We start from the raw sequence: 95,616 nt of genomic DNA on the forward strand, positions 1-95,616 counted from the left end.
CCGTCGTACGCCTGCGGGAACTTGACCGGGGAGTCGAGCGCGGGGTCGTAGTGGTAGACCGGGCCGCCCATCGGTGACTCGGAGCCGTCGCCGAACTCCGGTACGGACGCGCCGTCGTACGGGATCCAGGCGGCCTGCGCCGGGGGAAGGTCGGTCAGGCCGGTGTTGTTGGGCGAAGTGTTCTTCGGAGCGGCGCAGTCGAAGGCCGCGCCGGAGGTGCCGGTCGCGAAGTCGTAGTCCACGTACGGGTCGTTGGCGCCGGTGCAGTACGGCCAGCCGAAGTTGCCGGGGCCGGTGACACGGGCGAACTCGACCTGTCCTGCGGGGCCTCGGGCCGGGTCGGCGGCGCCCGCGTCGGGGCCGTACTCGCCGATGTAGAGGATGCCGGTCGCCTTGTCGACGCTGAAGCGGAACGGGTTGCGGAAGCCCATCGCGTAGATCTCGGGGCGCGTCTTGTCCGTGCCGGGTGCGAAGAGGTTGCCGCTGGGGACGGCGTACGAGCCGTCCGCGTTGACCTTGATGCGCAGGATCTTGCCGCGCAGGTCGTTGGTGTTGGCGGACGAACGCTGGGCGTCGAAGGCCGGGTTGCGGTTGGCGCGCTCGTCGAGGGGCGAGAAGCCGTCCGACTGGAAGGGGTTGGTGTCGTCGCCCGTCGACAGGTACAGGTTGCCCGCCGCGTCGAAGTCGATGTCGCCGCCGACGTGGCAGCACAGGCCGCGTGAGGCCGGGACGTCGAGGATCTTCGTCTCGCTGGCGCTGTTGAGGGTGCCGTCGGTGTTCAGGACGAACCGGGAGAGCCGGTTGACGCCGTCGAAGGGCGCGAAGTCGGCCGCGGTGCCCGTCTCGGGGGCGTCGCCCGCCGGGGTGTTCAACGGGGGTGCGTAGTACAGGTAGATGAAGCGGTTGGTGCTGAACTCCGGGTCGACGCCGATGCCTTGGAGGCCCTCCTCGTCGTGGGAGTAGACGTCGAGCTTGCCGGCGAGCCGGGTGTTTCCGGCGACGTCGGTGATACGGAGTTCGCCGTCGCGCGAGGTGTGCAGGACCGAGCGGTCGGGGAGGACGGCGAGCGACATGGGCTCGCCGACCTCCGGTTCGCCCTTGGCCAGGGTGACCTGCTGGAAGTCCTCGGCGGCGGCTGCCGCCACGGGGGCGGCCGGCTCGTCGGCGACGGCTGCGCCGGCCTGGGGCGCGGTGAGGCCGAGCGAGGCTCCTGCGAGGAGCAGGCCGCTCAGCAGGGCGAGCGCCCTGCGGGACGTACGGGATGTCAGGCGCCGTCTGTGACCTGCGGATCTGCCGGTGCGGGTGTCGCGGTCTTTCCCGTGCACGGATGCCTCCAGAATGGGGCTGGTTGTACGTGCGGGTGTTTTTGCGCCGGGGTGCGCCGTCACCCCGGAGGCTTGAGCAGCGGTCAGTCGTTGCTGCCGAACGCCGCGTCGAACGAGGCCGACGGCGGGTCGAAGTCGTACGCCTTGAGGCGGGTCAGTGCCTCGGGGGCGCCCTGGAGCCGGTCCATGCCGGCGTCCTCCCACTCCACGGAGATGGGGCCCTGGTAGTCGATGGAGCGCAGCATGCGGAACACGTCCTCCCAGGGGACGTCACCGTGGCCGGCCGACACGAAGTCCCAGCCGCGCCGCGGGTCGCCCCAGGGCAGATGCGAGCCGAGGCGGCCGTTGCGGCCGTCGAGCCGCTTGCGGGCCTCCTTGCAGTCGACGTGGTAGATCCGGTCGCGGAAGTCCCACAGGAAGCCGACCGGGTCGAGGTCCTGCCACACGAAGTGCGAGGGATCGAAGTTCAGGCCGAAGGCGGGTCGGTGGTCAACCGCCTCCAGCGCACGCTGAGTTGTCCAGTAGTCGTAGGCGATCTCGCTCGGGTGGACCTCGTGTGCGAACCGCACGCCCTGGGCGTCGAAGACGTCGAGGATCGGGTTCCAGCGGTCGGCGAAGTCCTGGTAGCCGCGGTCGATCATCGACTCGGGGGCGGGCGGGAACATCGCGACCAGGTGCCAGATCGCGGAGCCGGTGAACCCGATGACGGTGTCGACGCCGAAGGCGGCGGCGGCTCGCGCGGTGTCGGCGATCTCGGCCGCCGCCCGCTGCCGTACGCCTTCCGCGTCGCCGTCGCCCCAGATGCGGGCGGGCAGGATCGCCTGGTGGCGCTCGTCGATGATGGCGTCGCAGACGGCCTGTCCGACCAGGTGGTTGGAGATCGCCCGGCACTTGAGGCCGTACTTGTCGAGGAGTTGGTGGCGGCCCGCCAGATAGGAGGAGTCCGCGAGGGCCTTGTCGACCTCGAAGTGGTCGCCCCAGCAGGCGAGTTCGAGTCCGTCGTAGCCGAAGTCACGGGCGAGGCGGCAGACCTCTTCGAGGGGCAGGTCGGCCCACTGGCCGGTGAAGAGCGTGAAGTCGCGCGGCATTCTCGTCGAACCTCCTCAGACCGAAACGGGCGTGACGGGTGTGATCGATATGGGCGTGTAGACGGAGTTCTTCTCCGCGCTCTCCTCCACCGCCGCCAGGACGCGTTGCACCTGGAGGCCGTCCGCGAAGGAGGGACTGGGCCGACTGCCCTCCGCGATCGCGTGGACGAGGTCGCGGGCCTGGTGGACGAAGCTGTGCTCGTAGCCGAGGCCGTGCCCCGGCGGCCACCAGGCGTCCAGGTAGGGGTGGTCGGGCTCGGTGACGAGGATGCGGCGGAAGCCGGCGTGGGTGCCCGGCTCGGTGCCGTCGTGGTAGGCGAGTTCGTTGAGGCGCTCCAGGTCGAAGGCCAACGAGCCGCGCTCGCCGTTGAGTTCGATGCGCAGGGAGTTCTTTCGGCCGGTCGCGTACCGGGTGGCCTCGAAGGAGGCGAGGGCGCCCGAGGGGAAGCGGCCGGTGAACACGGCCGCGTCGTCCACGGTGACCTGGCCGGAGCCGGCGGTCGCGGCGGCGGCCAGCCCGCTGGTCGGCCCGCCGGGCAACGGCCGTTCCCGTACGAAGGTTTCGGTGAGCGCGGAGACCCCGGCGAGCGGCTCGCCCACCAGATACTGGGCGAGGTCGACGATGTGCGCACCCAGGTCGCCGAGCGCGCCCGAACCGGCCGCTTCCTTGCGCAACCGCCAGGTGAGCGGGAACTCCGGGTCCACCAGCCAGTCCTGAAGATACGTCACCCGCAGGTGCCGCAGACTGCCGAGCCTGCCCTCGGCGACCATGGAACGGGCGAGCGTGGTGGCGGGCAGGCGACGGTAGTTGAAGCCGACCATCGCCAACTGGCCGCGCTGCTCCGCCTGTTCGGCCGCCGCTGTCATGGCGACGGCCTCCTCGACGGTGTTCGCGAGGGGCTTCTCGCACAGTACGTGTTTGCCCGCGGCGAGGGCGGCGAGGGCGATCTCGGCGTGGCTGTCGCCGGGGGTGCAGATGTCGACGAGGTCGACGTCGTCCCGTTCGATCAGCGCGCGCCAGTCGGTCTCGGTAGCCGCCCAGCCGTGCTTGTTCGCTGCCGCTCGGACGGCATCGGCGTCCCGGCCGCAGATCGCGGCGAGCGCCGGGCGCCGTGGCAGGTCGAAGACGTGGCCCGCGGTGCGCCAGCCCTGGGAGTGGGCGGCGCCCATGAACGCGTATCCGACCATGCCGACGCCCAGCGTCGGCTTGTCGGCCTCGCCGGCCGCGTCTGCCTGCGGCTGTCCCATGCGGTTGTCCTCCTCGTGGTGGTGGGGGGAACTGGCTCCGGTGTCGGCCGCGGGTGCGTTGTGGCTGGTCGCGCAGTTCCCCGCGCCCCTATAGGGGCGCGGCCGAACCGCCCGCCTGGAAACCTCGCCGCCCTCCGGACCTCTGGCCCCGTTGGCCTCTACTTGAAGCCGGTGGGCATGTACTGGTCGACGTTGTCCTTGTCGACGACCGCCGAGTAGAGCGTCAGGGAGGTCGGGATCTCGAACTCGGAGAGGCCGCTCACCCCCTTGGCCTGGCCCAGGGCGCGGGCCAGGTCGATCGCCGAGGCGGCCATCGTGGGCGGGTAGAGCACGGTCGCCTTCAGGACGCCGTTGTCCTGCTTGATGGCCTGGAAGGCGGACAGGGCGCCCGCGCCGCCGACCATCAGGAAGTCGTCGCGGCCGGCCTGCTCGATGGCCCGCAGCGCGCCCACGCCCTGGTCGTCGTCGTGGTTCCACAGGGCGTCGAACTTCGACTGGGCCTGGAGGAGTTGGGCCATCTTGGCCTGGCCCGACTCGACGGTGAACTCGGCGGCCTGGCGGGCGACCTTCTGGATGTTCGGGTAGTTCTTCAGGGCGTCGTCGAAGCCCTTGGTGCGCTGCTGGGTCAGTTCCAGGTTGTCGAGGCCGGCGAGTTCGATGACCTTGGCGCCGTCCACGTCCTTGAGCTGCTCGCCGATGTAGTGACCGGCGTTGAGGCCCATGCCGTAGTTGTCGCCGCCTATCCAACAGCGGTACGCCTGCGGGGTGTTGAAGATCCGGTCGAGGTTGACGACCGGGATGCCGGCGCGCATCGCCTTCAGCCCGACCTGGGTGAGCGCCTTGCCGTCGGCGGGCAGGATCACCAGCACGTCGACCTTCTTGTTGATCAGCGTCTCGATCTGGCCGATCTGCGCGGCGGTGTCGTTCGAGCCCTCGGTGATCTCCAGCGTCACGTCGGAGTACTTCTTCGCCCGGCTCTTGGCGTTGTCGTTGATCGCGTTGAGCCAGCCGTGGTCGGCCTGCGGTCCGGCGAAGCCGATGGTGACGGCCTTACCGGGGGTGTCGGCGGCGGCCGGCTGGTCGTTCGACGCGGGCTCGTCGTTGGACTCGTTGCTGGTGCAACCAGTGAGGAGGACTCCCGCCCCTACGGCGGCGGTCCCGAAGAGCAGCCCTCTGCGGCTCGTGAAAGGCGTCGGCTCTGGCATGGCGGTGAACCCTTCCCTCAGGTCGTGCTGGCGGTACGGCGCTGGACGAGCACGGCGGCGACGATGATCGCGCCCTTGGCGATCTGCTGCACATCGGTCTGCAGGTTGTTCAGGGCGAAGATGTTGGTGATGGTGATGAAGATCAGGACGCCCAGGACGGAGCCGACGATGGTGCCGCGACCTCCGCTGAGCAGGGTGCCGCCGATGATCGCGGCGGCGATGGCGTCGAGCTCGTACAGGTTGCCGTTGGTGTTCTGGCCCGAGCCGGTCAGGATGATCAGCAGGAAGGCGGCGATCCCGCAGCACAGTCCGGACAGGAGGTAGAGGTAGAGACGCTGGCGCCGTACGTCGATGCCGGCCAGGCGGGCCGCCTCCGCGTTGCCCCCCACGGCGACCGTGCGGCGGCCGAAGGTGGTGCGGTTCAGGATCAGCCAGCCGAGGATCGTCACTACCGCGAAGACCATCACCAGCGGCGGGATGCCGAGAACGTACGCGTCGCGCTCGCCGAGGTCGAGGACGCTGCCGATCGTGACGATCTGCGTCGCGCCGTCCGTGATCTGGAGGGCGAGTCCGCGCGCCGAGGCCAGCATGGCGAGCGTGGCGATGAACGGGACCATCCCGCCGTACGCGATGAGCAGTCCGTTGACCAGTCCGCAGGCCACTCCGACGAGCACCGCGGTGAAGAGGATGCCCGCGAAGCCGTACTCCTGGGTGGCCACCGTGGTCGCCCATACCGAGGCGAGGGCGACGATCGCGCCGACCGACAGGTCGATGCCGCCCGACATGATGACGAACGTCATGCCGACGGTGACGACACCGATCACCGAGGCCTGGGTGAGGACGAGTTGGAGGTTGCGGGTGTCGAGGAACTCGTCGGGCTTGGTGATGCCGCCGATGAGGATCAGTACGGCGAGCACTCCGAGAAGGGAGAGGGTGCGGACGTCGGCACGGGCCACCATGCCTCGCCAGGCCGGGGGTTGGCCGGTCAACGGCACCTTGTCGGTGCTGTCGCGCGGCGGGGAGACGGGCTGAGTCATGACGCCGGGCCCCTTTCGTCGGCCGCAGAGCTACCGGCCGCTGAGCTTGCACTGGCCACAGGGGCTCCTTCCATCACGAGGTCGAGCACACGGTGTTCGTCGAGTTCCCGGGCGGGCGCCGTGTGGACGACGCGGCCCTCGCGCAGTACGAGGACGCGGTCGGCGAGGCCGAGCACCTCGGGTACTTCGCTGGAGACCAGCAGCACGGCGAGGCCCTCGTCGGCGAGGCGGCGGATCACCGCGTACAACTCGGCGCGGGCGCCGACGTCGACGCCCCGGGTCGGCTCGTCGAGCAGCAGGACGCGGCAGCCGCGCAGCAGCCAGCGGGCCAGGACGGCCTTCTGCTGGTTGCCGCCGGAGAGGGTGCGGACGGGTACGGAGGGGTTGTCGGGGCGCAATGACAGTTCCCGGGTGGCGGCCCGGGCGGCGCGCAGTTCGGCGCCCCGGTCGATCCAACCGCCGTGTGCGAAGCGGGACATGGTGGAGACCGACACATTGCGGGTGACGGACTCCAGCATCAGCAGGGCCTGCGCCTTGCGTTCCTCGGGGGCGAGCCCGAGTCCGGCGCGGACCGCGGCCCGTACGCTGCCGGGCCTCAACACCTTTCCGTCGACCCGTACTTGACCGGCGGTAGGCTTGCGAGCGCCGTAGATCGTCTCCAGGATCTCGGACCTGCCCGACCCGACCAGACCGGCCAGTCCGACTATCTCGCCGGGTCGCACGATGAGGTCGACGGGCGCGAACTCGCCCTCCCTTGACAGTCCTTGGACTTCGAGGACCGGTGCGGCACCCGCGTCCTGCGGTGCCGACGGGCTCTCGGGGAAGACGTACTCGACGTTCCGTCCCGTCATCAGGGCGACCACGTCGCGGGTCGGCGTGGACTTCGCGGGTAGCCCGCCCGCCACCGCCCGGCCGTCCTTGAGGACGGTCACGCGGTCGCCGATGCGGCGGATCTCCTCCAGGCGGTGCGAGATGTAGACGACGGCGACTCCGTCGGCGGTCAGGTCCGAGACGATCCGGAAGAGGTTGTCGACCTCCTCCGGGTCGAGTGCGGCGGACGGTTCGTCCATGACGATCAGACGTACGTCGTGGGAGAGCGCCCGTGCCATCGACACGATCTGCTGCTGGGCCGCGGACAACTCCCCGACCAGGCGCCCGGGATCGATCTCCGGATGCCCGAGTCGCTTCAGCAGTACGGTGGTCGAAGCCTTCGCGGCCTTTCCCCGTACGACGAATCCGGCGGCCGTGGGTTCATGGCCGAGGTGAACGTTCTCGGCCACCGACAGGCCCTCCACCAGGTCGAGTTCCTGGTAGATGGTGGCGATGCCAAGACGCATGGCGGCGATGGGCGAGCGCAGGGTGACCGGCTCGCCGCGCCAGTTGATGGTTCCGTCGTCGGGCTGGTGGGCGCCGGCCAGGACCTTGATGAGCGTGGACTTCCCGGCGCCGTTCTGGCCGAGCAGGCAGTGCACTTCACCGGCCTGGACGTCGAGGTCGACGCCGTCGAGGGCCCGGACGCCGGGGAACGACTTGGTGATGCCGGACATGTTGAGCAGCGGTGGTTCTGGTGCCATGACGGTTCCCCTTGGCGGGCGTGCGGGCCGGTTGCAGGGCAAAATCGCTTGCTGGGCAGGCGTTTTGAGCAGGGCAGAGCAGGCGCCGTGCTGGTGGCGCGGTTGGGGGTGACGGAGGTACGGAGTCGATTTACCCGGTTTACGCGGGTTATCCGGGTTACGCGGGTGAGAACAGGTGGTCGCTGATGAGCCGGGCCGCGCCGATGACTCCGGCGGTGGGGCCCAACTCCCCCAGCACGATGGGCAGGTTGCCGGTCGCCAGTGGCAGCGACTGACGGTAGACCTGGGTTCTGATCGCGGCGAGCAGGGTGTGGCCGAGGCCGGTCACCCCGCCGCCGATCACCACCAGGCCCGGGTTGAAGAAGCTGACCAGGCCGGCGATGACCTGGCCGGTACGGTTGCCGCCCTCGCGGATCAGGTCGAGCGAGGTGGCGTCCCCGGCGGCAGCGGCGGCGGCGACGTCGACGGCGCTCAGGGTGCCGTTCGCCTCCAGCCGGACCGCGAGTTCCGCCGAAAGTCCCTGCTGTGCCGCCTCTTTGGCGTCGCGGGCGAGAGCGGCGCCGCTGAAGTGGGCTTCCAGGCAGCCCCGGTTGCCGCAGGCGCACGGGCGGCCGTCGGGCACCGCCTGGATGTGCCCGATGTCGCCCGCACTGCCCGTCACTCCGCGGTGGACCTCACCGCCGACGACGATGCCGCAGCCGATACCGGTGCCGATCTTGACGCAGAGGAAGTCGCCCACGGAACGGGCGACGCCCGCGTGCTGCTCCCCCAACGCCATCAGGTTCACGTCGTTGTCGACCATCACCGGGCAGCCCAGATCCTGGCTGAGTGCCTCCCGTACGGGGAAGCCGTCCCAGCCGGGCATGATCGGCGGCGCGACCGGCACGCCCTCGGGGAAGCGGACCGGGCCCGGGACGCCGATACCGGCGCCGTCGAACCCCTCCGCGAGCCCGGAGGCCTTCAACTTGGCTGCCATGGCGAGGACTTGCTCGAAGACCGCGACCGGGCCCTCGCGTACGTCCATGGGCTGGTTGACGTGCCCCAGCACCTCCAGCTCGGCGTTGGTGACCGCGACGTCTATCGAGGTCGCGCCGATGTCGACGCCGAGGAAGCGCAGGGCGGGGGCGAGCCGGATGTTGTGGGAGCGGCGGCCACCGCGCGAGGCGGCGAGTCCGTCGGCCACGACCAGGCCCGTCTCCAGGAGCCGGTCCACCTCCACGGCCAGCTTGGACCGTGACAGGTCGACCTGATCCCCCAGCTGGGCCCGGGAGTTGGGCCCACCGTCACGCAACAGCCGCAGCAGTCGGGCCTGATGGGCGTTCGCGGGTCGTGCGGTCATACGTCTCACGAGCCCCTCCCGTCTGGTCAGGCACCAACCGGCCACGGTTTCCGGCCACTTCGCCGGGCTTTCGAGTGGAACGTAGCAGCGGCTGCCGGGACTGGGAAGAAGTTGCGCATAGATTACCGCCGACTTTTTCCACTGAGAGGACAAAGCCGGAGGGGTGGCGGTGCGGTGCCGAAGCGGCGCTTCTTCGGCGACGTGATCGGAGTGCGCCCGGAATGCCCAGCGGACCGATCAGTCGCGCGAGCACTCGTGGTGCGCCTTGCGGGTGTGTTCCGCGTGGGCCCGCATGACTGCCGTCGCTCGCTCCTCGTCGCGGTCCGCGATCGCCGCGATCAGGGTGCGATGCTCGATCCAGGACTGCTGTCCGCGCTGCCGGACAACCGGCGTGTAGTACCAGCGGACCCGGCGGTCGACCTGCGCCGTCAGCTCCGCGTTGCCCGCGAGGTCCGTGACCTTCGCGTGGAAGCGGGCGTTCATGGTGACCGTGCCGTCGACGTCGTCCGCGTCGACCGCGCGCTCACCCTCGGCGCACAGGGGCTCCAGCAGCGTGCGGACGGTGAGAAGCTGGTCGGCCTCCTCCTCCACCCCGAGGTGCCCGGCGAGTTCGCTCTCGACGAGATGCCGGCCGGGACGCAGGGCGCGGGTGGTGATCAGTTCGAGCAGCGCCTCGTAGACCCGGTCGTGCAGCGGACCGGGGCGTTCGAGCCTGGGTACCGCCCCTGCGGCTGTGGGCAGCTCACGGGCAGCGGACGACCTGCCCGGCGTACGAGAGGTTGCCGCCGAAGCCGAACAGCAGGACCGGGTCGCCGGTGGAGATCTCGCCGCGCTCGACCAGCTTCGAGAAGGCGAGCGGGATGCTGGCGGCCGAGGTGTTGCCGGACTCGACGACATCGCGTGCCACGACGGCGTTCACCGCGCCGATCTTCGCGGCCAGCGGTTCGATGATGCGCAGGTTGGCCTGGTGCAGGACGACGGCGGCGAGGTCCTCGGGGCCCAGACCCGCGCGCTCGCACGCCTGGCGGGCGATGCGCGGCAGCTGGGTGGTGGCCCAGCGGTAGACGCTCTGCCCCTCCTGGGCGAACACGGAGGGGGTGCCCTCGATCCGTACCGCGTGCCCCATCTCGGGCACGGAACCCCACAGCACGGGCCCGATACCGGCGGGTCCCGGCGCGTCCGCCGGACAGGCTTCGACGACCGCCGCGCCCGCCCCGTCCCCCACGAGGACGCAGGTCGTGCGGTCGGTCCAGTCCGTCACGGCCGACATCTTGTCCGCGCCGATGACGAGGGCCCGTACCGATCCCCCCGCCCGTACCGCGTGGTCGGCCGTGGCCAGGGCGTGGGTGAAGCCGGCGCACACGACGTTGAGGTCCATCGTGGCCGGCGAGGGCATGCCGAGCCGGTTCGCGACCCGGGCGGCCATGTTCGGGGAGCGGTCGACGGCGGTCGAGGTGGCGACGAGGACGAGGTCGATGTCACTCGCGGCCAGGCCGGCCGCCGCGAGCGCCTTGGCGGCGGCGTGCGCGGCCAGCTCGTCGACGGGCTCGTCGGGACCGGCGATGTGGCGCGTACGGATGCCCACCCGGCTTCTGATCCACTCGTCGTTGGTGTCGACCAGGCCCGCCAGGTCCTCATTGGTGAGCACCTTGGCGGGCTGGTAGTGACCGACGCCGGTGATGCGCGAGCCGTTCATGGGTGGGTCCCCCTTGCTGCTTCTCGGTAGCGGGATCCACCAGTCTGATCAGTGACTCACCAGTACGACGGCACGCGATGCCACAGGATTAACGCGGTGGGGTTGTCGGCTTCCATCAGACCCTCGGACGCCCGAACACCTACCCTGTGAACAGCTGTGTTGCCTTCTGTACCAGTTCGTAGACCCCGTAGCAGAGCGGTGCCCCCACCCACAGCCAGGCGAATGCGATCAGGGGTCGGCGGTCGGTGGGGCCGGCGGCGCCCTCAGACGGACTGCTCTCGCTGGACATCGGCTGCCTCCTTCGGCGCGGGTATGTGGTGGCGCGGGTGGACGGGCCGGACGAGCTCGTTGGCGACGAAGCCGACGGCGAGCAGTCCGATCATGATGTAGAACGACATCCCGTAGAGGGACGCGCCGGTCTTGCCCGCCTCCTCCTGCCGGTCGGCGATCCAGTTGACGATCAGCGGACCGAGGACACCGGCCGTGGACCAGGCGGTGAGCAGCCGCCCGTGGATCGCGCCGACCTGGTAGGTCCCGAAGAGGTCCTTCAGATAGGCGGGGATGGTGGCGAAGCCGCCGCCGTAGAAGGAGAGGATCACCAGGGCGCACAGGATGAACAGCGGCTTGGAGGAGTCCCCGAACCAGGCGATCGACGCGTACATCAGCGCGCCGACCCCCAGATAGACGCGGTAGATGTTCTTGCGGCCGATCAGGTCCGAGGTGGACGACCAGCCGATCCGGCCCGCCATGTTGGCCGCCGAGAGCAGCGCGACGAAGCCGGCCGCCGCCGACACCGAGACCGGCGTGGAGCTGTCCGCGAAGAAGTCCTTGATCATCGGCGCGGCCTTCTCCAGGATGCCGATGCCCGCGGTCACGTTCATACAGAGGATGACCCACAGGCACCAGAACTGCGGGGTGCGCACGGCACCGCGCGCGGAGACCTGGACGCCCGTCAGCGAACTCGGCCCGATCGCCGCGCCCACCTCGCCACCGGCGGGTTTCTCAACGCGCGGTACCCGCACCAGGAGCACCCCGAGCAACATGAACACGGCGTACGACAGTCCGTGCACGAGGAAGGCGAGCGCGATCCCGGAGCTGTCGGAGCCGAACGACTCCAGCATCTGCGCCGACCAGGGCGAGGCGATGAGCGCGCCGCCGCCGAAGCCCATGATCGCGATGCCGGTGGCCATGCCGGGCCGGTCCGGGAACCACTTGATCAGGGTCGAGACAGGCGAGATGTAGCCGATGCCGAGGCCTATGCCGCCGACGAAGCCGTAGCCGAAGACGATCAGCCAGTACTGCTCGGTGGCGGCGCCGAGCGAGGCGATCAGGAAGCCGGAGGAGAAGCAGACCAGGGCGACGGTCATGGCCCAGCGCGGACCGTTGCGCTCGACGAGGGTGCCGCCGAATGCGGCGGACAGGCCGAGCATGACGATGCCGAGCTGGAAGGGCAGCGCGCTCTGCGTGCCACTGAGTCCGAGGGCGGACTCCAGGGGCGGCTTGAAGACGCTCCAGGCGTAGGCCTGGCCGATGGAGAGGTGGACCGAGAGGGCGGCCGGGGGAACGAGCCACCGGCTCCAGCCGGGTGGCGCTACAGGGGGACTCATGATCCCGGACGATAGGAACCGGCCGCCCGGTTGGGAAGGCGGCCGGTCGAACTCGCCGACCGTATGCGGTGAACGGTATTCGGGGTGCGGCGAACGGTCGTTCGGATCGGACGAACGGCATCCCGGCCGCGTCCCGGGGCACACGAGGCGCTTCTTCCCGGCCACCGGCGGCCACTCCTGAGCCCCGCGGCCCTTCGTCCGACCTGTGCCGCGTCCCTTGCCGACCCAACCTCCATACTGTAGACAATATGTCGTCAACCCGATCCCTCCAGGCCGCAGAGCCCGGTGGGCCGCGGTCCCACTGCGCACGTGCAGGACAATGGATCGCGAAGGTCACCTACCAGCATGTACAGAACCGGGGCTGATCAGAACATGGGACGAGTCACCGAACGACGCAAGGTGATCCGGATCCGCGACGGGGCGGTCTCCACCCGGCCGGACACGCTCGTCGCCGAGGAACCCATGGAGATCCGGCTGAACGGCAAGCCGATCGCCATCACCATGCGGACCCCCGGCGACGACTTCGCGCTGGCGGTGGGCTTCCTGGTGAGCGAGGGAGTGCTCGCCGAGCAGCGCGAACTGCGGAACATCGTGTACTGCGCGGGCGCCACGGGTGGGGGCACCTCCCGTTCGAGCGGAGCCGAGAATGGGGGAGGCTCGAACACGTACAACGTGGTGGATGTGAGCACCGCTCCGGACGTGGTGCTGCCGGACATCACGCTGGAGCGGAACGTGTACACGACGTCCTCGTGCGGTCTGTGCGGCAAGGCGAGTCTGGACGCCGTGCGGACGACGGCCCGCTGGGCCATCGACGACGGCGCCGACGCTCCCCCGGTCCGGCTGGCACCCGAACTGCTCGCGAGCCTCCCCGACCGGCTCCGCGCATCCCAACGGGTGTTCGACCGGACCGGGGGTCTGCACGCGGCGGCCCTGTTCACGGAGGAGGGCGAGCTGCTGGACATCCGGGAGGACGTCGGCCGGCACAACGCCGTCGACAAATTGGTCGGGCGAGCGCTCCAGAACGGCGACCTGCCCCTGTCCCGCACGATCCTGCTGGTCTCCGGCCGCGCTTCGTTCGAGCTGGCGCAGAAGGCGGTCATGGCCGGGATTCCGGTGCTGGCGGCGGTCTCGGCGCCCTCGTCGCTCGCCGTCGACCTGGCGGCCGAGTCGGGGCTGACGCTGGTGGGCTTCCTGCGGGGCGCCAACATGAACGTGTACGCGGGCGAGGACCGTATCGCCCTGCGGGCCGCGGCCACCCAGGGCTGACGACCGGCGGCTCCGACCGGCCGCCGCCTGGTGTCCGGCCGGTCTCAGGCCCGTTATTCGGTGCCGGAGACCCGTGTGAGCAGGCCCGTCAACAGCTCGCGTTCCGGAGCCGTGAGCGGCGCCAGCAGCTCGTCGTTGGCCTTCCGCGCGGCCCGCTCGCAGCGGGCGAGCAGCCGCCGCCCCTGGGCCGTGACCGTCACCGCGTTCTTGCGCCGGTCGTGCGGATCGGGTGCGCGTACGACCAGTCCGGCGGCCTGGAGGTCGTTGAGCACGCCGACCATGTCCTTGGCGTCGAGCCCCACCCCGCGCACCAGTTCGGCCTGCGCGACCGGGCCCAGCTCCGCTACGGCGGAGAGCACCACGTGATGCCACATCCTCAGTCCCTCCCCGGCCAGGGCGGCGGCGACCAGCGTGCGCGCCCGGTCGGCCGCCCTCCCCAGGATCCAGCTGGGGAGGACGCGTATCGAACGAAGTTCGGCAGACATAAGAAAAGACTAACCAATAATCATTGGACCTCCCAACGGTTATACGTTTATCGTTGGGACTCCCAACGGTTTACTGGAGGTACGTGTGCGGAGGTGCCGTGTTCCGGGCGACGGAGTCGCAGGTTTCCGGGCGTGCGCCCTGGTCACCGGGACCGGTTTCGGCCACGGACACGCCGCCGTCGCGACGCTCCATGAGGCCATGACCTCCCCCACGGGACGAATAGCCCGCTGACGGCCGAAGGCGCAGGGGGAATCCGGTCGCGGGCCTGCCCGGGAAGGTTGGCCTGAACCCCCGGCACACGGTTCTTGTGGGGCGGCTGAGCCTCCAACTACCGTCTGATGCGCGCCTGTTGGACGTGGGATGTCCAGATGTTCGGATGCCCGATCGTTCAGATGTCCAGACCTCTGAAGTCCAGAACCCTCCAGTCCAGAACCCTCCAGTCCCGACGTATGAAGTCCCGACGTATGAAGTCCAGACGTTGAAGGGCAGGGCCGCACATGCCGTCAAGTCTTCGCGCACGTCTCAGATCAACCCTCACGGCCGTGCTCGCCACGGCCGCTCTGCTGTTCGCGCTGCCGACCCCCGCGGGCGCCGAACAGGCCACCCCGACGGCCGTGTTCGAGCAGCAGGTGCTCTTCCGGGCCTCCCAGGACCCCGGCTATGCCTGCTACCGGATCCCCGCCGTCGTCCGGACGCTCAAGGGCACGCTGCTGGCCTTCGCCGAGGGGCGGGTCGACAACTGCGGGGACGCCGGCAACATCGACATCGTCGTCAAGCGGTCGACCGACGACGGACGCACCTGGAGCCCGCTCCGGGTCGTCAACGACGGCGGCACCGACACGCACGGCAACCCGGCGCCCGTCGTGGACCGCGAGACCGGCCGCATCCTCCTCCCGTCGACCTGGAACACGGGCCGGGGCGGCGGCAACTGCCCCGTCCCCTGCGACCGCACCCCCCATCTGCAGTACAGCGATGACGACGGGCTGACCTGGTCCGCGCCACGCGACCTGAGCGCCGAGATCATGCCCCCCGAGTGGGACTCCTGGTACGCGACGGGCCCCGTGCACGGCATCCAGCTCACCCGGGGAGAGCACACGGGCCGGCTCGTCTTCGGCGTCAACGCCGAGTCGTGGGACGGCAGCCGGATCAGCGCCAACCACGCCGCGCTGATCATCAGCGACGACGGCGGCGACCACTGGAAGGTCGGCGCCACCGACACCTGGCCGGTCGCGGCGGACGGCACCTTCCGACAGAAACCCTCCGAGGTGACGCTCGCCGAGCGCCCGGACGGAGTGATCCTGGTCAGCGGGCGCGAACAGGACGGCACCGACCTCGGGCACCGCACCCAGGCGTTCAGCGCGGACGGCGGCAGCAGCTTCCTCACCCCGTTCCGCGCCCTCCCCGGCCTCTACGCACCCCAGGTCCAGTGCTCCACCGTGGACTTCGGCGCCCGCCTCCTGCTGGCCTGCCCGGCCGATCCCGACCGGCGCCGGACGATGATGATCCGCTCCTCGTACGACGGCGGGCGCACCTGGGACAGCGTGGACCGGGGCACGGTCGTCTCCCGGGACTGGTCGGGCTACTCCGACCTGGTGAAGATCGACAGCGCGACGGTGGGCCTGACGTACGAGGGCGGCACCGTCGACGCCCGCGACGAGATCCGCTTCGCCCGCTTCAGCGAGGACTGGCTGACACCGCCCCGGGGCCCCGATCCGACCACCCGCGACCTGGCCCCGCGCGCCCGGCCGGCCGCCGTCCTCGGCGGCGCCCGGAAGACCACCGGGGTGTTCGGCGGCGGGGCGCTGGAGTTCGACGGCGTGGACGACGCCGTACGCCTGCCGTACAGCGACCGGTTGCCGCTCGGCACCAAGGACTTCACCGTGTCCCTCTGGTTCCGCTCCACGGCGACGACCGGTGACCGGCCGCTGCTGTGGATGGGCGGGGTCGGCTCCACCCAGCCACAGGTCTGGCTGCGCGCCGAGCCCGCGAGCAACCGCGTCCGGGCCGTGATGACCGCCCGCGACGGAGCGTCGGCCGTCAGGACGGCGTCCGCGATCTCCGTCGGCACCTACAACGACGGCCAGTGGCACTACGTGGCACTGCGCCGCGGCGGCGGACAGTTCACCCTGTTCGTCGACGGTACGGCGGTCAGCGTGGCGGACGTGACCGGATCGGTCAGCCGCACCTCGGCGTTCGGGGTGCACATCGGCCAACGGGTGGACAGCCTCCAGCACTTCACCGGCGCGATCGACGATGTGCGGGTCTGGGACCGGGCGTTGGGCACCTCGGAACTGTCCACGGCGTCCATGACGGCGTCCGCGGATCCGGCCACCGCCACGAGCAGCACAGTGCTGTGGCTGCCCATGGACGAGGTGACCGCCCGCCGTTAGGCGGTCGCCGGACATGCGGTTCTCTGCCGCGGGCCGGTGGGGGCTGGTCGCTCCCCCACTCTCGACTTCGCTCGACCGGGGGGGGACCCCCATCGCGGCGGAGCCGCAGTTCGATACAGCCCCGCGCCCCTTACGGGGGCGCGAGCGCCCACCGGCCTCCACGGTCCGCGGCTCAGCCGGAAGGTGTCGCCGTACCGGCCGTGATGCGGGACAGGTCCTGCCCGGTGATCCCCGAGGCGACCTCGGACTCGGTCAGCGGGTCGTGGGAGCGGCGCTTGGCGATCACCGCGCACACCATCAGCTGCATCTGGTGGAAGAGCATCAGCGGCAGCACGGCCAGCGAGGCGTGTGCGCCGAACAGGACGCTCGCCATGGGCAGTCCGGCCGCCAGGGACTTCTTGGAGCCGGCGAACTGGATCGCGATCCGGTCCTCGCGGTTGAAGCGGAGCGCCTTGCCGCCGTACCAGGTGAGCGCCAGCATCACCGCGAGCAGCACGGACTCGACGGCCAGGAGTCCGGCCAGCCGGGCGGGGCTGACCTGGTGCCAGATGCCCTCGACCACGCCCTCGCTGAACGCGGTGTAGACGACGAGGAGGATCGAACCCCGGTCGACGAGCCCGAGCACCTTCCTGTGCCGGGTGACGAAGGCACCGATCCAGCGCCGGAGCAGCTGTCCGGCGAGGAACGGGACCAGCAGCTGCAGCACGATCCCCAGCAGCGAGTCGAGGGAGAAGCCGCCCCCGGTGGAGCCGAGCAGCGTGGCCGCGAGCAGCGGGGTGACGACGATGCCGACGAGGGAGGAGAAGGAGCCAGCGCAGATCGCGGCGGGCACGTTGCCCCGGGCCATCGAGGTGAAGGCGATCGACGACTGGATCGTGGACGGGACGAGCGTGAGGAAGAGCAGACCGGTGTAGAGGGAGTCGCTCAGGAAGACCGGTTCGAGCCCACGGGCGGCCAGGCCGAGCAGCGGGAAGACGACGAAGGTGCAGGCGAGGACAGTGGTGTGGAGCCGCCAGTGCTTGAGACCTTCCAGGGCGTCGCGGGTGGAGAGGCGGGCGCCGTAGAGGAAGAAGAGGAAGGCGATGGCGGCCGTGGAGGCGCCCGAGGCGACGTCGGCGCCGCTCCCGCGGGCCGGGAGGAGCGCCGCGAGTCCCACCGTCCCGAGCAACAGCAGGATGTAGGGGTCGATCGGCATCCAGCTCGGCCACTGCAGGCGTTTCACGGTGCTCCACTGCTCTGGTACGGGGGTAGCCGGTCGGGCTCGGTCGTGTCCTTTCCATCGTCCTCCTCGGGCTCGTGATCGGGAATCCTGCATACCGCTCTGACTGTCATCACGTTTCGCGATGACGCGGTAGCGTGATCCGCGTGTACGACCCTTCTCATCTGCGAACCTTCCTGACCGTGGCCCAGACGCTCAGTTTCACGCAGGCCGCCCGGCGGCTCGGGCTGCGCCAGTCGACGGTCAGCCAGCATGTGCGGCGTCTGGAGGACGCGACCGGACGGCAGCTGTTCGCGCGGGACACCCACTCCGTGGAACTGACCGAGGACGGCGAGGCGATGCTCGGTTTCGCCCGCCGCATCCTGGAGGTGCACGAGCAGGCGACGGCGTTCTTCACGGGCACGCGGCTGCGCGGCCGGCTGCGCTTCGGCGCGTCGGAGGACTTCGTGCTGACCCGGCTGCCGGAGATCCTGGAGGGCTTCCGAAGCGACCATCCGGAGGTCGATCTGGAGCTGACGGTGGAGCTGTCGGGCACCCTGCACGAGCAGCTCGCCGCCGGGAAACTGGACCTGGTGCTGGCCAAGCGGCGCCCCGAGGATCCGCGCGGCGAGCCGGTCTGGCACGACGAACTGGTGTGGATCGGCGCGGAACGGCTCCGTCTGGACCCCGACCGCCCTGTGCCGCTGATCGTGTACCCGCCGCCGGGCATCACCCGTGCCCTCGCCATGGAGGCCCTGGAACGCCAGGGCCGGGCCTGGCGCGTCGCCTGCACCAGCGGCAGCCTCAACGGACTGATCGCGGCGGCCAGGGCGGGCCTCGGTGTGATGGCTCACTCGCGCGGACTGATCCCGCCCGGCCTGGTCCGCGTATCCGATCGCGCGGGGCTGCCGGAGCTGGGCCGGGTCGACTTCGTCCTGGTGCACGGCCATCGTCGTACGTCGGCCCAGAGCGCGGCGGACGCGCTGGCGGCGGCGATCCTGGCGGGTGGGGACCGGCTGCACCGGCGTTAGCGGCGATCCTGGCGGGTAGGGGTGTGACGAAAGCGACGCCCAGGACGCAGACAGAGAGGGCGAACGGGTCGCTCCGGGGTCTTCCCCGACCTTAAAGACAGCCCCAAGAGGCCTGGCACGGGCCGTGATCGGGTCGTTCAGATTCCGTGCAGATCACGGGTCCGAAAGCCTCTCCACCGTAAGAAATTCTGTCCGAACCCTACCCATGTAGCCGCATTTTCCGCCCGCTTCCGACGCCGATGCCGAACACGGTCCGCCTTCGGACCCCCTCCCGCGGTGCGATGGCGTGGGGTAGCTTTCACGCGCTTGTGCTGAGCGTCACTAGGAGCGGGTTTGCGCGAATTCACCAACCCTCCGCTGGCGTTGGCACCGCCCGTGGGCGGACTGGCCGACGTGGTCTACGAGCATGCCCAGGAGGACCCCCTCCGTGTCGCGCTCGGCCGCAAGGACGAGACCGGCGAGTGGCGGGACGTGACCGCGAGCGAGTTCCGTGACGAGGTCCTCGCCCTCGCCAAGGGCCTGCTCGCGCAGGGCATCCGCTTCGGGGACCGGGTCGCGATCATGTCCCGTACGCGCTACGAGTGGACGCTCTTCGACTACGCGCTGTGGACGATCGGCGCGCAGGTGGTGCCGCTGTATCCGACGTCCTCGGCCGAGCAGGTCTTCTGGATGCTGTACGACGCCGAGGTGACGGCGGCGATGGTGGAGCACGAGGACCACGCGATGACCATCGCCACGGTCATCGACCGGCTGCCCCGGCTGAAGCAGCTGTGGCAGCTCGACGTGGGGGCCGTGCAGGAGCTGTACGAGGCGGGTGCGCACCTCGACGACGAGGTGGTGCACCGGCACCGCCTCGCGGTGACGCCCGAGTCGACGGCAACGATCATCTACACCTCCGGAACGACGGGCCGCCCCAAGGGCTGTGTCATCACCCACGCCAACTTCATGTTCGAGGCGGACACCATGATCGGGCGCTGGGAGCCGGTGTTCCACTCCAAGAAGGGCGACGAGGCGGCGACCCTCCTCTTCCTCCCCCTCGCCCATGTCTTCGGCCGGATGGTCCAGGTGGCCGCGATCCGCGGCGGGGTCCGTTTCGCCCATCAGCCGCAGCTCAACGCGGCGGCCCTGCTCCCGGACCTCGCCGCGTTCAGGCCGACGTTCTTCCTCGGGGTGCCGTACATCTTCGAGAAGGTCTTCAACGCGGCCCGCCGCAAGGCCGAACGGGAGGGCAGGGCCGGCCCGTTCGAGAAGGCCGTCGAGGTCGCGGTGCGCTACGCGGAGGCCGTGGAGGAGAAGGCCTGGGACATGGGGTCCGGCCCCTCGGCGGGCCTGCGGATGCAGCACCAGCTCTTCGAGAAGCTCGTGTACTCCAAGATCCGGGCCGCGATGGGCGGGCGGGTGCGGCACGCCATGACGGGCGGTTCGGGGATGGACCGGCGGCTCGGCCTGTTCTTCGCGGGCGCGGGCGTCCACATCTACGAGGGGTACGGCCTCACGGAGACGACGGCGGCGGCCACCGCGAACCCGCCCGAGCGCACCCGGTACGGCACGGTCGGCCAGGCCATCCCGGGAACGACCGTGCACATCGCGGAGGACGGTGAGATCTGGCTGCGGGGCGACAACGTCTTCCAGGGCTATCTGAACAACCAGAAGGCGACGGACGCGACCCTGCACGACGGCTGGCTGGCCACCGGCGACCTGGGCTCCCTCGACGAGGACGGCTTCCTCACGATCACCGGCCGCAAGAAGGAGATCCTGGTGACGTCGGGCGGCAAGAGCGTCGCCCCCGGGAACCTGGAGGAACGTGTCCGGGACCACCCTCTGGTCGCCCAGTGCATCCTGGTCGGCAACGACCGCCCGTACATCGCGGCGCTCGTCACCCTGGACCTCGAAGCGGTCGAGCACTGGCTCACGATGCGAGACAAACCCCAGCTGACCCCGACGGAACTGGTCCGCGACCCGGACCTGGAGAAGGAGGTGCGCCGCGCGGTGGTCGCCGCGAACACCCTTGTCTCCAAGGCCGAGTCGATCCGCACGTTCCGTATCCTGGCCCAGCCCTTCACCGAGGAACACGGCCTGCTGACCCCGTCCCTGAAACTGAAACGCAAGGCGATCGAGAACGCGTACGCGAAGGAGGTCGAGGCTCTGTACCAGGCCTAGAGACCGAGTACGTTTCCGGCCAATCTGTGGGCAGGCCCACAAGGTTTGCGATCAGGAATGCACCACGGCTCGTGATCGTTGACGATGGGCGTACCACCCGACGACTGAAGGATCGAGAGCTCGTGAGCAGCAAGGTCCCCCCGATCATCCTGAACAACGGCGCCGAGATGCCCCAGCTGGGCTTCGGCGTCTGGCAGGTGCCGGACGACGAGGCGGAGCGGGCGGTAGCCACCGCGCTGGAGACCGGGTACCGCAGCATCGACACCGCGGCGATCTACGGCAACGAAGAGGGCACCGGCAAGGCTATCGCCGCATCCGCTGTCCCCCGCGAGGAACTCTTCGTCACCACCAAGCTCTGGAACAGCGAGCAGGGGTACGACACCACTCTGCGTGCCTTCGACGAGTCGCTGGCCAAGCTCGGCCTGGACTACCTCGACCTGTACCTGATCCACTGGCCGACGCCGGCCCGGGACAGGTACGTCGACACGTACAAGGCGTTCGAGAAGCTTCACGCCGACGGCCGGATCCGCGCGATCGGTGTCTCCAACTTCCTTCCGGAGCACCTGGAGCGGCTGATCGCCGAGACGTCGGTCATCCCGGCCGTCAACCAGATCGAGCTGCACCCGCACCTCCAGCAGCACGCGTCCCGCGAGTACCACGGGGAGCAGGGCATCGCGACCGAGGCCTGGTCGCCGCTCGGTTCGGGCAGGGGCCTCCTGGAGGTCCCGGCGATCGTCGCCATCGCCCAGAAGCACGGCCGTACCCCGGCCCAGGTCGTTCTGCGCTGGCACCTCCAGCTGGGCAACGTGGTGATCCCCAAGTCCGTGACGCCGTCCCGGATCAAGGAGAACATCGAGGTCTTCGACTTCAACCTGGACACGGAGGACCTCGCGGCGATCAGCGCCCTGAACGAGAACCGGCGCCTGGGCCCCGACCCGGCCACGTTCGAACAGGGCTGACCCCCGATCGCAGCTGCCTGACGGCACCCGTCCCGGGGCGCACGTTCGATCCACGTGCGCCCCGGGCGGCCGGCACAGGTCAGTTGGGCTGCCCGATGGGCCGGACGACCACGGTGTTGACGTCGACGCCCGCCGGCTGCCGGATCGCCCAGACGATCGAGTCGGCCAGCTGGTCGGCCGTCAGCAGATGGCCCGGGGGCAGGCTGCCGTAGCTGTCCCAGAAGGGGGTCTCGACGCGTCCGGGGGCCACCAGCGTCACCCCGACGCCGAACTCCGTGACCTGCCGGCGGGTGTTCTCGGCGAGGCCGGTCACCGCCCACTTGGTCGCCCCGTAGATGTTGCCGGGTGTGTTGACGAACCCGGCGACGCTGCCGACCAGCACGATGCGGCCCCGGGTCTCCTTCAGCGCGTCGATCGACGCCCTGATGAGCAGCGCGGGCCCGAGCACGTTGGTCAGCACCATCTCCGGCCAGCCCGCCGGGTCGCCGTCGGCCACCGAGTCGTGGGTGGCGAAACCGGCGTTGGCGATGACCGTGTCCAGTCGCCCGAACTCCTTCAGCGTCGTCTCGACGGCGCCACGCACCTGGTCGTACTCGGCCGCGTTGCCGCGAATCGTCAACAGGCCCTCGGGTCGGCCCAGTTCCTCGGCGAAACCGCGCAGCCGCTCCTCGCCCCGGCCGGTGACGGCGACCCGGTGACCTGCGTCGAGCAGCTGCCGCGCGACGGCGGCGCCGATGCCGCTGCCGCCACCGGTGATGAGCGCGACGGGTGAGTCGGTCATGGTGGTTACCCCCTGTGTGTGCCCTGCGTGTGCGTGAACAAGGGGGAGTCCACCACTTGAAGCCTTCTCGAAGTCAAGCCCGGTGCACTCAGCACTGAAGCCGCGGCTACTCCTGCGGCCTGCTGCCCGTGTGGACCGTGTGGGTGGCCAGGACGTAGACGTCGGGGCGGTGGTACAGGCCCGCTTTGTCGTCGGGGTCGAGGAGGCGATCGAGGGTGGCGCGGTCGTCGGCGTCGAGCTCGTCGGCGAACATCGTGCGGCGGCGGTCGAAGACGCCGATCACGTAGGTGCGGGCCTCGTCGGTGAGAGGGGCGGGCAGGTCGAGGAGGAAGCTGCGGGTGCCGGCGGGGCGCAGGCCGGCGGCGGCGAGCAGGGCGGGCCAGTCCTCGGTCTCGCGGACATGGCCGGGCAGCGTGGTGCGCATCTCGTTGAACCAGCCCTGCTCGATCACGTCGAGACGCGCCTCCAGGCCGGGGCGCCCGAAACCGAGGTCGCGGGGCAGGTTGCGCTCGGGGAGGCCGCCCTCCATGACGGCGAGGGTGCCGCCCGGTGCGAGCACGGCCGCGAGTGCGGTGAGCGCGGCCCGCTGGTCGCCGACGTGGTGCACGGCCCGGCTCGACCACACCAGGTCGGCGGGGTACTCCAACTCACCGAGTCCGCCAGGGAGTTCGGCCTCGACGGTGCTGAAGCGGTCGGCGGTGCCGAGGCGTTCGGCGTTCTCGCGGGCCCGCTCCAGGAGCGCCGCCGAGCTGTCCGCCGCGACGATGCGCGCCTCGGGGAACGCCTCCGCGAAGAAGCCCGAGATGATGCCGGGGCCACTTCCCGCGTCCACGATCAGACCGGGTTCGGGCTGCATACGGTGCAGCCAGGCCAGGGCGTCGGCGTAGAGGGGAGCGAACAGTTGGGCCTGTCCCTCCAGGTGGGGGATCATCTTGGCGAAGTCGATGTCGCCGTGGTCGTGGGCCGGGGCGTGCGCAGCCGCCTCGGTGTGATCATGGGTGTGCCGGTGCTGATGGGCCATGGTGTACGGGCCTCCCGTCGTCGTTGGCACCAGCGTGCGCCGCCCCCGACGACAGGGCCAGCTCTGTTGCCGTTACGGCAAACACGTGTCGTCCCCACGAACGCGCACGGCAAAAACCGGATGCGCCGGTCCGCCTCGCTCCGCCACGATGTCCGTATGGACGACACACTCGTGGAGCGCTTCCTCGAAGACGGGTTCGTGAAGCTCGAGGGCGCCTTCCCGCCGCGCGTCGCCGAGCACTGCGCACGGCTGCTGTGGCGGGAGACGGGGTGCGACCCGGACGACCCGGGCACCTGGACGAAGCCGGTGCACTGGGTGGGAGACATGGCGCAGGGCCCGTTCGCCGCCGCGGTCAACTCGCCTGTGCTGCATGAGGCGTTCGACCTGCTGGTGGGCGAGGGCCGCTGGGCGTCGCGCTACTCGCTGGGCAGCTTTCCGCTGCGGTTCCCGCACGAGGAGGAGCCGGACGACGCGGGCTGGCACATCGAGGGCGGTTACGCCGTCGAGGGTGCGAACTGGCCGTACACGAACCTCCGCTCCCGGGACCGCGCCCTGCTGATGCTGTTCCTGTTCAGCGAGGTCGGCGAGGCGGACGCCCCGACGCGCATCCGGGTGGGCTCGCATCTCGACGTACCGCCACTGCTGGAGCCGTACGGCGAGGAGGGCGTCTCCGGGCTGGACATAGCGCCGGCCCTGGTCGAGGCCTCCGCACACCGCCCGCTCGCCTACGCCACCGGCCGCCCCGGAGACGTGTACCTCTGTCACCCGTTCCTGGTCCACGCGGCACAGCCGCACCACGGGACCCGACCACGCTTCATGGCCCAGCCCCCACTGCACCCCGCGGTGCCGTACGAACTGGACCGCCCCGACGACAACTACTCAGCCGTCGAGTTCGCGATCCGCCAGGGCCTGGGCAAAAACACCTGACCCACCCTGGCGGACTCCCCGCGCCCCAAAGGGGCGCGGGGAACTGCGCGACAAGCCCCCACCGGGCCTGTCGGCCAAAGAACCGCCCAACCAGCGGAGCTTAGAGCGCCGGGGAGGCGTTCCTCATGAGCTCCTGGAACTGCGCCGAGAACCAGTGCCCGGAGAGCGGCGAGTTCGGCAGCGCACCCGACAGGTTGTTGCCGTTGCGCGGGTTACCGGTGTACGTCGGGTCGCACATCCGGTCGAAGCCCTTGCCCTCGTCGTTCGGGATCGCCGTGCTGGAGCCGTCGGACTCACCCGGAGGCTTCATCCACACGTACGCGTCGATCCCGGCAGCCGGTGCGGCCTGCGGGCGTTCGCCCAGACCCGCGCCGGACTGGTTGCACCAGTTGCCGATGTGGATGCGCCGGTCGTAGCGTCCGCCGTCGACGTACGTGTCGACGCTGGTCGTCGCACCGGGACCGGCCGGCCGTGCGGCGCCGCCCCAGCCGTTCCTGGACGTGTCGATCAGCATGCCGATGGTGGACGGGAAGCCGACCGTCACCAGCTGGTTGCGGAAGGCCTGTGCGAAGGACAGCTCGTCGGTGTACCGGTTCCAGTCCACCCACAGCGACTCACGGACCGACTTGCCGGCCACGTTGTCGTTGATGGTGAAGTTGTTCTCCTTCAGGGCGCTGTAGTTCGCCGTGTTGGTGATGAACCCGTGCACGTCGTTGACGGTCGCGCCCTCGGCGGTGGCCGCCTGCTTGAACACGTCGGCGGAGGCGCCGAAGTTGTCGTCCCAGCCGATCCAGCCGTGGTGGCCGGCGTCGACGTAGTTGTAGACGTTCGGCACGTCACCGAGCTTGCCCAGCGCGTAGCCGACGCCCTTGACGTAGTTGCCGTTCGCCTTCATCACATCGCACTGGGGCGTGGCCGTGGGCCGGCTGCCGGTGTTGGTGACGAGGTTGGGCAGCGAGTCGATCTCGACGGTCGTGACGATGCGCAGACCCGCGTACTTGGTGTCCGCGAGGATCGCCGCGATCGGGTCGATGTACGCGGTCTTGTAGCGGTCGATCTCCGTCGGGCCGAGTTCGCCGTTGGAGGCGAGGGCGGCGCAGTCACGTCCGGGCAGGTTGTAGATCACCAGCTGGACGACGAGTTCGCCGGTCCCCTTCTGCTGGAGGGCCGCGTCGAGGTGGGCGCGCAGACCCATGCCACCGTTGACGCCGTTGATCGCGGCGATCCGGTCGAGCCAGACACCGGTGGGCTGGCTGGAGATCCTGCTGCCGCCGGTCTCGGCGGCGGCCTTCGCGGACCACTCCGGGTTCACGTACACCTTGGCGCCGGTGTACGGGTTGTCGACCCGGTTGGACGGGTTGGGCCCGGGGCCCGGGCCGGTTCCGCCGTCGTCGACGTTGCAGGTGACGCCGTCGAGCGTGAAGGTGGTCGGGATCGCGTTCGTTCCGCTGTAGGTGCCGTTGAAGCCGAAGCTGACCGAACCGCCGGTGGCGAGCGAGCCGTTGTAGGTCTCGTTGGCGGCGGTCACCGCGGTACCGCTCTGGGAGAGCTTCGCGTTCCAGCCGCTGGTGACCTGCTGGTTTCCGGCGTACGACCACTTCGCGGCCCAACTCGACTTGGCCGCGCTGTTGTTGGTGATCGTCACGGCGGCGGTGAAGCCGGTGGACCACTGGCTCTGCACCTTGTAGTCGACGGTGCACGGGATCGCGGCGATCCCGACATCGGCCGGCGCGGCGGCCACCGCGGCGCCGGTGGCACCGGCGACCAGCGCCAGGGCGGCGAGGATCGCTGTTCTGGTACGGCTCATGAGTGCGGGTGTCCTCTCGATTTCCTGTGGGGTTGAGAAGCGCCTTGCTGTGATGGGGAGTTCGTGCACTAACCGATGGCGCGAAGGTGGTCGCGCAGTCCGATGCCGAAGGCCGTGGGTGTGCCGTCGTAATCGGAGATCAGGGACGGGCCGGTGGCGCAGTTCCAGGTGTTCCAGGTCCAGCCCAGGTAGGACTGGCCACGGTCGTCGAACCACTTCATGACCCGGTCGACGAAGGAGTGCGCGCAGGTGTTCTCGCCGATCTCGCCCGCGACAAGGGGGACCTGGGCGGCGACCGGAGCGAGTGTCGAGTCCCAACAGCTTTCGTTGGAACAGGAGTTGAAGTTGTACACGTGCCAGGCGGCGGCGAGATTGCCCGCCGGGTCGGTCGGCTTGTACGTCAGCCACTGACTGAGGTCGTTCGCGTAGGCGAGCCCGCCGGCGAGGATCACGTTCTTGGCGCCGGTGGCCCGGACGGCGTCGATCAGATCCTGCATACCGGCGACCTCGTAGCCGATGCCGGGACAGCTGCCGCCGTCCCGCCAACAGGTCCAGGCCTGGGCCGCCGTGGAGGTGGCGCGGTCCGGGTAGGGCTCGTTGAACAGGTCGAACACGACGGCCGCGTCACCCTTGAAGGTGTTCGCGACCGAGGTCCAGAAGGTGGGCGTGTACTGCATGTTGGGCATCGGCTTCTGGCAGCTGGCGTGTACGTCGGAACAGCCGGCCGAGTTGCCCGTGTACTGGCCCCAGGACCAGTGCAGCTCGACCATCGGCGTCATGCCGTGCGCCTTCACCTTCGCCACCAGGTCCTTGACGGCGGCGATGTAGTTGGCGCCCGCGTACTCGGGCCTGATGTTGGACAGCCCGAGCCAGCACTCCTCGTTCAGCGGGATGCGTACGGTGTTGACGTTCCAGTCGGCGATCGCCTGCACGGAGGCGTCGTCGACCGGCCCGTCCCAGATGCCGTTGCCCTGGACGCACGCGAACTCGCCGCCGGAGCGGTTGACACCGAGCAGCCGCCGGGTGGCGCCACCGGAGTCGACGAGCTTGTTGCCCGACACCTGCAGCGCCGGCGGCCCGTCACCGGGGACCGGAGGATCGGTGGGCGACGGAGTCGGGGTCGGGGTCGGCTCCGTGTCCACGTTGCACGTCGTCCCGTTGAGCTTGAACGACGCCGGTACGGGATTGCTCCCGGACCGGGAGGCGAGGAACCCCGCGCTGACGCTCGCGCCTGTGCCCAGCGAACCGTTGTAGCTCTCGTTGGCCGCGGTGACGGTGGCGCCCGCCTGGGACCACTTGGCGTTCCAGCCCTGGGTGAGCTGCTGTCCCGCACCGAAGTCGAAGGTGAGACTCCAGCCGGTGAGCGCCGCCTGGTTGTTGGTGACCTTGACGGCGCCCTGAAAGCCGGCGTCCCACGTGCTGGTGACCGAGTACTCCACCGTGCACGCGGGGGTGGCTCCGGACGCCGTGACGACCGGCGCGACCGCGGTGCCCACAAGGGCGACCGCAGCGCCGAGCACGACTAAAAGACCTGAACGCGGGGGGTGTCGCATGAGCGAGTCCTTGCAGATCGGGCGCGTCGTGACAGACGCGTCGACTGATGGAATCGCTCCCACTGGTGTCAACGAAGTTAGCGCCAAGTGACGGTAAAGAACAGAGAGTTGACGTGTTTCCATCAGATGTCGCCATCGAATCGTTTCGACTCTTCAAACACCTTGACCCTTGACACGCGGGTCCTCACTATGGGAGCGCTCCCACTGGTTCAAGGCTTGTTGCTCCTCCCCACATCTCCACGAGCACCTCCGAGCCGCTAGGAGGAACCAGCACCATGCACCCCCGACACAGACGCCGCGTCACGCGGCGGTTCTGGACCGCTGTCGTGGCGGCCCTCGCCCTGCCCCTGACCATGCTCGCGACAGGCACAACTCCCGCACAGGCGGCGGCAGTTCAGTGCAACGTCGACTACAGGACGAACGACTGGGGCTCCGGTTTCACCGCGGACCTGACGATCACCAACCGCGGCACGGATGTCATCAACGGCTGGACGCTGACGTACGCCTACGCGGGCAACCAGAAGCTCAGCAATGGCTGGAACGGCACCTGGTCCCAGTCCGGCCAGACGGTCACCGTGCAGAACGCGACGTACAACGCGACGATCGCCGCCGGCGCGGCCGTCACCACCGGCGCGCAGTTCACGTACAGCGGCAGCAACGCGGCCCCGGCCTCGTTCGCGGTCAACGGTACGACCTGCGTCGGCGCCCACCAGCCGCCGATCACCGTGCTGACCAGCCCGGCCGCGGGCGCGGTCTACTCGCAGGGTGACGCGGTGCCGATGGCGGCCACCGCTGCCGCCGCCGACAGCGCGACGATCACCAAGGTCGAGTTCTACGACGACACCACGCTGCTCGGCACGGACACGACCGCGCCGTACACGCACTCGGCCACCGGACTGGCCGTGGGCAGTCATTCGCTGCTGGCGAAGGCGTACGACAGTCTGGGCGCCTCGGCGCCGTCCACGCCGGTCGGCATCACGGTCGCCTCGGGTCCCGCCGTGGTCGCCGTACCCACCCAACTCGGCGTCCAGCAGGGCCAGTCGGCGACGTACGACGTCAAGCTGTCGACGCAGCCGAGCGCGAACACGACCGTGACGACCGCTCGTGCAAGCGGCAACACGGGCCTGTCGGTGACCGGCGGCGCCTCGCTCACCTTCACCCCGGCCAACTGGAACACGGCCCAGAAGGTGACCATCACCGCCAACGCGACGGGCACCGGATCGGCGGCCTTCGACTCGACGGCCACCGGCCATGCCAAGGCGACGGTCACCGTCACCGAGCTGGCGGCCTCGAAGGTGTACGACGCCCGCTTCCTGGACCTCTACGGCAAGATCACCAACCCGGCGAGCGGCTACTTCTCCCCCGAGGGCATCCCCTACCACTCGGTCGAGACGCTGATCGTCGAGGCGCCGGACCACGGCCACGAGACCACGTCGGAGGCGTACAGCTACCTCCTGTGGCTCCAGGCCATGTACGGCAAGGTGACCGGCGACTGGAGCAAGTTCAACGGCGCCTGGTCGATCATGGAGCAGTACATGATCCCCACCCACGCCGACCAGCCGACCAACTCCTTCTACAACGCGTCGAAGCCGGCGACGTACGCCCCCGAGTACGACCTGCCGAGCCAGTACCCGGCCGCGCTCGACACCGCCGTCTCGGTCGGCCCTGACCCGATCGCGGCCGAGCTGAAGACCGCGTACGGCACGGACGACGTCTACGGTATGCACTGGCTCCAGGACGTCGACAACGTCTACGGCTACGGCAACTCGCCCGGCAAGTGCGAGGCGGGTCCGACGGACACCGGTCCCTCCTACATCAACACCTTCCAGCGCGGACCGCAGGAATCCGTGTGGGAGACGGTGCCGCAGCCGACCTGCGACGCCTTCAAGTACGGCGGTACGAACGGGTACCTGGACCTGTTCACGGGCGACGCGTCGTACGCGAAGCAGTGGAAGTTCACCAACGCCCCGGACGCCGACGCGCGGGCCGTGCAGGCCGCGTACTGGGCGGACATCTGGGCGAAGCAGCAGGGCAAGGGCGGTGACGTCTCGGCGACCGTCGGCAAGGCGGCGAAGATGGGCGACTATCTGCGCTACGCCATGTACGACAAGTACTTCAAGAAGGTGGGCAACTGTGTCGGCCCGACGGCCTGCCCGGCCGGCACCGGCAAGGACGCCTCGCACTATCTGATGTCCTGGTACTACGCGTGGGGCGGCGCCACCGACACCGCGGCGGGCTGGTCCTGGCGCATCGGCTCCAGCCACACGCACGGCGGCTACCAGAACCCCCTGGCCGCCTACGCGCTCAGCTCGTACGCCGCTCTGAAGCCCAAGTCGGCGACAGGACAGGCGGACTGGTCGACCTCACTGACCCGGCAGATCGAGTTCTACCGCTGGCTCCAGTCCAACGAGGGCGGCATCGCGGGCGGCGCGACCAACAGCTGGGGAGGCCGCTACGCGACCCCGCCGGCCGGCACGCCGACCTTCTACGGCATGTACTACGACGAGAAGCCGGTGTACCACGACCCGCCGTCCAACCAGTGGTTCGGCTTCCAGGCGTGGTCCATGGAGCGGGTCGCCGAGTACTACCAGCAGACGGGCAACGCGGCCGCGAAGACCGTCCTGGACAAGTGGGTCGACTGGGCCCTGTCCAAGACGACCATCAACCCGGACGGTACGTACCGCATCCCGTCGACGCTCCAGTGGTCGGGCGCCCCGGACACCTGGAACGCGTCAACTCCCGGTGCGAACGCGGGACTTCACGTCACCGTCGCCGACTACACCAACGACGTGGGCGTGGCGGCGGCGTACGCCAAGACGCTGACGTACTACGCCGACCGCTCCGGTGACACCGAGGCGGCGACGACGGCGAAGGCGCTCCTCGACGGCATGTGGAACCACCACCAGGACACCCTGGGCATCGCCGTCCCGGAGACCCGCGCCGACTACAACCGCTTCGACGACGCCCTGTACGTGCCGTCGGGCTGGACCGGAACGATGCCGAACGGCGACCCGATCAACTCGTCGTCGACGTTCGACTCGATCCGTACCTTCTACGAGGACGACCCCAACTGGTCCAAGATCGAGGCGTACTTGGCGGGCGGCGCCGCGCCCTCGTTCACGTACCACCGGTTCTGGGCCCAGGCGGACATCGCCCTCGCCATGGGTTCGTACGCGGAGCTACTCGAATAGCCCCCGCCGGGCGCTCCGCGGATTGAGCTGTGTGGCTGCGGGTCCGTTGTGGCTGGTCGCGCCCGCGCGGCGGAGCCGCATATCGGATACAGCCCCGCGCCCCTATCGGGGCGCGGGGTAGGCACCGCTTGTTCTGCGGAACCGCTTGAATGCTCCGCGTACGCGGTCTCGTCACCGGACGACGAGGCCACCTGGCCGGGCGGCCCCCTCCCACACTGGGGGCCGCCCGGCAACTCTCGCACTGCGAGGAAAGCGCTTACCGTCCGTCTCGTCCTCCCTGCCTTCCCGATTCCCCCCACCCGGAAAGGACCCCCACAACCATGCGAAGAACCCGTATTCTCACGGCCGTACTGGCCCTGGCCGCAGGCCTGTTGGCCGGCGCCCCGTCCGCGCTGGCCGCCCCGGACGCCGCGGAAGTGACGATCGCCGCCGACACGTACACCTGGAAGAACGCCCGTATCGACGGCGGCGGTTTCGTCCCCGGCATCGTCTTCAACCGCACCGAGAAGAACCTGGCGTACGCCCGTACGGACATCGGCGGCGCCTACCGCTGGCAGGAGTCGACGAAGACATGGACCCCGCTGACGGACTCCGTCGGCTGGGACCGCTGGGGCCACACCGGCGTGGTCAGCCTGGCCTCCGACTCCGTCGACCCGAACAAGGTGTACGCGGCTGTCGGCACGTACACGAACAGCTGGGACCCCGGAAACGGCGCCGTACTGAGGTCGGGCGACCGGGGCGCGAGCTGGCAACGGGCCGATCTGCCCTTCAAGTTGGGCGGCAACATGCCCGGCCGTGGCATGGGTGAGCGCCTCGCCGTCGACCCGAACCGCAACAGCGTGCTGTATCTGGGCGCACCCAGCGGCAAGGGCCTGTGGCGGTCGACGGACTCGGGGGCGACCTGGTCGCAGGTGGCGAACTTCCCCAACGTCGGCAACTACGCGCAGGATCCGACCGACACGAGCGGGTACGCCAGCGACAACCAGGGCATCGTCTGGGTCACCTTCGACGAGTCGACGGGTACGGCGGGCAGCGCGACCCGCACGATCTACGTCGGGGTCGCCGACAAGGACAACGCGGTGTACCGCTCGACGGACGCGGGCGCGACCTGGTCCCGGGTGGCGGGCCAGCCCACCGGCTATCTGGCCCACAAGGGCGTACTGGACGCCACGAACGGCTACCTGTACCTGCCGTACAGCGACAAGGGCGGCCCGTACGACGGCGGCAAGGGCCAGTTGTGGCGGTACGCGACGGCGACCGGCACCTGGACGAACATCAGCCCGGTCGCCGAGGCGGACACCTACTACGGGTTCAGCGGTCTGACGATCGACCGGCAGAAGCCGGGCACGGTGATGGCGACGGCGTACAGCTCGTGGTATCCGGACACGCAGCTCTTCCGTTCCACGGACAGCGGCGGCACCTGGACGAAGGCCTGGGACTACACCTCGTACCCCAACCGCGCCAACCGCTACACGATGGACGTCTCGTCCTCACCGTGGCTGACCTGGGGCGCGAACCCGTCGCCGCCCGAACAGTCCCCGAAACTGGGGTGGATGACGGAGGCGCTGGAGATCGACCCGTTCAACTCCAACCGCATGATGTACGGCACGGGCGCGACGATCTACGGCACCGAGAACCTCACCAACTGGGACAGCGGCAGCCAGTTCGCCATCAAGCCGATGGTCCAGGGCCTGGAGGAGACGGCGGTCAACGACCTGGCCGCTCCCCCGTCGGGCGGGGCCGTACTGCTCAGCGCGCTCGGCGACGTCGGCGGCTTCCGCCACACGGATCTCACCAAGGTCCCCTCGATGATGTTCACTTCACCGAACTTCACCACGACCACGAGTCTGGACTACGCCGAGACGAACCCGGGGATCGTGGCCCGCGTCGGCAACCTGGACTCGGGTCCGCATGTCGCGTTCTCGACGGACAACGGGGCCAACTGGTTCGCGGGGACGGACCCTTCGGGTGTCTCGGGCGGCGGCACGATCGCGTCGGCGTCGGACGGCAGCCGGTTCGTGTGGAGCCCGGACGGCACGGGCGTGCAGTACGCGACGGGCTTCGGGACGTCATGGTCGGCGTCGGCCGGAATCCCGGCGGGCGCGATCGTCGAGTCTGACCGGGTGGACCCGAGGACGTTCTACGGCTTCAAGTCCGGCAAGTTCTACGTGAGTTCGGACGGCGGAGCGACCTTCACGGCGTCCACGGCGACCGGCCTCCCGGCCGGTGACAGCGTGCGCTTCAAGGCCCTGCCGGGCACGAAGGGCGACATCTGGCTAACGGGCGGTGCGCCGGACGGCGCGTACGGCCTGTGGCACTCCACGGACGGCGGTACGACCTTCACCAAGCTGTCCAACGTCGAACAGGCCGACACGGTCGGCTTCGGCAAGCCGGCGACGGGAGCGACGTACCAGACGCTGTACACGAGCGCGAAGATCGGCGGCGTACGCGGCATCTTCCGCTCCACGGACAAGGGCGCGAGCTGGACGCGTATCAACGACGATGCCCACCAGTGGGGTTGGACGGGCGCGGCGATCACGGGTGACCCGAGGGTGTACGGACGCGTGTACGTGGCGACGAACGGCCGCGGTGTCGTCTACGGCGAGTCGTCGGACGCCGGCAGTGGTGGCGGGGGCGGCGGTACGGACCCGACGCCGACCCCGACCGGGGCCTGCACGGTGACGTACAAGGTCACCAGCGAGTGGTCTGGCGGCTTCCAGGCGGACGTACAGATCGGCAACACGGGCACAACTGCCTGGAACGGCTGGTCACTTGGCTGGTCCTTCCCGAACGGCCAGACCGTCTCCCAGATCTGGAACGCCGGGTACACCCAGTCGGGCGCGGCGGTGACGGCGAAGAACCTGGGCTGGAACGCGAACGTGGCGGCGGGCTCGTCGGTGAGCTTCGGGTTCACGGGGAACTGGTCGGGGACGAACGGGAAACCGGCGGCCTTCAAGGTGGGCGACCAGAACTGCACGGTCGCCTGAGCACCCAGGGCGCGCGCCTGGGGCGGCGCGTGCCCTTTCGGCCCGGAGCTTTTGAGTAGCCGTACTCATGCCGGGATTCCCCGTGTCGCACAAGCTGGTCGCACACCACCAAGAGGGAGTCACCTGTGCGTAGGACCAGCCGAACCGGCCTTCTGTCGCTTCTCGCCATGACCGGCGTCACCGCCGCCCTGCTGACCGGCTGCTCGATCGAGCAGGCGAGCTGCGGCGGCGACGAGTATCCGGTTCTCAACGTGGGGAGCACCGGAAACGCCTGTGTCCCCAACGGCGAGGACCCGCCGAAGGGGTACGCCCGCTACCCGGAGGGCAAGGTCCCCGAGAAGTCCGGCGACAAGTGGGACGTCTATTGGGAGACCCACACCCTCGACGAGAGCGGCAAGATCATCAAGGCCCCCGCCGAGTGAGCGGCGGCCGCCCGGAGCACGCAGGCGGCCGCCCTCACGACGTCACGGCGTGTAGACCGTGGGCCTCGGTGCCGTCGGCATGCCGTTGCCGATGAAGAAGCTGGGGTGCGGGGGCTGGTTGTAGGCGGTGTTCTGCCAGGCGATGCCCGTGCGGTACATCGTGTCGTGCAGCAGGGTCGTGATCTTCGTCGCCGTTTCGGTCGGCGTCGAGTAGATACGCAGGGCCGTGTTGGCGCTGGTCGCCCACACGACCTCCTCGCGCCAGTCGCCGAAGAGGTCTCCGGAGAGCGCCGGGGTGGCCTTCGTACTGTTGTTGGAGTGCACGGACGCGCCGGTCAGCAGCCGGGTGTCGGCGGAGGTGCCGTACTTGTCGATACGGGTGCCGTCGAGGAGTTCGCGGACCGGGTCGCCGTCCCACCAGGAGAGGAAGTTGGCGGAGGACGGTTCGCGGCCCTTCGTGGCGCCGCCCTCGTCCCGGATCGACGTGTCGGAGGCCGACCAGACCTCCGCTCCGTCGTTGCCCGCCCAGATGTCGCCGGCGACTCCCCGGCCGTTGTCGCAGCAGGCGGCGAGGCTCCAGTTCACGGCACCGTTGGCCGGGTTGATGTACAGCTCGGCCGGCTGGGAGGTGGACTCGGACACCTTGAAGTACTCCAGGCCCGCGCGCGCCGGGTCCAGGTCACCGAGGTGCTGGGCGTCACCGTGGCCTGTCCTGGTCGTCCACAGCCCGTTGCCGTTGTCGTCGACGGCCATCGCCCCGTAGACGATCTCGTCCTTGCCGTCCCCGTCGACGTCCCCGACGGACAGGCTGTGCGAGCCCTGGCCGTCAAATCCCTTGCCGGTGTTGGTGGATGAGCTGCTGTCGAAGGTCCAGCGGCGCGTGAACGCCCCGTTGCGCCAGTCCCACGCGGCGATCACCGAGCGCGTGTAGTAGCCGCGCGCCATGATCAGGGAGGGCCGGGCGCCGTCCAGGTAGGCGGTACCGGCGAGGAACCGGTCGACCCGGTTGCCGTAGTTGTCGCCCCACGACGAGACGGTGCCGCGCGCCGGGACGTAGTCGACGGTGCCCATCGCCCGGCCGGTCTGCCCGTTGAACATGGTCAGGAATTCCGGACCGGAGAGCACGTAACCGCTCGAATTGCGGTAGTCGGCCGACGAGTTGCCGATGACGGCACCTGTCCCGTCGACCGTCGCGTCCGCCGTCTTCATGGCGACCTCGGCCTTACGGTCGCCGTCGTAGTCGTACACCTGGAACTGCGTGTAGTGCGCGCCCGAGCGGATGTTGCGCCCCAGGTCGATCCGCCACAACCGGGTGCCGTCGAGCTTGATCCCGTCGACGATCGTGTTGCCGGTGTACCCGGACTGGGAGTTGTCCTTGGCGTTGGTCGGCTGCCACTTCAGTACGAAGTCGAGGGCGCCGTCACCGTCCAGGTCGCCGACCGAGGCGTCGTTGGCCTCGTAGGTGTAGGCGACGCCGTCGGGGGTCGTACCGCCGGCGGGCGGGGTGATCGGCACGTCCTTGTATCCGGTGCGGAACTGGATCGCGTGGACGGAGTCGGCCTGTTCCACGCCGCCGACGATCGCACGGACCGTGTAGTCGGCCTGGGCCGGGGCGCCGGAGTGGAAATAGTTCGTGGAGCCGGTGACCGGGGTGGAGTTGACCTTCGTACCGGCCCGGTAGACGTTGAACGACACGTCGTTCGGGTCGGTGCCGAGCCAGCGCCAGCTGACCAGGTTGCCACTGTCGACGTGCACGCTGACGACACCCCGGTCGAGCGCCTCGACCTGACGGGCGGTGGCGGCCTCGGCCGGGGTGGCGGAGAGCGACACGAGCCCTGCGGCGGCCAGGCTCCCGGCGGCAAGGGCGGAGAGAAGAGTGCGGCGTCTGGTACGGGTGGGGGGACGGAACGGGGCATGCGGCTGCGGGTGCTGCACGGTACCTACCTCCTGAGGGGGACGTACTGGTTCCACTCCTCAGTTGCCGCCGCCCGCAGGGACGTTGCCGCTCGGACGCACCAAGTTGGGCTACCTGTCAGCGAGTTCCGGCACCGTACCGACGCAACAGTCCAACCCTCCTCATTGGTACGGCTGTTGGCCTATACCGAATGGGCTGCCGGTCCGGCCAGCCGCACCACCTCCTCCCCGCAATACAGCCGGGCACCGAGAGGTGGTCGCTGGAGTCGCCGCTGCCTGACAGCGCCCCTACGGCTTCCGGAACGCCCGTAGCGTGAACACCGGGTCCGGGCGGGGGCGGTCCTGGTCGGGCAGGGCCTCCAGGCGGGCGGCGAAGCCGTCGGCGAGGGGGTGGCCCGGCGGCAGCGTCATGAACCACCCGCGTCGCAGGTCCGCGACGGCCCGCCGGGGACTGCGCCCCTGTCCGCGCCCCCGGAAGCGCGCCTCCCCGGCCGGGACCAGCCCGTGCCCGACGGCATGCGCGTCGATGACAGCGGGCTCGTCCAGCGCCGCACGCCAGGGGCGCGAGGCGAGGACGGCGTCGATGTCGCTGCCCACGTTGTGGGAGGCGCCCTTGCCGACGGTGGTGACGTACACCCCGCCCGGCCGCAGCACCCGCGCGCACTCCCCGACGATGGCCCGGACGTCCTCGGCCCGTTGGGCGAGATGCAGCAGCCACACACTGGTCACCGCGTCCAACTTCCTGTCTGCGAGCGGGAGTCGGCGGCTGTCGGCCAGTACGACGGCACCGGGCAGCCGGGCGGCGGCCCGCCGCGCCATCGCGTCGGTCAGGTCGATGCCCGCGACCCGCATCCCGGCCCGCGCCGCCGCGAGCCGCCGGGTCACGATGCCCGTACCGCATCCCACGTCGAGCAGGCGGCGCGCTCCCTCGGGTACGAGGCTCAGCACGGCGTCCGCGGCGGCTGCCGCCCTGGGTTCACCGCCGCGTGAGGCGTCGTACCGCTCGGCCTCCTGGCTGTAGTCCAGCACGATCGCGATCCTCGGCCCGGTCAGCTCGCCCCGTGCCCCGGTGCGAGATCCTCGACTCTGCGGGCCAGCGTGAAGTCGAGGTCCGTGACGGCGCCGCCCACGCTGTGGGTGTTCACGGAGAGTGACACGGTGTTGTAGCCGAGGGTGAGGTCGGAATGGTGGTCCAGTTCCTCCTGGACCTGGGCGATGTGGACGACCATCGCCGTCGCCGCGAAGTGCGAGCCGAGACGGTAGGAGCGGGCGATACGGTCTCCGTCGAGCGACCAGCCCGGCAGCTCCGCCAGCCGGTCCTCGATCTCCTTCTGCGACAGCGGTTCGACGGGCATGGCCGCGCTCCTTCCCTGACGTCGGGTGCCCTCTCAGCGTGCCACAGGCCGGGCGTCCCCGCCCTGGTCACGAGGGTGCCAGGTGGCCGGCGGCGGACAGATTCGGCCGCGGGGCCGCCTGCCGGGGCGGCGGTCCCGGCGCGTCCCCGGATGCCGCGGAGGGCGCCGGCGCTGCGCACACTCCACGGCGTCCCACGGCACTCCTGGACTACGGTCGTCGTATGACCACTGTCCCGACCGGGCGCGCGGCCCGCCCGACCACCTCCGCGGACAACGGAGTCGGCCCGCTGCTGCGGGCCTGGCGGGAGCGGCGGCGCGTCAGTCAGCTCGAACTGGCGTTGCGGGCCGACTCGTCCGCCCGTCACATCAGCTTCGTCGAGACGGGCCGCTCCCGGCCGAGCGAGGAGATGGTCCTGCGGCTCGCGGAACACCTGGACGTCCCGGTCCGGGAGCGCAACGCCCTTCTCCTGGCGGCCGGTTACGCCCCCCGCTACCGCGAGACCCCGCTCGACGACCCGGCGATGGAGTCCCTGCGCGACGGCGTCGAGCGGCTGATCCAGGGGTACGAGCCCTACCCGGCGTTCGTGGTCGACGCCACGTACGACGTCCTGGCCGCCAACCGGGGCATCCTGATGCTCCTCGACGGCCTCCCCGAGTCCGTGCTGGCGCCGCCGCTGAACGCGATGCGGCTGACCCTGCACCCGGAGGGCCTGGCCCCGCGCATCCGCAACCTCCCCGAGTGGCGCGGGCACCTGCTCGCCCAGATGGAACGCCAGATCGCCCTGCACCGCTCGGCACCCCTGCGCGCGCTGTACGAGGAGGTCGCCGCGTACCCGGTACCGGAGTCGCAGGAGAGCCCTGCGGATCCATCGGCCGCCACCGTGGTCCCGTTCGCACTGCCGATGCGCATCGAGCACGAGGGCCGACTGCTCTCCTTCATCTCGTCGATCTCCACCTTCAACACCCCGATGGACATCACCGTCGCCGAGCTGGCCATCGAGACGCTCCTCCCGGCCGACCCGGCGACGGTCAACTACCTTCATTCGATGATGAGTTGACGGTCCGGTTCTCAGGACCGGCCCTCAGCGACCGGCCCTCAGGGACACGTACTGAAGTGCCGCGAAGCCGGCCACGACGGCGGCCTGGAGCACCGTCCACACGGAACCTGCCGTGCTCGGCGTGAGCCACACGGCCAGGGCGACGCAACTCAGCACTGCCCAGGCGAGGTTGACCTCGATCACGACCCGCACCGGCAGTACGGCGGGCTGCCGGCGCGAGGCCAGCCAGCCGACGGCGGCGGCGTACACGGCGAGAAGCAGGCCGAGTTCGAGCAGCAGCCCCGAGCCGACTCCGAGAAAGCGGGCGAGCGGCCCGGACGCCGCCAGATAGGCGACCGCGTTCACTCCGGTCACCAGCGCGTCCAGCGCCAGGAAGCGGCGCAGCATGACGTGCGGTTCGGTGGTCCGGGCGGCGAGTGCGGCGAACTGGGTTGCGGACATGGCGGATCCCCCTCGGTCGAGGTCAGGTGGCGAACACGGGAGTACGGACATGGAACCCGGGTTCCGGACCGGAGTGCGCCGCCCCGGAACCCGTTGCCCCTACTCTGCTGCGCGGGTCGGCCACGGTCGATTACCTCCCGGGTAATCCGGCCTCACCGGCCCCTGTGAGACCGACCGCGGAACGTGACACACTGCTCGCTGTACTTCGGCGCGTAGGGGAGGCGTGGCGTGAGTGAGCGGCGGGCCGCGCCCACCGTGGGTCAAGTGGTGCTCGGAAGACGGCTTCAGGAGCTGCGTGAGGCGGCCGGGCTGAAGCGGGAAGAGGCCGCGAAGATCCTGCGGGTGGCCTCGGCGACCGTACGGCGGATGGAAATGGCCGAGGTCGCCCTCAAAGTCCCGTACGTACACGTGCTGTTGACGGCGTACGGCGTGGCCGAGGACGAGGTGGCCATGTTCGTGGACCTGACCGAGGAGGCGAACGCGCCGGGCTGGTGGCAGCGGTTCTCGGACGTCCTGCCGGACTGGTTCAGCATGCATGTGAGCCTGGAGGGCTCCGCCCGGCTGATCCGGTCGTACGAACCGCACTTCGTGCCCGGTCTGTTGCAGACCCAGGACTACGCGCGTGCCGTCATGGAGGCCGGGACGGTCGGCCACACGGGCCCGGAAGCGGTCGAGCGGCATGTGTCGCTGCGCATGGCCCGGCAGAAGCTGCTGACCCGCGAACACCCGCCCCACCTCTGGGTGATCATCGACGAGACCGTGCTGCGGCGGCCGGTGAGCATCCACGGCGAGGTCATGCGCGACCAGCTGGACCGGCTGCTCGAAGTGTCGGAGAGCAGCCATGTCACCATCCAGGTCGCCGAGTTCAGGGACGGCCCGCATCCCGGCACGGCGGCCCCCTTCGAGCTGTTCCGCTTCGGCGAGCCGGAACTGCCCGACATGGTGTACACCGAGTATCTGACCGGCGCGCTCTATCTGGACTCCCGCCGGGAGGTCGCCGCACACCTGGAGGTCCTGGACCACATGACCGCCGGCGCCGCGTCGGCCCAGCGCACCAAGGAGATCATCGCCGAGTACCGCGACGGCTACTGACCGAGGGCGTTGTGCCCGGTGCACGGCCCGCGCCCCTGAAGGGGCGCGGGGCGCCCTTCAGGGGCGCGGGGAACTGCGCGACAAGCCACAACGCACCGCCAGCCCGCACTCCACCTAGACCCCCTTCCCCTTCCCGTCACCGCCCCCCTCCCGCTCGTCATCAACAATCTCCGCATCCACCACACCCTCATCCTCCGCCTCCGACGCATGCCCGGCGCTCCCATTACCGCCGCCCTCCGTCGGAGACTGCTGCGCATACATCGCCTGCCCCATCCGCTGGCTGACAGCGGCAAGCTTCTCGACACCGGCCCGCAGCGAGCTGATGTCGGTCTCCTCGGACAGCAGCCCCTTCAACTCGGCGACGGCCTCCGCGATCTCCGACTTCGCGTCCGCAGGTACCCGTTCCTCGTTGTCCCGTACGAACTTCTCGGTCTGGTAGACGAGTTGCTCGGCCTGGTTGCGTGTCTCCGCCACCTCCCGGCGCCTGCGGTCGTCGTCGGCGTACTGCTCGGCCTCGCGCATCATGCGGTCGATGTCGTCCTTGGGGAGCGCCGAGCCGCCGGTGACGGTCATCTTCTGTTCGCGGCCCGTGGCCAGGTCCTTCGCCGAGACGTGCATGATCCCGTTGGCGTCGATGTCGAAGGCGACCTCGATCTGCGGTACGCCACGCGGGGCCGGCGGCAGCCCGGCGAGGTCGAAGACGCCCAGCTTCTTGTTGTACGCGGCGATCTCCCGCTCCCCCTGATAGACCTGGATGCCGACCGAGGGCTGGTTGTCGACGGCCGTCGTGAAGATCTCCGAACGCCGGGTGGGGATCGTGGTGTTGCGCTCGATGAGCTTGGTCATGATGCCGCCCTTGGTCTCGATCCCGAGGGACAGCGGGGTGACGTCGAGCAGCAGTACGTCCTTCACATCGCCGCGGATGACCCCGGCCTGGAGCGCGGCGCCCACCGCGACCACCTCGTCCGGGTTCACGCCCTTGTGCGGGTCCTTGCCGGTGAGTTCCTTGACCAGTTCGGTGACGGCGGGCATCCGGGTCGAGCCGCCGACGAGGATGACGTGGTCGATGGCGGCGAGTTCCACGCCCGCGTCCTTGATCGCCTGCCTGAAGGGCGTCTTGCAGCGGTCGAGCAAGTCAGCGGTGAGCTCCTGGAACTGAGCGCGCGTCAGCTTCTCCTCAAGGTGCAGCGGACCCTCGGCGGAGGCTGTGACGTAGGGCAGGTTGACGGTCGTCTCGGAGGAGCTGGACAGCTCGATCTTCGCCTTCTCGGCGCCCTCGCGCAGCCGTTGCAGGGCCATCTTGTCGGCGCCGAGGTCGATGCCGTACTGCCCCTTGAAGCGTTTGACGAGGTGGTCGACGATCCGCTGGTCCCAGTCGTCGCCGCCGAGTTGGGTGTCGCCGTTGGTCGCCTTGACCTCGATGACGCCTTCGCCGATCTCCAGCAGCGACACGTCGAAGGTGCCGCCGCCCAGGTCGAAGACGAGCACGGTCTGCTCCTCGCCCCGGTCGAGGCCGTACGCAAGGGCGGCGGCGGTCGGCTCGTTGATGATCCGCAGCACCTTCAGGCCCGCGATCTCGCCGGCCTCCTTGGTGGCCTGCCGCTGGGCGTCGTCGAAGTACGCGGGCACGGTGACCACCGCGTCCGAGACGTCCTCGCCGAGATACGCCTCCGCGTCCCGCTTCAGCTTCTGGAGCACGCGCGCGGCGAGTTCCTGGGCGCGGTAGCGGGTACCGTCGACCGACCCGTCCGTGGGGAACCGCCAGTGGGCGTCGCCCATATGGCGCTTGGCGGAGCGGGCCGTGCGCTCCACGTTCGTCACGGCCTGCCGCTTGGCGACCTCACCGACCAGCACCTCGCCGTTCTTCGCGAAGGCCACGACGGACGGAGTGGTCCTCGCCCCCTCGGCGTTCGCAACGACGGTGGCCTCACCGCCCTCCAGGACGGCCACCACCGAGTTCGTGGTCCCGAGATCGATCCCGACCGCACGTGCCATCGCCGTCACCTTCCGCCAGGGGTCTTCCCGAACTCCAGCACAAAACTTGAGTGCCTTCTTGTCAATCCTCCCTCCGGGTCCCCCTATGAGATACCCGGAAACGACGATGCCGCGCACCTCGAAGTGAGGAGCGCGGCAGGGGCGTGACGGCCTTCGGGCGAACGTCAGGCGAGCTTCGCCGAGAGCGTGATCGCCGTGCCGGTCAGGGCCTTGCTGACCGGGCAGTTCTCCTTGGCGTCCTCGGCGGCGGCGACGAAGGCGTCCTCGTCGATCCCCGGGACGGTGCCCTCCACGACGAGGTGGATGCCGGTGATGCCCTCACCCGGCTGGAAGGTGACGTCGGCCGAGGTCACCAGCTTGGTGGCCGGGGTGCCGGCGCCGGCGAGGGCGTGCGAGAACGCCATCGAGAAGCAGCTGGAGTGGGCGGCGGCGATCAGCTCCTCGGGGCTGGTCTTGCCGTTCGCGTCCTGGGCGCGCGAGGCCCACGTCACGGGCTGCTCGGCGATGGCCCCGGAGGAGTCGAAGGTGACAACGCCGTTGCCCTCCAGCAGGTTGCCTTCCCAGACGGTGTGTGCAGAGCGCGTGGTAGCCACGGTTCTTCCTTTCGCGTGTGGTCCCGATTCCGGGGTCCCGTACCCCCCATCCGATCACACTCCGCCTCACTTGCGGTTCACTGCATGCGAAAGACCGGCCCACGAGCGGTGAACGGCAGACGAGCGCCCTGCGGGATCAGATAGGCGTGCTCGCGCCGCACCCGCAGGACGTCGCACCAGCCGTCCGTGATCACCAGTACGGGTGCCCCCGGCGGGAAGTCGTCGGCCCGGTGCAGCAGGTCGATACCCGGCTGGAGCACCGTCCCGCCACGCCCACGCACCCGGACCCGCCCGGCGATCTCGGTGACCGGCAGATAGCCCGCGTCATGCGCGGCGGCGTCGCAGAACACGACCCGTGCCGCCGGTACGTCCCGGGCCGCGGCGTACGAGGCGATCGCGCCCAGCGCCTTTCCGAGCAGCGTCCGGTCCATGGACCCGGAGGTGTCCAGGACGACGCCGAAGGTGCAGCGGGCGATCTCCTCGGGCGGGAAGTACCTCCCCGCGCGCGGGATGTCAGGGGTGGACGACTGCCGGCGCGAGGGGCGCGCGTACGACCGTACGGGCTCCGGTCGGGGCACGAACTCATCGAACCAGCGGGCGAGTTGGGCGTCCCAGGGCAGCGGCGGATGGTTCAGCGCGCGGATCTCCTCCACCAACCCACCCGGCAGGTGGCCGCGTTCGTGCTGCTGGTGCAGGTTCAGTCCCTGGCCGAGTCCGCGCCGGTAGAACTCGTCGAGGTCGACGTAGTCGCGCGGCGAGCCGAGCGGGGCGCCCAGGACGTCGCAGGCGCCCTTCCCGCGCAGCGTGGACAGCCGGCGCATCCGGCGCAGGTCGTTCGCGATCCGGTCGTACACCTCCTCCGCCGAGAGGCCCTTCAACTCGACGTCGTACAGCAGCCCTTCGGGCATCGTGCCGACGTCCATCTCCGCCAGCCAGCCGTTGATGACGTAGTCGCAGGCGACGTTGAAGAGGTACGGGTCGCGGGTGCCGCAGCGGTCGCCGTGCCGCAGGGCGGCGTGCAGCATCTCGTGGGCGAGGACGAACCGCCATTCCTCGTCGTCCAGTTGGCGCAGCGGGTTGATGTAGATCTCGCCCGCCTCGGCGTTCACGGCGGCGACGGAGATGCCGTGGGCCTGGGCGAGTTCGAGGTCGGCGACGAGTTTGATGCCGGCCGCGATGCCGCCGAGCAACGGGTAGGAGGTGACGAACCAGGCCAACGCCTTTTCCCAGGGGCGGTGTTGGGCCGCCTCGTCGGACATGGACTGGCGTCGGCCGCCGGCCACGTCCATCGCCGTGGCCATCGTGCGGGTCAGGGCGGACGCGAAGGCGAGCTGCCAGTCGGGGACCGACGGGGCCCACTTGTCGTACGCTCCGAGCCATTGGTCGGGCTTGCTGCCCGCCGTACCGCAGCGCTCGTACGCGGCCGGGATCGAGCCCGCGCGCCGCCAGCGGGCGGCGACCTGCTCCTCGTCGCCGTCGGGGTAGGCGGCGGGGAGGTGTTCGGGGGCGGTGCCGACCGGGAAGCCGAGCAGGAAGCGGTTGACGACGACGCAGCGGGCGGCGACGTCGTAGCGGTCGGGCTGGACCCGCTCGCCCTGCGCCGCCGGAACGTGCCCGAAGCCCAGGTGGATGAGGCCGTGCGCGACCGCCCACGCCCACTCGGCCGGTTCGGCCCGCCGGGTGGGGTGGGCATGCAGCACCCCGTTGGAGTCGACGATCACCAGGCCGTCGCCGAGCGAGAGGGAGCAGCCCTCGAACCGGCAGTTACCGAACTCCACCGAGCCGAGCGCCGGGTTGGCGCGCACCAGGGCCAGCCCGGCCTCGTACGCCTCCTTCGCGAGGTCCTTCTTCTTCGCCGCCTGCCTGCGCGCCCGGTTCACCGCCGCGCCTCCACCAGCCGGGGCATGTCCCGCGCCGCCTCGACCAGGAACCAGGCGGGCAGCAGGGGGTTGCCGTCGGCGTCGGCGGCGATGACGCTCTGCGCGACCTCCACCGAGATCTCGGCGAGCTGCACGAGCAGCGACTTCGCGCGGTACGCGGCCTCCCGTCCGTTCGGCGACATGTGGCCCTTGCTGACGGGGAGTTCCTTGACCAGGCGCCCGCGGAACGACTCGGTGAGGTAGTAGAGCAGGTCGCGGTCCTCGATGCGGTGGGGCCAGCGCGCGTCGCCCTTGATGATCGCCTCGATGCCGAACCGGCTGCGCACGATCTTGACGTAGCCGCAGAACGCGGTGGCGTGCGTCGGCGTCAGCGCACCGTGCGCGATCACCTTCAGGGTCTCCTCGTCGAGCTCGGGCCCGAAGGAGTGCAGGGCGTCGGAGAGCATGTGCCAGGAACGGGGCGTGGAGAAGGGCTCCTCGGTCTTCGGCGGCTTGGACCACAGGTGGTCGGGCCGGTCGGTGAGGTGGTCCACGACCCACGGGTGGATGTCGTTGTTCGCGGCCCAGACCAGCCAGTCCTTCGGCGAGGCCTCAAGATGGACGTGGGCAAGGCGGTTGATGAGGGCGGAGGCGATCGGCCGGGCCAGCGCGTTGTCCGTGGCGCGGTTGCCGGCGCCGATCACGATCGAGCCCTTCGGCAGCTCGTAGCTGCCGATACGGCGGTCCAGGATCAGCGAGTAGAACGCCTTCTGGACATCGGGCGTCGCCGCGTTCAGCTCGTCCAGGAACAGGCAGTACGGCTCGTCCCGGGCGATGGCCTCCGGCGGACAGAACACGGACCGCCCGTCGCGGATCTGCGGTACGCCGATCAGGTCCTCCGGCGCCAGCTGCGTACCGAGCAGGCTCACGCACTCCAGTCCCAGCGACTCGGCGAACTCCCTTACCAGGGAGGACTTTCCGATGCCGGGGGCGCCCCAGAGGAACACGGGCCGCACGGTCGCGAGACCGAGCAGCAGCTCCGGGACACGGGCGGGAGTGACGGTGACGGCAGCCTGCATGCAGGAAGCTCCAGAAGGTTCGCAGAGAACGGAGCGCGCGACTGCGCGAGGTCCGGTACGAACAGTGTGGGGACCCAGACCCACAAGCGCAGCCGATTTTCCGGCAGCCGATTTCCGGCAGTCGGCGCTCAGGCGGCCCGCTGGTCCGAAGGGTCCCCGGGAACCTCCAACGGCACCTGCGGACCGTTGCACTCGCGCAGCCAGCGTCGCAGTACGCGGTGGATGTGCTCGGCGCCGACGAGTTCCGCCCCCTCCTCGACCGCCGCCGACAGCGCGAGGGGCGCCAGCAGGAAGGGCCTGCCCTGGGCCCCGCCGAGCCCGCCGTGGGAGCCGATCTGCTCCTCGAAGGCGAGCACCTCGCCCTCGGCCGGGTCGTACCAGGAGTTGACCATGATGTCGGCGGTGTGCGGAAAGGAGTGCGTACGCCGGACCGCGTCGCCCGCGCCGGGCCCGAAGTCGGCCAGCGGACCGGGGAGTTCGTCGTCCAGGTCGTCCACCGGGAGTTCGGCGCCGTGCGCGCCCAGCACCACCCCGCCGTGCTCCTCGCTGCGGACGAGGACGAAGCCGACGCCCGGATGGTTGGCGAGGGTGGTCAGCAGCGCGGGATGGCGGGCGTCGATCTCCTCCTTGGTCATGCGGTGCGGCACGTCCGGGAAGGAGATGAGGCCGAGGTTGCCGGAGGCGAGCACCAGAGGCTCGGAGCGGCGGCCGGTGGGCACGTGCTGCCCGCCGGTCTCCTCGACGGGCCGGCGCAGTGCGGCGCGCACGGCGGCCCGCGCCTCGGCCCCGCTGTGGGTGCGCTGCGCCTTGCGCGGCACGGGCAGGCCGCAGCCCGCCCGGACCAGATCGCCGAGGGTGAGCCCGTACCGGCCGAGGAAGGTCTCGCCGGGGCTCTGGCCGTGGTCGGAGAGGAGGACGATCCGGTACGGGCGCGGCGCGTGCTCGGCGACGTTCGCGATCAACGCGAGGGAACGGTCGAGGCGTTGGAGCACCTTCTCGGTGTCGCGGCTGTGCGGTCCGGAGTGGTGGGCGACCTCGTCGTAGGCGACCAGGTCGGCGTAGACGGCGGTGCGGCCGGCGAGCATGTCGCCCATCACGGCGGCGACGACGACGTCCCGCTCGACGACGGTCGCGAAGGCGCGGATGAAGGGGTAGAGGCCGCCGCGGGCGACCCGCGGGCGCCGTTTCCGCATCCGGGCCACGGTCGACTGGCCGATCTCGCGGCCGACCTCGGCGAAGAAGGACAGCGCGGTGCGGACGGCGTTGGCGGGGTCGGAGAAGTAGGCGAAGTAGCCCGCCCGGGAACGGTTCTCCCGGCCGCGCCGCCGTACCGCGATGGACAGCACGAGGGCCTGTTCGTCGGCGCCGCCGCTGAAGAGGTTGCCCCGGCTGGCCCCGTCGACGGTGAGGAGGCCGCCGTCGCCGGTGCGTTCGACGGCCCGGCGCTGGAGTTCGGCGGCGCTGGCGGGCCGGTTGCAGACCATGACCTCCCGGTTGTCCTTCTCGTACCAGCGGAAGGCCGGGATGTCGTGGTTGGTGCCGTGCAGGATGCCGAGCTGACTGGCGCCGGTCTGGCTGGACCAGTCGGTGCGCCAGGGGGTGAGACAGTGAGTGGCTCTGCCGGTGACGCCCGGTCCGTGCGGGACGCCCAGCCAGCTCGCGACGGTCGGCATCAGCCCCTTCTCCACGGCCCGAACCAGGATGTCGTGGCCGACGCCGTCGAGTTGCAGGAACAGCACGCCGGGCATCGTAGGACCGTCGAACGGCCGTGCGGTGCCGCGTCGGTCGGCGAGGCGGTAGAGCCGTCTGCGGTAGGCGTCGTCGTCCCGCACGGCCAGCGCCGCGCCCGTCGCGGAGGCCACGGCGGACATCACCGCGGCGACCACCACCGCGGTCTCCGGGGCCGCCTCGGGGCGGTCGGCCGGGGTCAGCCGCAGGGCGACGAGCAGCAGGGCGCCGTTGAGGAAGAAGACCAGCAGGCCGAGCACGAGGGCGGGTACGAGCAGCAGCAGCCGGACCAGCACGGGCCAGGCCAGCGCCGACAGCAGACCGAAGGCGCCGGCGCCGATGGCCGCGGTGACCGCGATCCGGGTGGCGCTGTCGCCGTCGCCGGTGCGGATCTGGAAGTCCGGCAGGATGCCCGCGAGCACCAGCATCGTGACCGTCGAGACGGCCCACACCGCGACGCTCTGCCCGATCCGGCCGGCGATCCGCCGCCAACGCCCCGCACCCACGTCCCGCACACCTCACGTCCCGGCCCGTCCCCACGGCTGGCCTGTGCCCACCCTGTCACAACGGGCGAGCGGACCCCCATGTGCCCGTGGCGGTTCAGCGGCCGTCGTACCCGGCAGTCGGCATGGAGAGGCGGCGGTGGACACGGGCCTTCATCTGGGCGTCGTACGACGGTTCCGCGCGGCCCACCGTCTCGACCCGCACGCCGCGCCGCGCGCACTCGGCGGTGAACTCGTCGACCGAGGTCAGCGCCTGCTCCAGGACCCGTCGGCTGGGCGCCACGAAGAGGTCGAGGCCCGCCTCGACGCCGTCCCACAGGGCACAGTGGTCGGGGCGCAGGCCGCGTACGAGGAGTTCCCGGGCGACGACATAGCCGCGCTCGGCGGCCCAGCGGGCGCACATCGCGTGCTGGCTGCGGGAGTCGACGAGGAACGGCTCCTCGTCCAGTTCCTCCAGCGGCGTCAGACTGGCGATCGCGGTGACCCGCAGCGCCGGGTCGGGCATACCGGAGGCAGCGTGCACGTCTCCCATGGCGTCCCCCTCAGCTCCGGGCTTCCCCGCTCACCTCGGGGTTTTCCCACTCGCCCCGGGTTTCCCGCCGACCCTACTCCTGCCCGTAGTCTTCGGGGAGTCGCGCGAAGGAGGCAAAGGGGTGCCGGTGGAGATCACGTGGTGGGGTCACGCCACCTGTACGGTCGAGGACTCGGGCGTACGTGTGCTCACCGACCCCCTGTTCGTGCGCCGGCTCGCTCATCTGCGCCGCCGCCGGGGCGAGTTGCCCCCGCCCGGCGCATGGCGCGCGGACGTGGCGCTCGTCTCCCATCTGCACTCCGATCATCTGCATGTGCCCTCGCTGGCCCGCCTCGCGCCGGGCACGCGCCTGATCGTGCCCCGGGGCGCGTCGAAGGCGGTGCCGGGCCTGGTGCGCCGGCTGGCGCATCTCCGGGTCACCGAGGCGGCTCCCGGGGACCGGACGACGGTCGGTGACCTGGTCGTACGGGCCGTGTCCGCGCGGCACGACGGGCGGCGGCTGCCGGTCGGACCGCACCGGTCCCCCGCGCTCGGCTATGTGATCGAGGGGGAGGCGCGGACGTATTTCGCCGGCGACACGGGCCTGTTCGAGTCGATGGCCGAGGAGGTCGGGCCGGTCGACGCGGCACTGCTGCCGGTGGGGGGCTGGGGGCCGTATCTCGGCGAGGGCCATCTGAACGCGGAGCGCGCGGCCGAGGCGCTGACGCGGTTGGCGCCGCGCAACGCGGTGCCGGTGCACTACGGCACGTACTGGCCGATCGGGATGGACGCCGTGCGCCCCCATGAATTCCATGCGCCGGGCGAGGAGTTCGTGCGGCTCGCGGCGGAGCGCGCGCCCACGGTCAAGGTGTACCGGCTGGGACACGGGGAGAGCGTGCGCCTGGAGGTCGCGCGGTGATCGTGGTCCTGGCCGCCGCGACGACCTCGGGGCAGGAGTCGGCGCAGCAGGCGATCGGGTATCCGACGCTGTTCCTGCTGGTGCTGATCGGGGCGTTGGTGCCGGTGGTGCCGACGGGGGCGCTGGTGAGTTCGGCGGCCGTGGTGGCGTTCCATCAGACCGCGCCGTTCGCCATGCTTCTGGTGTTCGTGGTGGCCTCGCTGGCCGCGTTTCTCGGCGATGTGGCGCTGTACTGGCTGGGCCGGCGCGGGATGGGCTCGAAGAACGGCTCGCGCTGGCTGGCCGCGATCGAGTCCCGGGCGCCCGAGGACCGCCTCGCGCAGGCCCAGGAGAAGCTGGCCGAGCACGGGGTGACGGTCCTGGTGCTGTCCCGGATGGTGCCGGCCGGGCGCATCCCCGTGATGCTGGCCTGCCTGCTGGCGAAGTGGCCGGTCCGCCGCTTCGCCCGCGGTGACGTCCCGGCCTGCCTCGCCTGGGCGGCGACGTACCAACTGATCGGTGTCCTCGGCGGCTCGCTCTTCGACGAGCCCTGGGAGGGCGTGGTGGCGGCGGTCGCCCTGACCCTGGCGATCAGCGCGGCGCCGAGTGTGTGGCGACGGCTGCGCGGGATTCGCGGGGCGGCCTGAGCGAGCGGGAGGCCGGGCCCGTCGCCAGTCGCCCCCGCCGCCCCTACCCGTCCCATCCTCGGGGGCTCCGCCCCCGAACCCGCTTTTCGCGCTGAACGCGCTCGTCCTCAAACGCCGGACGGGCTGGGTATGTCAGCCCGTCCGGCGTTTGAGGACAAGGCCCGTTCAGGGCCGTAGCGGGGTCTGGGGGCGGCAGCCCCAGGGATGGGAACGGGTAGGGGCGGCGGGGGCGAGAACGGCTCAGCCCAGCACCCGTGAACCTCCCACCGGCAGGTCCCACAGGTTCTCGCGGGCCAGGCCGGCGTTCTTCCAGGCGGCCCGTACCCGGGTCAGCGGTTCGAGGACCGGTTCCGCCGACAGGACGAACGTCGCCCAGTGCATGGGTGCCATCCGGCGCGCGCCGACGTCCTGGGCGGCCTGGACCGCCTCCTCCGGGTCGCAGTGGACGTCGCTGAGCCACCAGCGCGGGTTGTACGCGCCGATGGGCAGCAGCGCGAGGTCGATGCCCGGGTAGCGCTGCCCGATGCGGGCGAACCAGTGGCCGTATCCGGTGTCGCCCGCGAAGTACACGCGCTGCCCGTCGAGGTCGGTGAGCACCCAGCCACCCCAGAGGCTGCGGCAGGTGTCGGTGAGGCCGCGCTTGGACCAGTGGTGGGCCGGGACGAAGTCGAAGCGGACGCCGTCGAGTTCGGCCGTCTCCCACCAGTCCAGCTCGGTGACGTGGGTGAACCGGCGGCGCCGGAACCAGCGGCCGAGCCCGGCCGGCACGAACACCGGGGTCGCGCGCGGGAGTCTGCGCAGGGTCGAGGCGTCCAGGTGGTCGTAGTGGTTGTGGCTGATGACAACGGCGTCGACGCGCGGCAGCTCGCTCCAGGAGACGCCGACGGGGGTGATCCGGGCCGGGGTACCGAGGATGCGGCGGGACCAGACGGGGTCGGTGAGGACGGTGAGCCCACCGATCCTGACCACCCAACTGGCGTGCCCCGCCCAGGAGACGGCGACGGTGCGTGCGTCGACGCGGGGCAGCGGTCCGGGTTCGTAAGGCAGCCGCGGGATGTCGGCGAGGCCTTCCGGTGTCGGCCGTACCGCGCCCTCCCTGGCGAATCTGGCCATGCCGCTGAGGCCGGGCAGCGGGGCGGTCAGCCGGTCGGCGAAGGACCGGGGCCACACGCGTTCGGGCTGCGGCCGAAGCGCCTCGGTGGTCGTGCCGACGGTGTCGCTGAGGTCGGTGCCCGTGGTCGACTCGGACTGCTGCGTCTCTGACTGCTGCGTCATCGAGGAGACTCCCGTCGCTGAGCGTCGTCACGGAGATCGTCGAAGATCGATCCCATCAAGGTCAACGCGCGCCGTACGTGTGGCAGTTCCAGTGGTTCGGGTGAAGTGAGCGACCGTGCCCGTTCCTCGGGCGTGTCGCCGAGCAGGGCCCCCGTGCCCAGCCGGACGCGGAGCGCCGCGAGGTCGTCCCCGAACCGGTGACCGCCCGGCACGGGCATCCCCAGCCGGGCGGTCAGGAAGTCCTCCAGTTCCTGGGCGTCACCGACACCGTGGGCGCCGAGCGCGGTCCGCAGGGGGCCGAGATCGACGTACAGATGGCGGCCGGCCTTCGGGGGCCGGGACAGACAGCCGGCGGCGGTCACCGCGCGGTGCGCGGCGGCGGCCACGCACGCGTGCAGGCGTACGGCGGCGGTGAGCCGTTCGGTGACGGGCTCGGGCTCGCCGAGCGCGTGGGCGGCCGCGGCGGCGACGGGTTCGGCGATCCGGGCGCCGAGCGCGGTGAGCACATCGAGCACGCGCGCGCGGAGGGCGTCGCCGGAGCCGTCCGCGGGGAAGCGGGCGAGGGCGGCGGGCCAGCCCGCCGGCAGCAGCGCGCCGCTCAGGTCGGTGACGACGGTGACCCGGTCGGGCAGCATCTCGGCCGGGCTGAGCAGCACGGTGTCCTGCGGCCGGTGCAGGGTGTCGCGCCAGGTCTCGTCGCTGACCAGGTGCAGCCCCTCCCCGGCGGCGGCCTCGACGGTCTCGTGCAGGAGTTCGGGCGGCGCCACGGTCGCCGTGGGGTCGTCGGCCACGGACAGCACGAGCAGCCGGGGATCACCGCCCTCGTCCCGCACCCTCCGTACGGTCTCCAGGAAGGCGTACGGGTCGGGTACGCCCCCGCACTCGGCCGGGGTGGGCACATGAAAAACGGATCTGCCCAGCGCACGCACCTGGGGAGCCCACCAGGCCGCGCAGGGCCGGGGCACCAGGACGTCGCCGCCGATCGCGGCGGTCAGCGCGAGCAGCAGCGCCGGGGCGCCGGGGGCGGCGACCACGCGGTCGGGCCCGGCGGGCAGGCCGCGCCGGGCCCAGTAGCCGCCGGCCGCGTCGAGGAGCGCCGGACCGCCGCCCACCGGCTGGGCGTCGGGACGGGCGGCGGCAGCGGCGAGCACGGCGGCGAGTTCGGGAAGCACACCGAGCCCGTCGCCGGGGAACGGCGGCCCGTAGCGGACGGGGCCGTGCCCCTGGGGATCCGTCCGCCGCATGCGTACCTCCGCGCTGTTGCCGGTGCGGTGCCTGGTGCCTGCTTGCCGTCGTGGTGGGCGTCGGGGGTGCCGGGTGGTCCGTGATCCGTGGTCCGTACGGGGCTGTGGTGCCCTTCCGGCTTTTGAGTACCCACGGTCTCAGGGACCCATGGGTGCCCGCTCGGGTTGCTTCCGCCGCGGAAACCGCCGCCGGAGGTTTCCTGCCGCCAGGTCAGCCGCGCGCCCGCGTCCGGCTGCGCCGCATCCGGTGTACGGCGGCCCCCGCTGCGCCCGCGATCAGTACTCCCCCGGCGACCAGCGCGGGCACCGAGTCGGTGAAGGCACCGCCCTGACCGGCGTGCACCCCGCGCTGCACCGGGGCGGGGGTGGGGTTGTGCGTGGGGCAGGAGGCGCCGCTGTGGGAGTCGGGGGCGCACGTGTCGGTGCCGGTTCCCGTGCCCGTGCCCGTGCCCGTGCCGTCGCGTGTCACGGTGAACGTCGCCTTCCACGCCTTGCCCTGGCCCCCGGCCTGCCCGGGACACGTACCGTCGGCGGACCATTCGGAGGCGGGGCCGCTCGCGTTCGGGTCGCCCTCGAAGCTCCCGGCGGGCGCGATCGTGGCGGTGCCGTTGTAGGCGGGGCCGGCCACCTGGTCGTCGTTGCCGGGGACCTGCTGGAGCTGGACGGTGCCCTGTTCGAAGGCGAGCGAGTGGGCGTCGATGGACGCGGGCGGGGTCCCGCCGGTCACGTCGCAGGTCACGGAGACGGTGACGGTGCCGCCGGGGCCGACGGTGCGTGGGCCGACCTCCGCGGCGGCGTCCGCGGACACGGCCGGGGCGGCGATGCCCAGGGCGACACCGGCCAGGGCGGCGACGGACAGGACACGGGCGGTGCGGCGCATGGGCTGGGCTCCTTCGAGCGGCGGCTGCGGGGCACGTCGGGTGGATGCCCCGCACCCCATGACAGCCCGCCCGGCGGCGGGGCGCGCGCGGCCGGACACCATTCGCGGGATCGGCACACCCGAGCGGGTGACGGCACCCCGGGGATCAGTTCGACAGGGAGACCAGTTCCCGTTCCAGACCGCGTCCGCGCCGGGCGACGATGCGCGCGGCGACCTCGGCCAGCTTGCGGTTGGTGCCCTGGGAGATACGGCGCAGCACGGCGAAGGCGTCGTCGGCGTCGCAGCCCAGGACGTGCATGACGATGCCGCACGCCTGGTCGACGACGGGCCGGGTGCGCAGGGCGGTGCCGAGCTGCTCCAGCTCGGTGAGCGCGGCGCGGTAGGAGCGGTCCCGGACCAGACAGGTCGCCGCGAGGTCGCCGAGCGCCCGTACGGGCCCGTGCGGGGCGTCCTCCAGGGTGCCGGGCCGGAAGCTGTAGAGGCTGAGCGTCACCGTCAGTCCGGAGCGCCGGAAGGGCAGCGTGACGCTGGAGCGGACCCCCGAGTCGAGCGCCACGGCACGGTACGCGGGCCAGCGCCGCTCGCTCAGCAGGTCCGCCGAGTCGACGGGTGCCCCGCGTTCGAGGGCGGCCGGGATGGGCCCGTCGCCGGCGCGGAGCTGTACGGCGACGAGTCCGGCGATGTCGGGATGGGTGACGGCGGCCGATCGTTCCGGCCCCGCTTCCGGCTCTGCCGCGGTGCCCGTCTCCACCACCATGCTGCTGGCCCCGCAGCAGTCGGCGGTGCAGCGGACGGCCTGCTCGACGAGCTCCGACAGTCTGCGTCCGGGTACGGTCGATTCGGTCGACTCCCTTGTCCAGTAGCCTAGTTGGTCGTTGTCCGGCATCGTGCCCACCTCCTCATCCCCGCGTCTGCCCGCTCGCCCGACAGGAAAACGGGCTAGGTTCGTCGCATGGTGCAGGCGGAGGAATTCGGTGAAGAACTCGTGGATTTCGTGCGCCGCGTCGCCGAGTTGAAGGCGGCGCGGTCGGTACCCAGCGATGACCTGCCGACGGTTCTCGACGCGGCGATCTTCGAACTCGACCATGTGGCCGACCAGTTGTGGCCCTGGTACGAGCGGCTGTCCTCGACCGTGCCGTCCGCCGCCGGCGGCCAACGGGAGCGTCAGGACCAGCAGTTGCTGCGGATGATCTTCCAACAGCTCCCGCTTCCAGTGGCGTTGACGGACCGCGAGACGGTGGTGCGCCGGCTGAACTCGGCGGCGACCGCCTTCACCGGTGCCCGCGCGGGCTATGCGACGGGCCGTCCGCTGACGGGTTTCCTCGTGCACGCCGACCGGGCCGCGTTCCGCTCCCAGGTCGCGGCGGTGGCCCGCGGCGACGGCGACCGCAGCCTCACCGTCCGCCTCCAGCAGCGCCCGTCCTTACCGGTGCACGCCACCCTCACCGCCCTCAGACCGAACGGTGAGCCCCGCGCCACGGTCGTGGTGCTGCTCCAGCCCGCGGACCTGCGGCTGCCGCCGCATCAGGCGGAGCAGACGGGACAGGCAGGACACGCGGAGAACCCGGCGGGCGTCCTGCCCGACCTCTCCGAGGCGACCCGGCACGCGGCCCTGCTGGACCTCCTGGACACCATGACCTCGACCCTGCTGACCACTCCGTCGCACGACCGGCACACGGTGCTGGAGCGGGCGGCCGGGGTGCTGCACGGACGGTTCGCGGACTGGGTGATCGCCGACACGGGCGGCGCCCGTCCGGCCCGTACCACGGTGCTGGGACCGTCCGGGGCGGAGACGGCCGCCGTCGCGGCCCAGGATCCGGCCGACTGCCCGCTGGTCGTCGAGGCGGCGCGGGGTGGCTCCCCCGCGCCGCGTGTCCGTCCCGACGATCCGGACGCCTTCGGTCACGACGCCACCGGGGCCCCGGTCCTGGTCCGGGCGAACGTGACATCGCTGCTGTGCGTGCCACTGGCCCGCGACGGCGTCGTCCACGGTGTACTCACCCTGTTCCGGAGCGGGGCCCGGCCGGCGTTCTCGATGGCGGAGGCGCAGACGATGGACATGATGTCCCGTCACATCGCGCTGGCCATGGACCCAGGACCTGTCCTAGGCCTGTCCTAGGCCGCGTCCCTCATGATCTGGTCCCGCAGGCGGTCGCAGCAGCGGCTGATCAGGCGGGAGACGTGCATCTGGGAGATGCCGAGCTGCTCGGCGATGCGGCTCTGGGTCATGTCCCCGAAGAACCTCATGTAGAGGATGTCGCGTTCCCGCTCGGGCAGTGCCTGCAGCCGTGGCTTGACGGCCTCGCGGTCGACGACGGTGTCGAGGGCCGGGTCGGGTGCGCCGAGGGCGTCGCTGAGGGAGTAGCCGTCCTCGCTGCCGGGCAGTTCGGCGTCGAGGGAGAGCGCGGTGAAGCTCTCCAGCGCCTCCAGGCCGACCTTGACGTCCTCCTCGCTCATGTTGGCGTGCTCGGCGATCTCGGCGACGGTGGGCCTGCGGCCCGAGATGGTCTGGGACAGGTCCTGGTTGGCGAAACGCACGCGGTTGCGCAGGTCCTGCACCCGGCGCGGTACGTGCAGGGTCCACATGTGGTCGCGGAAGTGGCGCTTGATCTCGCCGGTGACGGTCGGGACGGCGTAGCTCTCGAAGGCGTTCCCCAGCGCGGGGTCGTAGCGGTCGACGGCCTTGACCAGGCCCAGGGCCGCGACCTGGCGCAGGTCATCCAGGCTCTCGCCGCGGCTGCGGAAGCGGCCCGCGAGCCGGTCGGCCATGGGCAGCCACTCCTCCACGATCTTCTCGCGGAGTGTGTCGCGCTGCTGGCCCGGGGGGAGCGTGGCGAGCCTGCGGAATGCCTCCGCGGTGTCGGGGGCGTCGTCGTGAGGATGGCGCTTCGTGCTCGCTCGAGTTCGCATGATGCGTCGCAACTCCCTTGGAGGTGCTCTGGGATGGACGGTCACCATGGGAGCGCGGCCTCGAACCGGATCGGGACACACCCGTGACGACGGTCGGCCGCTCCCACGGACGTGCCTCCTGTCCGAAGCACTGTTCCTGCGGCTGCCCCGCCGTATGCCCGCCAAACAGGTTTCCCGGAGTAGGCCCTGGTGACTCGGCCAGTACCACCTGCGTGTCCCTTTTCCACCAGGAGTTCCCATGAGCACCAAGGTCGCCGACCATGTCCTGCAACGTCTGCGCGAATGGGGTGTGGAGCAGGTCTTCGGCTATCCGGGCGACGGCATCAACGGTCTGCTCGCCGCCTGGGGCCGCGCGGAGGACCGGCCCCGGTTCGTGCAGTCCCGGCACGAGGAGATGTCCGCGTTCGAAGCGGTCGGTTACGCCAAGTTCGGCGGTCGTCTCGGAGTGTGCGCGGCCACCTCCGGGCCCGGCGCGATCCATCTCCTCAACGGCCTGTACGACGCCAAACTCGACCACGTGCCGGTGCTGGCGATCGTCGGCCAGACACACCGCACGGCGATGGGCGGGTCGTACCAGCAGGAGGTCGACCTGCACACCCTGTTCAAGGACGTCGCCTCGGACTTCGTGGAGACGGTCACCGTGCCCGAGCAGCTGCCGAACGTCCTGGACCGGGCGATCCGCACCGCGTACGCGCGCCGCGCGCCCACCGCGGTCATCATCCCCGGCGACGTCCAGGAGCTGGACTACGCCGCTCCCACCCACGAGTTCAGGATGGTGCCGTCCAGCCTGGACCGCAGCGCGTGGACCGCCGTCCCGTCCGACAAGTCACTGCACCGGGCCGCCGAGATCCTCAACTCCGGTGACAAGCCCGCGATTCTGATCGGCCAGGGCGCGGCCGGCGCGCAGTGGGAGGTCGAGCGGATCGCCGAACTCCTCGGCGCGGGCGTCGCCAAGGCGCTGCTCGGCAAGGACGCGCTGAGCGACGAACTCCCGTACGTCACCGGCGCGATCGGGCTGCTCGGCACGCGTCCCTCGTACGAGCTGATGCGCGACTGCGACACCCTGCTGACGATCGGCTCCTCGTTCCCGTACTCCCAGTTCCTCCCGGACTACGGGCAGGCCCGGGCCGTTCAGATCGACATCGACCCGCACATGGTGGGGATGCGCTATCCGTACGAGGTGAACCTGGTCGGCGATGCCAGGGCGACGCTGGAGCGGCTGATCCCGCTGCTGGTCAGGCCCGAGGAGCGGGGCCGGGAGTGGTACGACACGGTGTGCGCGAACGTGGTCCGCTGGCGGGACGTGCTGGAGCGGCGGGCCGCGCTGTCCGCCGACCCGATCAACCCCGAGTACGTGGCGCGGGCCCTGGACCCGCTCCTGCCGGACAACGCGATCGTCACCTCCGACTCCGGTTCGGCGGCGAACTGGTACGCACGGCACCTGACGATGCGGGCCGGGATGCGCTCCTCGCTCTCCGGAACCCTGGCGACGATGGGCTGCGGGGTCCCGTACGCGATCGGGGCCAAGTTCGCCCACCCGAACCGGCCGGCGATCGCGCTGGTCGGGGACGGGGCGATGCAGATGAACGGGCTCGCCGAGCTGATCACCGCGGCGAAGTACCGCAACCGCTGGGAGGACCCGCGCCTGGTGGTGGGCGTCTGGAACAACCGCGACCTCAACCAGGTCACGTGGGAGATGCGCGCGCTGGAGGGCGCCCCCTCCTTCCTTCCCTCCCAGGAGCTGCCCGACGTCCAGTACGCGGCCTTCGCCCGCTCCCTCGGCCTGACCGGGGTACGGGTCGAGAGGCCACAGGACGTCGAAGCGGGCTGGCGGGCGGGTCTGGAGGCCGACGGCCCGGCAGTGATCGAGTTCCTCACCGACCCCGCCGTCCCGCCGGTGCCCCCGCACGCCACCTGGCAGCAGCTGGAGGCGACGGCCTCGGCCGTCCTCAAGGGCGACGCCGACCGCGGTGCGATGGTCCGACAGGGCCTCAAGGCGAAGATGCAGGAGTTCCTGCCCGGCCGGGAGAAGGGCCAGCACCAGAGCCGGGAGAAGAAGCACCGCTGAGGTGTGTCGGCGGCGGATCTTCGGGTACGCGGCGGGCACCCCCGAAGTCTGGAGGGACTCATGCAGCGAGGAAATGACCGCGTCAGCGTCCATCGCGACGACGAGATGAAGCACGAACTCCAGGGCCTGCTCAGGTCCGGCCACCCCACCCGCACCGAGGAGTGGCACGACCCGGAGCCGGCCGCCGAGGACGACCCCGAGATCGCGGGCGGCCCGGTGGCGCCCGACCGCTCCCCGGCCCCGGTGGAGACGGTGCGTTACGAACTGGCCCGGATCCTGGGCCGTACCTCCTTCCCCGCCGGACCGCGCGAACTGCTCGGCGTCCTGCGGGCCAGGCACGCCCCGGACGGGCTCACCGAGCCGTTGGAACGGCTGCCGCACGACGCGCGCTACGCCACGGCGCAGGAGCTCGCCGAAGCGGTCGTGCGCGGCGAGCGAGGAGGGCACCTGAACCCGTAGGGACCAGCAGAAAGGAGCAAGAACCCATGGCCGAGATCGTCAGGGAAGTCATGACTCCCGATGTCGTCGCCGTGCGGCCGAGCGCCTCGCTCGTCGAGGCGGCGCAGCTGATGCGGGCGCAGGATGTCGGCGACGTCCTCGTGGCGGACGAAGGGCTGCTGGTCGGGGTCCTCACCGACCGCGACATCATGCTGCGCGCCGTGGCGGAGGGCGCCGACCCGCTCACCGTGAGCGCGCGGGCGGTGTGCACGCCCGACCCGGTGGTGATCGGACCCGACGACGCGGTGTCCACCGCCGTCACTCTGATGCGCGAGTACGCGGTACGCCGGCTGCCGGTCGTCGAGCACGGGGCGCCGGTCGGCATCGTGAGCCTCGGGGACCTGGCGGTGTCGCGGGACCCGGATTCCGCACTCGCCGACATCAGCCGCGCCGACCCGGACAACGACCGGGGCAGGCCGGGAACCTCGGGCCCCGCTCCCACGTGAACCGCGACCGCCCGTCGAACCGAGAAAGGACACCGAGGAACTCATGCGTATCGCGTTTCTGACCGCGCCCGAGGGCGTCGAGCAGATCGAACTCACCGATCCCTGGCAGGCGGTGGCCGGCGCGGGCGGCGAACCCGTCCTCGTGTCGACGAAGCCGGGCCTGGTGCAGGCGTTCGACCATCTCGACAAGGCCGACACGTTCCCCGTGGAGGAAGTGGTCGGCGAGGTGCCGGCCGAGTCCTTCGACGGGCTCGTACTCCCCGGCGGAGTGGCCAATCCGGACTTCCTGCGCACGGACGAGCGCGCCGTCGCCTTCGTCCGGGACTTCTTCGACCGAGGCCGTCCGGTCGCCGCGATCTGTCATGCCCCGTGGACGCTCGTCGAGGCGGACGTCGTCCGCGGCCGGGTGCTGACCTCGTGGCCGAGTCTGCGCACCGACATCCGCAACGCGGGTGGCGAGTGGGTGGACGAGCAGGTGCGGATCTGCAGCCACGGGCCCAACACCCTGATCACCAGCCGCAAACCGGACGATCTGAAGGCGTTCTGCGAGGCACTCGTCTCCGAATTCGACACACTCGACGAAGGAGCCGTCTGATGGTTTTCGGCCGGAAGAAGCACCCGAGCGCGCCGGACCGCAAACAGGAACAGCGCGAGACGTTCCACGCCGACGATCCGGCGGGCGGCCCGCTCACCACCGACCAGGGCGTGGCCGTCGACCACACGGACGACTCACTCACCGTGGGCGAGCGCGGGCCGACGCTGATGGAGGACTTCCACTTCCGTGAGAAGCTCACCCACTTCGACCACGAGCGCATCCCCGAACGGGTGGTGCACGCACGGGGCGCGGGCGCCTACGGCTACTTCGAACCGTACGAGTCGTGCGCGGAGTTCACCCGTGCCGCCTTCCTCCAGGACCCGTCCGTGCGGACACCCGTGTTCGTGCGGTTCTCGACCGTGCAGGGGCCCCGCGGATCGGCGGACACCGTACGGGACGTACGCGGCTTCGCGACCAAGTTCTATACGACGGAGGGGAATTACGACCTCGTCGGCAACAACTTCCCCGTCTTCTTCATCCAGGACGGGATCAAGTTCCCCGATTTCGTGCACGCGGTGAAACCGGAACCGCACAACGACATCCCGACCGGCGCGTCGGCGCACGACACGCTGTGGGACTTCGTGTCGCTCCAGCCGGAGACCCTGCACGCGATCATGTGGCTGATGTCGGACCGGGCCATCCCGCGCAGCTACCGCATGATGCAGGGTTTCGGCGTGCACACGTTCCGTTTCGTGGCCGCCGACGGGCACGGCACGTTCGTGAAGTTCCACTGGAAGCCCAAACTGGGCGCGCACTCCCTGGTATGGGACGAGGCGCAGGAGTGCCAGGGCCGCGACCCGGACTTCAACCGGCGCGACCTGTGGGACGCGATCGAGGCCGGCGAGTACCCGGAGTGGGAGCTGGGCGTCCAACTCGTGCCCGAGGAGGACGAGTTCGCGTTCGACTTCGATCTGCTCGACGCGACGAAGCTCATCCCGGAGGAGCAGGTGCCCGTACGGCCCGTCGGCCGGATGGTCCTGAACCGCAACCCGGAGAATTTCTTCGCGGAGACCGAACAGGTTGCCTTCCACACCGCCAACGTCGTCCCGGGTATCGACTTCACCAACGATCCGCTGCTCCAGGCCCGCAACTTCTCCTATCTGGACACGCAGTTGATCCGGCTGGGCGGTCCCAACTTCGCCCAGCTGCCGGTGAACCGGCCGATCGCCCCGGTGCGCACCAACCAGCGGGACGGCTACCACCAGAGCGCGATCCACGGCGGCACGAACTACTTCCCCAATTCCCTGGGCGGCGGCTGCCCGGCCCACGCGGGCGTAGACGGCCATGCGTTCACGCACTACACCGAGCGGATCGACGGCCCGAAGATCCGACGGCGCAGCCCCAGTTTCCAGGACCACCACAGCCAGCCGGCGATGTTCTGGCACAGCATGGCGCCCTGGGAGAAGCAGCACATCGTGGCGGCCTTCCGCTTCGAGCTGGGCAAGGTCGGCGCCCTGACGGTCCGCTCCCGCACCGTCGAGCAACTGGCCGGGATCGACCCGGAGTTGGCGGCGGAGGTGGCCCGCGGGATCGGCGTGCCGGAACCGCCGCGGGCCGCCGGAGCAGGGGCGGGCAAGACGGTCTCCCCCGCGCTGAGTCTGGAGGCGCTGCGCGGTGACGGCTCGATCCGCACCCGGCGGATCGCGGTGCTCGTCGCCGACGGGGTGGACGCCGAGCAGATCGCCTCCGTACGGGAGGCGCTGGCCGCCGAGGGCGCGGTCGTCGAGGCGATCGCGGCCGAGGAGGGGACGGTACGGGGCCGGGACGACGACTGGTACACGGTGGACCGCGCGCTGCCCACGGTCGCGTCCGTGCTGTACGACGCGGTGCTGCTGCCCGGCGGCCCCACGGGCACTCCGCCCCCGGCGGCCGATCCCGACGCGATGCGTTTCCTGCGGGACGCGTACCGGCACGGGAAGCCGGTCGGCGCGCTGGGTTCCGGCGTGGGCGTCCTGGCGGCGCTGGAACCCGAGGGGCTGCGGATGTCGGCCGAGTTCCACCGGGTCGTGGCCGACCGGGGCGTGGTCACGGACACCGCGCCCGGCCCGGCGAGCGAGGAGTTCCGGGACGTCTTCGTCGCGGCGGTCGCGGCCCACCGGCACTGGGGCCGGCCGCCGGTGCACCGCTGAGCGTCACCGCTGCACGGCCGGTGCCGTTGCCGGGGACCCGATGACCCCCGGCAACGGCACCGCTCACGCCTCGGCGCAGCCCCGGTCCCGGGCGCCCTCGCGGGTGCGGCCGGCGACGACGGGGCGGCGCGGATGGCGGCGCAGGTACTCGCCCTCCAGCTGGGCCATGCGGTCGTTGTGGGCGCGCAACGCGTCGTTCGACGCGTGCAGCAGCGTGTCGTGGCGGGTGCGGTGGATCGTCTCCAGCTCCTTCATCAGCTGCTGGTCGTCCAGCCGGCCCGGGTCGACTCCGATCATGGTGGCACCTCGCTCGTCGTGGCCTTCGGTGCGGTCCGGGTACCCGCCAGGCGGGCGTTACTCAGGCGTCGGGAGAGAGCCGTGGACCTCGCTCCTCCCTCTACTGTCCACTGTACGAACATCGCGGCCCCGCGGCCCCACGGGCGAGGCCCTTACCGGGCGCGCTCCACCCGCCGCTCGTCCCACACCGGCTCGGGGGTCTCGCGGACCCGCCCGTCGCTGCCGAAGACCAGATACCGGTCGAACGAACGAGCGAACCAGCGGTCGTGCGTGACAGCGAGCACCGTGCCCTCGAACGCCTCCAGCCCCTCCTGGAGGGCCTCGGCGGACTCCAGGTCGAGGTTGTCCGTCGGCTCGTCCAGCAGCAGCGCGGTGACGCCCTCCAGCTCCAGGAGCAGGATCTGGAAGCGGGCCTGCTGACCCCCGGAGAGCCGGTCGAAGCGCTGTTCGGCCTGGGCGGTCAGCTCGTAGCGGCGCAGCCGGGAGGAGGCCGCGCCCCGGTCCTGCGCGTGCTCGGTCCACAGGATATCCAGGAGCGTACGGCCGAGCAGTTCGGGATGGGCGTGCGTCTGCGCGAAGTGCCCGGGCACGACCCGCGCGCCCAGTTTCCACTCCCCCGTGTGCGTGACGGTGTCGCCCGCGAGCAGCCGCAGGAAGTGCGACTTGCCGGAGCCGTTGGAGCCGAGGACGGCGACGCGCTCGCCGTAGAAGACCTCCAGGTCGAAGGGTTTCATCAGACCCGTGAGCTCAAGTCCCTTGCAGGTGACGGACCTTACGCCGGTCCGGCCGCCCTTGAGCCGCATGGTGATGTCCTGCTCGCGCGGCGGCTCGGGCGGCGGCCCGGCCTCCTCGAACTTGCGCAGCCTGGTCTGGGCGGCCTGGTAGCGGGACGCCAACTCATGGCTGATGGAGGCCGCCTGACGGAGGTTCAGCACCAGCTTCTTCAACTGGGCGTGCTTCTCGTCCCAGCGCCGGCGCAACTCCTCGAAGCGCGCGAACCGTTCGCGCCGCGCCTCGTGATAGGTGGCGAAGCCGGCACCGTGCACCCACGCGTCCGCGCCTGCGGGCCCGGGTTCGACGGAGACGATCTTCTGCGCGGACCGGGACAGCAGTTCCCGGTCGTGGGAGACGAAGAGAACGGTCTTCCGCGTCTCCTTGAGCCGCTCCTCCAGCCACCGCTTTCCCGGCACGTCGAGGTAGTTGTCGGGCTCGTCGAGCAGCAGCACCTCGTCCGTGCCGCGCAGCAGCGCCTCCAGCACGAGCCGCTTCTGCTCACCGCCGGACAGGGTGCGCACCAGCCGCCACTGGGCCTTCTCGTACGGCACCCCGAGCGCCGCCATGGTGCACATGTCCCACAGGGTCTCGGCCTCGTACCCGCGCGCCTCGGCCCAGTCGGAGAGCGCCTGCGCGTACTGGAGCTGGGCCGCCTCGTCGTCGACGGTCAGCATGCCGTGCTCGGCCAGGTCGACCGCCTTGGCGGCCTCCCGGATGCGGGGCGTGGCGACCGACACGAGCAGATCCCGGACGGTCGTCTCGTCCCGTACGGAGCCCACGAACTGGCGCATCACGCCGAGCCCACCGCTCACGTTGACGGTCCCGCCGTGCGGTTTCAGCTCACCGGAGATCAGCCGGAGCAAGGTCGTCTTCCCGGCCCCGTTGGGCCCCACCAGGGCCACGACGGCCCCCTCGCCCACCCGGAACGACACATCGCCGAGCAGCGCCCTCCCGTCGGGAAGGTAGTACTCAAGATGCGCCGCTTCCAGATGTCCCATGAGGCCGCATTCTCCGTCCCGACCCCAACCCCGAGCAAACCGATAACGCACGGCCGACGGTCACGGGTCACGCGCGCGTGGATATGCGGTCCTGATTGACGAGCGTGTGCAAGAGCGCCCCTTCAGGGGCGCGGGGAACTGCGCGACAAGCCCCCACCGGGCCCGCAGCCAAAAACCGCCTACCCCGCGGAGCCCAGCGGCTCACCGGCAGGCCCGCTCTCCTCAGCCGCCCCGACAACCGCCCCCGCCCAGGACACCGCCTTCCAGCCGTCTGCCGGTGAGCCCTCCAGGATCACCACACCCGTGTTGTCCAGCCGATGCTCCGCGGCAAACGGCACGTCGACATTGTCCGCCCGGGCCGCCGCCCACATCCGGATCACAGCGCCATGACTGACCATGACGACCGTGCCGGCCCCACTGTCCGCCGCCTCCGAGACCACCGCATCGAACCGCCCGAGCACCTCGACCCCGTTCTCCCCGCCCGGCATGCGCAGCCCCGCCTCACCGGCCGCCCACGAGAACAGCGTGGTCATGTACGTGTGCGCGGCCTCCGCGTAGCCGGGCATCATCTCCAGGTCCCCGGCGGCCACCTCCCGGATCCCGTCCCGCACGCGTACGTCCAGACCGCGCGCCCCGGCCAGCGGGGCGGCGGTCAGCTGCGTACGGGTCAGGGTGGAGGCGTACAGCGCGTCGATGTCCTCCCCCGCGAGCGCCTCCGGCAGCGCGGCGGCCTGCCGCTCCCCCAGTTCGGTCAGCCCGGGCCCCGGAACCGCGGTGTCCAGCAGGTACTCGACGTTCGACGGGGTCTGGCCGTGCCGGACGAGCAGCAGACGCATACGGATTTCCTCTCGCCCCACGACACTTGCGACAAGCCCCGTGACGAGTTCGACAAGACAAACGGGCCCACTTCAGGGTACCCAGAGCGTCATGACCGCAGACTTCGACCTCACCGTCCCGCAGCCCGGCCGTCACCCCCTGCGCAAGCACCTGCTGAATCTGGACCTCCGGCTGTTCGAGACCGCCGCCACCCTGAACTGGCCGGGCGCCGAGCCCGTCCTGCCGAAGCTGAGCCGCAGCGCGAACCACGGCGTCCTGTGGTTCGCGACAGCGGCCGCCCTCGCGGCCACCGGGAGCCCCCGGGCCCGCCGGGCCGCCGTCCGGGGCCTCGCCTCCCTCGCCGTGGCCTCCGCGACGATCAACACGGTCGGCAAGCGCTCGGTACGCCGGCCGCGCCCCGTGCTGGACCCCGTACCGATGGTCAGGCAGCTGAAGCGGCAGCCGATCACCACCTCGTTCCCGTCCGGTCACGCGGCGTCGGCGGCGGCCTTCGCGACCGGGGTGGCCCTGGAGTCCCGGGGCCTCGGGGCGGTGGTGGCGCCGATCGCCTTCTCGGTGGCCATGTCCCGTGTCTACACCGGGGTCCACTTCCCCAGCGACGTACTGGCCGGCGCGGCCCTGGGCGCGGGCGCCGCGTTCGCCGTACGGGGGCTCGTGCCGACCCGCGACCAGGCAGTGCCCCCGGCCCGTCCGCACGCTTCGGCGCCCGCGCTCGCCGACGGCGAGGGTCTGGTGATGGTGGCGAACTCGGCGGCGGGCAGCGCGGACCGGGCCCGCGCCCTGAAGGAGGTGCTGCCGCTGGCGGAGATCGTGGAGTGCGCGCCGGAAGACGTCCGGGGCGAGCTGGAGAAGGCGGCGTCCCACTGCCGGGTGCTCGGCGTGTGCGGCGGCGACGGCACGGTGAACACGGCCGCCGAGGTCGCCCTGCGTCACGGTCTGCCACTCGCGGTACTGCCCGGCGGCACGCTGAACCACTTCGCGCTCGATCTGGGCGTCGAGGGCGTCCGGGACGTCGGCCGGGCGGTGCGGCAGGGTGAGGCGGTGCGGGTGGACGTGGGCCGGTTCCGGTCCGGTGACCAGCAGGGCGTCTTCCTCAACACGTGCAGCCTCGGCGTCTACCCGGAGCTGGTCCGCGAACGGGAACGCTGGTCGGGGCGGATCGGCGGCTGGCCGGCCGGAGTTCTCGCGGCGGCACGTGTCCTACGCGCCGACCGTCACCCCTTGGAGGCCCAACTCCGGGGCGGATCACACCCGTTGTGGCTGCTGTTCGCGGGCAACGGCACCTACCACCGCGTGGGCCTCGCACCGGCCCGCCGTCTCGACCTGGCGGACGGGCGGCTCGACGTCCGGGTGGTGCACGGCGGGCGCAGGCCCGCGCTGCGGCTCCTGGCGGCGGCCCTGGCGGGCCCGCTCACCCGCTCCCCGGCGCACGCGGGCGTCCTGGTCCACCGTCTGCACGTGGACACCGTGGCGCCGGGGACGCTCCTCGCCTACGACGGCGAAGTCACGGAGGTGGCGGGCGAGGTGACGCTCGAGAAGCTCCCGGAGGCGCTGACGGTCTACCGCCCGCTCGACCGGACCTGACCGATCACCCGCACCGGCTGTCCACACTTCAAGACGCGGGTCTCATTATTCGGCACGACTGCGTACGGTGAGGGACATCGCCACGCCGCTTCCGCGGCGGGAGGACGAGAAGGGGCACGGTCATGTCCAAGCCGCAGTCGCAGCCGCAGGAGACCGCCGTCTACACGCACGGGCACCACGAGTCCGTGCTCCGCTCGCACACCTGGCGCACCGCCGCCAACTCGGCGGCGTACCTCCTCGGTTCGCTGAAGCCGCACATGAGGATCATGGACATCGGCTGCGGCCCGGGCACGATCACCGCCGACCTGGCGGAACTGGTCCCCGACGGGCACGTCACCGGCGTCGACCGGGCGCCCGGCATTCTCGACCAGGCCCGGGCCACGGCGGCCGAACGGGGCCTGGGCAACGTCGAGTTCGCGGTGGCGGACATCCACGCGCTGGACTTCCCGGACGACACGTTCTGCGTGGTCCACGCCCATCAGGTGCTCCAGCACGTGGGTGACCCCGTACAGGCGCTGCGCGAGATGCACCGGGTCACCAGGCCGGGCGGGTACATCGCCGTCCGCGACGCGGACTACTTGGCCATGGCCTGGTATCCGGCGTCGGCGGGCCTGGACGACTGGCTGGACCTGTACCGGCGGGTGGCCCGCGCCAACGGGGGCGAGCCGGACGCCGGGCGCCGGCTGAAGTCCTGGGCACTGCGCGCCGGTCTCACGGACATCACCGCCACGTCCAGCACGTGGACATACGCGGACGCCGGAGAGCCGGCCTGGTGGAGCGGCCTGTGGGCGGACCGGACGCTCGCGTCGGCGTACGCGGACCGGGCGACGGAGGGCGGGCACGCGACCGGGGCGCAGCTGCGGGCGGTGTCGGAGGCCTGGCGGGAGTGGGGACGGCAGGAGGACGCCTGGTTCACCGTGCCGCACGGCGAGATTCTCTGCCGGAAGGCCGCCTGACTTCTCCGCCTGATTTCTCCGGCTGGTTTCTCCGCCGGATGTCTGATTCGCGGATTCCGGGAAACCCGGAGTGCAGGAGGTTCACATTATGGTTCCCATCCTGCTCGTACTGCTTCTGGCCCTGATTCTGTTCGGTGCCGGATTCGCGGTGGAAATGCTCTGGTGGATAGCAGTGATCGTGCTGGTGGTCTGGCTACTGGGATTCCTGGTGCGAGGCACGAGCGCGGGCGGCGCAAGGGGCCGCTGGTATCGCTGGTAGGTAGTCGGTATTCGTAGCGGCGGTCACTCCCCGCGAAGCATCAGTCCCTGGGAAGCAGGGGTCCCAGCGGCCCGAGGTCCAGATTCAGGTCCTCGGGCCGCAACCCGTACCGCTCCCGCAGTTCGGCCATCCGGTCCTCCAGGAGCATGAGAGTGAGCCCGACGCGCTCCTCCTGCTCCTCGGTCAGCTCCCCCGTCTCGAATCGGCGTACTGCCTGCCTCTCCATGAGCTGGCGCAGCAGCTCCACCACGGTCAGGACGAGTTTGACCAGGTCGCGTTCGACGGTGTCGGGTTCGAGGTCGAGCCGGTTGCGGGTACTCATGTCAACTTCCCCCAGGGAGCGGGCACTTGTTCGTTCACCGAGCTGATCAGCGCGTTCAGGTCGATCCGTACGAGGTCCACGTCCGCGATGCGCAGGGTGATGTCCCCGGTGATGACGACCCCGCCGGCGAGCAGCCGGTCGAGCAGGTCGACGAGGGCGATCTCGCGGCGTTCTACGACGGTCACGCGTCCTCCCCCGCGGTCCCCGAGATGGACTCGGCGAACGAGTAGACGGCCCAGGGGCCGGTGAGTTCGACCCGCAGTCCGGATGCCTCGTCCTTCGTACGGTCGACCAGTTCCACGAATTGCTCGGAATCCGCGCGCGGTACGAGATACGCCGCGTTGAGCACATTCAGCCCGGCCGCGCCGGAAAGCTCGGAGTTCTGCGGTGGATGCAGCCGGGAATCCTCGGCATGCCCGGAAAGAGTGCGGTGCAATTGGTCGGCGAACACCTCGGCGTTCCGCCACCGGTCCTCGTTCGTCCGGGCGCGCCGGCGTCGCTGGCGCAGATAGTCCCGGCCGGTGGTCGCGGGCGCGTCCGCCGGCGTGGAGGCCGCCGGAGAACCCGTTCCGGCCACTTCGGTCTCCGAGGTCTCCTTTTCGAGGTACACCTTCACACCCCACTCCACCCGCCCTTCCAGGCGGTCCAGAGCGCTCCGGAAGTCGTCCTCGCGTTCTTCCATCATCACGCGTACGCCGCTGTCGTCCCGGAACACGGTGGCGAGCCGGAGCGGCAGCGGGGTCGTGACGGCGGTCAGCGCGTCGATCACGGCCTGGTGGGCGCGTGCGGTCACGGTCAGCCAGTCGAGGTCCTCCAGCCGGTCCCGGAGCGCCTCCTCGGCGAAGTCCGCCTCCGGGACCGTACTGACGACGGCGACGAGGCCGTGATGGGCGAGCAGCTTGGGCGGGGCGCCCGCGACTCCCGTCAACTGGGCCTGAAGCGCCGCGCCGAAGGGACGGCAGACGGCGTACACGTACCGAAGCCCGCCCATCAGGAGGCCTCCTTCGGCGCGGGCCCGCTCTCCAGCTCGGCGAGTCTCGCGCGCAACTCGGTGTTCTCGCGGGCGAGTTCGTTGCGGTGGGCGCGGGAGGACAGGGCCGGGTCGTCCTCCCACCAGTCGATGCCCATCTCCTTCGCCTTGTCGACCGAGGCGACGATGAGCCGCAGTTTGATCGTGAGGAGTTCGATGTCGAGCAGGTTGATCCGGATGTCGCCCGCGATCACGACGCCCTTGTCCAGCACGCGTTCCAGGATGTCGGCGAGGTTGGCGCTGTTGTCGTGCCCGTAGGGCTGGGGCATCCGACTGGCCGGCGACGTCATCGCCGGCTCCCCGCACGGGCCTCGGACTCTGGCTCGGGTTCGTACGCGTCCTCGTCTTCGTCCTCGTACACGTCTTCGGCCTCCTCCTCTTCCTCGTACCCGGCCTTCTCGTCCGTCTCGTCCTCGTTCTCGTATTCGCCCTCGGGTTCGGTTTCCTCGTCCGGGTACTCGCCCTCTTCTCGTTGTTCCCCTTCGCGCTCCTCCGCGAGGGCGTCCTCATGGCTGCGGACCACCTCGCCGTCGCGGATCTCCCCGCGCCAGCCGTCGTCCGCCTCGCCCTTGAGGGTGATGAAGCGGGTGAAGTTCTTGAGGTCGAGCCGGGCGCGGCGGCCCTGGGAGCGCCAGATGTTGCCGGTCTTCTCGAACAGGCCCTTGGGGTAGTACTCGACGACCAGCAGGACGCGGGTGAGGTTCGGGGCCAGCGAATGGAAGGAGACGACGCCCTTCGTCGTGCCCTTCGCCCCCTCCGACGTCCAGGAGATCCTGTCGTCGGGCACCTGCTCGGTGGTGTGGGCCTTCCAGCTCCGGTTGGACCAGAAGATCTTGAGCTGCCAGTCGGAGGTCGTGTCGTCGGCGCGGTTCGCGCTCTTCACGCCCTTCGCGAAGGTGCTGAAGTCCTGGTACTGGGTCCACTGGTCGTAGGCGGTGCGCAGCGGGACGCCGACGTCGACGAACTCGATGATGACCGTCGGCTTCTTGCCCGCCCCGCCCTTCCGCCTGCCCTTGCCGCCGGTCAGGTTCTTGAAGGCGCCGACCACACTGTCCTTGGCGCGTCCGGCGCCGACCTCCAGGGCGGAGCGCAGGGGGCCCTTGCCGTCGGCGAGTTTGCGGCCGCCGTCGAGGGCCAGTTTGGCGAAGCCGGGGCTGTTGCCGGCCGCGATGTCGTTGAGTTTGACGGTCGTCTCACCGAGCCGGTGTCCGACGCCCATCAGCAGCCGCTGGGCCTGTGCGGCGAGGTACTCCTGAACCTCCGCCTTGAGCCGATCGGCCGCCTCGCTCCGGGCGACATCGGTGACCGGGTTGCTCTTCGCGGATCCGACGGACCTGAGGGTGTCGGTCATCGTCCACCGCCTTCCTTCGGCAGCCGGGCCCGCGCGCCACGGCCGGCGTCACGAGCGGCAGCCGTCTTCTTGGCTGTCGTCTTCCGGGCCGAGGAACGGTCCGGCGCCGACGTCTTCTTCGCCGCCGCCTTCTTCGCGGGAGCCGTCCTGACGGCCGTCTTCTTCGCCGTCTTCTTCTTCGCCGGGCCCCCGCTCCTCTCGTTCCTCTCGGCGCGCGGCTCCTCGTCGGCCGCCTCCTCGTACGCGTCTCCGTCTTCGTCCTCGTACTCGTCCTCGTAGTCGTCGCGGCCCCGGTCGCGCCCCAGGGCGGTCGGGTCCGGTACGACGCCCGCGAGCTGGTCGCGGACCTCCGAGGTGCGGCCGTGCAGACGGTCGGCGAGGGCCTCGATCTGCCGCTCGACCATCGCGCCCGAGGCCGCCTTGCCGACACCGCGCAGGTCCTCGCGCAGCTGGTCCCCGATCTCCTTGAACTGCGGGTTGTCACGCAGTTGCGAGGACACCAGGTCCGTGAGCGCCTTCGGGCTCAGCTGCATGCGCTTGCCCGCCACCAGCGTGCCGACGGCGAACGCCAGTTTCAGTTTCTTCGTCCGCCCCAGTACGTATCCGGCCCCTACCGCGAGGCCCAGGCCCACTCGGTTCATCGTCGCGCCCACTTCATCGTCGTACCATCCCGTCAGTCGGTGCCCGCGCCGGTGCGCAGGCCTGTTTCCAGCCGGTCGAGGAGTTCGTCCTCAAGGCGGTCGAACTCCTCCTCATCGATCTCGCCCGCTTCCAACCGCTCTTCCAGCAGGGCGAGTTCGGCGCGCACCGCGGCCGGGTCGTAGTACAGCCGCTCGGCCTCGTGGAGCACCTGGCCGATCACCCAGGCGCTGCCGCGCACCGGTGCGAAGGGCAGCAGCAGCACCTCGCCGATCAGTCCCATGTGCGCCTCTGCTCCGCCCCGGTACCCGCGGGCTCGGCCGGGCCGGGCTCGACGAAGCTGTAGGGCGGCAGCGGTCCGTTGACGCGCAGTTCGAGATACGGACGGGCCTTGCGCAGCTGCTCGGTCGCGGTGATGAACAGTTCCGCCGAGTCGCGGGCCACCAGGAACGACACGTTGGCCAGCCAGCCGGTCGAGTCGGCACCCACGCTCACCGCCACCGCGGACGGCTCCAGCGCCTGCCGAACATCGACGGCGTCCTCGGCCTCCCGGGCCTTCACCGCGCCCACGACCATCTCGCCGAGGCGCACCCGCTCCTCGTAACTGCCGCCGCCCGCACGCCTGTTGGCCTCGGTGAATGCCCGTAACTCCGGGTTCTCCGCCAGCACCCGGTGCAGGACGGCCTCTTCGTCATGGCTCGCCTTGACGTTGTACTCGACCTTGCCCTCAAGGGCTTCGAGCCGCTCCTTGTAGTGCTCGGCGCGCTCGGTCAGTACGGCGGTGACCGCGTCGTCGTCCGGCGCGACGCTGCCGAACCGCATGGGCAGCACACAGCCGGCCGAGCCCGCCTCCTCCAGTACGTGCTGGTGGGCGAGCAGGTCCTTGCGCTTGGGGCGCAGCTTCTCGGGTGCGTCGCTGACGATCGCCGCCAGGACGCCTGCCGTCAGGACGCGCACGGGACGCGCCGGGTCGCCGACTCCGCGCAGCTCCTCGGCGAAGGAGGGGAGTGCGGAATGCGAACCGGCGGTGATGCCGTAGACGTAGGTACCCGCGCTCGTGTCGTTGCCCGTCCCCGTCTCCGTGCCTGGACTCGTGCTCACTCCTGCTCCTCCTTCCTGCGTGCGGACGTGGTCTTGCGGGCGCGTTGCCTGGGTTCGGCCTGCCCCTCCTCGCGGGCCTGCCGGAAGGCGTCCGAGATGGTGTCGGCGGCGCCGGACAGTGCCCCCTTGGACTTGCCGCGCGCCCCGGACTCGGTGATCTCACCGACCAGGTCGGGCAGTCCGGGGCTCCGGTGCGGCCCGGCCTCCAGGTCGAGCCGGTTGCACGCCTCGGCGAACCGGAGGTAGGTGTCGACGCTGGCCACGACGACCCGGACATCGATCTTCAGGATCTCGATACCGACCAGGGAGACCCGCACGAACGCGTCGATGACCAGCCCCCTGTCGAGGACGAGTTCCAGTACGTCGTAGAGGCCGCTGGTGCCGCCTCCACCACCGCTCTGTTGTGCCGGGACTACGGTCATTCCGTCCGCCCCTCCTTGTTTGTTGATGCGTCTGTTGATGCGCTTCGTCTGTTGATGCGCCGTCTGTTGATGCGCCGTCTGTTGATGCGCCTGTTCATCGGCCTTCGGACCTTCGCGCGTCGGCGCGGCCGCGTTCGTAGCGGCGGACCCGCCGGTAGCCGGTGAGTTCGCCGCGCTCGTCGAGGTCCACCTGATAGTTCGCCAGCAGGCTCATGGTGTCGGGGACCCTGGAGACCTCCAGTACCTCGATCTCCAACGCCCAGCCGTTCTCCGTCTGTTCGAAGGACGACACGGTCTCCGCGGTCATGCCGGTGAGTTCCGCGAGCTGGGCGCGTGCCCGACGCATGATGTCCATGGGCGACTCGGGTGTGTTCGGCGTGTTCTCTGTGTTCGATGAATTCGTCATGGATTCCCCTGGCCTCCGGGTGGCCAGGGGCGCGTCGCTCAAACCCCGTGGGCTCAAACCCCGTGGGCTCAGACCATCAAGTCGAGCTTTCGCCGGGCCGGCCCCAACGCCCGTCCGCGTCCCATCACTTCGCCCCAGGGACGCGTACGGGCCTGCTCGACCGCGTCCGCGATCGTCCAGCGGCGGGCGGTCAGGTCCGGGGCGACCAACTGGTCCCAGCCGATGGGGACGGCCACCGGTGCCCCGGGTTTCGCCCGGACGGTGAACGGCACGACGGCGGTCTGCGCGTAGGCGTTGCGCTGCACGTCGAGGTAGAGCCGGTCGCCGCGTTCCTTCTTGCGGACGGCGGTGGTCAGCCGGTCGGGGTGCGCGGAGGCCAGCACCTCGGCGACCACCTTGGCGAACTCCCGTACCTCGTCGAAGCCGTGCTGCCCGCTCAGCGGCACAACGATGTGCAGCCCGCGCGAGCCGGTGGTCATCAACGCGGACGGCAGCCGCAGCATGTCGAGCAACTCCCCCAGATACAGGGCCGTTTCCCGCACCCGGGCGAAGTCGTCGCCCGCCGGGTCGAGATCGAAGACCATACGGTCCGGCTGTTCGACGCGGCCCACCCGCGAGAGCCAGCGGTGCAGGGTGAGGGATGCCTGGTCGGCGAGGTGGACCAGGGTCGCCGTGTCGTCGCAGACGGGGTGGACGACCGTACCGCCCTCCTTCTTCACCTCGACCCGGTTGATCCACTCCGGGTAGCTGTCCGGGATGTTCTTCTGCATGAAGCGGGGGCCCTCGATGCCGTCCGGGTGGCGTTCCAGCATCAGCGGGCGCCCGCGCAGGTGGGGCAGCATGAACGGGGCGACGGCCAGGTAGTAGTCGACGAGGTCGCTCTTCGTGTACTCCTTGACGCCGTCGCCGCCCGGGAACAGCACCTTGCCCGGCCGGTGGACGTCGATGGTCCGCCGGCCGGCCCGCACCCGCCGCACCTGGTCGTCGCTCACGGCACGACCGCCTCCTCCACCAGCAGCCGGCCCGCCGCCGTGATCGACTCGGCGCCGATGCCCGCCGCGTGCAGCTGCTCGTCGGGGCTCGCCGAGCCGGGCATCGTACGGACAGCGAGGCGCACCAGGCGTGGCAGGGGCCGTCCGTCGAGGAAGGCGTCCAGGACGGCGTCCCCGATGCCGCCCTCCTCGCGGTGGTCCTCGACGGTGAGCAGACAGCCGGTGTCCTCGGCGGCCTTGCGCAGGGTGGGCCGGTCGACGGGCTTGACGGAGTACAGGTCGACGACCCGGACCGGAATGCCCTCGGCGCCGAGCGCGTCAGCGGCGGCCAGCGCCTCGTGGACGGTCACGCCCGCCGCGACCACCGTCAGCCGGTCGTCGCGCCCGGCGGAGCGCAGCACCTTGCTGCCGCCGACGGGGAACTCCTCGTCGGGCCCGTACAGCACCGGTGTCCTGCCGCGCGAGGTCCGCAGATAGCGGATGCCGTCGAGCCCGGCCATCGTGGCGACGAGCTGTGCGGTCTGGTGGGCGTCGCACGGATACAGCACCGTCGAGCCGTACAGCGCGCGGAACATCGCCAGGTCCTCCAGGCCCATCTGGGAGGGCCCGTCCTGTCCGATCGCGACGCCCGCGTGCGAGCCGACAAGGTTGATCCCGGCGCCGCTGACCGCCGCCATGCGCAGGAAGTCGTGCGCGCGGGTCAGGAACGCCGCGAACGTCGACGCGTACGGCACCCAGCCGCGCGCCGCCAACCCGACGGCTGCGGCGACCAGTTGCTGTTCGGCGATGTAGCACTCGAAGAAGCGGTCCGGGTGCTCCTTGGCGAAGAACTCGGCGCGCGTCGAGTCGCTCACCTCGCCGTCGAGAGCCACGACATCGCCTCGCGCGCTGCCGAGCGCGGCGAGCGCCTGCCCGTAGGCGTCCCGGGTGGCGACCTCGTCTCCCTTGTCCCAGCGGGGCAGTTCGAGGTGCCCGGCCCGTACGGCGTGCAGCGCCCGGGCGGCCCGCGGTTCGCGCACACGGACGCGCAGCTCGCGCGGACCGCCGAGTTCGGCGATCGCCTCGTCGGCGTCCGGCAGCGGTTTGCCGTGCTGTCCCTCGCGGTCCTCGACGGCCGCGACGCCCTTGCCCTTGAGGGTGCGGGCGAGGATGACGACGGGCTGTCCGGTGGTGGACTCGGCCTCGCCGTAGGCACGGTCGACAGCGTCGACATCGTGGCCGTCGACCTCCACGGTGTGCCAGCCGAAGGCCTTGAACCGGCGGGCGTACGCGTCGAGATCGTGCCCGTGCCGGGTCGGCCCGCGCTGCCCCAGCCGGTTGACGTCGACGACGGCGACGAGGTTGTCGAGATGCTCGTACGAGGCATGCTCGGCGGCCTCCCACACCGACCCCTCGGCCAGCTCGCTGTCCCCGCAGAGCACCCACACCCGATACCCGGTCCGGTCGAGCCGCTTCCCGGCCAGCGCGATGCCGACCCCGACGGGCAGCCCCTGTCCGAGCGAGCCCGTGGCCGTCTCGACCCAGGGCAGCCGCCGGGGCGTCGGATGCCCTTCGAGCCGGCTGCCCAGCTCACGGAAGGTGAGCAGTTCGGCGTCGTCGATGGCGCCGGCCGCCTTGTAGGCGGCGTAGAGCAGCGGCGACGCATGCCCTTTGGAGAGGACGAGCCGGTCGTTGCCGGGGTGGGCGGGGCGGTCGAAGTCGTAGCGGAGGTGGCGGGCCAGCAGTACAGCCATCAGGTCGGCGGCGGACATGGACGAGGTCGGATGCCCGGAGCCCGCGGCGTCGGCGGCTCGAACGCTGTCGACGCGCAACTGCTGTCCCAGCTCGGCGAGTTCGGTGGTGCTGTGCAGGGGATCGGCGGTTTTCACGACGTTCCTTCCGAGTCCGAGGACTGCTTCGGGGGCTGCTTCGGAGTGTGCTCCGGAGACCGTTCGCGGGATGTCCGCACCCCGGCCGGCACCCGCGCCAGCTCCGGTGACGCCGTGTCCAGCGGCACCGACCAGGACCGTACGAGCCCCAACTGCACGCCCTGGCGCGGCAGTACGGCGTCCAGCAGCCAGTCCGCCGCGACGCGCACCCGGTTGCCGGGCATCGCCGCGAGGTGGTAGCCGCGGGCGACCGCACCGGCGAGCGGCCCGGACAGCGGGACGCCGAGCGGATTGGCGGCGGCCTTGACCCCGCCGAGGTCGACGACGAACCCCAGGTCGCGATGGCGGTAGGAGCGGCGGGCGCCGATCCCGAGCGAGGCGGCGACGTTGCGGGCCGCGACCTTGCCCTGCCGCCAGGCGTGCTGCGCGGTCATCCCGGTGCTGTGCCTTTCTGGGGGAGACCCCCCAGACCCCCCGGCACCGGGCTTGGTCAGGTCGGGCACGGCGGCGGCGTCCCCGCACGCGAACACCTCGGGGTGGCCCGGCACCTGGAGGAACGGGTCGACGATCAGCCGGCCGCGCTCCAGTGGCTGTCCGATGCCCTCGACCAGCGGGTCGGGGCGCACGCCGACGCACCACACCAGGGTGCGGGAGTCGACGAACTCCCCGTCGGACAACAGGACTCCACCGGCCGTGGCCTCCTTCACGGAGGCTCCCGTGCGCACGTCGACGCCCCGCTGCCGCAGTACCCGGTCGGCGGTGCGCGAGAGCCCCTCGTCCAGTTCGGGCAGGACGCGCGGCGCGATGTCGAGCAGCAGCCAGCGTGGCCGCATGCCTTCGCGCAGGGGCTGCTTGCGCACCAGCGCGTCGGTCAACAGCTGCCCCTGCGCGGCGACTTCGGTACCGGTGTAACCGGCGCCGACCACGACGAACGTACAGCGGGAGGCGCAGCTCTTGGGGTCGTCGGCGGCAGCTGCCAGCTCGACCTGCCGGGTCACGTGGTCGCGCAGATACAGCGCCTCGGGCAGGCCGCGGAAGCCGTGCGCGTTCTCGGCGACGCCGGGAACCGGCAGCAGCTTGTTGACGCTGCCGACGGCGAGGACGAGCCGGTCGTAGCCGAGGGTTCCGTGCTCGCCCTCGGGGTCGGTGTAGCGCACGGTGCGGGCCGCGAGGTCGATGCCGTCGGGCTCGGCCTCGCCGAGCACCAGCCGTACGTGACGCAGAGTGCCGGGGAGGGAGACGGTGACGCGGCGCGGTTCCAGGACACCGGCGGCGACCTGGGGAAGCAGGGGCAGATACAGAAAGTAGTCGTGGGGGTTGAGGAGGGTGATGTCGGCCTTGTGCCGGGTCAGCCGGGTCAGGGTGCGGGCCGTCTGGTACCCGGCGAAGCCGGCGCCGACGATCAGGATGCGGGGTCGACTCACGTTTCGCCTCCGGCGGTGTCGCACGTGCAGAGCCTTCGGTCATTCGTACGAACGCCGTCCTGGGCGCCGTACGGAGTCTTCCGCGTCCCCTTGGTCGGGGCGCCCAAACGTTCGGCGGCGGGTGGTTCGGCCTCGTGTCCTTCGTGCCCGCGCCGATTTCTCCCGCGCCCGCTGGGTACCCGGATCGCACCCCGACCCGTACCCCTTCCGGAGGTGCTTCTCATGCCCGAATACGGCTATTTCCTCGCGTGCGAGGAGTTCGGCCCGGCGGACCTCGTCGAGCAGGCGAGGCAGGCCGAACAGGCCGGGTTCCAGGCGCTGTGGATCTCGGACCACTACCACCCGTGGAACGACGCCCAGGGCCAGAGCCCCTTCGTGTGGTCCGTGATCGGCGCGCTGTCACAGGCGGTGTCGCTGCCCATCGAGACGGCCGTGACCTGCCCGACCGTACGGACGCACCCCGCGGTGGTGGCGCAGGCGGCGGCGACGAGCGCGGTGATGACGGACGGTCGTTTCCGGCTCGGCGTCGGCAGCGGCGAGGCCCTGAACGAGCACATCCTCGGCGACCAGTGGCCGCCCGCGCACATCCGGCTGGAGATGCTGGAGGAGGCGATCCAGGTGATGCGCCGCCTCTTCACCGGCGAGGAGGTCAACCACCAGGGCCCGCACTACACCGTGGAGAACGCCCGCCTCTACACCGTCCCCGACGAGCCCGTCCCCATCGACGTCTCCGGCTTCGGCCCCCAGGCGACCGCCCTCGCGGCCCGGGTCGGCGACGGCTACATCACCATGGGACCCGACGAGGACCTGACGACCCAGTTCCGCAAGGGCGGCGGGGGCTCGGGACTCGTCAGCGGCGGTACGAAGGTCTGCTACGGCCCCGACCGCGACGAGGCGGTCCGTACGGTGCACCGGCTGTGGTCCAACCAGCTGCTGCCCGGCGAGATGGGCCAGATCCTGCCCACGCCGAGCCACTTCGAACAGCTGGAGTCGCTGGTCACCGAGGACATGGTGCGCGAGAACACGGTGTGCGGCGCCGACGCCGACGAACACGTTTCCGCGCTGTCCGCCTTCGCCGACGCGGGCTTCGACCGGGTCTACGTCAGCCAGATCGGCCCCGACCAGCGCGGCTTCTTCGACTTCTACCGGACGAAGGTGCTGCCCCAGCTGACGGGCTGACGGGAAGTCCGACCTCCGACCAGGGTCACCGGCCGCCCCGGCGACCGCCGCGCCTCAGCCCGGCGGTCGCCGCGGCGCCCAGGCCCGCCGCCACGAGCAGTCCCGCGCCCACGCGCCCCCGGTTCCGCGAACCCCACTCCTGTGGGCCTCCGTCCACGGCCTCCGCGTCGAAGCGCCCGTGCGCACCGAAGTCCCGCCCCTGCGTACCGTCCGCCGGGCTCCAGAGGTTTCCCAGACTTCCCAGGTCCCCGGGGCCCCCGGTTTCTCCTGCGGCTCCGGCGGGTCGGGCGGCTTGGCCGTCGTCCCGCTGCGCCCGGAACCCGTTCCTCGCGAGGTACCGGTCGAGCAGCCCGGGAGCCACCGCGTTGGCCAGCAGCGTGGCCACCGTGGAGCCGCCCACCCAGTACTCCCGGCGCCGCCCGTGCGAGGCCGCGTGCACGATCGCCCGCGCCGCGACCTCCGGTTGGTACACGGGCGGCACCGGCCGGGCCGGATCCGGCGTCCGCCTCAACACCCAGTCGAACTGCGGGGTGTTGAGGGCCGGCAACTGCACCATCGTCGTACGGACCCGGCTGCCCTGGTGCAGGAGTTCGCAGCGCAGGGACTCGTTGAAACCCTGGATCGCGTGCTTGGCCCCGCAGTAGGCGGACTGAAACGGGATGCCCCGGTAGGCGAGCGCCGAACCGACCTGCACGATCGTGCCGCGGTCGCGCGGGAGCATGTGTCGCAGCGCGGCCCGGGTCCCGAACGCGTAGCCCAGGTACGTCACTTCGGTAACCCGGCGGAACTCGTCCGGGGTGATGGCGGTGAACGGTGCGAAGACCCCGGCGAAGGCGTTGTTGACCCATACGTCGATGGGCCCGAACGCGTCGGCGACCTGCTGTGCGGCGGCGTCGACCGCGGGGGCGTCGGCCATGTCGACGGGGACGACGAGTGCCTCACCGCCGGCTCGCCGTACGTCGTCCGCCGCCGCGGCCAGGCCCTCGCGTCCCCGGGCCAGCAGGGCGACCCGGTCGCCCCGGGCAGCGAAGGCCACGGCCGCGGCGCGGCCCGTCCCGCCACTGGCCCCTGTCACCACGACGACCCTGCGGCGCCTCGGCAGGAACCCCGCCCGTGGCGCCGGTTTGGTGTGCCATCGCACCGGCGGTCACCCCCGGTGGTGCGGCGCCTCGGGATCGATGTCGTCCTGACGCGGCGCTCCCGGCGGGGACATGTCCGGCGCGGGTCCGCCGGGCGCCACCGGGGGAACGGGCGGAACGGGTCCGCCGAGCCCGCCGGTCGGGGGTACCACGGGCGGTACGCCCCCGGCGGTGCCGGGAACCCGGTCGCCCTGGCCGGCCCGGGGGTGGGCACCCGCCGGCTTCGGGCGGGCCATGCCGCGCAGAACGTAGGCCACGGCGCCGAGAATCACCGCGGTGACGAGGGCGGCGACCCAGTCAGGCATCCCCTCCGCGAGGGCGAGTCCCAGGGTGAGCGCGACGGCCGCGCCCGCGTACAGGGCGACGGCGCCCGACGTGGCGTACAGCGCGGCCGTGCGGCGCTGTTTGCGGGTCTGTTCGCGCAGTTCGTCGCGCACGGCCTCGCGCGCCACCTGCGCCAGTTCGTCGACCAGATGCTTGTCGAGATGTTCCAGGTGATCGATGCGGTCCATGCGCGCCGGGTACCCCGGGCCGGGCGCGCTTAACGCCACCCGCCCCGGGTACCCGCCGGGCTCGCTCACCCGAGCCCGACCTCAAGAGAGGAAGAGAAGAAAGATGACCGAGCGCATCGACGTCGTGGAGCTGCTCAAGGCGCAGCACACGCGGATCCGGGAACTGCTCGACGAGGTCGCCGCGTCCAAGGGCGACGAACGCAGGCAGAGCTTCCAGGATCTCGTCCGTCTGCTCGCGGTGCACGAGACCGCCGAGGAGGAGGTCGTCCACCCCTTCGCGCGCAAGAACATCGACGGCGGCGAACTGGTCGTCAAGGACCGCGTGGAGGAAGAGGAGAAGGCCAAGCGAGCCCTTTCCCGGCTGGACGGGATGGACCCCGACTCACCCGAGTTCCTGGACCGGTTCGCGGCCCTGCGCCAGGACGTGCCGGCGCACGCCGATTCCGAGGAGAGGTACGAGTTCGCGCACTTCAGGGAGGCCGCCGACCGCGGGAAACTGGAGAACCTGGCCCGCGCGGTGAAGGCGGCCGAGGCACTCGCCCCGACCCGTCCCCACCCGGGCACCGACACCGCCCTGAAGAACGTGGCGGTGGGCCCGGTAGCGGCGGTCGTCGACCGCACCCGGGACGTCGTACGCAAGGCCATGGGCTGACACCGGCCGCGGCCCCGGCTACCGCTTCAGTATCTCCGAGGTGATCGCCCAGCGTTCGTGGTCCCGCCACGCGCCGTCGATGTACAGGAAGTCCGGCGAGAAACCCTCCAGCCGGAAGCCGCAGCGCCGGGCGAGGGCGACCGAGGCGGTGTTGCCGGGCTGCACGTTGATCTCCAGCCGGTGCAGCCGCAGCGGCGGCCCGAACGCGTACCGCACGACCAGCGCGAGCCCCTCGCTCATCAGCCCCCGCCCGGCCGCGTGCGCGAAGGCCCCGTACCCGAGGGCGCCGCACAGAAAGCCGCCCTGGACGATGTTGTTGATGTTGATGAACCCGGCGATGGCGCCCGGCTCGTCCCCCTGCGTCTCGCAGACGAGGAACCCGGCCTTCGTCGGATCCTCGATCAGCCGTCCGGCGTACGAGGCGTAGGCGTCCGGGCTCGCCGGGGGAGCCAGCCAGGGGTGATGCAGGTCCTTGCTCTCCCGCACCCGGTCGATGAACTCGGCACCGTCCTCATAGGTGAACGGGCGTATGCCCACCCGGGGTCCTTCGGCGAGATATGCACGGCGCATCGACACCCGGACACCCTACGCGAGGCCCTGGTTCACGGCTCTCACCTGCGCTCTTACCTGCGGCGCCGCATGAAGTAGGCCCCGCAGAGGGCGCCGATGACGGCGGTGCCGAGCAGCGCCATCCACAGCGGCATGCTCACTTCGGGGATCAGCAGCCGGATCTTCGTGGTGCGGGTGTTCTCGAAGATGAAGATCAGGGCGAGCAGGGCGAGCGCCCCGACAGCGACCCTGGCGGGCGTCAGCAGCCCCCGCACACCGCCGGTCCCGCCACCGGCCTTGCCGCCGCTCTGGGAGGTCTTCGGGCTCATGGAACCAGCATGTGCCGAGCCCGGGGTTCCCGCGCGGCGGGCACCGCCCCGCCCACCCGGGGGTGGGCCGGACGGGTGACGGCACCTCGGGCCGGTCGGTTCGGCTCACCGCAACGCGGGTTCGTCCAGCGTCAGGGTCCCCGCGTCGGCGTCCAGTTCGGCGGCCACCCCGAACGGGATCGTCAGCGCCCCGTCGCAGTGCCCGAACCCGAACTCCTCCACCACCGGCACACCGAGCCCGCCGAGCCGGTCGGCGAACACGGCACGCAGCCCCTCGTACGGACCGCAGCGCTCCCACGACCCGAGCGCGATCCCGGCGACGCCGTCGAGCCACCCGGTCCGCAGCAGCTGGGTCAGCGCCCGGTCGATCTGGTACGCGCTCTCCCCCACGTCCTCGATCATGAGGAGCCCGCCGCGCGCACCGGGCCGGGCGTACGGCGTGCCCAGTTCGGAGGTGAGCATCAGCAGGCACCCGCCGAGGGTGACGCCCCGCGCCCGCCCGGGCACCAGGGCGCCGCCTTCGCCACCTCCGGCGATGACCTGTACGGACTCCGGGTCGAACAGCGTGGCCCGCAGATGCTCCTGCGCCCGCGCGTTCTTGAGGAAGTCGACGGCGGACGCCATCGGTCCGTGCAGCGTGGCGAGTTGCAGGCGTACCGCGAACGCCTCGTGCAGCGCGGTGATGTCGCTGTAGCCGACGAACACCTTGGGGCCGGCCGCCCGCAGCGCGTCCCAGTCGAGCAGGTCGACCATGCGCTGTGCGCCGTAGCCACCGCGGGCGCACAGCACGGCGTCCACGTTCGGATCGCACCAGGCGGCCTGAAAGTCGGCGGCCCGGTCGGCGTCCCGGCCCGCGAGGTAGTCGAACTCCCCGTGCCGGTCCAGGACATGGAGGGCCACGACGGGGTCCAGGCCCCAGCCGCGCAGGATGTCGAGCCCCGACTGGAGCCGCTCCTCGCGCACCGGCCCGCTGGACGCGACGACGGCCACGCGGGCGCCGGGCGCGAGCCTCGACGGCCGTACCAGTGGCGTCACTTGATGAGCTCCAGGGTCGGGATGCCGGGCGGGGTGAGCCCGAAGACCTGTGCGTACAGGGAGAGTTCGGACTCCAGGACGCGTACGGTCGTCTCCGCGCGCCGGAATCCGTGCTGTTCCCCCTCGAACGCGATGTACCGGTGCGGCACGTGCCGTCCCGCAGCCGCGAGCCGGGCGAGGAACCGGTCGCACTGCACGGGCGGGCAGATGACGTCGTCCAGTCCTTGCAGCAGCAGGAAGGGCGCGGTGATGTCGGCGGCGTGCTCGGTGGGCGAGCGCTCCAGATAGCGTCCGGGCACCTCGGCGAGCGGGCCGACCAGGGTCTCCAGGTACTGCGACTCGAAGTCGTGGGTCTCCCCCGAGCCCCAGCCGGCCAGGTCGAGGATCGGGTAGAGGATCGTGCCGCAGGCGTAGACATCAGTGCTGGTCAGGGAGGCCGCCGCTGTCCAGCCGCCCGCGCTGCCGCCCCGGACGGCGAGCCGGTCGCGGTCGGCGGTGCCCTCGTCGGCGAGAGCGAGCGCGACGGCCGCGCAGTCCTCGACGTCGACGACACCCCACTGCTCGCGCAGCCGGTTGCGGTACTCGCGCCCGTACCCGGTCGAGCCGCCGTAGTTGACCTCTGCGACGCCGATGCCCCGCGAGGTGAAGTAGGCGATCTCCAGGTCGAGCACGAGCGGCGCCCGCCCGGTCGGCCCACCGTGCGCCCACACGACGTACGGCGGCAGCTCGCCGCCGGGCGCCCGGTACCCGGGGTGGTGCGGCGGATAGATGTGCGCGTGGATGTCCCGGCCCTCCGGGCCGGTGAAGGTGCGGATCTGCGGCTCGGGATAGTGCACGGGGTCGACCGGGTCTCGGTGGGCGGCGCCGATGACCCGCGCCCGTGCCGTACGGGTGTCCAGCTCGACGACCTCGTACGCGCTGCGCGGGCTGGCCCCGACGGCGACGACCCGGTCCCCGTGCACGGCGAGGGTGGCCGCGAACTCGGTCCAGGGGCCGGCCGCGTCGACGACGTCGCCGGTCTCGGGTTCCAGGATCCCGAGCGAGGTCGCCCCCCGTCCGTGCACCACGGCGACGAGGCCGCCCTCCAGCGGCGCGAACCAGCGCTGCCCTACCTTCCAGAGCGCCCCGCCGAACTCCTCCGGCCGGGGACACACGGGCACGTCGTCCCGGTACAGGTTCCACCAGCCGGAGCGGTCGCTGACGTACAGCAGCGCTCCGTCGTGCGCCCAGTCCACCTGTGCGATCGACTCCTCGGGCCCGCCGGCGACCGTACGCGCACCGTTCAGCGTGCCGTCGGTGCCCACCTCCGCGACCACCAGTTCGGTCCCGTCCCAGGGCATGCGCGGATGGTCCCAGGCGAGCCAGGCCGCGCGCCGCCCGTCGGGCGAGATCCGGGACCCGGTGACGAACCGGTGCCGGTCGTCGGTGAGTTCACGCACGGCGTCCCGCTCCTGGGCCGCGGACCCGTCCAGCGGCACGGCGGCAAGCACACGCCGCACATCGACGGGACCGTCGCCGGTGAACTCCTCCAGTACGCACCAGACTTCACCGAGCGCGAGCCGCAACTGCGGTTCCACCCACCGCAGTCCGCCGCCGACCGGGGACAACGGCGTGAGCGGGCGCGGCTCCTGCCCCTCTTCCAGGCAGTACAGCCGCTGGTCGGTGAAGTTCACGAACACGACCACCGGCCCACCGTCGCGCAGGGCACCCGCCCACGGATGCCCGCCGTACTCCATGACCCTGCTGCGCACGTTCCACGGCGCGTCCAGGACCGACTCCTGGGAGCCGTCGGCCCGGCGTCTCACCAGGGTGCGCCGACCGCCCTCGGTGGGCCTCGGCTCGGTCCACCAGGCCTCGTCGCCGACGAAGCCCACGTACTCGGGAGACCCGTCGTGCTCGGCGGCCAGTGCCGCCTCGATGGGCGAGGGCCACGATCCGTACGGCAGTGTCTGCACTGTCTCCCCCACTCGCTAGGCCGTCCGCAGAAAGCGGTCGAGGACACGGACACCGAAGTGCAGCGCCTCGACCGGGACGCGCTCGTCGACACCGTGGAAGAGGGCCTGGTAGTCGAGGCCCTCGGGCAGTCTGAGCGGCGCGAATCCGTACCCGGTGATGCCGAGCCGCGAGAACTGCTTGGCGTCGGTGCCACCGGACATGCAGTAGGGCACCACGTGCCCCTCGGGCGCGAACTCCTCGACGGCCGCGCGCATCCGGGCGTACGTGGGTGAGTCCACCGGTGCTTGCACGGCCACCGAGCGGTGGTGGAACTCCCACGCGACGTCGGGGCCCGTGAGCTCGTCGAGGGTCGTAAGGAACTCGTCCTCGTAGCCGGACAGGAAGCGGCCGTCGACGTACGCGACGGCCTCGCCGGGGATCACGTTGACCTTGTAACCGGCGTTCAGCATGGTCGGGTTGGCGCTGTTGCGGATGGTCGCCTCGACGAGCCGGGCGGCGGGTCCGAGCTTGGTGAGGAGCCCGTCGACGTCGTCCAGGTCGGGCTCGACGCCGTAGAGGGCGGCGAGTTCGGTGAGGGCGGCCCGGACGGTCGGGGTGAGGCGCAGCGGCCACTCGTGGGCGCCGATGCGGGCGACGGCGGCGGCGAGGCGGGTGACGGCGTTGCTGTGGTTGACCTTCGAGCCGTGTCCCGCGCGTCCCCTGGCGGTCAGCTTGAGCCAGGCGGTGCCCCGCTCACCGGCGGCGATGGGGTACAGGTGCCGTCCGCTGCCGTCGTGGAAGGTGAACGCCCCGGACTCGCCGACCCCTTCGGTGCACCCCTCGAACAACTCCGGGTGCTCGGCGGCGAGGAACTCGGAGCCGTCCTCGGCGCTGTCCTCCTCGTCGGCGGTGAACGCGATGACGATGTCGCGCCGGGGCCTGACGCCCTGCCGGGCCCAGTCCCGGGCGACGGCGAGGATCATCGCGTCCATGTTCTTCATGTCGACGGCGCCCCGCCCCCAGACGACGCCGTCGCGGATCTCCCCGGAGAACGGGTGCACGCTCCAGTCCGCGGCCTGCGCGGGCACGACATCGAGATGCCCGTGCAGCAGCAGCGCGTCGGCGGAAGGGTCGGTGCCCTCGATCCGGGCGACCACGTTGGTGCGCCCCTTGGTCCGCTCCAGGAGCGTGGGTTCGAGGCCGGCCTCCGCGAGCAGCGCGGCGGCGTACTCGGCGGCGGGTCGCTCCTGACAGTCGCCGCCGCCGTGGTTGGCCGTGTCGATCCGGATGAGACCGGAAGTGAACGCGACCACCTCGTCGAGCGCCTGCTGCTCAGCCATACTGCTCCTCCACCGCGGCCGAGACGATCGTCGTGACCGCCTTGAAGGTACGAATCCCCTCATACATTGTGCCGCTGGTGTACGCGACCTTCCGCTCCCCGACCCGCGCGACCCCGGGCACGACGGTCGCGGCCATGGCGAGATGCTCGGCGTCGAACTCCAGCGCGACGGTGAACGGTCCGCCGACGACGGGCTCGTACCGTACGGCCAGCCCGGCGGCCTCCTTCGCCGCGGCCCGGATGTCGGCGGCGGTCCTGCTGGGCGTCCGGCACACGGCGGCGTACCGCGACACATGGTCCTTGACGGCGACCTTCAGCGCCTCGGGCGCGTAGCCGAGCGCGTCCTCGCAGGCGAGGTCGTCCCCGGTGACGAGCACGACGGGCACCCCGTACTCGGCGACCACATGGGAGTTGAGGAGCCCTTCGCTGGCCCGTACGTCGTTCACCCACACGCCGGTGATGGAGTTGGCGAGGTAGGTGTGGGCGAGGACACCCTCCATCCCTGCGCCCGCGTGGTAGCCGACGAAGGCGATGCCGTCCACGTCACCGTGCTGGACGCCCTCCACCATGGACAGCGACTTGTGGCGCCCGGTGAGCATCTCCACCCGCTCGTCCAGCCGTTCGAGGAGCAGATTGCGCATGGTCCAGTGGGCCTCGTTGACGAGCACCTCGTCGGCGCCGCCGTCGAAGAAGCCGAGCACGGCGGCGTTGACGTCCGAGGTGAACATCGCGCGGCAGCGCTCCCACTCCGGCGTGCCCGGCAGTACGTCAGCCGGCCAGGTCACGCCGGTGGCGCCCTCCATGTCGGCGCTGATGAGGATCTTCATCGTGAAACAGTCCCGTCGCAGGTCAGCGGCTCACTGTCCGAACGTTACGTGCCGGTCGACGCCCCGGCCAGGCAGCGGCGCTCCGACATCACCGCTGCGCCTCCACCACCACCCACTTCGAAGGCAGCACGATCCGGGTTCCCTCGGACGTGTACTCCGTCGTGGTGAGCGGGAGTTCGCCGCTCGAGATGACCGCCAGGCCGGCCGCGCCCAGATACACCGGCACCGCCGAGTCCGCGACCTCGCCGGGGGCGATGCCGTGCTCGAGGATCGGGCGCAGCTTGGACGGCGGGCCGTCGGGACCCTCGGCGAGTTCCATCAGGATGGGCCGCGCGTCCTGCGACAGCTCGACGACGAAGGCCCGGCCGCTCTGCCCGATCAGGGTCGCGATGCCGTCGATGAGGGCCTGCCGGTCGTCGGCGTCGCACTGGTGGAGCACCCCGCGCATGTACACGTTGGTGTCGCCGAGCTTCCTGTGCAGTTCCTCGACCTCGCTCTTGTCCGCGCAGTCGACCAGTTCGTACTCGGACGCGCCCTCCGGGTCGGCGCTGCGGGCGCGGTCCAGTGCGGAGGCCGAGAGGTCAGCGCCGACGACCCGGGTGAACCGCTCCTTGAGGAAGCGGGTCTGGGTGCCGTTGCCGCAGCCCAGGTCCAGCAGGGGCAACTCGAAGTCCGCGAGGTGCGGTTCGAAGACGGCTAGGTGGAGGCCGACGGTGAGCACGGGCTCCGCGTCCCAGAAGACGGCCCCCTGACCGTGCGGGGCCTCGCGCCAGAAGCCCTCCCAGGCCTCCCTGTACCGACTCGTGACGCTCATGCCCAACTCCCCAGGGTGCGACGGCTGCCCGTCCGAGGTGACGGGCCAGTTCGGTCTACCGCGCCCCGGTTACGCCGACAAGCGCGCCGCGTATACCTTCACGGCTCGTTCGAGAGGCGTACGCCGATGTGCGCCTCGCACGCCTCCCCGGCCCCGCGGCAACATCAATCCAAGCACAGGGCACTGACACGGCTGAGCAGCACCACCGGCACCGTCACCGGTCGGAGGTTCAACGCCTGCGCGGCAGCGTGAGTTCGAACCACACGGTCTTGCCCGCGCCCGTACGGCTCGTGCCCCACTCCCGGGCCAGCGTGCTCACCACGCGCAGCCCGCGCCCGAACTCGGCCAGGGGCTCGGAGTCGAGCAGCGTGGGCAGGACGTGATCGTCGTCGTCCACCTCGCACACCAGCGTCTCCCCGCGCACCAGCCGCAGCACGAGCGGACGCCCGTGCGAGTGCCGCAGGGCGTTGGTGACGAGCTCGCTGACCAGCAGCTGGGCGGTGTCCACCAGCCGCTCCAGGCCCCAGTCGTAGAGCTGTTCGCGGACCACGGCACGAGCCCGGCCGACCTCGGCCGGGTCGAGGGTGAGCCGCCATTCGGCGACGTCGTCCGGTTCGATGCCGTTGAGGCGGGCCAGCAACAGCGCCACGTCGTCCTTGCGGCCCCCGCGTGTGTTGAGAGCGCGGATGATCGTGTCGCAGGCGTCGTCCATGGAGGCGGCCGGGTGGGCGGCGGACTCGCACAGGGTCGCCAGGCCCACGCCGATGTCCTCCCCGCGTACCTCGACCAGGCCGTCGGTGCACATCACGAGCCGGTCGCCGGGCTCCACACGCACGTGTACCGCCTTGAACGGCACTCCTCCGACGCCGATGGGAGCGCCGGTCGGCAGGTCGAGCAGCTCGCTGCGGCCGTCCTCGGCGCGCACCAGAACGGGCGGAATATGGCCCGCGTTGGCGATGTGCAGCTCGCCGGCGATCGGGTCGTAGACGGCGTACAGGCAGGTCGCGAGGTAGGTGTCGCCGAGGCGCTGGGCAAGGTCGTCGAGGTTGCGCAGCAGCTGGGCGGGCGGCAGGTCCAGGGCGGCCATGGTCTGCACGGCCGTTCGCAACTGGCCCATCATCGCGGCTGAGTTGAGGCCGTGCCCCATGACGTCGCCGACGACGAGGGCGGTGCGGGCGCCCGGCAGCTTCACGGAGTCGAACCAGTCACCGCCGACCCGGCCCAGCAGCGTGCCGGGGAGATAGCGGGTGGCGATGTCGCAGCCCGCCATGCGCGGCGGGATCTGCGGCAGCATGCTGTCCTGGAGGGTCTCGGCGACGCTCTCCTGGTAGGTGTACATGCGCGCGTTGTCGAGCACGAGGCCCGCGCGGGCGGCGAGTTCGGCGCCGGTGACGCGGTCCATGTCGTTGAACTCGACGCGCTCCGGGTGGCGCAGCAGGATCATGAAGCCGAGGACGACGTTGCGTGCCTTCAGCGGGACGACCAGCATGGAGCGGCCCGTGATCAGCGGCCGGATGTCCCGCTTCTCGAACTGAGAGGCGATCATGTGCCCCATCTGCTCGCTGATGCGCGGCACGAGGACGGGCTGACCGCTGGTCATGCACTGGAAGAACGGGGTGTGCGCGGGGAACGGCATGGCCTCGCCGACCGGCACGACATCGTCCCAGCGGCCCGGTTCGTCGGTGTGTTCCAGGGCGACGCGGTGCCACATCGTCGTCGTGTCGGGCACGCCCTCGGGGAACCCCTCACCCGCGACGACCTGTTCACGCAGATAGGTGCCCGCCACGTCCGTGAAGCGGGGTACGACGGCCTTGCTGACCTCGATGATCGTGCGGGACAGGTCGAGCGAGGTGCCGATACGTCCGCTGACCTCGTTGAGGAACTCCAACCGCTCACGCACGGCCGCGTATTCGAGGTCCTCGGCCTCGTCCTGGTGGCCCTCGGGCAGCGGTTCGCCGGCCTGTACCGCCCGGGCCGCCCGCTCCCGGCGGGCCTTGCGCTCGGCGCGCCGGGGCACGCCCCAGTCGGGGGTGACCGGGATCAGGTCGTTCTGGCTGAACTCCAGGACGGGGTAGCCCAGTTCGAGGATCTGGGCGACGATGCGGGCGCTCTCCCCGACGCTCATGCTGGGCAGGATCTCGGGGAGCCTGCGGGCGAGTTCCTCGGCGCCGGGGAAGTCCGTGTGCAGGGCGAACGCGGGCGCGATGCGCTCGACGGCAACGTCGTCGTCCTCCTGACGCAGTACGTCGGTGTCGGCGGCCAGCACCAGGAGGCGCTCGTGGCCCGGGCCCACCAACGGGTAGGCCCACCACAGCACATCAACGCGGTCGCGGTCGGGCACCGTGAGGCGGGCGCGGCCCGCCGCCGGGTAGGACAGGCGGCCGTCGAGGGAGGACTCCAGATCGGGTCCGAGGCCGTCGTAGGCCGTGAACGCGCCGTACGGCGTGGGGTCTTCGTCGTCGGTGTCGGGGAGTACGCCGGAGACGGGCAGCAGGTCGGCGGCGGGCCGGCCGAGCGCTTCCTCCTTGGAGGCGCCGAACAGGCGTCGTGCGCCCCGGCTCCAGTGCGACACGAGGCCTTCGCGGTCCACGACGACCACGGCCAGCGGGATACGGCCCGCCGCAGCAGGCTCCGCCGGTACGCTCTCCCCAGCTCCGCGGCTGTGAGGTGCGCCCGTCCCGGTGCCACTGTCCATGGCGCAGGCCCCTTCTTCCCACGGCTCCGCAAGATCTGTGCCGTCGTCACCACCGTACGACTCCGGTCGGTCGCGATGTGTGGCAATCCGGTAATTGGTCTTGGCCGGTCCGCTCCGGCGCACGGGCGCGCGCCCTGCACGCCGGTCCGGTGCTCCCACCTGGGTGTCAGTCCTCGTGCCCGAGCTGAAGGTCCCGTTCTGTACGGCCGCCTGCGGCCACCTGGAGGACGGTCGCGACCGGCGGGTAACCACAGGCGATGACCGTGTGCTCGCCGGACGACACGTCGGCGAACCAGAACGTTCCGTCGGCGCCGGTGGTGAGCGTGTTCACGACGTTGCCGGCCGCGTCGAGCAGGGTCACGCGCGCGTCCTCGACCGGCCGTCCCCCGCCGGCCCGCACGGTGCCCTTCAGGAGGGCGCCGCCCGCGAGTTCGACGTCCTGGCGCGTATCCCGCGACGCCCGCACGGTGACGGGGAGCGCGGCCGGACGGAACGCGGGGGCGCTCACGGCGAGGGTGTACTCGCCGGCCACCAGCTCGGGGACGGCGTACCCGCCCTCGGGTCCGCTGCGGGTGGTGGCGACGACCTCGCCGTGCACATCGGTGAGCGTGACCGCGGCGTCCCGGACCGGCGAGCCGTCCGCGGTCAGCACCTGGCCCGTCAGGCCTCCCGCGCCGCCGCCGAGGACGACGTCCAGTTCCACCGGCCGCTCACCGACGGTCACGGTGACCGCCTGCGGCTGGTGGCCGCCCGCCGCCGCGATCAGGACGTACGTCCCCGAGCCGGGCGTGGACAGCGTGTACCGCCCGTCCTCGGCGCTCGCGCCGCGCCCGATCTGCGCTCCCCCGACATCGATGAGCGTGAGCGCCGCGCGCGGTACGACGGTCCCGTCCGGGTGCTGCACGGTGCCGCGCACCTGGATCGCTGCGGCGTAGGGCGCACGGGCCTGCGGGATCGCCGGGTCGAGGTCGGCGGGGGCGGCGTCGTGGGGCACCAGCGGTTTCTCCTTGAGGAAGAGGGCGACGAGCAGGCCGAGGACGAGCACCGGCACGAGGTACAGGAAGATGCGCGGCATGGCGTCGGCGTACGCCCTGATGTAGCTGTCGCGCAGCTCCGGGGGCAGGGCGTGGACGAGTTGCGGGGTGATCGAGTCGGGGTCGGGGAGGCGGGCGCCCGCGCGCGTGGGGAGGCTGTTCTCCAGGGACTCGGCGAGCCGGTTCGCGAAGAGCGTGCCGAAGACCGCGGCGCCGACGCTGCCGCCGATCTGCCGGAAGTAGTTGCTGGCGCTGGTCGCGGTGCCGAGGTCGGCGGGGCGCACGGAGTTCTGGACGGCGAGGACCAGGACCGGCATCACCATGCCGATGCCGGCGCCGAGGACGGCCATCCAGAGGCTGTAGTGCAGCCGGGGCGTGTCGGCTTCGAGGCGGGACAGCAGCCACATGCCGAGGACGGACAGGGCGGTGCCGAGGATCGGCCAGACCCGGTAGCGGCCGGTGCGGCTGATGAGCTGTCCGGCGACGATCGACGCGCCGACGATGCCGGCCATCATGGGCAGCATCAGCAGCCCGGACTCGGTGGCGCTGGCCCCGTCGACCATCTGGAGAAACGTCGGCAGATAGCTGGCGGCGCCGAACAGCGCCACGCCGATCACCAGGCCCACCAGACCGGTGACGTTGAAGACGGAATCCCGGAACAGCCGCAGGGGGATGAGGGGTTCGGGCGCGAAGTGCTCGGCGACCAGGAAGAGCACGGTGGCCAGGGCCGCTCCGGCACCGAGGCCGAGAATCTCGCGCGAGCCCCACGCGTACTCGGTGCCGCCCCAACTGGTCAGCAGCACCAGGCAGGTCGAGGCCACGGCGAGCAGCAGCGCCCCGAGGAGGTCGAGGCGGGCCCTGGCTGCGGGCTTCGGCAGTTTCAGTACGGCGGTGACGACGGCCAGGGTCAGCAGTCCGAAGGGGACGTTGAACCAGAAGCACCACCGCCAGGAGAGCTGGTCGGTGAAGTAGCCGCCCAGGAGGGGCCCGGCGACCGAGGCGAGGCCGAACGCGGCGCCGATGAGCCCCATGTAGCGCCCGCGTTCGCGCGGCGGCACGATGTCCGCGAGGATCGCCTGCACGCCGATCATCAACCCGCCCGCGCCGACGCCCTGGAGGGCACGGAAGGCGATGAGCTCGTCCATGGTGCGCGACCAGCCGGCCAGTGCCGAGCCGACGACGAAGACGACGATCGCGAACTGGAAGACGCCCTTGCGGCCGATCAGATCGCCGAGCTTGCCGTAGATCGGCAGTCCGACGGTGGCGGTGAGCAGGTAAGCGGTGATCGCCCAGGACATCGTGTCCAGGCCGTGCAGCTCACCGACGATCTTCGGCAGCGCGGTGGCGACGATCATCTGCTCCAGAGCGGCGAGCAGCAGCGCGAGCATCAGTGCGAAGAACACCAACCGCACCTGGCGCGGGCCGAGTTGCGAAGGCTCGGCCGGGGGTGGCGCGGGTGCGGTAGTCGGTTCGTCCTTCACCAGAGTGATCCCGCCCACGTACCGCTCCCCTCGTCGCACCTACCGCACAATTCCCGCTTTGGGCGACAACTGTGAGCAAGCGCGACGAGTTACGGCGTATCGGGTGCACGGGACGGAGATCCACTCGAACCGGTGAGGTCTCCGGCGGGAGGCAACGCCCCCGGGGGTGTTGACCCTTGGGCTACTTCTCCACCTCGGTGGCGAGCTTGTCGAGGACGGCGTCGTAGATGCGGGCGAGGCCCTTGGGCGCGAAGGTCTTCTCGAAGAAGCCGCCGATGCCGCCGGCACCGTTCCAGACGCTGGTCACGACGACCCGCGACTTGCCCTCGCCGGCCGGGGTGACGCGCCAGGTGGTGACCATCGATGAGTTGCGGTCCTTCTCGACGAGTTCGCCGTCGGTGGGCTCGCTGACCTCCAGGAGGCAGTCCCGGATGCGCTTGCTGGTGGCCTGCAGCTTCCAGTGGACGAGGGTGCCCTCACCGTCGCCGCCCTCGCGCACCTCGTACTCGCTGAACTGCTCGGACAGCACCTTCGCACGCGTGCCGCTGTAGTCGGCGAGGGCGTCGAACACCGTCTCCGCGTCCGCCGCGACGATGCGCTCCGTGGTGGCCTCGACCTGCGCCATGACGTTCCTCCAGCAGCTGGGTTCTCGGGGGTTCGGGCTCAGCCAACCACCCCGCCGCCCGGCCACCCAAATCGGGGTGCCGCGAGGGGTCCGCCCCAGAGCTTCACAAGACTCGAACATGCGATCGCACGATCAAGGGAACATGTGTTCTATTCTCTGGTCAGTGCTACCGAGGAGGTGTCATGCGCTGGGAAAACCTCACAGCGGAGTCCGGCCGCGGCGGGGCCGACGCCGCGCTGTTCGGCGCGGACGCGGTGACCACCCGTACCTTCGACTCCCCCGAGTTCCGCGGGATCACCTTTCACGAGGTGCGGGCCCGTTCGATCATCAACCGGGTGCCGGGGGCCTCGCGCATGCCCTTCGAGTGGACGGTGAATCCCTATCGGGGCTGCACGCACGCGTGCGTCTACTGTTTCGCCCGCAAGACGCACAGCTATCTGGACCTCGACACGGGGCTCGGCTTCGACTCCCAGATCGTCGTCAAGGTGAACGCGCCGGACCTGCTGCGCCGCCAACTCGGCTCACGCCGCTGGCTCGGCGAGCACATCGCGATGGGCACCAACGTCGACTGCTACCAGCGCGCCGAGGGCCGCTACCGGCTGATGCCGGGCATCCTCGCCGCCCTGCGCGACCACGCGAACCCCTTCTCGATCCTGACGAAGGGCACGCTGATCCTGCGCGACCTCGACCTTCTGGTGCAGGCGTCGCAGGTCACGGACGTCGGGATCTCCGTCTCCGTCGGCTTCACCGACAGCGAGCTGTGGCGCACGGTCGAGCCGGGCACACCCGCTCCGGAACGGCGCCTGGACGTCGTACGGACGCTGGGCGAGCACGGCATCGACTGCGGGGTGCTGATGGCCCCGGTGCTCCCGTTCCTGAGCGACCACCCGGATCGACTGCGGGACACCGTAAGGGCGATCGCCGCCTCCGGGGCGACCTCCGTGACCCCGCTGGTGCTGCATCTGCGCCCCGGTGCCCGCGAGTGGTTCATGGCCTGGCTCGGGCACCATCATCCGCATCTGGTGCGCCGGTACGAGCGGCTGTACGCGGAGGGCGCCTACGCCCCCAAGTGGTACCAGCGCCGGATCACCCGTCAGGTCCACGACCTGGCCCAGGAGTACGGGATGGGTCCCACGCGCGCGGGGATGCCGCGCAGGATCCCGGCCACCATGGAGGCCGACCCCGCCGGGGCCGAGGCGCCCGAGCCGGTCCAACTGACCCTCCTCTGAGGGCATCCGAGCGCAACCGGCGCCCCAATCGGGTCAAGTCTTGCCAGAACTCGTTCTTCCGGGAGCGCTTTCCGGGACGATGCGGCGGAGACCGTGACACTCGCGGTCCGAAACCTCCGTCCTGGGAGGACTCCATGGGAAAACGCGCAGCCGTGCTGTGCGGTGCCGCCGTCGTGGTGGCGGGGATGCTCACGGCGCCCCCCGCCGGCGCGAGCGCCCCACGCGCCGCGGAAACCGCCCAGTCTCCGCGACTGACGTGGAAGAACTGCGGCACGACCACCTATCCGACACTCCAGTGCTCGTCCCTCAAGGTGCCGCTGGACCACGCGGACCCGCACGGCCGGCAGATCACGCTGGCCCTGTCCCGGGTCCCGCACACCGCGAAGAAGTACCAGGGTCCGCTGCTGGTCAACCCCGGCGGACCGGGCGGCAGCGGTCTCACCCTCGCCGGTTTCGTCGCGTCCTCGCTGCCCAAGGCGGTGGCGGCGCAGTACGACGTGATCGGCTTCGACCCGCGAGGCGTGGGCGCCAGCAAGCCCGCGCTGGACTGGTCGAGTAGCCGAGGGGAATCGCACCCCTCGGCTCTCACGGAACCGTGCGTAACAGTCTCCCGTTACACGGCTCTTGTCGTTCTGATCGTCAGGTCGATACGGCCACGGTGGTGCAGCGCCAGTGCGCGAACATGCGGGGGTATCGCCGGGCGATCTCCTGCATCTTCGTGACGGCCTTCCGCCGGGCCGTGAGCCGTTTGTATTTCTTACGGATCCAGCGCACCAGGTAGGCGTTGATGCGCATCAGGAACGGATGCAGCTCCCAGGGCCGGAACCGGCCGTAGTAGTTGATCCAGCCCGCGACCACGGGGTTCATCCTACGTGCGAGCTCGACGAAGGGCAGGTCGGAGCGGCGATGCAGACGCCAGGACCGGACCTCGCGGCTCATCTTCTTCAGGGCGTCCTTGCTGACCGC

85 protein-coding genes and 1 pseudogene (1 of these 86 running past the window's edge) are annotated in these 95,616 nt (G+C 70.9%); 26 read left to right on the plus strand and 60 right to left on the minus strand.

Annotated features, from left to right (window positions below; all coding sequences use genetic code 11):
* The 10 genes from ACH4TV_RS34020 to ACH4TV_RS34065 all read right to left on the minus strand — a co-directional run.
* Positions 1-1,325: the 5' portion of a PQQ-dependent sugar dehydrogenase gene (locus ACH4TV_RS34020; RefSeq protein WP_398404974.1), read on the minus strand. The gene continues 1,201 nt to the left of window position 1, outside the view; 1,325 of the gene's 2,526 nt are visible here — the first part of the coding sequence; it begins with the start codon at positions 1,323-1,325; the stop codon falls past the left edge of the window.
* 83 nt (positions 1,326-1,408) lie between these two features.
* Entirely contained in the window at positions 1,409-2,413 is a 1,005-nt protein-coding gene (locus ACH4TV_RS34025; protein WP_398404976.1) for a sugar phosphate isomerase/epimerase family protein, read from the minus strand.
* A gap of 15 nt (positions 2,414-2,428) precedes the next feature.
* Positions 2,429-3,661: a Gfo/Idh/MocA family protein gene (locus ACH4TV_RS34030; protein WP_398404978.1), complete on the minus strand. Its 1,233-nt coding sequence runs from the start codon at positions 3,659-3,661 to the stop codon at positions 2,429-2,431.
* 158 nt (positions 3,662-3,819) lie between these two features.
* On the minus strand, positions 3,820-4,866 hold the full coding sequence (locus ACH4TV_RS34035) for a substrate-binding domain-containing protein (RefSeq protein WP_398404980.1): 1,047 nt from the start codon (positions 4,864-4,866) through the stop codon (positions 3,820-3,822).
* Between the two features lie 17 nt (positions 4,867-4,883).
* Positions 4,884-5,903: an ABC transporter permease gene (locus ACH4TV_RS34040; protein WP_398404982.1), complete on the minus strand. Its 1,020-nt coding sequence runs from the start codon at positions 5,901-5,903 to the stop codon at positions 4,884-4,886.
* Positions 5,900-7,477 (minus strand): sugar ABC transporter ATP-binding protein, encoded by a 1,578-nt coding sequence (locus tag ACH4TV_RS34045; RefSeq protein ID WP_398404983.1) that lies wholly within the window; start codon positions 7,475-7,477, stop codon positions 5,900-5,902. Before ACH4TV_RS34045 ends, ACH4TV_RS34040 begins: the two co-directional genes overlap by 4 nt.
* Positions 7,478-7,634: 157 nt before the next feature.
* A complete protein-coding gene (locus ACH4TV_RS34050; protein ID WP_398404985.1) occupies positions 7,635-8,816 on the minus strand; it encodes an ROK family protein in 1,182 nt (393 codons plus the stop codon).
* A 237-nt stretch (positions 8,817-9,053) separates the two neighbouring features.
* A complete protein-coding gene (locus ACH4TV_RS34055; RefSeq protein ID WP_398405163.1) occupies positions 9,054-9,557 on the minus strand; it encodes a GntR family transcriptional regulator in 504 nt (167 codons plus the stop codon).
* A gap of 1 nt (position 9,558) precedes the next feature.
* The gene (locus ACH4TV_RS34060; RefSeq protein WP_398404987.1) at positions 9,559-10,512 is read right to left on the minus strand and encodes a beta-ketoacyl-ACP synthase III; all 954 of its coding nucleotides are present in this window, start codon (positions 10,510-10,512) and stop codon (positions 9,559-9,561) included.
* Between the two features lie 263 nt (positions 10,513-10,775).
* On the minus strand, positions 10,776-12,119 hold the full coding sequence (locus tag ACH4TV_RS34065) for an OFA family MFS transporter (RefSeq protein WP_398404989.1): 1,344 nt from the start codon (positions 12,117-12,119) through the stop codon (positions 10,776-10,778).
* A 372-nt stretch (positions 12,120-12,491) separates the two neighbouring features.
* Between ACH4TV_RS34065 and fdhD the strand changes: the two genes are divergently transcribed.
* A complete protein-coding gene (gene fdhD / locus ACH4TV_RS34070) occupies positions 12,492-13,385 on the plus strand; it encodes a formate dehydrogenase accessory sulfurtransferase FdhD (RefSeq protein WP_398404991.1) in 894 nt (297 codons plus the stop codon).
* Positions 13,386-13,438: 53 nt separating this feature from the next.
* On the opposite strand, the gene ACH4TV_RS34075 is transcribed toward fdhD, so the two are convergent.
* Positions 13,439-13,870 carry a MarR family winged helix-turn-helix transcriptional regulator gene (locus ACH4TV_RS34075; protein ID WP_398404993.1) on the minus strand — a complete coding sequence of 144 codons (432 nt, stop codon included), beginning with the start codon at positions 13,868-13,870 and terminating at the stop codon, positions 13,439-13,441.
* A 498-nt stretch (positions 13,871-14,368) separates the two neighbouring features.
* On the opposite strand from ACH4TV_RS34075, the gene ACH4TV_RS34080 reads away from it, so the two are divergent.
* Positions 14,369-16,261 carry an exo-alpha-sialidase gene (locus ACH4TV_RS34080; RefSeq protein WP_398404995.1) on the plus strand — a complete coding sequence of 631 codons (1,893 nt, stop codon included), beginning with the start codon at positions 14,369-14,371 and terminating at the stop codon, positions 16,259-16,261.
* Positions 16,262-16,433: 172 nt separating this feature from the next.
* Here the strand turns inward: ACH4TV_RS34080 and ACH4TV_RS34085 are convergent, their stop codons facing one another.
* Positions 16,434-17,483, minus strand: coding sequence for a bile acid:sodium symporter family protein (locus ACH4TV_RS34085; protein ID WP_398404997.1), 1,050 nt, complete (start codon positions 17,481-17,483; stop codon positions 16,434-16,436).
* A gap of 143 nt (positions 17,484-17,626) precedes the next feature.
* Here ACH4TV_RS34085 and ACH4TV_RS34090 point away from each other — a divergent pair, with 143 nt between their 5' ends.
* From ACH4TV_RS34090 to ACH4TV_RS34100, 3 genes are all read left to right on the plus strand, one after another.
* Entirely contained in the window at positions 17,627-18,490 is an 864-nt protein-coding gene (locus tag ACH4TV_RS34090; protein ID WP_398404999.1) for a LysR substrate-binding domain-containing protein, read from the plus strand.
* A 333-nt stretch (positions 18,491-18,823) separates the two neighbouring features.
* The gene (locus ACH4TV_RS34095) at positions 18,824-20,650 is read left to right on the plus strand and encodes an AMP-dependent synthetase/ligase (protein ID WP_398405001.1); all 1,827 of its coding nucleotides are present in this window, start codon (positions 18,824-18,826) and stop codon (positions 20,648-20,650) included.
* A 122-nt stretch (positions 20,651-20,772) separates the two neighbouring features.
* Complete coding sequence (locus ACH4TV_RS34100; protein WP_398405003.1) at positions 20,773-21,609, plus strand: aldo/keto reductase; 837 nt, start codon at positions 20,773-20,775, stop codon at positions 21,607-21,609.
* Positions 21,610-21,688: 79 nt separating this feature from the next.
* On the opposite strand, the gene ACH4TV_RS34105 is transcribed toward ACH4TV_RS34100, so the two are convergent.
* A complete protein-coding gene (locus tag ACH4TV_RS34105) occupies positions 21,689-22,390 on the minus strand; it encodes an SDR family oxidoreductase (protein WP_398405005.1) in 702 nt (233 codons plus the stop codon).
* A gap of 106 nt (positions 22,391-22,496) precedes the next feature.
* On the minus strand, positions 22,497-23,411 hold the full coding sequence (locus tag ACH4TV_RS34110; protein WP_398405007.1) for a class I SAM-dependent methyltransferase: 915 nt from the start codon (positions 23,409-23,411) through the stop codon (positions 22,497-22,499).
* 156 nt (positions 23,412-23,567) lie between these two features.
* On the opposite strand from ACH4TV_RS34110, the gene ACH4TV_RS34115 reads away from it, so the two are divergent.
* Positions 23,568-24,338 (plus strand): phytanoyl-CoA dioxygenase, encoded by a 771-nt coding sequence (locus ACH4TV_RS34115; RefSeq protein ID WP_398405009.1) that lies wholly within the window; start codon positions 23,568-23,570, stop codon positions 24,336-24,338.
* A 100-nt stretch (positions 24,339-24,438) separates the two neighbouring features.
* On the opposite strand, the gene ACH4TV_RS34120 is transcribed toward ACH4TV_RS34115, so the two are convergent.
* Together ACH4TV_RS34120 and ACH4TV_RS34125 are read right to left on the minus strand one after the other, a co-directional pair.
* Entirely contained in the window at positions 24,439-26,145 is a 1,707-nt protein-coding gene (locus tag ACH4TV_RS34120; RefSeq protein WP_398405011.1) for a glycoside hydrolase family 6 protein, read from the minus strand.
* A gap of 68 nt (positions 26,146-26,213) precedes the next feature.
* A complete protein-coding gene (locus tag ACH4TV_RS34125) occupies positions 26,214-27,698 on the minus strand; it encodes a cellulase family glycosylhydrolase (protein ID WP_398405013.1) in 1,485 nt (494 codons plus the stop codon).
* 275 nt (positions 27,699-27,973) lie between these two features.
* Here ACH4TV_RS34125 and ACH4TV_RS34130 point away from each other — a divergent pair, with 275 nt between their 5' ends.
* The 3 genes from ACH4TV_RS34130 to ACH4TV_RS34140 all read left to right on the plus strand — a co-directional run bounded on the left by ACH4TV_RS34130 (position 27,974) and on the right by ACH4TV_RS34140 (position 34,298).
* Entirely contained in the window at positions 27,974-30,889 is a 2,916-nt protein-coding gene (locus ACH4TV_RS34130; RefSeq protein ID WP_398405015.1) for a glycoside hydrolase family 48 protein, read from the plus strand.
* Between the two features lie 320 nt (positions 30,890-31,209).
* A complete protein-coding gene (locus tag ACH4TV_RS34135; RefSeq protein ID WP_398405017.1) occupies positions 31,210-33,876 on the plus strand; it encodes a cellulose binding domain-containing protein in 2,667 nt (888 codons plus the stop codon).
* A gap of 167 nt (positions 33,877-34,043) precedes the next feature.
* A complete protein-coding gene (locus tag ACH4TV_RS34140) occupies positions 34,044-34,298 on the plus strand; it encodes an SCO0607 family lipoprotein (RefSeq protein ID WP_398405165.1) in 255 nt (84 codons plus the stop codon).
* A gap of 42 nt (positions 34,299-34,340) precedes the next feature.
* On the opposite strand, the gene ACH4TV_RS34145 is transcribed toward ACH4TV_RS34140, so the two are convergent.
* From ACH4TV_RS34145 to ACH4TV_RS34155, 3 genes are all read right to left on the minus strand, one after another.
* Entirely contained in the window at positions 34,341-36,233 is a 1,893-nt protein-coding gene (locus ACH4TV_RS34145) for a rhamnogalacturonan lyase (RefSeq protein WP_398405019.1), read from the minus strand.
* Positions 36,234-36,500: 267 nt separating this feature from the next.
* Positions 36,501-37,241: a class I SAM-dependent methyltransferase gene (locus ACH4TV_RS34150; protein WP_398405020.1), complete on the minus strand. Its 741-nt coding sequence runs from the start codon at positions 37,239-37,241 to the stop codon at positions 36,501-36,503.
* Between the two features lie 20 nt (positions 37,242-37,261).
* Positions 37,262-37,567: a 4a-hydroxytetrahydrobiopterin dehydratase gene (locus tag ACH4TV_RS34155; RefSeq protein WP_398405022.1), complete on the minus strand. Its 306-nt coding sequence runs from the start codon at positions 37,565-37,567 to the stop codon at positions 37,262-37,264.
* Between the two features lie 221 nt (positions 37,568-37,788).
* Between ACH4TV_RS34155 and ACH4TV_RS34160 the strand changes: the two genes are divergently transcribed.
* Complete coding sequence (locus tag ACH4TV_RS34160) at positions 37,789-38,625, plus strand: helix-turn-helix domain-containing protein (RefSeq protein ID WP_398405024.1); 837 nt, start codon at positions 37,789-37,791, stop codon at positions 38,623-38,625.
* A gap of 24 nt (positions 38,626-38,649) precedes the next feature.
* On the opposite strand, the gene ACH4TV_RS34165 is transcribed toward ACH4TV_RS34160, so the two are convergent.
* Positions 38,650-39,066 (minus strand): hypothetical protein, encoded by a 417-nt coding sequence (locus ACH4TV_RS34165; protein ID WP_398405026.1) that lies wholly within the window; start codon positions 39,064-39,066, stop codon positions 38,650-38,652.
* Positions 39,067-39,294: 228 nt separating this feature from the next.
* Here ACH4TV_RS34165 and ACH4TV_RS34170 point away from each other — a divergent pair, with 228 nt between their 5' ends.
* Positions 39,295-40,158, plus strand: a complete 864-nt coding sequence (locus ACH4TV_RS34170) for a helix-turn-helix domain-containing protein (RefSeq protein WP_398405028.1) — start codon at positions 39,295-39,297, stop codon at positions 40,156-40,158.
* A 114-nt stretch (positions 40,159-40,272) separates the two neighbouring features.
* On the opposite strand, the gene dnaK is transcribed toward ACH4TV_RS34170, so the two are convergent.
* The 6 genes from dnaK to ACH4TV_RS34200 all read right to left on the minus strand — a co-directional run bounded on the left by dnaK (position 40,273) and on the right by ACH4TV_RS34200 (position 48,447).
* A complete protein-coding gene (gene dnaK, locus ACH4TV_RS34175) occupies positions 40,273-42,153 on the minus strand; it encodes a molecular chaperone DnaK (RefSeq protein WP_398405030.1) in 1,881 nt (626 codons plus the stop codon).
* A gap of 164 nt (positions 42,154-42,317) precedes the next feature.
* Positions 42,318-42,746: an OsmC family protein gene (locus ACH4TV_RS34180; RefSeq protein ID WP_398405032.1), complete on the minus strand. Its 429-nt coding sequence runs from the start codon at positions 42,744-42,746 to the stop codon at positions 42,318-42,320.
* Positions 42,747-42,823: 77 nt separating this feature from the next.
* Complete coding sequence (locus tag ACH4TV_RS34185; RefSeq protein WP_398405034.1) at positions 42,824-44,626, minus strand: hypothetical protein; 1,803 nt, start codon at positions 44,624-44,626, stop codon at positions 42,824-42,826.
* Complete coding sequence (locus ACH4TV_RS34190; protein ID WP_398405036.1) at positions 44,623-45,684, minus strand: ATP-binding protein; 1,062 nt, start codon at positions 45,682-45,684, stop codon at positions 44,623-44,625. The genes ACH4TV_RS34185 and ACH4TV_RS34190 overlap by 4 nt, the downstream gene beginning before the upstream one ends.
* 128 nt (positions 45,685-45,812) lie before the next feature.
* Positions 45,813-47,927 (minus strand): phage holin family protein, encoded by a 2,115-nt coding sequence (locus tag ACH4TV_RS34195; protein WP_398405038.1) that lies wholly within the window; start codon positions 47,925-47,927, stop codon positions 45,813-45,815.
* An 85-nt stretch (positions 47,928-48,012) separates the two neighbouring features.
* A complete protein-coding gene (locus ACH4TV_RS34200; protein ID WP_398405040.1) occupies positions 48,013-48,447 on the minus strand; it encodes a hypothetical protein in 435 nt (144 codons plus the stop codon).
* Between the two features lie 121 nt (positions 48,448-48,568).
* Between ACH4TV_RS34200 and ACH4TV_RS34205 the strand changes: the two genes are divergently transcribed.
* Complete coding sequence (locus tag ACH4TV_RS34205) at positions 48,569-49,345, plus strand: MBL fold metallo-hydrolase (RefSeq protein WP_398405042.1); 777 nt, start codon at positions 48,569-48,571, stop codon at positions 49,343-49,345.
* Positions 49,345-49,971 carry a DedA family protein gene (locus ACH4TV_RS34210; protein ID WP_398405167.1) on the plus strand — a complete coding sequence of 209 codons (627 nt, stop codon included), beginning with the start codon at positions 49,345-49,347 and terminating at the stop codon, positions 49,969-49,971. Before ACH4TV_RS34205 ends, ACH4TV_RS34210 begins: the two co-directional genes overlap by 1 nt.
* A 240-nt stretch (positions 49,972-50,211) precedes the next feature.
* Here the strand turns inward: ACH4TV_RS34210 and ACH4TV_RS34215 are convergent, their stop codons facing one another.
* The 4 genes from ACH4TV_RS34215 to ACH4TV_RS34230 form a co-directional block, all read right to left on the minus strand.
* Complete coding sequence (locus ACH4TV_RS34215; protein WP_398405044.1) at positions 50,212-51,246, minus strand: MBL fold metallo-hydrolase; 1,035 nt, start codon at positions 51,244-51,246, stop codon at positions 50,212-50,214.
* On the minus strand, positions 51,243-52,490 hold the full coding sequence (locus ACH4TV_RS34220; protein ID WP_398405046.1) for an aminotransferase class I/II-fold pyridoxal phosphate-dependent enzyme: 1,248 nt from the start codon (positions 52,488-52,490) through the stop codon (positions 51,243-51,245). The genes ACH4TV_RS34215 and ACH4TV_RS34220 overlap by 4 nt, the downstream gene beginning before the upstream one ends.
* A gap of 211 nt (positions 52,491-52,701) precedes the next feature.
* Positions 52,702-53,370: a hypothetical protein gene (locus tag ACH4TV_RS34225; RefSeq protein ID WP_398405048.1), complete on the minus strand. Its 669-nt coding sequence runs from the start codon at positions 53,368-53,370 to the stop codon at positions 52,702-52,704.
* A gap of 145 nt (positions 53,371-53,515) precedes the next feature.
* Positions 53,516-54,256, minus strand: coding sequence for an ANTAR domain-containing response regulator (locus tag ACH4TV_RS34230; protein WP_398405050.1), 741 nt, complete (start codon positions 54,254-54,256; stop codon positions 53,516-53,518).
* A gap of 66 nt (positions 54,257-54,322) precedes the next feature.
* Between ACH4TV_RS34230 and ACH4TV_RS34235 the strand changes: the two genes are divergently transcribed.
* On the plus strand, positions 54,323-55,489 hold the full coding sequence (locus ACH4TV_RS34235; protein ID WP_398405052.1) for a GAF domain-containing protein: 1,167 nt from the start codon (positions 54,323-54,325) through the stop codon (positions 55,487-55,489).
* On the opposite strand, the gene ACH4TV_RS34240 is transcribed toward ACH4TV_RS34235, so the two are convergent.
* Positions 55,486-56,280, minus strand: coding sequence for an RNA polymerase sigma factor SigF (locus tag ACH4TV_RS34240; RefSeq protein ID WP_398405054.1), 795 nt, complete (start codon positions 56,278-56,280; stop codon positions 55,486-55,488). The two genes, ACH4TV_RS34235 and ACH4TV_RS34240, sit on opposite strands and share 4 nt — an antisense overlap.
* A 238-nt stretch (positions 56,281-56,518) precedes the next feature.
* On the opposite strand from ACH4TV_RS34240, the gene ACH4TV_RS34245 reads away from it, so the two are divergent.
* Genes ACH4TV_RS34245 through ACH4TV_RS34265 form a run of 5 tightly spaced genes read left to right on the plus strand, consistent with a single transcriptional unit; the run spans position 56,519 to position 62,016 of the window.
* The gene (locus ACH4TV_RS34245; RefSeq protein ID WP_398405056.1) at positions 56,519-58,348 is read left to right on the plus strand and encodes a thiamine pyrophosphate-requiring protein; all 1,830 of its coding nucleotides are present in this window, start codon (positions 56,519-56,521) and stop codon (positions 58,346-58,348) included.
* 60 nt (positions 58,349-58,408) lie between these two features.
* Positions 58,409-58,807 (plus strand): DUF2795 domain-containing protein, encoded by a 399-nt coding sequence (locus ACH4TV_RS34250; RefSeq protein ID WP_398405058.1) that lies wholly within the window; start codon positions 58,409-58,411, stop codon positions 58,805-58,807.
* 26 nt (positions 58,808-58,833) lie between these two features.
* On the plus strand, positions 58,834-59,292 hold the full coding sequence (locus ACH4TV_RS34255) for a CBS domain-containing protein (RefSeq protein ID WP_398405060.1): 459 nt from the start codon (positions 58,834-58,836) through the stop codon (positions 59,290-59,292).
* Between the two features lie 43 nt (positions 59,293-59,335).
* Positions 59,336-59,887, plus strand: coding sequence for a type 1 glutamine amidotransferase domain-containing protein (locus ACH4TV_RS34260; protein ID WP_398405062.1), 552 nt, complete (start codon positions 59,336-59,338; stop codon positions 59,885-59,887).
* Entirely contained in the window at positions 59,887-62,016 is a 2,130-nt protein-coding gene (locus tag ACH4TV_RS34265; protein WP_398405064.1) for a catalase, read from the plus strand. Before ACH4TV_RS34260 ends, ACH4TV_RS34265 begins: the two co-directional genes overlap by 1 nt.
* Before the next feature lie 63 nt (positions 62,017-62,079).
* On the opposite strand, the gene ACH4TV_RS34270 is transcribed toward ACH4TV_RS34265, so the two are convergent.
* The 3 genes from ACH4TV_RS34270 to ACH4TV_RS34280 form a co-directional block, all read right to left on the minus strand.
* Complete coding sequence (locus ACH4TV_RS34270; protein WP_398405066.1) at positions 62,080-62,313, minus strand: DUF6158 family protein; 234 nt, start codon at positions 62,311-62,313, stop codon at positions 62,080-62,082.
* Positions 62,314-62,465: 152 nt separating this feature from the next.
* Positions 62,466-64,085: an ABC-F family ATP-binding cassette domain-containing protein gene (locus ACH4TV_RS34275; RefSeq protein WP_398405068.1), complete on the minus strand. Its 1,620-nt coding sequence runs from the start codon at positions 64,083-64,085 to the stop codon at positions 62,466-62,468.
* Positions 64,086-64,264: 179 nt separating this feature from the next.
* Entirely contained in the window at positions 64,265-64,921 is a 657-nt protein-coding gene (locus ACH4TV_RS34280; RefSeq protein WP_398405070.1) for a histidine phosphatase family protein, read from the minus strand.
* Positions 64,922-65,012: 91 nt separating this feature from the next.
* Here ACH4TV_RS34280 and ACH4TV_RS34285 point away from each other — a divergent pair, with 91 nt between their 5' ends.
* From ACH4TV_RS34285 to ACH4TV_RS34295, 3 genes are all read left to right on the plus strand, one after another.
* Positions 65,013-66,506: a bifunctional phosphatase PAP2/diacylglycerol kinase family protein gene (locus ACH4TV_RS34285; protein ID WP_398405072.1), complete on the plus strand. Its 1,494-nt coding sequence runs from the start codon at positions 65,013-65,015 to the stop codon at positions 66,504-66,506.
* 122 nt (positions 66,507-66,628) lie between these two features.
* Positions 66,629-67,462, plus strand: coding sequence for a class I SAM-dependent methyltransferase (locus ACH4TV_RS34290; RefSeq protein WP_398405074.1), 834 nt, complete (start codon positions 66,629-66,631; stop codon positions 67,460-67,462).
* 88 nt (positions 67,463-67,550) lie between these two features.
* Complete coding sequence (locus ACH4TV_RS34295; RefSeq protein WP_398405076.1) at positions 67,551-67,721, plus strand: DUF5670 family protein; 171 nt, start codon at positions 67,551-67,553, stop codon at positions 67,719-67,721.
* Between the two features lie 40 nt (positions 67,722-67,761).
* On the opposite strand, the gene ACH4TV_RS34300 is transcribed toward ACH4TV_RS34295, so the two are convergent.
* The 13 genes from ACH4TV_RS34300 to ACH4TV_RS34360 form a co-directional block, all read right to left on the minus strand.
* A complete protein-coding gene (locus tag ACH4TV_RS34300) occupies positions 67,762-68,043 on the minus strand; it encodes a gas vesicle protein K (RefSeq protein ID WP_398405078.1) in 282 nt (93 codons plus the stop codon).
* The gene (locus tag ACH4TV_RS34305) at positions 68,040-68,228 is read right to left on the minus strand and encodes a gas vesicle protein (protein WP_398405080.1); all 189 of its coding nucleotides are present in this window, start codon (positions 68,226-68,228) and stop codon (positions 68,040-68,042) included. Before ACH4TV_RS34305 ends, ACH4TV_RS34300 begins: the two co-directional genes overlap by 4 nt.
* A complete protein-coding gene (locus ACH4TV_RS34310) occupies positions 68,225-69,034 on the minus strand; it encodes a GvpL/GvpF family gas vesicle protein (RefSeq protein WP_398405082.1) in 810 nt (269 codons plus the stop codon). The genes ACH4TV_RS34305 and ACH4TV_RS34310 overlap by 4 nt, the downstream gene beginning before the upstream one ends.
* Entirely contained in the window at positions 69,034-69,363 is a 330-nt protein-coding gene (locus ACH4TV_RS34315) for a gas vesicle protein (RefSeq protein ID WP_398405084.1), read from the minus strand. The genes ACH4TV_RS34310 and ACH4TV_RS34315 overlap by 1 nt, the downstream gene beginning before the upstream one ends.
* The gene (locus ACH4TV_RS34320; protein WP_398405086.1) at positions 69,360-70,424 is read right to left on the minus strand and encodes an SRPBCC family protein; all 1,065 of its coding nucleotides are present in this window, start codon (positions 70,422-70,424) and stop codon (positions 69,360-69,362) included. Before ACH4TV_RS34320 ends, ACH4TV_RS34315 begins: the two co-directional genes overlap by 4 nt.
* Positions 70,421-71,065, minus strand: a complete 645-nt coding sequence (locus ACH4TV_RS34325) for a DNA primase (RefSeq protein ID WP_398405088.1) — start codon at positions 71,063-71,065, stop codon at positions 70,421-70,423. The genes ACH4TV_RS34320 and ACH4TV_RS34325 overlap by 4 nt, the downstream gene beginning before the upstream one ends.
* A 32-nt stretch (positions 71,066-71,097) precedes the next feature.
* The gene (locus ACH4TV_RS34330) at positions 71,098-71,346 is read right to left on the minus strand and encodes a gas vesicle protein GvpG (RefSeq protein WP_398405089.1); all 249 of its coding nucleotides are present in this window, start codon (positions 71,344-71,346) and stop codon (positions 71,098-71,100) included.
* Positions 71,337-72,164 (minus strand): GvpL/GvpF family gas vesicle protein, encoded by an 828-nt coding sequence (locus ACH4TV_RS34335; protein WP_398405091.1) that lies wholly within the window; start codon positions 72,162-72,164, stop codon positions 71,337-71,339. The genes ACH4TV_RS34330 and ACH4TV_RS34335 overlap by 10 nt, the downstream gene beginning before the upstream one ends.
* Positions 72,161-72,586, minus strand: coding sequence for a gas vesicle structural protein GvpA (locus tag ACH4TV_RS34340; RefSeq protein ID WP_398405093.1), 426 nt, complete (start codon positions 72,584-72,586; stop codon positions 72,161-72,163). The genes ACH4TV_RS34335 and ACH4TV_RS34340 overlap by 4 nt, the downstream gene beginning before the upstream one ends.
* A gap of 94 nt (positions 72,587-72,680) precedes the next feature.
* Positions 72,681-72,992 carry a gas vesicle protein gene (locus tag ACH4TV_RS34345; RefSeq protein WP_398405095.1) on the minus strand — a complete coding sequence of 104 codons (312 nt, stop codon included), beginning with the start codon at positions 72,990-72,992 and terminating at the stop codon, positions 72,681-72,683.
* 68 nt (positions 72,993-73,060) lie between these two features.
* Complete coding sequence (gene ligD / locus ACH4TV_RS34350) at positions 73,061-73,984, minus strand: non-homologous end-joining DNA ligase (RefSeq protein ID WP_398405097.1); 924 nt, start codon at positions 73,982-73,984, stop codon at positions 73,061-73,063.
* Entirely contained in the window at positions 73,981-75,852 is a 1,872-nt protein-coding gene (locus ACH4TV_RS34355; RefSeq protein ID WP_398405099.1) for a transketolase, read from the minus strand. The genes ligD and ACH4TV_RS34355 overlap by 4 nt, the downstream gene beginning before the upstream one ends.
* Positions 75,849-77,276 carry an NAD(P)/FAD-dependent oxidoreductase gene (locus ACH4TV_RS34360; protein ID WP_398405101.1) on the minus strand — a complete coding sequence of 476 codons (1,428 nt, stop codon included), beginning with the start codon at positions 77,274-77,276 and terminating at the stop codon, positions 75,849-75,851. The genes ACH4TV_RS34355 and ACH4TV_RS34360 overlap by 4 nt, the downstream gene beginning before the upstream one ends.
* A gap of 222 nt (positions 77,277-77,498) precedes the next feature.
* Here ACH4TV_RS34360 and ACH4TV_RS34365 point away from each other — a divergent pair, with 222 nt between their 5' ends.
* Positions 77,499-78,455: an LLM class F420-dependent oxidoreductase gene (locus tag ACH4TV_RS34365; protein WP_398405103.1), complete on the plus strand. Its 957-nt coding sequence runs from the start codon at positions 77,499-77,501 to the stop codon at positions 78,453-78,455.
* Between the two features lie 25 nt (positions 78,456-78,480).
* On the opposite strand, the gene ACH4TV_RS34370 is transcribed toward ACH4TV_RS34365, so the two are convergent.
* Positions 78,481-79,533 (minus strand): SDR family oxidoreductase, encoded by a 1,053-nt coding sequence (locus ACH4TV_RS34370; protein ID WP_398405169.1) that lies wholly within the window; start codon positions 79,531-79,533, stop codon positions 78,481-78,483.
* A gap of 69 nt (positions 79,534-79,602) precedes the next feature.
* The gene (locus tag ACH4TV_RS34375) at positions 79,603-80,106 is read right to left on the minus strand and encodes a phage holin family protein (protein ID WP_398405105.1); all 504 of its coding nucleotides are present in this window, start codon (positions 80,104-80,106) and stop codon (positions 79,603-79,605) included.
* Positions 80,107-80,209: 103 nt separating this feature from the next.
* On the opposite strand from ACH4TV_RS34375, the gene ACH4TV_RS34380 reads away from it, so the two are divergent.
* The gene (locus tag ACH4TV_RS34380; protein WP_398405107.1) at positions 80,210-80,758 is read left to right on the plus strand and encodes a hemerythrin domain-containing protein; all 549 of its coding nucleotides are present in this window, start codon (positions 80,210-80,212) and stop codon (positions 80,756-80,758) included.
* A gap of 18 nt (positions 80,759-80,776) precedes the next feature.
* Here the strand turns inward: ACH4TV_RS34380 and ACH4TV_RS34385 are convergent, their stop codons facing one another.
* The 10 genes from ACH4TV_RS34385 to ACH4TV_RS34430 form a co-directional block, all read right to left on the minus strand.
* On the minus strand, positions 80,777-81,328 hold the full coding sequence (locus ACH4TV_RS34385; protein WP_398405109.1) for a GNAT family N-acetyltransferase: 552 nt from the start codon (positions 81,326-81,328) through the stop codon (positions 80,777-80,779).
* 53 nt (positions 81,329-81,381) lie between these two features.
* Positions 81,382-81,636, minus strand: a complete 255-nt coding sequence (locus ACH4TV_RS34390; RefSeq protein WP_398405111.1) for a DUF1049 domain-containing protein — start codon at positions 81,634-81,636, stop codon at positions 81,382-81,384.
* Between the two features lie 105 nt (positions 81,637-81,741).
* Positions 81,742-82,671, minus strand: coding sequence for an LD-carboxypeptidase (locus ACH4TV_RS34395; protein WP_398405113.1), 930 nt, complete (start codon positions 82,669-82,671; stop codon positions 81,742-81,744).
* Positions 82,668-84,638, minus strand: coding sequence for a prolyl oligopeptidase family serine peptidase (locus ACH4TV_RS34400; protein WP_398405115.1), 1,971 nt, complete (start codon positions 84,636-84,638; stop codon positions 82,668-82,670). The genes ACH4TV_RS34395 and ACH4TV_RS34400 overlap by 4 nt, the downstream gene beginning before the upstream one ends.
* 3 nt (positions 84,639-84,641) lie before the next feature.
* Complete coding sequence (locus tag ACH4TV_RS34405) at positions 84,642-85,946, minus strand: M20/M25/M40 family metallo-hydrolase (protein WP_398405117.1); 1,305 nt, start codon at positions 85,944-85,946, stop codon at positions 84,642-84,644.
* Positions 85,939-86,772, minus strand: a complete 834-nt coding sequence (locus ACH4TV_RS34410; protein ID WP_398405119.1) for a M55 family metallopeptidase — start codon at positions 86,770-86,772, stop codon at positions 85,939-85,941. Before ACH4TV_RS34410 ends, ACH4TV_RS34405 begins: the two co-directional genes overlap by 8 nt.
* Positions 86,773-86,860: 88 nt before the next feature.
* Positions 86,861-87,586 carry a class I SAM-dependent methyltransferase gene (locus tag ACH4TV_RS34415; RefSeq protein ID WP_398405121.1) on the minus strand — a complete coding sequence of 242 codons (726 nt, stop codon included), beginning with the start codon at positions 87,584-87,586 and terminating at the stop codon, positions 86,861-86,863.
* Between the two features lie 229 nt (positions 87,587-87,815).
* A complete protein-coding gene (locus ACH4TV_RS34420; protein WP_398405123.1) occupies positions 87,816-90,281 on the minus strand; it encodes a SpoIIE family protein phosphatase in 2,466 nt (821 codons plus the stop codon).
* 166 nt (positions 90,282-90,447) lie between these two features.
* Complete coding sequence (locus ACH4TV_RS34425) at positions 90,448-92,814, minus strand: MFS transporter (RefSeq protein WP_398405125.1); 2,367 nt, start codon at positions 92,812-92,814, stop codon at positions 90,448-90,450.
* A gap of 163 nt (positions 92,815-92,977) precedes the next feature.
* Positions 92,978-93,421, minus strand: a complete 444-nt coding sequence (locus ACH4TV_RS34430; protein ID WP_398405127.1) for an SRPBCC family protein — start codon at positions 93,419-93,421, stop codon at positions 92,978-92,980.
* 182 nt (positions 93,422-93,603) lie between these two features.
* Here ACH4TV_RS34430 and ACH4TV_RS34435 point away from each other — a divergent pair, with 182 nt between their 5' ends.
* Both ACH4TV_RS34435 and ACH4TV_RS34440 read left to right on the plus strand, forming a co-directional pair.
* Positions 93,604-94,650 carry an Rv2578c family radical SAM protein gene (locus tag ACH4TV_RS34435; protein WP_398405129.1) on the plus strand — a complete coding sequence of 349 codons (1,047 nt, stop codon included), beginning with the start codon at positions 93,604-93,606 and terminating at the stop codon, positions 94,648-94,650.
* A gap of 134 nt (positions 94,651-94,784) precedes the next feature.
* Positions 94,785-95,198: pseudogene (locus ACH4TV_RS34440) on the plus strand (alpha/beta hydrolase); the annotation flags it as partial.
* A 91-nt stretch (positions 95,199-95,289) separates the two neighbouring features.
* Here the strand turns inward: ACH4TV_RS34440 and ACH4TV_RS34445 are convergent.
* Positions 95,290-95,616: group II intron maturase-specific domain-containing protein (locus ACH4TV_RS34445; RefSeq protein WP_398405131.1), on the minus strand; the 327-nt coding region annotated here is incomplete at its 5' end.

It is taken from the genome of Streptomyces sp. NPDC020898 (genome assembly GCF_044333925.1).
Classification (GTDB): domain Bacteria; phylum Actinomycetota; class Actinomycetes; order Streptomycetales; family Streptomycetaceae; genus Streptomyces.

Excerpts from the sequence above, each read along its gene's own strand:
- ACH4TV_RS34025 (WP_398404976.1), bottom strand. The coding sequence starts at position 2,413 with ATGCCGCGCGACTTCACGCTCTTCACCGGCCAGTGGGCCGACCTGCCC.
- ACH4TV_RS34030 (WP_398404978.1), bottom strand. The coding sequence starts at position 3,661 with ATGGGACAGCCGCAGGCAGACGCGGCCGGCGAGGCCGACAAGCCGACG.
- ACH4TV_RS34035 (WP_398404980.1), bottom strand. The coding sequence starts at position 4,866 with ATGCCAGAGCCGACGCCTTTCACGAGCCGCAGAGGGCTGCTCTTCGGG.
- ACH4TV_RS34040 (WP_398404982.1), bottom strand. The coding sequence starts at position 5,903 with ATGACTCAGCCCGTCTCCCCGCCGCGCGACAGCACCGACAAGGTGCCG.
- ACH4TV_RS34045 (WP_398404983.1), bottom strand. The coding sequence starts at position 7,477 with ATGGCACCAGAACCACCGCTGCTCAACATGTCCGGCATCACCAAGTCG.
- ACH4TV_RS34050 (WP_398404985.1), bottom strand. The coding sequence starts at position 8,816 with ATGACCGCACGACCCGCGAACGCCCATCAGGCCCGACTGCTGCGGCTG.
- ACH4TV_RS34060 (WP_398404987.1), bottom strand. The coding sequence starts at position 10,512 with ATGAACGGCTCGCGCATCACCGGCGTCGGTCACTACCAGCCCGCCAAG.
- ACH4TV_RS34065 (WP_398404989.1), bottom strand. The coding sequence starts at position 12,119 with ATGAGTCCCCCTGTAGCGCCACCCGGCTGGAGCCGGTGGCTCGTTCCC.
- fdhD (WP_398404991.1), top strand. The coding sequence starts at position 12,492 with ATGGGACGAGTCACCGAACGACGCAAGGTGATCCGGATCCGCGACGGG.
- ACH4TV_RS34075 (WP_398404993.1), bottom strand. The coding sequence starts at position 13,870 with ATGTCTGCCGAACTTCGTTCGATACGCGTCCTCCCCAGCTGGATCCTG.
- ACH4TV_RS34080 (WP_398404995.1), top strand. The coding sequence starts at position 14,369 with ATGCCGTCAAGTCTTCGCGCACGTCTCAGATCAACCCTCACGGCCGTG.
- ACH4TV_RS34105 (WP_398405005.1), bottom strand. The coding sequence starts at position 22,390 with ATGACCGACTCACCCGTCGCGCTCATCACCGGTGGCGGCAGCGGCATC.
- ACH4TV_RS34110 (WP_398405007.1), bottom strand. The coding sequence starts at position 23,411 with ATGGCCCATCAGCACCGGCACACCCATGATCACACCGAGGCGGCTGCG.
- ACH4TV_RS34115 (WP_398405009.1), top strand. The coding sequence starts at position 23,568 with ATGGACGACACACTCGTGGAGCGCTTCCTCGAAGACGGGTTCGTGAAG.
- ACH4TV_RS34120 (WP_398405011.1), bottom strand. The coding sequence starts at position 26,145 with ATGAGCCGTACCAGAACAGCGATCCTCGCCGCCCTGGCGCTGGTCGCC.
- ACH4TV_RS34125 (WP_398405013.1), bottom strand. The coding sequence starts at position 27,698 with ATGCGACACCCCCCGCGTTCAGGTCTTTTAGTCGTGCTCGGCGCTGCG.
- ACH4TV_RS34130 (WP_398405015.1), top strand. The coding sequence starts at position 27,974 with ATGCACCCCCGACACAGACGCCGCGTCACGCGGCGGTTCTGGACCGCT.
- ACH4TV_RS34135 (WP_398405017.1), top strand. The coding sequence starts at position 31,210 with ATGCGAAGAACCCGTATTCTCACGGCCGTACTGGCCCTGGCCGCAGGC.
- ACH4TV_RS34140 (WP_398405165.1), top strand. The coding sequence starts at position 34,044 with ATGACCGGCGTCACCGCCGCCCTGCTGACCGGCTGCTCGATCGAGCAG.
- ACH4TV_RS34155 (WP_398405022.1), bottom strand. The coding sequence starts at position 37,567 with ATGCCCGTCGAACCGCTGTCGCAGAAGGAGATCGAGGACCGGCTGGCG.
- ACH4TV_RS34160 (WP_398405024.1), top strand. The coding sequence starts at position 37,789 with ATGACCACTGTCCCGACCGGGCGCGCGGCCCGCCCGACCACCTCCGCG.
- ACH4TV_RS34165 (WP_398405026.1), bottom strand. The coding sequence starts at position 39,066 with ATGTCCGCAACCCAGTTCGCCGCACTCGCCGCCCGGACCACCGAACCG.
- dnaK (WP_398405030.1), bottom strand. The coding sequence starts at position 42,153 with ATGGCACGTGCGGTCGGGATCGATCTCGGGACCACGAACTCGGTGGTG.
- ACH4TV_RS34190 (WP_398405036.1), bottom strand. The coding sequence starts at position 45,684 with ATGCAGGCTGCCGTCACCGTCACTCCCGCCCGTGTCCCGGAGCTGCTG.
- ACH4TV_RS34200 (WP_398405040.1), bottom strand. The coding sequence starts at position 48,447 with ATGGGAGACGTGCACGCTGCCTCCGGTATGCCCGACCCGGCGCTGCGG.
- ACH4TV_RS34215 (WP_398405044.1), bottom strand. The coding sequence starts at position 51,246 with ATGACGCAGCAGTCAGAGACGCAGCAGTCCGAGTCGACCACGGGCACC.
- ACH4TV_RS34220 (WP_398405046.1), bottom strand. The coding sequence starts at position 52,490 with ATGCGGCGGACGGATCCCCAGGGGCACGGCCCCGTCCGCTACGGGCCG.
- ACH4TV_RS34225 (WP_398405048.1), bottom strand. The coding sequence starts at position 53,370 with ATGCGCCGCACCGCCCGTGTCCTGTCCGTCGCCGCCCTGGCCGGTGTC.
- ACH4TV_RS34230 (WP_398405050.1), bottom strand. The coding sequence starts at position 54,256 with ATGCCGGACAACGACCAACTAGGCTACTGGACAAGGGAGTCGACCGAA.
- ACH4TV_RS34235 (WP_398405052.1), top strand. The coding sequence starts at position 54,323 with ATGGTGCAGGCGGAGGAATTCGGTGAAGAACTCGTGGATTTCGTGCGC.
- ACH4TV_RS34240 (WP_398405054.1), bottom strand. The coding sequence starts at position 56,280 with ATGCGAACTCGAGCGAGCACGAAGCGCCATCCTCACGACGACGCCCCC.
- ACH4TV_RS34245 (WP_398405056.1), top strand. The coding sequence starts at position 56,519 with ATGAGCACCAAGGTCGCCGACCATGTCCTGCAACGTCTGCGCGAATGG.
- ACH4TV_RS34250 (WP_398405058.1), top strand. The coding sequence starts at position 58,409 with ATGCAGCGAGGAAATGACCGCGTCAGCGTCCATCGCGACGACGAGATG.
- ACH4TV_RS34255 (WP_398405060.1), top strand. The coding sequence starts at position 58,834 with ATGGCCGAGATCGTCAGGGAAGTCATGACTCCCGATGTCGTCGCCGTG.
- ACH4TV_RS34260 (WP_398405062.1), top strand. The coding sequence starts at position 59,336 with ATGCGTATCGCGTTTCTGACCGCGCCCGAGGGCGTCGAGCAGATCGAA.
- ACH4TV_RS34265 (WP_398405064.1), top strand. The coding sequence starts at position 59,887 with ATGGTTTTCGGCCGGAAGAAGCACCCGAGCGCGCCGGACCGCAAACAG.
- ACH4TV_RS34270 (WP_398405066.1), bottom strand. The coding sequence starts at position 62,313 with ATGATCGGAGTCGACCCGGGCCGGCTGGACGACCAGCAGCTGATGAAG.
- ACH4TV_RS34275 (WP_398405068.1), bottom strand. The coding sequence starts at position 64,085 with ATGGGACATCTGGAAGCGGCGCATCTTGAGTACTACCTTCCCGACGGG.
- ACH4TV_RS34280 (WP_398405070.1), bottom strand. The coding sequence starts at position 64,921 with ATGCGTCTGCTGCTCGTCCGGCACGGCCAGACCCCGTCGAACGTCGAG.
- ACH4TV_RS34285 (WP_398405072.1), top strand. The coding sequence starts at position 65,013 with ATGACCGCAGACTTCGACCTCACCGTCCCGCAGCCCGGCCGTCACCCC.
- ACH4TV_RS34290 (WP_398405074.1), top strand. The coding sequence starts at position 66,629 with ATGTCCAAGCCGCAGTCGCAGCCGCAGGAGACCGCCGTCTACACGCAC.
- ACH4TV_RS34295 (WP_398405076.1), top strand. The coding sequence starts at position 67,551 with ATGGTTCCCATCCTGCTCGTACTGCTTCTGGCCCTGATTCTGTTCGGT.
- ACH4TV_RS34300 (WP_398405078.1), bottom strand. The coding sequence starts at position 68,043 with ATGAGTACCCGCAACCGGCTCGACCTCGAACCCGACACCGTCGAACGC.
- ACH4TV_RS34310 (WP_398405082.1), bottom strand. The coding sequence starts at position 69,034 with ATGGGCGGGCTTCGGTACGTGTACGCCGTCTGCCGTCCCTTCGGCGCG.
- ACH4TV_RS34315 (WP_398405084.1), bottom strand. The coding sequence starts at position 69,363 with ATGACGTCGCCGGCCAGTCGGATGCCCCAGCCCTACGGGCACGACAAC.
- ACH4TV_RS34320 (WP_398405086.1), bottom strand. The coding sequence starts at position 70,424 with ATGACCGACACCCTCAGGTCCGTCGGATCCGCGAAGAGCAACCCGGTC.
- ACH4TV_RS34325 (WP_398405088.1), bottom strand. The coding sequence starts at position 71,065 with ATGAACCGAGTGGGCCTGGGCCTCGCGGTAGGGGCCGGATACGTACTG.
- ACH4TV_RS34330 (WP_398405089.1), bottom strand. The coding sequence starts at position 71,346 with ATGGGACTGATCGGCGAGGTGCTGCTGCTGCCCTTCGCACCGGTGCGC.
- ACH4TV_RS34340 (WP_398405093.1), bottom strand. The coding sequence starts at position 72,586 with ATGACCGTAGTCCCGGCACAACAGAGCGGTGGTGGAGGCGGCACCAGC.
- ACH4TV_RS34345 (WP_398405095.1), bottom strand. The coding sequence starts at position 72,992 with ATGACGAATTCATCGAACACAGAGAACACGCCGAACACACCCGAGTCG.
- ACH4TV_RS34365 (WP_398405103.1), top strand. The coding sequence starts at position 77,499 with ATGCCCGAATACGGCTATTTCCTCGCGTGCGAGGAGTTCGGCCCGGCG.
- ACH4TV_RS34375 (WP_398405105.1), bottom strand. The coding sequence starts at position 80,106 with ATGGACCGCATCGATCACCTGGAACATCTCGACAAGCATCTGGTCGAC.
- ACH4TV_RS34380 (WP_398405107.1), top strand. The coding sequence starts at position 80,210 with ATGACCGAGCGCATCGACGTCGTGGAGCTGCTCAAGGCGCAGCACACG.
- ACH4TV_RS34385 (WP_398405109.1), bottom strand. The coding sequence starts at position 81,328 with ATGCGCCGTGCATATCTCGCCGAAGGACCCCGGGTGGGCATACGCCCG.
- ACH4TV_RS34390 (WP_398405111.1), bottom strand. The coding sequence starts at position 81,636 with ATGAGCCCGAAGACCTCCCAGAGCGGCGGCAAGGCCGGTGGCGGGACC.
- ACH4TV_RS34405 (WP_398405117.1), bottom strand. The coding sequence starts at position 85,946 with ATGGCTGAGCAGCAGGCGCTCGACGAGGTGGTCGCGTTCACTTCCGGT.
- ACH4TV_RS34410 (WP_398405119.1), bottom strand. The coding sequence starts at position 86,772 with ATGAAGATCCTCATCAGCGCCGACATGGAGGGCGCCACCGGCGTGACC.
- ACH4TV_RS34415 (WP_398405121.1), bottom strand. The coding sequence starts at position 87,586 with ATGAGCGTCACGAGTCGGTACAGGGAGGCCTGGGAGGGCTTCTGGCGC.
- ACH4TV_RS34420 (WP_398405123.1), bottom strand. The coding sequence starts at position 90,281 with ATGGACAGTGGCACCGGGACGGGCGCACCTCACAGCCGCGGAGCTGGG.
- ACH4TV_RS34430 (WP_398405127.1), bottom strand. The coding sequence starts at position 93,421 with ATGGCGCAGGTCGAGGCCACCACGGAGCGCATCGTCGCGGCGGACGCG.
- ACH4TV_RS34435 (WP_398405129.1), top strand. The coding sequence starts at position 93,604 with ATGCGCTGGGAAAACCTCACAGCGGAGTCCGGCCGCGGCGGGGCCGAC.